Source organism: Chryseobacterium sp. 2P (genome assembly GCF_059579425.1).
On sequence record NZ_CM184194.1, the window covers coordinates 4,094,214 to 4,206,193 of the forward strand.

Consider the following 111,980-nt stretch of genomic DNA (forward strand, 5'->3'; position numbering starts at 1 on the left):
GTTTCCGATCAATTTTCTGATTGTTGAAAGTTTACAGAGATTCCATTTCTACTACGGAAACAGCATGAAAGTAGAATTGCCTACGGGAAGCGGTGATAAGAAAAATCTTGATGAGGTCGCTCACGATATCAGTAACAGACTTTGTTCTATCTTTCTAAAAGACGAGAATGGAGAACGTGCTTTCAACGGAGGAAATGCGAAGTTTAATTATGATGAAAATTTTAAAGATTACATTACCTTTTTCGAATATTTTCACGGAGACAACGGACGCGGCGTAGGAGCGTCTCACCAGACAGGATGGACTGCTACGGTTGCAAAGCTTTTGAAGCCAAGACTATTGATGTAATGGAGGTTTGATAATAAATTTAAAAGAGGCTGCCCAAACTTTTAGGACAGCCTCTCTTTTTTTATTGAACTTAGCTCAATCTAATCTTTTACACTTTCGCCATTTACAAAAACCTCATACCCTATTTCCACATTCGGTTCCAGTGTTTTGGAAACCGAGCAGTATTTCTCGAAAGACAACTGGGCTGCTTTCTGCGCTTTTTTAGGATCAATATGTCCTTCCAGAAGAAATTTAACTTTTATCGATTTGAAAGGTTTTGCATCATCTACTGGAATTCTTTCGCCTTCTACTTCTGCTTTAAAATCAGTGATTTCCTGTCTCTGTTTTTTCAGAATAGAAACAACGTCTATTCCGCTGCATCCCGCAACTGCCATCAGAACACTTTCCATCGGAGAAACGCCTTTTGCGCCGGGTTGTGTTGTATTATCCAAAAGAATTGAATTTCCCTGAGAATTGGTACATTCAAATAAAAAATCGTCGTTGATTCGGTTAAGTGATATTTTCATTTTTAAATTTATTTTTTAGATGTGGTAACCCCGATCATGACTCCGAAGTTTCCGTCTTCCTGCGTCCATTGCTGTTCGGGGCAATAGGTTCTGGAAACGAAGCCATCAAGATACAAAGCTTTTGTACAGCCTGATTCTTTAAATACGGAAGCAAAATTATAAAAATTAACCTCTTTTTTAGACATTATTAAAACTATATTTCCATCATTTAGAATTCCGACTCCATTTCTGATGTTGATATTTTTTGAATCTTTTTTAAATATTGGATTTATCTCTCCGTCAATCAGCAATATCGGTCCGGATTGTGTTGCGTATTTTATTTCAGGATTGTTCCTAAAAGCTTTTGTTTCAACAATTTCAGCTTCATTATTTTTTGTGAGATAAAATATTCCGTTAGGAGGGAGATAAAAATTTCCTTTGCCAGATAAAGTATCTGTTTTATTCAGGATTTTAAAATTTTCAATATACAATCCTTTGGGAAAGTTATTGGGTTCAAACATTCCGCCGTTCATGGCAAATATTAATTCTTTATTTTCCTGCTCTGTTTTATTCTTTAAATGAGCAATGCTTTTAAGAATTGTTCCGTTATCATCTTTCCAGTAAAAAGCGACATTTTGTATTTTAGAATTTACTTTAAAAATGACAAAATCATCCTCTTGTTTTATTTTCTTGTCGCAGGATAAAAAACAACAGATACATACTATGAACAATGCAATTTTTCTCATTTATAAATTTGCTTAAATCATTTGTAAATTTTGCGGTTCATTTTAAAATGAGATCCTTATTTAAAAATTACAAAATCCCTCTCGCTTTAATTTCCAGATATTTATTGATGACATCAATATTCAGATTTTCCGGTAAAGTGTACACTGTGTAAATTCCGTATTTGCGGAGTTCCTGAATGATCAGTTTCTTTTCAAACTCAAATTTTTCGGCGATGATTTCGTCGTATACTTCCTGCATACTTTCAGGATTTTTATGAATCAACGTCTGCAATTCTGAATTTTTGAAAAAAACCACGACGAGTAAATGGTTTTTAGCAATTCCGCGAAGATATTTTAACTGACGGTTTAAGCCATCCAACGTTTCAAAATTTGTAAATAAAAGAATCAAACTTCTCTGATTCAGCGAATATTTTACATCCTGATACAACCTGTTAAAATCACTCTCAAAGAAATCGGTTTTGATGTTATAAAGCGCTTCCGAAATTTTTCTAAGCTGTCCCGATTTATTTTCTGCCGCAATTTTATTTTCAGTTTTTTTCGAAAAAGTCATCATTCCGGCGCGGTCGCCTTTTTTCAGAATGATGTGGGATAAAGCCATTGTTGCATTAATTGAATAATCCAAAAGACTCAGTCCTTTGAAAGGCATCTTCATCGTACGTCCTTTATCAATCAGCATAAAAATACGTTGTGATTTTTCGTCCTGAAACTGATTAACCATCAATCGGTTTGTTTTGGAAGTGGCTTTCCAGTTGATCGTTCTGATGTCATCTCCCGGAACATATTCTTTAATCTGTTCAAACTCCATCGTATGTCCCAGTTTTCGGATTTTCTTGATTCCGCCCAACAGAAATTCACTCTGCAAAGCCATCAGTTCATATTTTCTTAGATGAATAAATGACGGATAAGCCGGTAAATTGGCATCTTTCTGAAAATTAAACCGTTTTGCGACAAAACCTAAAGGAGAAGAAACGTACACATTTAAACTGCCGAAATTGTACTCTCCTCTTTCCTTTGGCTCCAGAATATATTGAAAAAATATATTTCTTCCCGGTTCTATCTGTTTTTCGATTAAAAAATCTCTCTTCTGAAACTGAAACGGAATTTCGTCAATTACTTTGACATTGATTTTGAAAGCATAGTTGTTTTTAATATCAACTTTTACGGGATTTTCATCACCATTGGATAATTTTTCTGGCAAAATTCTTTGCGCGGAAATTCCTTCTTTCCTGTTGAAAACAAAAAGATAATCCACCATTGCCGCCAAAAAAACCAGAAGCAAAACGATGTGCGCTACCCACATGAGTAACGGAAAGAAAAAAGCGAGAACATACAGAATCCCCACTCCGATGAGCGTGAAGAAAAAGCGTGTATTGAGGTATAAGTTTTTCATGAACAATATTCAGCAGGATATTAGCTGAAAGCCATCAACTTTCAACTAACAACCAATTTCTATCTCGGAATCTCTATTCCCTCTAAAATCTGTCTGATAATTTCGTCTGCGGTAAGGCCTTCCATTTCTCTTTCCGGCGATACGATGACTCTGTGTCTCAGAACGGCATAACTGGCTTCTTTAATGTCTTCCGGCGTTACGAAATCTCGTCCTCTTAAAGCTGCAAATGCTTTTGATGCGGTTAACAAAGCCAGACTCGCTCTCGGAGAAGCTCCTAAATATAGAAACTGGTTTTCTCTGGTGTTGATGATAATTTTAGCGATGTACTCCATCAACTGAGATTCAACAATGATCTCTTTTACCAGATGCTGATAATTTTTCAGTTGCTGTGCAGTAATCAATTCGTTAACAACCTCTGTTTTATCCTCCTGCTTGCTTTCGTGCTGATTTCTGATAATGGCAATTTCCTGCTCCAAATTCGGATAACCCACATTTATTTTAAACAGAAAACGGTCAAGCTGGGCTTCCGGAAGTCTGTATGTTCCTTCATGCTCAATCGGGTTCTGGGTTGCCACCACAAGGAAAGGTTCTTCCATCGGATAGCGGGTTCCGTCCATCGTGATCTGCCTTTCTTCCATCACTTCAAACAAAGCTGCCTGAGTTTTTGCCGGAGATCGGTTGATCTCGTCAATCAGGATGAAATTAGAAAAAATAGGTCCTTTTTTAAATTCAAATTCAGAATTTTTTACGCTGAAAACAGAGGTTCCCAAAATATCGGAAGGCATGAGATCGGGTGTAAACTGAATTCTGCTGAATCCTACATCAATGGTTTTTGCCAGTAATTTTGCCGTGATGGTTTTTGCAACGCCGGGAACACCTTCAATAAGAACGTGACCGTTCGAAAGAAGTGCCGCCAAAAGATGTTCCACCATGTTTTCCTGACCAACGATTACTTTTGCAATTTCGGCTTTTACTTTTTCAAGACTTGTACGAAGCTCGATCATATCGATTCTCGACTGAAACTGATCTTCTTTTTTATCTAAGCTGATAGAAAATTCGTTTTCTATATTTGGGTTTTCAAAGTTTTCCATATCCTATAATTTATCAATAGAACAGTGTATCCAATTACCAAGTACCTTGAGAATTACAACACTGTTGTATTTTCAGATTGTTACATTTTTTTAAATAATTTCATCCAAAATTTTATTCATTCTCACAAGATCTTCCTTCATTACGTGCGCATAAGGATCCTGTCCTTTTTTAATCAGCCCAATGGCTTCATCAATCATTTCCGTTGGTTTTCCGGTTTTCAGATGGAGTTTTTTTGCAAATTCTTCATCTAATTTCTGGGTATCGATAAGGAGATCCATTCTTACTTTGTTCAGGAAATACTGTGCTTTTTTCGACATCATGTCATGAAAATCGCCTTCCTGAAGATAAAGATTTCCGATACTTTTCACAAAATCCATCGAGTTATTTTTCAGCGGTTCCACAATAGGGACAATGCGCTGCTTTCTTTTGGCATTAAAGAAAATAAACAAAGCCAGACCGCCCAGAAGAACCCACCACGCGTACTTTAAAGCTGGGTTTGAAAGGATAAACCTCAGCAGAAACTGCGAAGATTTCGAATTGCTTTCCAGAAACAACAATGTTTCTTTATCATCCAGATAAGAAAAAACGTCCTGTGCATATTTTACATTTCCGGGTTTCAGAAGATAGTAATTGGTAATAAAAAGCGGTTCGCAATGAACGTAAAAATAACCTTCCCCGAATTTTACTTTAATAAAATTTGCCTGATCGTCATTATTTTTTTCTACCGTTTTTCCCAAGACTTCAGATCCCGGTTTAATGAAAGTAAAACCTCTTCCGGATGGAAATTTATCCAGTTTAATGAAATCGTTCTGGTATTTCGTGTCGGTAAGTTTTAAAACATTTTCGTCCCGAAAAGAAATCATAGAATCATAATAACCGATGCTGTCGGAAATTTCTTTCGGCATTTCGCTGATAATCAACATCGCGTTGGAACCTTTGGAAACTTCTTCCAGAATCTTATTCCACGATTCTGTATCTACTTCATGCTCAATGACAAGGATATTATGACTGCCTTTTTCTTTATTCTGTGTATAATAATCGTAAGGAGTCTGATCTATTTTTTTAACTTTATTCTTAAAAAGATCTTTGATCTCGTTATTAAAAACATACAATCCGAACGGTGATTTCTGGTAAGTCTTGAAATTCTTCCTCCAATCCGTACTTTCTGTTTTGTTGACTTCAAACAACGCCAGAATAATCATCACCACGACGAAGATTACAGCATATATTTTGAAAGTTTTGTTCATGATAACAATTAATTACGGTTTAAAGGATTGATATTGGTTTTTAAATTTCAGGTAGTTTTCTTCATCAATAGAGAATTCTCCGTACCAGACATAATCGAAAATATAGGCAAGATCGTAAAAACTTTCTTTTAAGTGCGGTGCTTTCAGCTCTGCCGCATAATCTTTATTGGTTTTTTCCGGATTCCAGACGATGAGTTTCTTATCGCTTAATTTTTTTAAGACAAATAAAAACTGATAACGCACTGCTGAACGGAAATCCCCCGATTTTTCAAATTTTAGAATACTTTCCGGGAAATTAATTTCGTGAATATTTTCATGAAGTTCTTCTTCGCGGATATCCACTTTCCGGTTTTTCTTTCCGAAGAATGAAATTCCGCCGTTCCCGATGAGATATTTAATAATAAAATACAGCAGGAAGCCAACAAGAACAATCACAAAAAGACGCATTAAAATCCCTGCGAAATTTCCGGATTTTGTAAATACGGTTTCCCCGAAAATACTGTCTAATAATTCTGCGAGCTTCTTCATCAGCTTCTGCCCGAAAGACATTCTGGGTTTTACCGTAGTATAATCGAAATCTTTGTCTTTGTATCTTGAAGGGATGTTGTCTTTAAATTTTTTAGGATAAACGGTGTTTTCCGTTACTGGATTTTTATACAATACAGAATCTGCACGGTACATATTCCTATAATGTCCCGTTTCTATCGAGTCCAGAAAAACAGCTCCTTCAGGAGGCAGATCGTCCTGCTGAGAAAAAACAGTTCCGAAGCTGAAAAAAAGCAGTAAAAGAAGAAGCCTATTCATTATTTCCTATTGTTTCTATTTCTGCCAGTTCCATTTTCTGATGAAGATCGGTGCGGCTGTCGTAATACATCAATCCTGAATTTACATACAGAACATTCATTAATATGGTTGAAACCAATGTTGAAAGTCCGTAGATAAAGAATATAACAATTCCGAAATTTCCGGAGAAAGGATTCTGTTCAAAATTCGCATCCGGAGCGGTTGTTGAAAGTTTAAGAATGTATAAAACCATCGGAACTCCGGATAAAAATCCGCTTACAATATAAAAAAGCAGTCCCAAAATAATGGTTGCTCCCCAATATTTCCAATAGGGAGATTTTTCTCTGCCATTAGGATAAGAAAACTGAGATCTTATAGCATAACTGAGGCTTTCGAAAAAACCTTTATTTCCGTTAAAATAATCGTAGCAGAGAAAAGTGATAATACTGAATAAATTCGGCAGGATAAAAAGCAGCAGAAAAATTCCAATGAAAAAAAATACCAACAGATAAGAAAATCCAAAAATAGCCGTTGCAACAGGCATTACCAAAAAGGTAAGTCCGAAATAGGCAATGAAAACTTTTTTAGAATTCACTTTAAAATCACTGATGATATCGTCTGTTTTTATTTCTTTATGTCCTTCCGCAACTCTTTTCATATAAAATACAGGAAAAAGCAGATTAACCGTCATTAGAGCTGTGGAAAGTACAAAAAGTACAATTCCAGCAATCATAATCAGTCCTAAATTATCCTGAAAATACTGTTCAAAATAATAGCTTTGTCCGCTCATATTCGATCCGAAAATGGCTCCAAAGAATTCTCTGAATCCTACCACCATCACAACGACGGTTAAAATAAGCAGCAAGCCGTTCAGCAGAATAAAATTTTTAAAATAATTCTTACCGTATAATTTGAAAAAAGCAAAAGTATCGCTGATGAAACTTCCGAAATCTCTTTTTTTATAAAACTGCATCCTGAATCTGGTTATTAATTTTTTTGCTGACAACAGACGGATAAATACAGTAGTAAAACCCGATGATTGCCAAAGACCCGAAAATAATAATTAAATTTAAAATTAAAGGCATTTTCAGGGCGTGTCTTGTTACATATCCCTCAATAATTCCTGCACAGATGGTGAAAGGAACCGTACTCAGGAATATTTTGAATGAATCTTTAAATCCGATTTTGAAAGAATTAAATCTCGACAGTGTTTTAGGGAATAAAATAGAGGCTCCCAGAATAAGACCGCACATCGCTTCCACTACCATCGCAAAGATTTCAAAAACTCCATGAAGCCAGATTCCTCTTGCGCTGTCCTTCAGTGCGCCGTAATCGTAAAAGAAATACTGGAAAGAACCGAGCATCACGCTGTTGTTCAGCAATGCCCAAAGCGTTCCCACTCCGCCTGCAATTCCGTAGATATACAGTCTTGCACCAACTTTTATATTGTTGAAAATAATCCCGATTGTACTTCCCCATGTAGAACCGCTCTGGTAAACTCCTACCGCATTTCCTGCCTTAATGTTTTCAATCGTCTGGTTCACATATTCTTCACCCAGAATAACTTTGGCAAAATCTTTATCGTAAATTCCGGAAAGCAGACCGATTAACGTAAATAAAGTAAAAAACAAAAAAGCATATCCCAAATATCTTCTGTACTGGTACACCAGCAAAGGAACTTCGGTTTTGAAGAAATGCAGAAATCTGTTTTCTTCTACCCTTTTGGTTTTATAAATTTTCTGGAAGATCTGTGCAGACAAATGGTTAAGATAAACCGTGGTATTACTTTTCGGGTAATACGTCTGTGCAAAAGAAAGGTCGTTAACGAGGTTGATGTACAGCGAAGAGAGATCATCAGGATTTTTTTTAATTTTCCCCTGAATAACCTGTTCGATTCCCAACCATTTTTCTTTATTTTGTTTAATGAAATAAACTTCTCTCATAATTGTAAGGCTAAAATAATAAAAATAATGTCTCAAATCGCGATAAATACTTCACAAAATGTAAATATTAATTTCAACATTGCGGGTGTTGGAGAAAGACTTCTTGCTTATATTATCGATCTTCTTATTCAAATTGCTTACACCATCGCTATTCTGTATCTTTTTTTCAATATTCTGAATCTGGGATATGTGATGGACGGGCTTGATCAGTGGTCGATTATTGCTATTTACAGCATTCTTCTTTTCCCGACTGCTATTTATCCGCTTGTTCTGGAAAGCCTGATGGAAGGGCAGACTCCGGGAAAAAAAGTCATGAAAATCCGTGTGGTGAAAATCGACGGTTATCAGGCGGGATTCGGAGATTATATGATTCGCTGGGTTTTCAGGATCATCGATATTTCTATTATCGGTCTTATCTCTGCCATTGTTTCCAAAAACAACCAGCGTTTGGGAGATATTGCATCGGGAACCGCCGTTATTTCTTTAAAAAACAACATCAATATTTCGCATACGATTCTGGAAAACATTAAAGAAGATTATGTTCCTACTTTTCCGCAGGTCATTGCTTTAAGCGATAATGACATGAGAATCATCAAAGATAATTATCTGAAAGCTTTACGAGTGGACGACCGACAAATCATCAGCAAACTTTCTGATAAAATTAAAGGAATTCTGAAGCTGGAAGTAGATCCTACCAAAATGACAGAAAGACAGTTCATCGGGGTTGTTATTAAGGATTACAATTATTATACGGGGAAAGACAGTTAGAAAGGCGAATTTGAAATATTTTAAAACCACTCTGCTTATAAAAACTCCCGCAGATTTTGCGGATGATTCTGAAAAATTCGTCAAATATTTTTTATTAATTTGATTTAGAAACTGCAATCTAAACGCAAAGAAAAAAGTTTTCACCTCATTAAAGAGAAGCAAAGGTACTCCGTCGCAGACGGATGATGAAGCCCGCTTCTTAGCAGATGAAATCTGCCTTCACTTTGCTGCCTAAATATATTCATTCTCAAAACAAAAACTTTGCGTTTAGATAATTCGGAACAAAGTTTGTCATGCTGAAAAGCATCTCTAAGATTATATTTGATAGATTTCTCCTTCGTCGAAATGACAGAGCTGTTTATGAAAGCTCCCGCAGATTTGGCGGATTTTGCAGATGATTCTGAAAAAAATATCAAATGCTTATACAAACATTTTTTTATTGATTTGAAGACTGCAATCTAAACGCAAAGGAAAAAGTTTTCACCTCATTAAAGAGAAGCAAAGATACTCCCTCGCAGACGGATGATGAAGCGCGCTTCTTAACAGATGAGATCTGCCTTCACATTGCTCCCTTAATATATTCATTCTCAAAACAAAAACTTCGCGTTTAGATAATCCGGAGCAAAGTTTGTCATGCTGAAAGGCGTCTTTAGGATTGTATTTGGTAGATTTCCCCTTCATCGAAATGACATAATATTCAAACTAAATCATTCTAAAACTACGTGTATAAAAGAACTGAGCAACCATTGCCAAAATCAACAGTACAAAATGCAATACTCTAATTTTTAGTTTATATCTACGGATGATGCAAAGAAAAATGATGTTGATAACGGATGTAAAAAGTATCGCCACATCATGCATATTTTTCACTTCTGAAATATCAATATCTAAAACGCAGCGCCTTACTGTTCCAAAATTGAACCTGCAAAAGTGAATGAATAAAGACAACATACACGAGAGGTATAAAATGATGACGTATTCTGAAAAATCTTTTACAAACTGGTTTCTTTCTTTACCAATCAGGGAAAAACCTAAATTTATAAACGACAGAAGCAAACAGGACGTTATGGTAAAAAGAATATCATAATTCCCAAAATTCAGAAGATGGTACACCACAAAATACTGAATGGAAATATACAGCCCTCCCACCGTTACAGGAAGCCAAAAGAAATGATAAGCGAAATAATTTAAATTTGATCTTTCTGGCATTTTAGTTTTTTATAATGTTAATATTATTCAGAATTTCAATAAGATATTCTGTTCCATATTCATTAGATTTTGCTTTGTAAACTGTAGAAATCTTACAATGTGAATCTTTGTGAAATGATAAGAGGGCATCTAAATTTTAGAAAGCCCTCTTTTGTTTAATTAAATTTAGTCTAAAAAATTATTGATATTTCTAATATTCCTGATTATGGCTTCTTCGCTTCCTTTTGGCGGAAGTTTTCCGAAAGTTCCAAAAAATGAACTTAAAGGATCATCCATTCTTTCTTTTCTTTTTTTGTAGAACTTCTCGTAAGTTGTATCAATACCATTAGGTAAAGATCCGATAGGTTTTTTAGTGTTTTTCAAGCCAACTAAAGAAAAATTAAAATAATTTTTATCATCATATATTTCTAAAATTAAACCTGGTAATCCTTTAAAGGAGTAAGGTCCTTCCTGAATTGGAATTTCGTCTGTATACCATGCTATCATAATTTTTTTTCTGTATTTACATACAGCTTTTTTACATTGATAGCCCTGTATTATCTTCGATCCAGATTCCAGCTTCCACTCTATTTTATTATTGAGATCATAGCGATATCCATCTCTTGATATATTATCATAAATGGTTACTTTTCCATCACTATAAAAAACTTCCGGTTTAAATTTAGCCGAAGGAAGAGCAGAAGCATTGATTACAACCTGTCCATCAACAGGATTATTCATACTTTTTTCAATCATTTTAATTCCTAAAGAATCTGCAAATGCTTTTTGATTGCTTTTGAAAATAGACGATTTCCTGCCGATTAATAAAGATGCAATTTCTTTTTTCTGAGTTTTAATATTGGCTGTATCAATTAAAAAGGTAACTAAATATTTACATTCAATATAAGAGCTGTCCGCTTTTTGGGAAAACAAAAAATTATTGCAAAATAATATGAAAAATAGATATAACTTTTTAGACATCATTTAAAAATTTTAACCACCATAATCAGGCGAACCACAAACATATTCATTGTACAAAGCTCCGTTTTCTCTCATACAGGCATAGGCATGTGCTTTGGAATCTGCATCGCCCAGTTCATAACAAACCGTATCTACGGCATTTGCGCTAGAATTACACCAAACTACCATCAGATAAGATTGGCAATACTGCTGCGGAGTAGATTCCTTTTCACATTTTTCAGTTTTGGTCTCTTCTGTTTGCTTGGATGGTTTCTTTTCCTCCGTGTCTTTTGCACTTAAAAATCCTACAAAAGAGACGGTTGCAATTAAAAATAATTTTTTCATCTGCTTTTTTTTCATTTGTTAAACAGATCAAAAATAAAAATTTAGTACAATTAAATATAATTTTCTTTTTGCGATTTTATTGCGATTTTTCGCAAAAAATTTATCTTTACACTAAACTTTACAGTAATGGAAAAAACAAAACTCATCGAAGCCCGCAAAAGAAGAAACATCAGCCAGGAAAGAATGGCAGACATCCTTTCTATGGATGTTTCCAACTACAACCGAAGAGAGAAAGGAACGGCAAAAATTTCTTTATCGGAATGGCAGAAAATTGCCGAAGTATTGGAAGTTCCTTTCGAAGAGGTTTATGAAAATGAAGAGAGTTTAGTTTTTATTTTTAACGACAATTCTACAGGTAATGGAATTGTTAATACCAATAATTACAACATTCCGCTTTCTTTGTGGGAATCTCAGAAGAAATACATCGATAAACTGGAAGCAGAAATTGAAGCACTAAAAGCAGAAATCGCAAAATACAAATAACCTTTCGCGGTGCAGTTTTTGTATTTTACGCTTCATAAAAGTTTAAGTTATGAGATTTGAAAATAATAAATCGGGAAATGGCGGTGTAATTACTTTAAATAATGAAGTAAAAGAAATCGGAAGATTAACGTACACTATTTTCCCCGAAGACAGCAAATTCATTATTTCCTTCGTTCTGGTTCATCCCGAATTTGAAGGTCGCGGAATGGGAAAATATCTGGTAGAAGAAGCCATAAAGTTTGCCCGCGAAAACAATTGGAAAGTTTACCCGCATTGTTCTTACGCGCGATCTGTGATGATGAGAATGAAGGACGTAGAAGATATTTTTTTACAGCGCTAAAACTTCGTTCACCAAGATTTCTTCAATATCATCGGGATAATCTACTTTCAGATGCTGATCGGAGTTTACCCAATTCTGTATTTCTTCCAGTTTCAAAACTTTAGAATTCGGAATTCCCATCTTGTCTAAAGCACATGCGTTGCATTCCTGTTCATACTGATTATGAATAGGGATTACGAACAGTTTTTTATCCATAAAAAGTGCTTCTGCGGGACTTTCGAAACCTGCATTGCAGAGAATACCATCGCAGTTTTCAAACGCTTTTAAGTATTGAATTTCATCAATCGGAAAAATTTCAACATTATTTTCCTTAAACTGCAATTTGGAATATTTGGAAAAAACTTTCCATTCTACAGGAATCTGCTTTAAAACTTTAATGATATTTTCATCCGAAAAACTCGGAAGATACACCAGATAAAAACCTTTTTTGTCGGGATTCAGGTTTCGGATTTTCCTTCTGATGACCGGCTTTTTTATCTGAGGATGATAATTTTCGAAGTGGAAACCAATTCTTCTTTCGCCCGGGACATAATATTTCAGCACCATTTCCCCGAAAAAATCTTTTTTATCCGGTTTCGGCGTTTCTTTAAACAACATGGAAGCCTGATGACTGAGTTCTATCATCGGATGTTTTTTGAATTTACAAGCCCATCCCGTTAAAGGTTCATAATCGTTGATGACTAAATCGTACTGAGAAAGCTCTATTTCGCGGATCGCTTTGAAGGCTTCTAAAAAACTATTGTCTGTAAACGTTTTCCGGTAGGATAAACCGCCTGTTTTATCGTAAAGAAGGGAAACGCCTTTGTGTTTAAAATTAATATCAAAATCAGCCTTTAACTGGGACTGATGTCCGCTGATAAGTGTATCGACAGAAGCATATTTTTTCAGGATCGGAACGATTTCCTGCGCACGTGCGACGTGTCCGTTTCCTGTTCCCTGAAAGGCGTATAAAATTTTCATTGGCTGAAGTTGGTTACTATTTTTAAAAGTTCATCACTATCGATTTCCTGAATTTCCTCTGCGGTATCATCTTTTAAAGAATCTTTATGTTCGTCATAATAAAAAATCTTCCACTCGTTATTATTGTATTCCAGTGCGGAAAGATTTTCGATCCAGTCGCCGGAATTAAGATACGTGCAGGAACCTTTTTTATTAATCACCTCCCGAATCTGCGGCTGATGAATATGTCCGCAAACTACATAATCGTAATGATTGTCGATGGCAAGTTCGGAAGCAGTCAGCTCAAAATCCCCGATGTATTTTACCGCTTTCTTCACATTGTTTTTAATTTTTTTTGAAAATGAATATTTTTCTTTACCCATTTTCTCCAAAAACCAATTCACAACATTATTAATCACAATTAATAAATCGTAGCCTTTTCCTCCCAGTTTTGCAATCCATTTCGAATGCTGAACAGAGGCGTCAAACACATCTCCGTGAAAGATCCATGTTTTTTTATTGTCGATGTCTAAACAGATTTTATTACAGACTTTAAGTTTACCCAATTGGAAGTCGGTAAACTTCCGGAACATCTCGTCATGATTTCCGGTAATGTAGAAAACATCTGTGTTTTTTGTGGCAAAGGACAATATCTTTTTGATGACCTTTAAATGGGGTTTAGGGAAGTAAGACTTTTTGAATTGCCAGATATCAATAATATCTCCGTTCAAAACTAAAGTTTTAGGCTGAATAGAATTAAGATATCGCAGTAATTCTTTAGCCTTACATCCGTAAGTTCCCAGATGAACATCCGATATAACAACTAATTCGACGTTTCTTTTCATAGTTTTATGCAAAGAAACTACTTGAAAGTTAACTGTATATGAATGTTATATTATTTTTTTAGAGAGTTTCCATCAACTCTTCTGTAATTTCCATGTTGTGATATACGTTTTGCACGTCATCATCATCCTCGAAACGCTCAAGCATTTTCATATTTGCCTTGAACTGCTCTTCGTTTACTTCTTTTGTATTGTTCGGAATTCTCTGAAGTTCTGCGCTTTTTGCTTCAATTCCCAGTTCATCAAGCTTGTGAGATAAAGAACCGAAATCTTCGAAAGCTGTTGTAATCATAACTTCTTCTTCGTCTTTTTCTACGTCTTCTGCTCCGCCGTCAATCATTTCCATTTCAAAATCGTCCCAATCCATTTTAATTTGAGATAATTCTATGGTGAAAATTCCTTTTCTGTCGAAGATGAAAGCTAACTCACCATTTTTACCAAGATTACCGTCAAACTTATTGAAAATAGCTCTTACATTGGCAACCGTTCTTGTAGGGTTATTAGTAGTACATTCTACGAAAAATGCAACTCCGCCTTGTCCGTAACCTTCGTAAGTAATTTCTTCGTAGCTTTCTGCATCTGCACCACTTGCCTTTTTAATCGCTCTTTCTACGTTATCTTTCGGCATGTTTGCTCCTTTTGCATTCTGGATGCATCTTCTTAATGCAGGATTAGATTCAGGATCTGCACCTCCGGCTTTCACCGCTAATGCAATATCTTTACCTATTTTAGAAAATGTTTTAGCCATTTTGTCCCATCTGGCCATTTTAGAAGCTTTTCTATATTCAAACGCTCTTCCCATTTTATATTTTTAATTTTCAACAAAATTACTTAAAAGTGAACGAAAAAAAAATACCCCCAGAGAACTGGAGGTATTTATATTTAGAAAAATTTAATTATTTTTTCTTTTTAGCCGGAGCTTTTTTCTTAGCTGGAGCTTTTTTCTTAACTACTTTTACCGGAGTTGGATCTTCGTAGTCTCTCTTTTTAAGAGATTCCCACTGAGCCGCATCTTCGATAGCAGTTACAACTACTTTTCTGTCTACTTGTCTTTCAGCATCAGAAGCAGTAGCAGGAATTTTAGCTTTAGCTTTACCTACACCGATTGATTTAAGAGCGTTAGCGTCTACACCTCTTGCATCCAAAGCAGCAACTACAGCAGCAGCTCTTTCTCTAGATAATTTCAAGTTGTAAGCTTCAGATCCTTTAGCATCAGTTCTACCTTCTAATAGATAGTTACCACCATCTTTTTTGATTAGATCAGCAGCAGAATCAAGAGCGCCTTTAGACTCAGCCTTGATAGTAGCTTTATTGAAATCAAAGAATACGCTACCAAAGCTCTTCTCTAATTCTTCAGCTGTTTTTGTTTTTGGCTTAGGACATCCGTTGTATTCTGGAAGACCTGGAACAGTAGGACAAGCATCATCTTTATCTAAGATTCCGTCTCCGTCTGTATCTGGCCAAGGACAACCGTTGTTTTCAGCAGGACCTGCAACTGTAGGACAAGCATCATCTTTGTCGATTACACCGTCACCATCAGTATCTGGCCAAGGGCAACCATTGTTTTCAACCGGACCAGCCACATCTGGACATTGATCGTCTTTATCTGGAACTCCGTCACCGTCAGTATCAGGACATCCTTGGAATTCTGGTAAACCTGGTGTATCTGGACATAAATCGTCTTTATCTAAGATACCATCTTTATCTCTATCTCTGTTACCAAATCTAAAGTTCAAAGATGCTGAAGCTTGCCAGAAGTTAGCAACGTTAGATTTGTCTCCCGGAGTTGATACATAATCTCCCTGAATACCTAAACCGAAGTTTTTAGTTAACCAGAAGTTAGCACCTGCACCAGTAGCAACTGTAAAGAAGTTAGCTTTACCGTTTTCGTTTCCGCTATCTCCATTCGCCACAACTTCACCATTAGCATCCGTTCTAGGGAAAGTAAGAGAAGTATAATCGTGTCTTAAATAGTTAGCACCAACTCTTAAATATGGATCAAACCAAGATTCTTCGTTCCAAAGAAGACCTGCAGCCTTCGCTTGGAAACCTAAACCTGTCATCAACATAAACTCTTTACCCATGTTGAATCTTTTGTTCTCAACATTTCCAACAGTAGTCTGCCAGTCGATCACCAAACCTTTACCGATGTTCCTAGCTACAGTAAGTTTTGATAATGGCGGAGTAATAGAGAAGTTGTTCATATTGAACATTGTCTTCGTCAAATTATTAGCAGAGAACGTATTACTGAAATTGGTTCTCTGTGCCAAATGGTTTTCCGCGTGAGCACCAACTCCGATCAACCACGGATTGTTGGTAGTCTGAGCGAACACAGTAGAAGCAACAGTAAGTGCCAATGCTGAAATTCCTAATTTTAGATTTTTCATAGAATTAAATGATTAAATAATTGATAATGCAAAATAAATATAATTTTTCTTTATATACAAAGTTTTTCAGATGATTTTTAACTTTTCTTTAATATTCTGTCGAGGTTTCGTTTATTTTCTCTATCTTTTATGCTCTCCCTTTTATCGAAGAGTTTTTTCCCTCTACCCAGCGCTATGAGAACCTTTGCTTTTCCCCTGTCATTGATATATAACTTAAGAGGTATAACAGTGTTCCCTGCATCCTTTAACTTTTTTTCTAATTTCTGTAACTCTTTTTTGTGCAAGAGCAATTTCCGTTCCCTTTTTGTTTTATGATTGTAAAAAGTTCCTAATTTGTACTCATCAATCATCATATTAATGATGTACAATTCCCCATCAATAAACTGACAGAACGATTCTGCGATAGATGCTTTTGAAGAACGCAAAGATTTTATTTCCGTACCTGTTAAAACCATTCCCGCATCGTATTCTTCCAGAATTTCATATTCAAATCTGGCTCTTCGGTTTAATATATTGACTGTTTTTTCAATCTTCATTTTAAAATCCTTTTGTATTTATAAGATGTAAAAATTTAATAAAGTTGCAGGTGAAATTTATCTTTTCTGAAATTTTTTTTCTGCGTTTTATTAATTTAATGAATGAAATATATAAAAAATACCCCACATTTAAAAACCTGACTATTACAATATTGCGAAATACCCAAATTCTTTTCGTATTTTTGCGCCAAATTTACAAAACTATATGTTAACAGTATCTAACTTATCTTTACAATTCGGGAAAAGAGTTCTTTTTGACGAGGTAAACATTATGTTTACGAAAGGAAACTGCTACGGAATTATCGGAGCAAATGGTGCAGGAAAGTCTACATTCCTTAAAATATTAACAGGAAAGCAGGACCCGACAACAGGACACGTATCTTTGGAACCTGGAAAAAGAATGTCTGTTCTGGAGCAGGATCACTTTGCTTATGATCAATTTACTGTGCTTGAAGCGGTTTTGAGAGGTAACAAGAAATTATTCGAGATAAAAGAAGAGATGGACGCGCTTTATGCGAAAGAAGACTTCTCTGATGAAGACGGAATTAAAGCCGGAGAATTAGGTGTAATCTACGATGAAATGGGAGGATGGACTGCAGAATCTGATGCACAGACCATGCTTTCTAACGTAGGTATTAAAGATGATATGCACTGGCAAATGATGAGCGAACTTGAGAACAAAGACAAAGTAAAGGTTCTTTTGGCTCAGGCGCTTTTCGGAAATCCGGATGTACTTATTCTGGATGAGCCTACGAACGACCTTGACATCGATACGATCTCTTGGCTGGAGGATTTCTTGGCAGATTACGAAAACACAGTAATTGTTGTATCTCACGACCGTCACTTCTTAGACACGGTTTGTACGCACATCGGTGACTTAGATTATGCTAAATTAAATCTTTACACAGGTAACTACTCTTTCTGGTATCAGGCTTCTCAGTTAGCAACTAGACAGAGAGCTCAGGCGAACAAAAAAGCGGAGGAAAAGAAGAAAGAACTTCAGGACTTCATCGCGAGATTTAGTTCAAACGTTGCAAAAGCTAAACAGGCAACTGCAAGAAAGAAAATGATCGATAAATTAAACATTGATGATATTAAACCGTCTTCAAGAAGATATCCTGCCATTATTTTCGAAATGGAAAGAGAAGCGGGAGATCAGATTTTAGATGTAAAAGGTCTTGAAAAAACAAAAGACGGAGAATTACTATTCTCAAATATCGATTTAAATCTTAAAAAAGGAGATAAAGTTGCTGTTTTGTCTAAAAATTCATTGGCAATCACAGAATTTTTCGAAATTTTAGCAGGAAATGTAGAAGCAGACAAAGGAACTGTTGCTTGGGGAGTTACTACAAACCAGTCGCATATGCCTTTAGATAATACAAACTTCTTTCAGGAAGATTTAAGTTTGGTTGATTGGCTAAGACAATTCACGAAAAATGATGAAGAGCGTCATGAAGAATTCGTAAGAGGATTTTTAGGAAGAATGCTTTTCTCAGGAGATGAAGCTTTAAAATCATGTAAAGTACTTTCAGGAGGTGAAAAAATGAGATGTATGTTCAGCAGAATGATGCTTCAGAAAGCTAACGTTCTTTTACTGGATGAACCTACAAACCACTTAGACCTTGAAAGTATCACGACATTGAACAACTCACTGTCTAACTTTAAAGGAAATATTCTACTGGCTTCTCATGACCACGAAATGCTTTCCACAGTCTGTAACAGAATCATCGAACTTACTCCAAACGGAATTATCGACAGAGAAATGACTTACGATGAATATCTTGCTGATAAGAAAGTAAAAGAATTAAGAGAGAAAATGTATTCTTAAAAATATTTAAAAACCGTTCAACTGCTGAACGGTTTTTTTTAACACTTCCCCTTCAACAATAAACTTTTCTTTTAAATTATAATTCCCTATTTTTGTGAAATGAGTCAAAAATGGATTTACAAGCCCGAACCCGATGAGGAAATTGTGGATGGATTAAGTTCGTCTCTTGGTTTTGGAACTTTTGAATCTAAACTCCTCGTTCTCAGAGGAATTGACAATTATCAAAAGGCAAGAGAATTTTTTAAACCCAACCTTAACGACATTCACAGTCCGTTTTTAATGGCAGATATGCAAAAAGCTGTAGAGCGGATCGCCACTGCAATTGAGAATGGAGAAAAAATATTGGTATACGGAGATTATGACGTGGACGGAACAACTGCCGTTGCACTGATGTATCTGTACCTCAGCAAAATTGTTCAGAAAAAATATTTAGATTATTATATTCCCGACAGAAATTCTGAAGGGTACGGAATTTCCACCGAAGGAATCGACTTTGCGAAAGAAAACGGCTTTTCGCTAATTATCGCTTTAGACTGCGGAATCAAAGCATTAGACATGATCAGCTATGCCAAAAGTCTTGATATTGATTTTATCATCTGCGATCACCATTTACCCGGCGAAGAAATTCCTGACGCTGTTGCTGTTCTGGATCCGAAAAGAAGCGACTGCCGCTATCCTTTCAAAGAACTTTCCGGTTGCGGAGTTGGTTTTAAACTTTGTCAGGGACTGAATACGATTTATAAACTTCCTGAAGCAGAACTGTTTGAATTAACAGATCTTCTTGCGATTTCCATTGCCGCAGATATCGTTTCAATGACCGGAGAAAACAGGGTTTTGGCTAAAATGGGACTGAAAACTCTTCGAAAAACGAGAAATTTAGGCTTAAGATTATTAATTCCTGAAGACAAGCTTTCTCATTTTGAAATTTCAAATATTGTGTTTGAAATTGCGCCGAAAATTAATGCTGCCGGAAGAATTTCGCACGGAAAAGCAGCCGTTGAGCTTATGGTTTCGGATAACCTGAAACACGCCCATCAGATCGTGAGCGACATCATGAATCTTAACGATGAAAGGCGTGAACTGGATATGAATTCTACCCTTTCTGCTTTGAATCAGGTTATTGAATCTCAGCAGGAAACAAAATATACAACCATCGTTTATCATCCGGAATGGAATAAAGGAGTGATCGGAATTGTAGCTTCGAGACTGATTGAAACCTACTACAAACCTACTCTCGTTTTTACCGATGGAAATAATGGGGAAATGGTGGCTTCGGCGAGATCAGTTTCAGATTTTGATGTTCACGAAGCACTGGATATGTGTTCGGAATATTTTTTAAAATTCGGAGGACATCATGCTGCAGCAGGACTTTCTATGGAGAAAGAAAAATTTGCGGCTTTCAAAGAAAAATTTGAACGGGTGGTTTCCGAAAAAATCAAAGAACATCAGAAAGAGCCTTCGATCACGATAGATTCGGAAATACAGATTGATGAAATCAACAGGGAATTTATCAATTTCCACAGAAAACTGGCACCTTTCGGACCTCATAATATGAAACCGATTCTTACATTAACGAATCAGAAAATTTCGGGGTATATCAAAACGATGGGGAAAGATAATAATCATCTTAAATTCTATATCAAGCAGGAATCCACCGGAAGAAATATTGAATGTGTAGGCTTTAAATTAGGACAGTTTGCCGATGATTTCAGAAATAAATATTTTGATCTTGCCTTTACGCTGGAAGAAAACCACTGGAAAGGGAATGTAACGCATTATCTGAATATTAAAGATGTAAAATTCAGGGATTAGAAGTTGGTTATGAAAAAAATTGGTTTATTTTTCGGTTCGTTTAACCCGATTCATATTGGTCATTTAATTTTAGCCAATTACATTCTGGAAAATTCCGATATGGATGAATTGTGGTTTGTGGTAAGTCCGCAAAATCCTTTTAAAGAAAAAAAATCTTTGTTAAAAGATCATAACCGACTGGATATGGTGCAGCTTGCGGTAAAAAATTATCCGAGAATGCGCGCTTCAAATGTGGAGTTTTCATTGCCACAGCCAAGTTATACAATTGATACACTTACTTATCTTCATGAGAAATATCCCGACTATTCTTTTAGTTTAATCATGGGAGAAGACAATCTGGAAAGCCTTCATAAATGGAAGAATGCTGAAACTTTAATTAAGAATCATCACATCATTGTTTATCCGAGAGTTTTTGAAGGTGAAAAGAAAGATTCTGAATACCTTCAGCACGAAAATATTTCTCTAATCAACGCGCCGGTTATTGAACTTTCCGCAACAGAAATCCGAAACATGATTAAAAGCGGAAAAAATGTAAGACCGATGCTTCCTCCCGAAGTTTTTGATTATCTGGATGGGAGCAGTTTTTATAAGTAATTTTATATTTAGAAAATTAAAAATTAGAATTTAGAATTAATAATTGCAATTTTTTTCAACTCATAAACCGAATTTTCAATTCAATACTATGAACTTCATCGAAAAATTTTTCTTAAAATATCCTCAGGAAAAGATCATTAAGTGGTTTAAAAATATCTGCCTTGCAGAAGCCGTTTCGTGGTTTTTTCTTTTCACGGCAATGATCTGGATCCGCACCAATCCCGATGAAATTCTTCCTATTGTTTACATCAGCACCATCGGAAGCATTCACGGATTCTTTTTTTCTCTTTATCTAATCTTTTTACCTGCGGTAAGAAAAATTTACGTTTGGGACGATGAAGACAGTGTTTTTGCCTTAATTGCCGCCTTCTTCCCATTTGCCACGATCTGGATTGATAAAAAACTTGCCCGTTTCGACAGAGAGTAATACCTAAACATACAAAAAGGACCTTTTCGGTCCTTTTTAAATTTTAGAATGTAATGATTTTTACATATCGCGTTTCACATGACCAGTTGCTGTGAACGTATGGCTTCCTGTTGTATTGGTATAAGTTCCGTTAACTGTGAAATCAATATAATCTCCAACCACACCGAAAGTAGAGATATTGACGGTTAAATTTCCGTTGCTCGGTGTAATCACTGCCCCCGAAAGCTCAAACATATAATCCGTAGTAAAACTTGCAGCAACGCCCATCATATTGTTCTGAGTCATGGAAAAGTATGGTCCTGCAGGATTTACAGAGTTTATTCTCAGCTGTTTTGATGGTAAATTCGGTGTAGGCGAAGTAAGTCCGGACCATTGTGCGTTAAATGATCCCAGAACATAAGTCACTGCCTGATTATCGATTTTATAACTGACAAACTCGCTTACAGAATTGCAAACCGTAATATTTCCCAAATTAACTGTATTGGTAGTTGCTGTAAAAGTAACTTCTCCGGTAGTCTGAAGATTGGCAACATCAAATCCTTCATAAATAAACTGTGGATTTGAAGTACACGAATAAGTACTCATGGTAAAGCTTCCATTGGCATTTACAGGAACCGAAAGATAATTGAAATAGTTTGTTCCTGTAGCATTTCGCAATATCACATAACCGTCTGTAACATCTGTATTGGCACAGGTTTTCAAATTTCCCTGGATGGTATAGCTTGTTGAAGCAGAAGGATTAATTGTAATATCTGCTATCGTTGTTATAACTCCTGCCGGAAATGGTCCTACATTAGAAGTATAAATGACGTTATTACAAATATCATAAACTTTTAAATTAAGGACTTCATTTGCAGGAACAATTCCCGAAACCATTCCCATATTGTCCGTTATACCATAAGTCTCATACGTTTGAGAGGCTCTCTTTAAAGTTACTTTAATATTCGGAAGAACCTGTCCTGCAGTATTTTTCACTGTTACTTTCATGGTTGCCTGCTCAAACTGAGCATCATAATTCCACCAGGAAAAATGGCTTACTGTTCCCACATAAGTATTTCCGACTTTTGTGGCAGAACCTTCCTCATTCCACATTCCTGTTTGTTCATTGTAAGACCAAAGCGGAATCGTTGCCGGAGAAGAGGAAGTCTGTGAAGCGTCAATAGGTACTGTAATTTCTGCGGTATGTCCGTTAGCAATCTGAAGATTCTGTCCGGAACTTCCTGTCAGCTGAACATGTACCATCCCGAAAGTCTCCATGACTCTCGCGTTCCCGCCTGAATTTGTCGCAAGCAGTGATCCCGGCATCAATTCATTAAGATAGGGATTGGAGGAGGCCAGATTAAACAAAGCAACCTGTACACTTCCTGTATAGGCATTTCCGTTCGCATCTTTAAAGCTTCCGTCGAACTTTACTTTTGTTCCGTTCGGAAGAGAAACCGTAGAACTTGAACCCGAAGAAATTGTGGAAGTTGTGGCTGCAGGAATCATCATGATGTTTACTCTGTTCATTCCATTGGTAGGAACCAGAACACGCGAAGCATTTACAAATCCTGCTTTTGTAACTTTTACATGGGCAAAATTTTCTTTTACAGAGGCATTTTTAAATGTAAAGAAACCTTTGAGGTTCGTGGTGACTGTAGCTGTACCTATGGTAACCGCAGCACCGGAAACAGGTGCACCATTGATGTCTAAAACCACGCCCTGAAAGTTTTTTTGTACATCATTTCCAAAATTATAATTGGATTGGGGATTCGACGTGTTGTTATCGATCTCTATGAAAGATTCATCTTTACAGGAAAAAATTAATGATAACAACAAAAAAAGGAGATAAAATTTTCTCATATGCTAATATTTTTAAGTTTTAACTAAATTAATCATAAAATACATTCACTTTTCTTTTTATTGAGATTTTAATTAATTATTATTTAAAAACTGAAAATTATTTGGAGCCGTGTAATAGAATTCAGACTTGAATTGTCTAAATAAATAGCAAACCTACTACGATTAAAAATTTTATACAAAATTTTACTAACTGAAAATCAAATAGTTAAATTTTAATTAAAAACATTTTAAGTACTTTGTATTGCAAGATACTTAATTTATTATATATCTTTGCAATGTTAAATAATAACAAATACAAGCTATTAAACTCTCTAAAATATTATATCATGAAAACGACCATTCTTATCGCAGCTATATTCTTCAGTGGATTATCTTTCGCACAGCAAACCAAAAAAGATACTGTAAAAACAAAAAGCATAGAAGGGGTTACTTTAACCAAGCAGGTTTTCAAAAAACAAAGCGACCGTTTTGTCTATGATGTTGCTGCGTCTCCGATTGCAAAAGGAAATACAACGTTCGATATTCTGAAGCAGACTCCTCTTTTGTCTACAACGGACGATAAAACGTTAAAAATTGCAGGGAAAAATAATGCGCTGATCTACATTAACGGCAGAAAAAGCAATATGGATGCGGAATCTTTGGTTCAGTTTCTGAAAAATACACCCGCAGAAAATATTCAAAAAATTGAAGTGATTACGGTTCCGGGAAGTGAATATCAGGTGGAATCTTCCGATGGGATCATCAATATCGTGCTGAAGAAAAAAATGAGCGACGGAACCAGCGGAAACATGAGAATGTCTAATACCCAGAGTAAATACAATGCAAGCAACGCCAGTTTCTCCGTAAATTACAGAAAAGACAAACTGGGAATTAATGCGAATCTTAGCGGTGGCGAAAATATCAATCCGCAGTCTTATATTCTCAGAAACCGATCTGAAAATGTACAGAATGAATCTGTAGGGAATATTGATGATCCAAACAAAAATTTAGGCGGATATCTGAATATTGATTATCTGTTGAATGACAAAAGTAATCTGGCTTTATCATGGAATACATGGGCAAACAAAAGCTACAATTCTACGATTGATCTGATGAACACGATTACAAAATATGATACTAACGGAAATATACTTTCAACCGCCTACACTAAAACCAAAAATAAAGAGGACGCAAGAAGTTACAACAATTCTGTAAATTTAAACTATGAAGTAAAGCTTGATTCTTTAGGAAGCAAACTGAACGTGAATGCAGCTTATCTTAATTATAAAAGATTTCAGTACACGAATAACAACACGCTGATTCAGGATGCGGCAGGAAATTTCACACAAAACAGCAGCAAAATAATTCAGGATCTTCCGCAGGTTATCAATAATTTTTCCGGGACGGTGGATTATATTCAGAAATTTAAAAACGATTTTACGTTCTCTGCCGGAGGAAATTACAATAAAACAAAAACAGACAACGATACCAAAAACTACGCTTATCCATACGATCTTTCCGGTAACCAGTTAGCTTCTCAAAATGATTTTAACCATTTTATTTACAATGAAAATATTTATGGCCTGTATGTAACTTTTGAAAAGAAGTTTTCGGATAAGTTCTCGGGAAAAATCGGGGCAAGATATGAAATCACGAACAGCTTAGGAACCGCAGACAGTTGGAAAAACAATGTAGAAACCAATCAGCAGATCGAAAGAAATTATAATAATCTTTTACCTTATTTGAGTTTTAATTATGCTATTAATGATAAGAACAATATTTCCTATTCCTTTTCAAGCCGAATGAGAAGACCAAGCTTCTGGGAATTGAACCCTGTAAAGAATCTGATCACAGAAGATAATTATACCCAGAATAATCCTTTCGTAAAGGCATCTTCCACTTACAATCAGGAGTTAACATATATGTACAAAAATTCTTACTTCCTGATTTTGAATCATACCTATGAAAAAGACCAGATTACGCAGGTTCCGTTGCAGAGAAGCTATATTGATCCGAAAACCAATCAGAAAAGAGTTCAGTTAGCCTACATCAGAACCAATTTCGGAGACAAGCAGGAAATGTCTGCCATGCTGGGAATTCAGAAATCTTTATTCAAGCAATATCTTACATTAAACTTCAATGCGGGTGTTCAGTATAACATCAACAACGGAACATTAGATACAGATCCTACAACAGGACAGGTTTTTGACACTTATGTAAACAACAGAAAATCTGCAAGTATGGTGATTACCAGTAACAATACCATCCGTTTAGACAAAAAGAAAACATGGTTCTTAGGCGTAAATTTCTTCTATGTGGATAAACAGCAGATAGAACTTGGTATGCTGAAAAACTTAGCGAGTTTAGATCTGAGCATTAAGAAAAACTGGAACGACTGGACTTTTGCGGTAAATCTGAATGATGTTTTAAGAACCAACGTAGTGGAAATTGAAGATTTACAGGCTTCCGGAAATTACAACTACATTAAAAACGACATGTACAAAAGAAGCATTAATGTAAGCATTACTTACAATTTCGGAAACCAGAAAGTGAAAAAGGTAAGAAACATCGAAAGTGCTTCAGACGAAATTAAAAACAGAACCAGATAACAATCATTTCTTCATATAAATCATTTTTGTGGTAAACTCGCTGAGAAATCGGCGAGTTTTTTTATTTTTAATTAAAATTCAATGATGAAGAGTCGTTTAATTGTTTTAACAGGTTTATTTCTTCTTACACTTTTAAATTGTAAACAAAACACCATTGATTTAGGCAACGGTCAGTCTTTCACCATAGAGAAAAATATTTCCTATGGAAAAGATAAGGAACAGAAAATGGACGTTTATATTCCTAAGGCTTCTTTAAAAGATAAAGATGTTTTCGTAGTTATTCACGGTGGCGGTTGGCGCGGCGGAAGGAAATCTCAGCTTACAGATTTCACCTATGATCTGATGAAAAAATTTCCTGAAAATATTTTTATCAATCTGGATTATCGCCTTGCATCATCCAAACGCTTTGCTCTTCCCAATCAAACGGATGATATTACCAATGCCATAAACTATTTAGAAAAAACCTTAAAAATCTACCCCAAATATATTCTTCTCGGGAATAGCGCAGGAGCGCATTTAGCAATGTTGTATGCTTATAAATTTGATCCGGACAGAAAGGTAAAAGCGGTTATCAATATCGTCGGACCTACAGATTTGAATGATCCCGGATTTAAAAATTATGAAGATTATGCTTTTGTAGAAAAATATTTGATCGATCCTAAAATCGTTGACAGCAAAACAACGCTTATGGATTTCGGGAGTCCAGTTCACTGGATTAATCCAACTTCTGCTCCTACCCTTTCTTATTACGGAATTAATGACCATGTGGTTCCACCATCTCAGCAAAAAACTTTAGATTCCTCTCTCACAAAAAACAAAGTCTATCATGAATCGTATCAATTTACCGGAGATCACCTCGGTTGGGATCAGTCTTCCAATGCAGATTTTCTGGTCAATAAAATTGAGGGGTTTATGAAGAATATAAATCCTTAAAATTCTTTAGATGTACAGAATAGTATTTTTTCTTTTAATAACAGCTCAGTTATATAAATCTCAAAATAAACGTTTTGTTTACGAATACAGTTTCGCAGAAGATTCCACGCATCTTGATATTAAGAAAAAAGAATTTCTGAATCTTGATATTCATAAAAACAGTTCCCGATTTTATTCTTCCGATATTCCCGAACAGGACTCTTTAGTAAGAATTAAAGAGAAACCGAAAGATAAATTTCCTTATCAGGGAATTCAGTATTTAGACGTTATTGTAAAAAATTATCCAGATTTTAATATGACATTGTATACAAGCTGTCAGAATTATTATCAGGTAAACATGCAGAAAAAACCTAAATGGAAAATCTTTCCTGAAAAAGAAAAGATTTTAAATTTTTTAGCTCAAAAAGCAACAACTACATTCTATAACAGAAAATGGACAGTCTGGTTTACAACTGATATTCCCATTCAGGACGGTCCTTATTTGCTCCATGGCTTACCTGGGTTAATTGTAAAAGCAGAAGACGAGAAGAAAGGAATTTCATTTCAGCTCGTAGAGATAAAATCACTTCGAAATTCAGATCCGAAAGAACTTCCATATTATTTCAGACATAAGCTTATTTTAGTAACAGAAAATTATTTCAAAACTATTTTAAAAAATTATTTCGATAATCCTTCTCCGCAGCGGAACAATGATAACAATGATCTGAAACAAATCTTTTTTGACGGTAACGGAAAAGAAATATCAGATTCCGAATTTTATAGAATGGTGGAAAGAAACAATAAAAAAGCTTTAGAGAAAAGGAATAATCTTTTAAGATGGGATATTATAAAAAATTAATATTCTCTTTATTACTAAAAAAATAAACGCTCTGAAAAACTCAAAGCGTTTATTATATTTTTATTCCGATTTAAAAATCTCCGATCTTTCCGAAACACCATTAGCATTGAAAGCTTCGATCTGCAAATAATACGCATCCGCTCTGTCGGCTCCGGTGAAGAAATATTCGTTTTTTCCGTACACCATAATGCTTCCGTACAATTTTTCAGGAGATTTCCCCCAATAAATGACGTATCCGTCTGCATCGGAATTCTGCTGCCATTTCATCCAGATGCTTCTTCTTTCGCCGTATTTCTTAGGATCCGATCTCAACGGAACAAAATTCTGAACTTTTGGAGGAACAGTTCCCGCTCCTTTTCCAAAAACTCTGAAACCGCTTAATGCAAATTTTCCGGTGGGCATTTTCAGATTTTCCATTTTCAGAAATCTCGCTTTTGCAGGTTTTTCCAGTTCTACATAATCATGAGGAACATCTTTGGTGTTTTTGCTTTTATCCACAATAACATTCCATTTTTTACCGTCATCGGAACCATAGATTTTATACTGATGCATTTTACCCAGCGTTTTACCCATAAACTCAACATCCTGATCGGCATAATTGATCTGAATCGCATTAATGGTAGAAACCTCTCCTAAATCCGTCTGAAACCACTCTCCTGAATTCCCTGTTTTGGCACTCCAATACGTTTTAATATCTTCATCCACCGCATAATTGGAATGATAACCGCCTAAAGTGGATGAAACCTGAACCGGCTTATTGTAATTCAGCAGCATCCAACCTGCAAAAAGTCCTTTCGAAAAATCTTTTCCCTGAGCGTACTGCGGAAGATACGTCGGATAATCTCCGTAAGCCGTGTTGCAATACATTACATCATCTTTATCAAATCCGGCAGGCCAGATTCCCAAACGTCTTTCAAAATTATTTTTGGTTGAAATAAAAATGGTAGAAATGTGCCACCAGTTTTTGTAATTGTCTTCAAACGTTGCACCGTGTCCTGCTCCTCTTGCAAAACCTCCCGGTTTGTAAGAAAACGGATTATGCTGTTGATATTCAAAACCTTCTAAAGGCTTGTTACTCACATACACTCCGTCCGAATATCCGCTGAATTCCGTTGCAGGAGCTCCGTACTGAAGATAATATTTTCCGTTATGCTTCGTCATCCACGCTCCTTCTACGAAAGGCTGCAGGAAAACATTATCATTGTATTCCCCGAATCTTTCCCAGCCGTGATCTTCCGGTTTTAACCTGATCGTAGGCTTTACAAAACCTTCCGACTGAAGCGTATTAACTTTTACTTCAGTTCCCAACAAAGGCCATTCGTTGCTTGATCCCCAATACAAGTACAGCTTGTTTTTGTCTTCATCGTAATGAAATGCAGGATCCCATGCTCCGACTTTTAAAGTATCGACAGCAATTTTCCAGTCGTCTTTGGTGGGATTGGTACTTTTCCAGATCGGGAAATCCTGTTCCCATGTAGATCCGAAAACGTATAACGTATCTTTCATTGCCCAAACTGCAGGAGCGTTCAGATCGTGAGTATATTTATTGTCTCTTAAAAATTTTCGGTGGACAAACTTCCAGTCGAGCATATCGTCGCTATACCAGTATCCTTCCTGATTGGTGGAAAAAAGAAAGAGCTTGTTTTTAAAATTAACAATTACCGGATCAGCCGTAGCACGGTGTTTTCCCTGTTTTGAAAAAACTTCGAACGGAGTATACCCGTAATCAATATTAATCGGGTTACAAAATGTCTTCTGCTGAGCATTTAAACTAAAAAATCCCAACAAAAGCATGAATGAAAGGAGGCACTTCTGCATTTTCATATGTTTTAACTTTGAGGACAAAATTAATTAACTTTTTTCGGTTTTCTCCAAATAAAGCCATCCAATAAGTAATGCGTAAGCTGAGGAACGACTAATAAAGGAACTAAAAACTGAAACCAATTTAACGAAACATTCAGATTTAATGAAAAATGTTCGTTCCAAACCAATATTTCCCATAAAAATTCCTCAAAAAATGCAAATCCCAGAATGACGATAATAAATAAAAATATCCCGAAAGCAGATTTGAATAAAGAAAGACGGTTTAGATTTTGATCGTCTTTTTGTTGAATTTCTCTGATGTAAATTAAGGCGATATAAGGAATTCCGTGTGAAATGACATTCAGGAAAGTGAAAACCAAATCGTTATTAAAGTATACAATTCCGAAATACCACGAAAGATAAGTCCCTGAAATTAAAGCGATTTTTGGAATGTTAAATTGTCTTGATTTGAAAATTTCATAAACCGTTTTTACGATCCAAATCATTAAAATTCCGAAATATAAAATCTTAATGACTGGAATATAATCCGGAAGATTCTGAAGCCAGTTGAATTCATTTTGGACAAACCAAGTAAAAGCTCTCGGTGTTTTAAACCAATACAACATCGGAAAAATTGTGGCAGAATACACCGCAATTTCATCCAATTTATTACTCCAGTTATTGGGTTCAAATCTGGCATAAATTCTCATGAAACCATATTGCTGCCTGATAAAATGAAAAACAGCAATTAAAGCCAACACCGACCAAAAGGTAAGACTTCCGAACTGGTATAAAATCAACCCTAAAATCCAGCTCAATGCAGGAATTCCATAGTACAACAGTTTTCTTTTCCTGACTTCTTCTTTAACGAAATACGTTTTAAATAACGTTGAATACACATGCGCTACATCCACGAAAACAATCAGGAAAAGCCATGTGTAAAAGGAATAATGATTTTCCAGTCCCTGAATCTGTTTCTGAAATAAGAAAACAATCAGCAAAATAATGAAAGGTGGCGACAGAATAAACCAGCCGTCTGTTTTTGCTTTATGTATCCAGGGTTGTTTCATTTTTATTTTGGGGAAACCTTATAGGTTTTAAAAACCTATAAGGTTTGAATTCTTATTTTAATTTTAATCAAATTGTTGCATCTCTTTCGCGGTTCTCCATCCCTGATAAAAAGCTTCCTCGAAAATTGAAATTCCCGAAAGATCAGAATGGGCAAAGAAAATTTTTCCGTCAATCGGCTGTTTTGCTTTTTCTGAATTTCCAAAAATCTGGTTCGGAACCGGCGCAATCATCGCATGACCGATTTTGTGAAACTGCATTTCAAGGATAAAATCTTCAATCATAGGATGGGCTTTTTTCAGATCTTCCAAAACAAGGTATTTCAACTGATCTTCTTTCAGACCATATAATTTTTTTCTTGCTTTTTTACAATCATTGGTAGAAAAACTTCTGTAGTACGTAATCACTTTTTCACCCATAATCTGGTTTACATTCTGATGCTGATCGTAAATATAGCCTAAACCATCGGAACCGTAAATTACGTTATCCCAAGCCAATTCTTCGTCTCCTCCGAAATCGTTTTGTAAAGTAATCGTTGTTAAAAGCCACGGAACATAGTTAAAATGTTCAGCCCTTTTATTGTTGAAAATTCTTTCGTTGACGAATTGCGGAGTCGCAAACAGAACTTTTTCAGCAACGATCTTTTTTGTCTTTTTCTGAATATTGTCGAAACTTAAAACCTCAACATTTTTATCATTAATTTTTACCTCAAAAACTAAATTATTCGATGAAGATTTTCCTTCTGTATATTTTGAAAAATGTTTTGCCAGTCTTGCATTTCCTTCCGGCCATGTAAAAACCTGATCTTTGTATTTTTTGCTCCAGTTGTTTTTTCTTCCGGCGAAATAATGAATTCCAGCCCAAGCTGAAACATAATCGATTCCCAAACCGTAATCGTCGCGACAGGAATAATCCAACAGCCAGAGTAATTCTTCAGATGTAAAATTTTCCTGTTTCAGCCAGTTTTTGAAAATAATTTTCTCCAGTTTTAAAACCTCATCTTCACGACTGGAATCGTGAACAGGAATGGCAAACCAATATTTTCCTTCGGCATCTTTTTGATGCTGAAAATGATCCATCATTTTAAAAAACCGGTCAAATTCCGCTTTTGTTTCTTTGGAAATGCCATTTTGCGGAACAAGATCATTTTGCCATGAATTTTTAAAAAACAACCGTTCCTGTTGCGGAAAAGTCATCTGATATTCATCTAAAATCGGATCGCCGTTTTCATAGTCTCCCTGATAAATTTTGCATTCTTTCAGAAATTCGATGATTTCAGTATTTTCTTTATTCGGTAATGGCAAATAATGCGCTCCCAAAGGAAATTTTGAAAATTTGTTCTGTCCGTTAGAAGAGTTTCCGCCTAAATGATTTTCCATTTCGAGCAACAGATAATTGTTTTCCTGATTCTGACTGAAAAATCTACACGCCGAAAGTCCTGAAATTCCTCCACCAACAATAAGATACTTTGTGCGAATTTCTTCCGTAGGTTGAGGGAAATCTTTTGCCCAGAGTTTGTGCCCTAAAATATGATTGGTTCCGGTGATTTTTAGCAATAATGACTTGCCTTTTTTACTGCAATAATGTAAAAAAGGAATCATGAGACCGCCCAAGAACAGGGTTTTAAGGAAATCTTTTCTGGAAAATTGAGTAGGTTGAGTTGGCAAGATTTAATGGTTATTTTGAGATGCTTTCATAGTTGTCTTCGGGGTTCTGAAAATTGTTGATAACTCTGTGGATTCTCAACATATCATCCTGATAATCATAAATAATGTAATTGTGTTTCGTTACCAAATATTTCATAAAACCTGTATCTCTATATTTTTCGAAATATACATTCTGGTGTTCTAAAATACTTATAGCATCGTCTAACTGATCGAAAAACTTAAATGCGACTTTTTGATTCCATTTTCTTAAAAGATAAGATTCAATATCATCAATATCTTGCTGAGCCGCAATTGAAATATCAACTTTCACCGTCTGTTAGTTTTTTTAATTTCTCTCTTTTAGCTTTCATAAAGTCGTGATAAGAGACCGTTCTTCCCATTCTGAAATCTTCTTCGGATCTTTTCAACGATTCTAAAATCTCTTCATGGGTTTCGTTTCTATAAACAGGTTCCATTACTTTGGCAATAGAAAGCAGTTCTTCGGAAGTAAATCTCTTTTCTTTCATTTTTTTAAAAAAGGTCGGCTTTTTGATCCCTGTTTTTTCGATAATGTAAGAAATTTTAAATGGTGAATCTTTCAGAATCTGATCGATGTTGTTCTGGATTTCTATATATTTTTCAATTTCAGCTATCATATTTTTACAATTTAAGTATCAATTTATGATACAAATATAATAAATAATTGACACTTTTCTATTGAACTTTACCCCATTCTTCATCAAAATATCTTACTAAAATCTGGTTATCCAATCGATTGACTTCAATATCTTTGGTTTTCATATCTTTCGTAAAGTAAGAGAGTTGTGAAAAATTATAATCATAAAATTTCAGATTCGGAATTTTACGATATATTTTATTGTTGATCGGCTCAAAAGAAGCCATTGAAAATCCCCATTCTCCGAATGACGGAACATACGTGTGATATGCAGAAGTAAAAGGAAAGACCTCGTTAATTGTTTTCTCAATACACCAGAAAGATTTTGGAGCAAAATAGGGAGAAGTAGTCTGTACCACAATTTTTGTATCTAAAGTAGTGAGTCTTTCGAGTTCTCTGTAAAACTGTAAAGAATACAATTTTCCTAAACTGTAATTGGAAGGATCCGGAAAATCGATAATGATGACATCGTACTTTTTAGAGTTTTCTTTTACCCAAATGTAAGCGTCTTTATTTATCACTTTTAACTTTGGACTGGATAAAGAGCTTTGATTCAATTGGCGCATGGTTTCATTATTCCTGAAAAAATCTGTCATTTCTCCATCCAAATCCACCAAAGTGATGTCTTTTACTCCTTTGTATTTTAAAACTTCACGAACTGCGAAACCGTCTCCACCGCCGAGAATTAAAATATGATCGATCTTTTTAGCCATCGACATCGCAGGATGAACCAACGCTTCGTGATAACGGTATTCATCTACTGAAGAAAACTGCAGATTGTTATTTAAATATAATCTGAATTCGCGGCTGTTTCTGGTTAAAACGATTCTCTGGTATGGTGAGCTTTTAGTGTAAACGACATTTTCACCGTACAGTTTTTCTTCTGAAAATGATAAAATTCTGTCTGAAAAGATAAAGAGAGTGACAAGCAGAAGAAAGGCTCCGATTGATTTAACTCTTAATGAAACTGGTTTTGAAAGTTCATTTTTCAGATAAAAACATAAAAATATGGCAATGGAAATATTAACCAAGCCAAAAAACAGAGGGGTTTTTACGATTCCCAACTGCGGAATCAATACCAAAGGAAACAGAATAGAAGCCAGTAAAGCTCCGATATAATCAAAGGCGAAAACATTTGAAACGAGATCCTTGAACTGAACCCTGTCTTTCAGAATATTCATCAACAACGGAATTTCTACTCCAACCAGACAGCCCGTAAAAAACACAAAAAGGTATAAAACAGCTTCAAAATGAGCCAAAGTGTTAAACAGAATAAATAAAACCACAGAGCTTATTCCGCCGATAATCCCAACCAGAATTTCAATTTCTATGAATTTATCAATTAAATTTCCCTTGATGAATTTGGCAAAATACGATCCTACTCCCATCGAAAAAAGATAGACTCCGATGATGAAGGAAAACTGCTTCACGGAATCGCCCAAAAGATAACTCGCCAAAGCTCCCGCTACCAATTCGTAGATCAGTCCGCAGGTTGCGATGACAAACACCGAAAACATCAAAAGCAGTTCAAGAGGAATCCTCTTTTTATCCATGAATTGCTGCGCTTATGATCATTGATATCCCGATGATGAATGCTCCGAAAATAATCGCCAAAGCAGTATTTTTATTGTGAGCGATTTCGTGCCATGTTTTTTCCGGCGTTATTTTCTCAATAATTAAATAGCAAACCAGCAATATGGCTATTCCCAGAAAGGAATAAATCACTGAATTGATGACCGGTAAAAAGTTGATCTGATTCATAGTTTATATTTTTATTTGTGATAGTATCTGTAATAGCCTACTCCGGAAGAGTGATGTGTTCTTGTGGTTCCGTCTCTGTAGGTTTCTGTTTTTTCGCAGTCGCAGAATTGGTTGCCGTCAAAAGTGAGGTAAGTAAACCAGCCGACAAAAAAAACTCCGATGAGACAGAGAATCCAGTGTTCTTTTATGTAATTAATAATATTTTCCATCGTTTATGAGTAGGTGTAAGGTGAATTTGAACTGTTGTACCATTTTGATCTTTCGAAAGATTTTCTTCCGAACCAGACTGCTGCGACAAACGCGATCATAAACAAAAGAACAAACACAAAATTCCTGAAGGAAACAGGAAGCCATTCTGCCTTAATTTTAACAGATTTATTTTCGCTGACTGTAGATGTAATGGTTCCGGCTGCAAGGTTGGTATTCAAAAGGGAGTCGATATCCGCTTTTCCTAACGTCTGATGAACAAATTGTCCAAGACTGCTCACAGTGTCTTCCTTAATCATTTTTGAGCTTCCGAAAGCCGTTGTTTCCATCGTGCTGTTGTTGGTAACGTTAATGGTTCCGTTGCTATCTCTGGATAAGGTTAAACTTCCGTCTTGGGTCGCGTAATATGATGGAGGCATAACCTTTGGAGTTTCCTGTTTTTCTGCCGAAATAATAAAGTGGTATTTTCCGGGAGCAACTCCGCAGAAATTAAAACTTTCATTCTTTCTTCCTTCGCTCCAGTTTTCACCGTCTTCATAACCGTGGTATTCCTCGATGTCTTTTGAAGCAAACACAATTTCGTTGGTTTTCTCGTTCACCAATCCTAAACCGACATTTGCCCATGAATTATCCACATTGGAATATACCTCAACTTTTAACGGGGCAGAACCGCCTGATAAATCAAAGCTTTTACTGACCATTTCTTTATTGCGGACATCTGCAAAATTAATTTCCTGCTCGAAAACCGATTTATTGGTTCTCGTCCCGACTACATACAATTGGATCAGACTAATTAGTAATGCCGAAACCGCCATAATATTAATGGTGTGTTTTACATTTACATAAAACGGCTGAACAATTCCTATTCCTGAATAATTGGGAAGGTTAGAAATTCCGAACGCTTTTTTTACTTTGTATTTTGAGATGTGTTTGCCGAAGAAGAATTCAATTTTTCCCTTCGACTGCTCTTGGGAAATCATCTGAGTTGCATTCACATATTCCTTGTATGTTGCCAGTCCGAAATTCAGTTTATCTTCAAAAAAACCTGCAGCAGAATGAATGGTGCATTCTGTAGTTTCGTACCAGCGGTAATTTCTTCCATGCAGTTCCACTGCTTTTCCGTTCATCTTTTTCTTTACATCCATTGCATTAATGATATGAAGAAAAGTCCAGTGTCCATCACTCTCACTTAAGAAAGCATCTTCTCCTTTTGTATCTTTTAAATAATATTCTCTCCAAAAGATACTGGTTCCGTATTTTCGGATGATAATTCCGGTAACGGTATATTCTGTATTGTCGATGATTCCTTTCTGCCCGATATCCAATACAACATTTTCTGTAGGAACTTTGATGTGTTTCTGATGTTTATTATTTTCGACATCAATAAGATAAGAACAGGTCTTACAGACATATTCTTTTATATCGAAAGTAAGATCCAGTTTATTTCCGGATTCGCAGGCGGGACAAACGTAAAACATTTTTTATCTGTAAATTTTGTGTTTCTGAATGGTTTTAGCTTTAAAATAGTCTATTACTTCATCTGCAATTTTTTCAACTTTTTCTGTGTTATCCTGCAGATAATTGCAGAGAAAAACATCAAAAGTAAGTTGTTTAAATTCCGGCCACGTATGAATACAGAGGTGGGATTCTTTAAGACAAACCGCGGAAGTAAAGCTGTTATTTTCAAAAATATGACTGGTAATTCCTACAATTTCCACGTCTTTTGTTGCGAGCATATCTTTGGTAAATGCCAAGAAACCGTCACCGTCTATTAACAAAGCTTCTGACTCCGTTTCCAAAGTCAGAAGAATATGTAAACCTTTGCTGGTTAATGATTCCAATTCAATGTATTTTCAGCAAATATATTATTTTTTTGGTAAGAAAACTTCTGCAAGCATACAACGTGCGCTTCCGCCTCCGTTTACTTCAATGGTATTTAAATCTGAGTAGATGACTTCACAGTGTTTTTCAATTGCTGCAACCTGATCCTGATGTAAGGATTTATAAGCGGTTTCGCTCATCACCAAAAATTTCTGTCCGTCTTTATTATTTACCTGAAGCATATTTCCTGCAAACTGCTGCATCTGCTCTTCAGAAATTTCAATAATTTCTTTTCCTGAGTTTTTAATGGTTTCAATGACTTTGCTTCTTTCGAGTTCATCATCGATACAATCCAGACAGATTACCACAAATTTATCTGCTACACACATCATCACGTTGGTGTGGTAAATCGGAAGTCTTTCTTCTCCAACGGTTTGGAATGAATGGAAAACAACCGGTGTAAAACCGTACTTTTCGCAAAATTCTCTGAACAGGTTTTCATCCAGTCTTAAAGAAACCGAACCGTAAGCAATTTTGTTATCGTGATCGAAGATCATGCTTCCTGTTCCTTCCAAAAAATGTCCCTGTGTTTCAGGAAAAGACCAGTCGTCGATTTCCGCTACTTCAAATCCCTGTTCTTTAATGGTTTCAATGATATCGTCTCTTCTTTCTACTCTTCTGTTGGAAGCAAACATCGGATATAAAACCACTTTTCCGTCTTTGTGAAAACTTACCCAGTTGTTCGGGAAAATAGAATCCGGAGTGTGCGGATCTAATGTATCTTTTACTGTGATGACGTTAATTCCTTTGCTTCTTAATTTTTCAACAAAAGCTTTAAATTCAGACAAAGCTTTGAACTGGGTATCGAAACCTTTCTGCTCTACCTGAAAATAATTGTTTTTTGCCGTTTCTGCATTAAATCCGAATGCAATCGGCTCTATCATTAATACTGTATCTGTTGTCTGCATACTTTGGGTTTTATTCATTTTTAATTAAAAATGTGTGTATTGAAAAAGATAAAATTTCCGGATTCTTAGCCAAATTAATAAAATATTTTTTGCCACTAATTGTTTCTGCCTCAACTTCTGTTCCATCGAAATATCTTAAAATATATCTTTCTTTTCTTCTGATACTTCTTGATGTGCTCCGAAACTCTTGATAAATGTCTTTTGATGTTGAATTGCTTGTTATAACTTTTGTATCATCTGTGAAATCTAAATAACTATAAATTATTTCTTCGTCTTCATCAATAGCATATATATCAAAATTATCTATAAAATTCTTTGCCAGTTTCGGAGTAAATAATATTGAGGAAGAATATAATTGTGGATAATAGTATGCTGAGAGATTTTTTTTCTTATCTGAATAACCAACACCACAACTCATTCTAATTCTCTCTACATTTTTTCTGAAAACTAAAATCCCATTTTTAAGTTTATATTCTTTTTTATTTGGAAATTTCCTACTTATTAATGTTCCTTTTCCGTCGTATTTTCTTTCTTCCCAAACGATCCATTCATTAAAAGAATTTTTATAATTCTGATAAATAATTTTCTCTCTTACAATTTCATTCTCATCATAAAAAATTTGTCTGAAAGATAATCCCGCATATTCTAATTTTTCACTTACTTTTCTTCCATTTTTCTTCTCAATCGTTAAAACAGAATCTCTTTCAATCCTAATAATCTGATGGTTCTTATAATTTTCAAAATGATATTTTGTTAATTTAGAATCTTTAGTTAAGGTAGAATCTACTTTATTGTAATTCTCAAATTTTTCCTTCCTAACTTCTGTATTATTAAAATATTTCTTAGTCCATATTCTACCGTTATCATACGTCTCTTCATAACTTAATTCCGGATTTTGTTCATTAAAGAAATATTTTATTCTGAAAACATTTAAAGAATCATTCTTGTTTGTATCAAACCTGTATGTTTCCTTTTCTTCATAAGATCTATTATTAAAATTTACTTTAGAAAATTGATTATAAACTCTTATTCGATTATCATTAACTAATCTCGAAATCTTGTTGATAAAATTACCTTTAAAATTCAATCTGAATTTTTCATTCTGCTTAGCTTTAATAGATGTTACGGAAATAAGTCGGTTCTCATCATCAAATTCAAAAAGGTCTTCTGTTAAAGAATCTTTCACCAAAATTGAATTTTTTGAAATGACCTGAACCAAGCGAATTACTCTGCCTCCCTTTTTAAGCTTTAAAGATTTAATTTTATTAATTTCTAAATCTTTAGCATTTCCATATAAGATTTCAGCCCAATTAATTTTTTGCTGAGCATGAACTTTAGATATGAATATCAGAAAAAAAAATAAAACTAATCTTTTCAATAAACTTTAATTTACTCTCTTACTAATGGCATTGTCGAGCAACGTAAAAGTCCTCCCATTTTAGAAATCTCGCGGTACGGAATTTCTTCAACGGTCATTCCCCATTCGTTTCTGAGGTGATTGTTCATTCTGGTGAATGCTTTGTCGGAAACTACGATTTCCGGAGAGATTGAAAAAATATTCGGGAACATTTCAAACATTTCCTCCGCTGTAACGTGGAAGCAGTTTTCTTCACCGAAAATATCAATAATCAGACGATAATCGCTTTCGTCTACAAATCCGTCTTTGTAAATAATACATTTATCCTTTCCAATGGGGTTGAATGTACAATCCAGATGTAAAATTCCTTCGTACGGTATTCTGTCGTTCTTTTTCAGTTCCAGATCGATGATTCTTTTTTTAGGAAAGTATTCTTTGAGAATTTCGATGGCATATTCGTTAGTTCTTGCCGTTTTATAACTTCTGTAATCTTCACTGAAACATGTTCCGATGAACAGAAAATCGTCCCAGACAATTACATCTCCACCTTCAATGTGTGCAGTTTCCGGAAGATTAATTATTTTTCTCCACGCCACTTTTTCAAAAACCGTTTTATACGCTTCCTGTTCGTCTGCTCGGTCTGCAATCACATTGGAAATGATCATTTTATCATCAATTACGAAAGCTACATCTCTTGCAAAGACCTGATTGTAGTCTGCAATAATGTCCGGACGAAGAACTTCTACATCATATTTCTTTAAAACCGCTTCGAAAGCGTTCATTTCATGAATGATATCCGACTCTTTCGGATATATGTTATTTTCGATAGAATGATACGATTTTGCATCATAACTTTCCTCTAATGTAGGAACTGCTCCCATTGAATTGGGCTGCCCTAAAACCACTGATTTCAGCCTTCCCGTTTCGTTTTTTATATTTAGCTTCATAAAGATTTATGCAATGCTACAAATATAAGTAAAGGACTGAATCTGGGAAACTTTTGTCCTGTTTTTAGGTGATCTGCGCAATATAAATCTATGAAATAATCTTCTTACAGTTTTTTACTTCAGCAGATTGATAGACTAAAGCATTTATTCACTTAAATAAGCGATTTTATCAGATAATTTTATTCACAATAATTGGTTATGAATTATTTTTTGATAAAATGTAAAAAGTTTTAATTAAAATTCCTACCTTAGTGATATAATTTCTGTAGAAATTAAAACATAAAACATTAACAATCAAACACCAAAAAAATCATGAACGCAAAAAAAACCGTGCTTCTTAAAGCACAAAAATTAGGCAGAGAGCAACAAAAAAACATCATTGGAGGAGCAACCACCGCAAGACGTTGCTGCGAATATGATTTTGAAACAGGAAAATGTACACTCTGGACTTGCGACAGATGTCAATGTCCATAACAGAAAATTAGACTTAAAGCCTGCTTTTGAAGCAGGTTTTATTTTTTAGTTTATTTTTGTACTTTATCATGAAAAAATCCGATAAATTTTTACACACTATCTGTATAGCAAAAATTAAACGAAGTACAATACAGCCTTATGATTTTAAGTGGACTCAATTCTATGAAGATGATTCAAAAGAATTGTTTATAGATTATCCAATTGAATTACTTGACGAAGAACGAATCATCTGCTCCACAATTATAAATGAAGATAATTTCAGTATTTTAACTACCAAGAAACTCATAACTTTAAAAAACGGTAGACTTCTTTGGGAAGTTGTATTAATGCAACAGATAAATTGTATGGAAAATTCAAAAGTAAAACAAAGGACTTCTCCTTAGGCTCTGTAGAACTGGAAAATGGCGAAATTTTAGAATATTTTATTGAAACAGGAAGAGCTTCGATGATAATGATCCAAGGTGTAAAGACGATGATACAAATTACAACCGTAAAAAAATAAAAAAGTCTCCAAAGCTGAGAAATAAAAAATCCCAAAGCAAGCTTCGGGATTTTTGTTTATAGTAAGATACTGATTATCTGTTAACCATATCAATATAATCTCTTTTTGGAGCTCCTTGATACACCTGTCTTGGTCTTCCGATCGGGTCTCCTTTCAGTCTCATTTCTTTCCACTGAGAAATCCATCCCGGTAATCTTCCTAATGCGAACATTACGGTGAACATTTCTGTAGGGATTCCTAATGCTCTGTAGATAATTCCTGAATAGAAATCCACGTTTGGATATAGTTTTCTTTCTACGAAGTATTCGTCTTCAAGAGCTACTCTTTCCAACTGCATTGCAATATCAAGCGCTTTATCCTGAATTCCTAATGCATTAAGAATATCGTCAGCAGCTTTCTTGATGATTTTTGCTCTAGGATCGAAGTTTTTGTATACTCTGTGTCCGAATCCCATTAAACGGAAGTTATCGTTTTTATCTTTAGCTTTCGCAATGTATTTAGATACATCTCCTCCATCTTTCTCAATCAGTTCAAGCATTTCGATAACCGCCTGGTTTGCTCCACCGTGAAGTGGTCCCCAAAGTGCAGAAACCCCTGCAGAAACTGAAGCAAAAAGACCTGTATGAGCAGAACCTACCATTCTCACTGTAGAAGTAGAACAGTTTTGCTCGTGATCTGCGTGAAGAATTAATAATTTATCTAAAGCACCAACAACAACAGGATCGATTTCAAATTCCTGATTTGGCATTCTGAAAGCCATTTTGTAGAAGTTTTCTACATAGTTCAGGCTGTTGTCTCCGTGATTAAGCGGCAATCCCTGAGTTTTTCTGTACGTCCATGCGCAAAGGTGAGAGAATTTTGCAATTAACAATTCTGCTGCATGATCCATTTCTTCTTTAGAATTTACATTAACTGCTTTTGGATTAAACGCCGTTAACGCTGAAGTTAAAGAAGATAAAACTCCCATTGGGTGAGCAGAACGAGGGAAAGCATCCATGATCTTTTTCATCTCCTCTGCTACGAAATTATATTTTTTAATGTTTGATTCGAAAGAATTGTACTGATCCTGAGAAGGCAATTCACCGTGTAATAAAAGATACATCACTTCTGTGAAGTTAGATTTCTCGGCAATCTGCTCGATCGGATATCCTCTGTAGAATAATTCTCCTTTGTCTCCGTCTAAGTAAGTGATGTCACTAAGTGTAGCTCCGGTGTTCTTATACCCTAAATCAAGAGTGATTAGACCTGTCTGGTCTCTTAATTTTGAAATATCGATTCCTCTGTCTCCGATAGTACTATCCACAATTGGATATTCATATGAATTACCGTCGTAATTCAATATTACCTTGTTGTCTGACATTATTTAATTTATTTTTTTCTAAATATACTACTTATTACAAAATACGGCAAACTAAAAATTTCGCTTGCCGTTATTTATAAATTCGATTAATTATCTTTTGATTTTAAAAGCATCTAAGCCCGGAAAAACTGCGGTTTCACCAAGAGCTTCTTCAATTCTCAACAGCTGGTTGTATTTCGCCATTCTGTCTGATCTTGAAGCGGATCCTGTTTTAATCTGTCCGCAATTCATTGCTACTGCCAAATCTGCGATTGTAGAGTCTTCAGTTTCTCCTGATCTGTGAGACATTACAGAAGTGAATCTGTTGTTCTGCGCCATTTGTACCGCTGCCATTGTTTCAGAAAGAGATCCGATCTGGTTTACTTTTACCAAGATTGAGTTTGCAATTCCTTCTTTTACTCCTCTTGATAGTCTTTCAACATTGGTTACGAATAAATCGTCTCCTACCAACTGTACTCTGTCTCCGATTTTATCGGTTAACATTTTCCAGCCTTCCCAGTCGTTTTCCTGCATTCCGTCTTCGATTGAAATGATCGGATATTTCGCTGCCAGTTCAGCAAGGTAAGAAACCTGCTCGCTGCTTGAGAACTGAGCGGCATCCGGAGTCTGGAATTTTCTGTAATCGTAGATTCCGTCTTTATAAAATTCAGAAGCGGCACAGTCAAGCGCCAACATAATATCGTCACCCGGCTTATAACCTGCTTTTTCAATAGCCTGAAGTAAAGTATCCAAAGCATCTTCAGTTCCTTTGAAAGTTGGTGCGAAACCACCTTCATCACCTACTGCAGTAGACAGACCTCTTGAGTGAAGAATCGATTTAAGGTTGTGGAAAATTTCAGTTCCTTTTCTCAATGCGTGAGAGAAAGAATCTGCTTTTACCGGCATGATCATAAATTCCTGAAACGCAATCGGGGCATCGGAGTGAGAGCCTCCGTTGATCACGTTCATCATCGGAACAGGAAGGGTATTTGCATTGACACCGCCAACATATTTGTACAAAGGCATTTTCAATTCTGCTGCTGCTGCTTTAGCTGCTGCCAAAGAAACACCAAGAATTGCATTTGCTCCAAGATTTCCTTTATTATTGGTTCCGTCAAGATCAATCATAATCTGGTCGATAAGATTCTGATCGTATACAGGAAGACCTACCAATTCAGGGGCAATCACTTCTCTTACATTTTCAACCGCTTTAAGAACTCCTTTCCCCATATATTCTGAACCACCGTCGCGCAATTCCACCGCTTCATGTTCTCCTGTAGAAGCTCCGGAAGGTACCGCAGCGCGTCCCATCGCACCACTTTCCGTAAATACATCTACTTCAACTGTAGGATTTCCTCTTGAATCCAAAATTTGTCTCGCTTCTATGTAAGAAATGTAACTCATTGTTCGTTTTTTTATAGTTCAGACAAATTTAATCAATTTTTAACTTTTTAAAGCAAATGAATGGGAATTTATGGGGTTATTGTGAGTTAAATTTTAGTTAATTTTAATTATTTATAAAATATTGATCATCAAATAAAATCATCTCTACTTTATTCTATAATTTAATTTTACCCAAGCCAACTATTAGATTCAAAGCAACAATTAAATTTCCTTTCTTTTCATATTCACCATCAAAATTTTTACCGAATGAAAATGTAAGTCGTTGGTTTTTTGCCAATTCGTATTCAAAATTAAGAAGATATTTCCATGAAGATTCAAAGTCAGATTTATTTAGAATACTCCTATACATACACTCTCCACTCATTAGGAATTTCTCATCAAGTAGTTTTAACACTAATCTTGATCCCATATCTAAAGTATGAAGATTTTCTTTTTTCAGTGCTAGATTTGCTAATGGAGAATCCGGATTGTATAAATATCTTCCCATAAAAATCAATGTTGAAGAATGTTTCTCCCAATTATATCCACCTGTAACCCAACCTCCTACTTTTGTAACTTTTGAATTATTAAATTTATTATTATTAAAATCTAAAACTGTTCCCATTGATATATCCAGAAAAAAACCATAGCGTTCTAATTTAAGATTTTCAATATCTTTTCTGATTTTATTATCTAACTGTATATTCTCTATATTATGTTTTTCTTCTAAATATGAAATGCGTTTACCTTCATTAATAGTTATTTCGGTAATCTTAGCATCTGTCTCTAGATATTCTAGACCTTTTGTATCTCTAATATTTTTCAATTTTTGTAATAGAATCATTTTTTCATTATAATACCTCAATAAATCTGCATCATTTTCTATAAACTCAATTCTTTTTTGTTTAATTAAATGATATTTATATATTTCAGATAAGATATCTTCAGTTTCTTTATTAAAATCCCCCCTTACTATGGAGAATTTTGTTCCAATACCCATTTTTGACTTCTCCTCAATATTTGCATCTTCATCTTCTTTCAAATTTTTAAAACCAAATGAAATTATAAAGCTTTGTTTAAAAGTTTCATTAAATTTTGAATTATCAATTAAATTTTGATACTTGCCATTCAACTTAAACGGTGCTACATCTACAGCAAATGCCGCTGGTAAATTAGAAAAATTGTCTGATCCTTGTCTTAGAGAAATCATCAAACTTTTTAAATCTGTAGGTTTTTCAATGTCTGAATTTGCTATGCCTAATAAGTTTGCGCCTGGAGATGCCTGCGCACGTAAAACATCTAAATTTATCTCATCATCATCTTGACTAAAACACAAATGAGAAAACAAGAGTAAAATTAGAAGAACACTGAGTTTTATTGTTTTCATAATTTTTGATTTTAATAAAATGTCAAATAATATGTAAAGCTTGCTGTAGCCCCCTCATTTCCAACATCTACAGTATGCTTATCATCATAAAGAACTCTATTTTGTTGCATTATTTTAACCGTTAAAACAGTGTTATTATTTTCAGGAACTTGATTAGAATCTGTTATATCTGCCGCAATACAAAGTACATTTCCAATTAAATCACTACAAATCCCTAATATAATATTGTCGGTAGATGATTTTATAAATTTAACAGGCTCATTAGTTCTTAAAATTTTAATCTTTGCAGAACCAAATTGATTTTCACCACCAAAATAGATTGAAACAGTAACCTGAGAATTATCATTTGGTAAAAGAAGATTTTTAGTCACTACATAGTTACTGTCTTTTTCTGTGGAGCTTAATAAAGAATTATTTGTCATATTCATTTCCATAATCTTATAATTAAGGAGCTGTGTTTGAGCATTTAAAATTCTTACTGATTGATTTTTTTTTGTTTTCATGATTATTAGTTTTAAGGTTATTCTAATTTTTTAATTAGCCATTATTTTGATATTTTTTTATAACCGTATTAATTATTGCTTCAATAATTTTTTTGGCAAATAATGCAGATAATAAGCAATAGCATGTGAAAACAAAATAATCCATATAAGTTTCAAATTTTAAGATATTACTGTCTCCTGCTTTTAATATTAAAATGGAAAAAAATGATGCTATAATTCCAAAAAGAATACTTGCTATAATCGTTTTATTTTCATTGTTTATGTCTTTCTTCAAATCTTCTAACTGAGCATTCACTTTCTTCAGCTCTTCTCCAATCTGGTTACTGTCATTCGTTGCTTCGGTAATAGTTTCTGCTTTATCTACCAATTTTTTTGTTGTTTCTAAAATATCTTTCAGATAGGTATAAAAATTACTTGCATAACCACCCAATATGCCACAAACAATAATAATTACACATACTAATAAAGGGGTATTATTTCCGAAAACAACCTTCATATATTTTAAAATGTCCTCATTTTTTTTATTTTGAAGAGCTTTGTATTCATCATAATTGACTTTGAAATTTTCTTCCAGTAAAGTTTTAAGATTTGCGTTTGTGGAATCTTTCTTCAGCTCTAAAATTTTTGTGTTTTGAGTTTTAAGCAAATTTGAAATTTTGGCTAAATCCAAAGAATCTTGTTTTTCAATTAGCCCTTTCTTTGCAATAAAAACTTTTGATTCACAACTTCGTCCTCCATAATAATATATGTACAGACTCCCCATAACAAATACACAAAGTATCAGAATAGTAATCCACATTTGTTTTTTTTCATTTAAAGTTTTCATAGCTATTAATTTTTAAGTTGTTCATCAAAGTTCCTTTAAAAACAAATCTCTGTCAATTACACAAAAGGGTGATTTAAAATAAAAACAGCACCATAAAATGATGCTGCCTGTGTTTAATATTTAAAATTTCTTATAAATCGATTCTGAAAAACAGATGTGTTCCGTTTTCTGTAGTGACTTCGCAGTGTCCGTTTTGTTCCTGCATTCTCCGTTTCATATTTCGAAGTCCGTTTCCTTCTGATTTTTCGTGATTAATTCCTATTCCGTTGTCGGAGATTTTCATCATGAATTCTTTGTCTTTCTGGATGAACGACAATTTAATCTGATTGGACTGGCTGTGTTTGTAAGCATTGTTTAGGGCTTCTTTTAAGCATAGAAATAAATTTCGTCTCTGTTCTGTAGTGATTACTGTTTCCAAAACAACGTTTTCACTTTCTGTAAGCAGGAGAATTTTTGTTTTCTTCAAAAAATTTTGTGCATACATCTTTGAATAATCGATGAAGCTTCCCAAAGTATCGTTTCCTGAATTGAGGCTCCAAAGCATTTCCCTCATGGAAAGATTCATTTCTTCGGAGGTTTTCAGGAGTTCGTCGATGTCATTTTTCAGATCATCATTTTCTGCCCGTTGTTTTAAAAATTCTGCCTGCAATTTTAACGCTGAAATTCCTGCACCGAGATCATCGTGCATATCGTGGGAAATTCTTTCCCGCTCTGCTTCAATTGATTTTTGTTTTTCGAGTTCTTTTTGGAGGAGCTGGTTGTGGTGTTCGGATTGTTGGAGTTGGTTTTCTTTAATTATCATTTGCTGCTTTCTCTTGTAATTTATTACAACAAAAAGCATAAAAACGAGCAACAACAAAACGAGCAATGTAGCTGAAATATATAATGTAATTACAGATTTATCTAAATAAAGTATTGCACTCATTTGTTTTTGTACATTAATACTAGTTTTAAAAAAATTGCATACGTAACAATATTTACACTAGCAAAGAAGATTCGAAGATTTTGCATGAATTCTTTATCCTCATCTTGAAAATAAAATCTGGGAATTGTTCTAAAGAGATACATTAAACACCAAAGCAACATTGCTGTTCCATACCAGAAAAAAGGAATACTTTGTATTTTTTGCTGTCCAAATTTTTCCCTTTCCATGATTAAATAAAAACCATACAAACAGGCTATGATAACATAAAAACAACTTATAATACCACAGAAATCACTGTATTGCGAGAGACAATACTTGTTAAATGTCAAGATCAAGAAAAGGGAAATAATTCCGTAAGATAAAAGAAACTTACTTTGCTTAAAGTGGATTTGAAAAAAGTAATAAACGTAAGTTATATTAAGAATATCCAATAAAAAATAAAGACCTGTGAGATTACTTTGATTTAAAAACTTAGCAAAATATACAATACATTCAATACCAAAAATTATTGTAAAATTCAGATATAAATAATTATTTCCTATTCCATCAGCTTTTTTTGCACATGACAAAATAGTTATAACTAATAAAATTGAGTAGTACAAATATATCAGTAAATCTAAGGCCATTGTTGACCACGATTAAAATATTCGTCATTTCCATTAATTTCTGCTATTCCAGCAAAACTAAGTTTATTACCATAAACAGTTGAAAACATAGATATTTTTGTAGGATTTCTTTGAGCTATGTCTTTTGCATACTTAAGCTCATCAACGATGTGTCGTGTTGCACCTAAACCCTTAGAAGCTATTTTACTATCAAATCTAGAATGAAAAGTTGTCACAGCAGTTTCAAAATCAGTGGGTTCTACTTTTATAAAAAATTCATTTTCTAAAATATAAAAAGAGTCGTCTTGATAATAGTTATCTTCAACGGCATCTGATTTACTAAATCTAATTCCCAAACCATATTGAGATGATGAAGTAAGAACAAAATAATTATAAATAAAATCATAACTACTATTATCATTGATAACTCTCAAAAAACTGTTAGGTCGGATTACAATAGGATTCTTTGGCAACGGATCAATTGCAAAAGTACGATCAAATTTGTTTTTCATACCGTTAAAGTCCACAGAACTTATTGGTTGATAAGCAAATTTAGCCTTAAAATTTTTTAGTGCTTTCAACAAATCTTCATTAATCTTACCTAAAGCTAATTCATTCGAATTACTAATATAAATTTCTTCTAGTTCATTGATATTATTTTTAATCAATTGTGAAACCTCTACCTGTGTATAAATTCTCTTTCCCATAATTCTCAGTTTTTAAAATGGTTAAACTTATTAATAGCCTCCACTTTGTTGTTAACGTGGAGTTTTCTGTAAATGTTTCCGACGTGCTTTTTCACGGTATCGATACTTATGAATTTTTTATCGGCGATTTCTTTGTAGAGCAATCCTTGAGATAAAAGTTCCAGTACTTCTTTTTCTCTTTCCGTAAGTTCATCATACCCTTGTATTTCTGGGAGTTTTCTTTCGAAGTGGCTGAGAACTTTTCGGGCAATCGAGAAACTCATGGGAGCCCCGCCGTTGTATACATCTCTTATTGAGGAAAGGATCTTATCCATGCTTTCGCCTTTTACAAGGTAGCCCATTGCGCCGGCTTTTAAAGAATTGAAGACTTTTTCGTCATCTTCAAAACTAGTACACATGATAAACTGCGTTTGAGGCAATCCCTTCCTAAGCTTTTCGATAATTTCAATACCGAGCATATCCTGTAGCTGAATATCCATCATTACCACATCCGGAGAAAGGTCAGAAAGATTTTTTAATGCTTCATTTCCATCAAAAAACTGCGCAACGACTTTCATGTCATCCTGATAATTGATGACTTTCTTCAACGCATTGTTGTAGTTTTTTTCGTCTTCTACTATGGCTATGGAAATGCTCATGTCGGTTATTTTGTTTAAGACAAATTTCAACAGAAAACAAAACAAAGTCAATTACCCTTTTGTGTAATATTCAGAGTTTGAGTTCATGGCTTTTGGTTTAGTTTTTGTTTTTACTAAATTTAGTGAAAATTATTTTACAAACGAAAATATTTAACAATCAATACCTTAAAAAAATTAACATCATGAAAAATGTACTTTTGATCGCTATTTCAGCGATTTCTTTGTCGTTGATAAGCTGCAAAAAAAGTGAAGAAGGGAATAAAAGTGTGCTGAAAACTAATAATTCAGGTCCCATTTTGGCAGATAATGGCAAAATAGACTCAACGGTAAGCTATGATACAGATATTAACGGAAAGAAAAGTATAAAGACAGATTATGTGTATAAAGCTACCGACGGAAGTCTCGCAAAAGTTGTTTTTAATTACCCGGAAAAAACAATGAGTATAAGAAGCAATAATAAGACTTTCATCCTGAATAAAGTAGAATCCAACGGCAGTGAAACCGTCTACGAAAAAATGGATATGAAAGCTACTGTGAAAAAAGACAGCCTGATCCTGAATCAGGGGAACAATATCATCCAGCTTGTAAAAACCAAAATATAATGCATAAAAAACCGCTCAGTAATCTGAACGGTTTTTATTTTTATATCTGATGAATATTATTCTTCAGTTTTTTCTTCTGTAGAATCTGCAGCTTCAGCCGTTGGCTCAGCAGCTTTTTCTTCTACTACAGGAGCTTCAGCTACTACAGCTTCTTTCTTAGCTGTTGCAGATCTTCTGCTTCTTCTTGTCGCTTTTTTCTCTTCCGCATTCGGATTGTAAAGCTCGTTGAAGTCTACCAATTCGATAAGAGCAGTATCAGCAGCATCACCTGGTCTGAATCCTGTCTTGATGATTCTTGTATAACCACCGTTTCTCTCAGCGATTTTTGGAGCTACCGTTCTGAACAATTCAGCAACTGCTTCTTTATTTTGAAGATATGAAAAAACAATTCTTCTGTTGTGTGTAGTATCTTCTTTTGCTTTTGTTAATAGAGGCTCAACATATACTCTTAAAGCTTTAGCTTTAGCAACAGTAGTGTTGATTCTTTTATGCTCAATTAGAGAACAAGCCATATTAGAAAGCATAGCACTTCTGTGAGAAGCTGTTCTTCCTAAGTGATTGAATTTTTTACCGTGTCTCATTATTAATTATTTATCAGCGTCTAACTTATATTTTGCAACGTCGAAACCGAAGTTAAGACCTTTTGAATGCACTAATTCTTCTAGTTCTGTCAAAGATTTTTTACCAAAATTTCTGAATTTCATCAAATCAGACTTACTGTAAGAAACCAATTCTCCAAGAGTTTCCACTTCAGCCGCTTTCAGACAGTTTAGGGCTCTTACGGAAAGATCCATATCTGCTAATTTAGACTTAAGTAATTGTCTTGTATGAAGAGTTTCCTCATCATATTGGATAGATGCTTTTACAGCTTCCGTTTCAAGCGTGATTCTCTCATCAGAGAACAGCATGAAGTGATAAATTAATATCTTAGAAGCTTCTGTTAAAGCATTCTGAGGACTGATAGATCCGTCAGTTTCTATATCTAATACAAGTTTTTCGTAGTCTGTTTTTTGCTCTACACGATAATTTTCAATGCTATACTGTACTTTCTTGATTGGCGTGAAAATAGAGTCAATCGCAATTGTACCTACAGGTGCATTGTTTGACTTATTTTGTTCAGAAGGAACATACCCTCTTCCTTTTTCTATATTGAAAGTAATTTCGAAAGTTACATCACTGTTCAGGTTGCAGATCACCAAATCCGGGTTAAGAACCTCAAATCCGTTGACAGACTTACCTAAATCACCAGCAGTAATAACCGTTTGACCTGAAACTTTAGCAACAACCTGCTCATTCGATTGGTTTTCTGCCGTAGCTTTTAATCTTACCTGCTTAAGGTTAAGAATAATTTCGGTAACATCTTCGATTACTCCTGGAATAGTTGAAAATTCGTGCTCTACACCTTCTATTTTGATAGATGAAATAGCATAACCTTCCAGAGAAGAAAGCAACACTCTTCTCAAAGCATTACCGATTGTAAGCCCGAAACCTGGTTCTAGTGGTCTGAATTCGAATTGACCTCTAAATTCATCAGAGTTAAGTAAAATTACTTTATCGGGTTTTATGAATTGTAAAATTGCCATATTATTGGGTTGAGCAAAAATTTGATTAAAAAATTATTTAGAGTAAAGTTCGACGATAAGCTGTTCCTTGATGTCTTCCGGAATTTGGATTCTCTCAGGAGCAGAAACGAAAGTACCTTCTTTCTTCTCATCGTTGAATTGTAACCACTCATAATTTGCTTTAGAAGCTAATGCATTTGTAACCACTTCAAGAGATTTAGACTTTTCTCTTACTGCAATTACATCACCTGCTTTAAGCAAATAAGATGGAATATTTACCAGCTCACCGTTCACAGTAATGTGTCTGTGAGAAACAAGCTGTCTAGCAGCAGATCTTGTTTTAGCAAAACCTAATCTGTATACTACGTTATCCAATCTGGATTCGCAAAGTTGTAATAGAACTTCACCTGTTACCCCTTTACTTCTGTGTGCTTTGTCGAATAAGTTAGCAAACTGTCTTTCTAAAATACCGTAAGTATATTTAGCTTTTTGCTTTTCAGCCAACTGAACTGCGTATTCAGATTTTTTAGCACCTCTTCTTTTGTTAGGACCGTGTTGTCCTGGCGGTTGGTTTTTTCTTTTCTCGAAGTTTTTGTCATCTCCGTAGATTGCAGCACCAAACTTTCTAGCAATCTTAGTTTTAGGTCCAATATATCTTGCCATAATGGGTAAATTCTAAAAATTAAACTCTTCTTCTTTTTGGTGGTCTACATCCATTGTGCGGCATAGGAGTCACATCAATGATTTCGCTAACTTCAATTCCTGAATTGTGGATGGATCTGATTGCAGATTCTCTACCTGCACCCGGACCTTTCACAAACACCTTTACTCTTCTTAATCCAGCTTCGTGAGCTACAGCAGAGCAATTTTCAGCTGCCATCTGAGCAGCAAATGGAGTATTCTTTTTAGAACCTCTGAAACCCATTTTACCGGCAGAAGCCCAAGAGATAACCTCTCCGTTTTTATTTGTTAAAGAAATGATGATGTTATTGAAAGAAGCCTGAATATGAGCTTCACCAATAGCTTCAACTTTTACTTTTCTTTTCTTAACTACTTTAGTTTGTTTTGCCATAATTCCTAACGATTATTTACTAGCTTTTTTCTTGTTAGCAACAGTTTTTCTCTTTCCTTTACGGGTTCTAGAGTTGTTTTTCGTTCTCTGGCCTCTTAAAGGTAATCCAAGTCTGTGACGTATTCCTCGTTGGCATCCTATGTCCATTAATCTCTTAATGTTCAATTGCACTTCAGATCTTAATTCTCCTTCTACTTTTACGTTTTCAGAGATGTATGTTCTGATTGCAGCCAATTCATCGTCATTCCATTCGTTGACTTTCTTGTCTTCGCTGATACCGGCAGCTTTAAGGATTTCTGAAGCAGTGCTTCTTCCCACCCCGTAGATGTAAGTTAAACCGATAACGCCTCTTTTGTTTTTTGGTAAATCAATACCTGAAATTCTCGCCATAATTTAATTTTAGCCTTGTCTTTGTTTAAATTTTGGGTTCTTTTTGTTGATTACGAATAGTACACCTTTTCTGCGTACGATTTTGCAATCAGCGCTTCTTTTTTTAATTGATGCTCTTACTTTCATTTTGATAGTATTTATTTTTTAACAATAGCCAAATGGAACGGATGCTCCATTTGGCAGATTGTTTTAATATCTAAATGTAATTCTCCCTTTCGTTAAGTCATAGGGAGACATTTCTAATTTTACCTTATCACCGGGTAAAAGTTTAATATAATGCATTCGCATTTTACCCGAAATATGAGCGATGAGTACATGCCCATTTTCAAGCTCTACACGGAACTGAGCGTTCGAAAGTGCTTCCGTAATAACGCCGTCTTGTTCAATATGTTTTTGTTTCGCCATAAATTAATATCCAGTCGTTCTTGACAATTTAGACTGCATTAAGCCATCATAATGATGGTTCAGCAGATAAGTATTAATCTGTTGAACGGTATCTAAAATTACTCCCACCATAATCAATAGTGATGTTCCCCCGAAAAATAGGGCAAACGCATCTGTCTGAACAAAGGTTCCATGCACAATTGCCGGAAGGATTGCAAAGATAGACAAAAATATTGCACCCGGCAAGGTAATTTTTGATAAAATATCATCTAAATAATCAGCCGTCTCTTTTCCCGGTCTTACTTTCGGTACTAAACCTCCGTTTCTCTTCAAATCATCAGCTATCTGGTTCACCGGAATTGTAATTGCAGTATAGAAAAACGAGAAGATAATAATTAATAGCGCGAACAATACATTGTACTGCCAGCTAAAAACATTCTTGAAACCTGCAAGAAAAGTATTGGACTCATCTACTTTCGTTAATAAACCAGGTACGAACATCAATGCCTGAGCAAAGATAATCGGCATTACACCGGCTGCATTCACTTTCAATGGAATCCACTGTCTCGCTCCCTGCATAAGATTTCTGTTTACACCTCCTCTTGCCTGAGCTCTGCTTACATACTGGATTGGAATTTTTCTTACTGCAACAGATAATACTACTGCAAGAAGAACCACCAACATCCAGAAAATTACTTCAATAAGGATCATGATAGATCCCATACCTCCTTTTCCGTTCTGCACTGCCATTTCCTGAACGAATGCTTCCGGTAATCTTGAAAGAATCCCCACCATAATAAGGATAGAGATACCGTTTCCGATACCTTTGTCGGTGATTTTTTCACCTAACCACATTGCGAATACTGAACCGGCAACCAAAATAACAACACTTGGTAACCAGAACATAATAGAATTTGGCTCTACATAATATGCAGATGAGAACTGAGCATACGGTAAAAACAACTGAGTGATCGATGTTAAATAAGAAGGTGCCTGTACAAGACAAACTCCGATTGTTAACCATCTTGTGATCTGGTTCAATGTATTTCTACCAGACTCTCCATCTTTCTGAAGCTTCTGAAGATAAGGAATAGCCATTCCCATCAACTGAACAATAATAGAAGCAGAAATATAAGGCATGATACCTAACGCCATTACGGAAGCGTGGCTGAAAGCTCCCCCCGTAAACGACGAAAGCAAGCCAAGGAGACCTGCTCCTTGCTTGTTACCGCCTTGATTTTTATAATGCTCTAAGAGATCTCCTACTTCCGCAAGGTTAATTGCAGGTAATGAGATATAAGATGCGAATCTATACACAAGGATAATTCCTAAAGTAAAGAGAATTTTATCTCTTAGTTCTTTAAGACTCCAAATATTTTTGAGGGTTTGTATAAATTCTTTCATTAGTGATTATTATAAGGTAATTGCTTTTCCACCTGCTTTAGCGATAAGCTCTTCAGCAGATTTAGTGAATTTGTCAGCAGAGATTGAAACCGCAGATTTCAATTCTCCTCTACCCATAATTTTCACTAATTCGTTTTTAGTAATTAAACCATTCTCAATCATAACTTCTCTTGTAATATCTCCTGTGATAGATTTATTTTCAATTAAAGTCTGGATTGTATCCAGGTTTACTCCTCTAAACTCTTTTCTGTTTACGTTTTTGAATCCGAATTTCGGTAATCTTCTTTGTAAAGGCATCTGACCTCCTTCAAAACCGATTTTCTGAGAATAACCAGCTCTTGCTTTCTGTCCTTTGTGACCTTTTGTAGAAGTACCACCTTTTCCGCTACCTTGTCCTCTACCAATTCTTTTTGAATTGAAAGTAGATCCTGCAGCTGGCTTTATGTTGTTTAAATTCATTTTAAAATTATTTTAAAAATTATTTTTGAACTTCAAGTAAGTGACTAACTGCAGCTATCATTCCTAAGATAGAAGGAGTAGCTTCGTGTTCTACAACTTGGTGAAGTTTCTTAAATCCTAATGCTTCAAGCGTTCTCTTTTGGGTTTTTGTTCTTCCAATAGCGCTTCTTACTTGCTTTACTTTGATTGTTGCCATTGTTTTATATATTAACCGTTAAACACTTTACTTAGAGAAACTCCTCTCATTCTAGCGATTTCTTCAGGTCTTCTGATGTCCAATAACGCTTTGAAAGTAGCTTTCACCACGTTGTGAGGGTTAGAAGATCCTTTAGATTTTGAAAGGATATCGTGAATACCAGCAGACTCCAATACCGCTCTTACCGCACCTCCGGCGATAAGACCTGTACCGTGAGAAGCAGGTCTTAAGAAGATATCTGCACCTCCGTATCTGGCTGTAGTCTGGTGAGGAATTGTGTGGTTCATTACAGGAACTTTCACAAGGTTTTTCTTAGCGTCTTCCACTGCTTTAGCAATTGCAGAAGCAACCTCTTTAGATTTTCCTAATCCGTAACCGATAACTCCATCTTCGTTACCTACAACTACGATAGCAGAGAATCCGAAAGCTCTACCTCCTTTAGTTACTTTTGTTACTCTGTTAACAGCTACGAGACGATCTTTAAGTTCTAATCCTCCCGGTTTTACTCTTTCTATATTATCTAGTCCTAACATATTTTCCGAAATTTAATGATTAGAATTTAAGTCCACCTTCTCTCGCACCATCAGCAAGAGCTTTTACTCTTCCGTGATATACGAATCCGTTTCTATCAAATACAATATTTTCGATTCCTGCAGCGATAGCTTTAGCAGCAATAGCTTTACCTACAGCAGCAGAAACTTCAGTCTTAGTTCCGTTAGCGTCAACTCCTTTCTCTCTTGAAGAAGCAGAAGCCAAAGTTTTTCCACTGTTATCGTCGATTAACTGAGCGTAAATTTCCTTATTACTTTTGTATACAGATAATCTTGGCAATTCAGAAGATCCGGAGATTTTTCCTCTTACTCTTCTTTTGATTCTTATTCTTTTTTCTAATTTACTTAATGCCATAATACTTATAATTTATTAAGCAGATTTACCAGCTTTACGTCTAACAATTTCTCCTACGAATCTTACCCCTTTACCTTTGTATGGTTCAGGCTTTCTGAAAGAACGGATCTTTGCAGCTACCATCCCTAGAAGTTGGTTGTCGTGAGACGTTAAAGTAATAATTGGGTTTTTACCTTTTTCAGTCAATGTATCTACTTTTACTTCGTTTGGAAGCTCAAGCACGATACCGTGAGAGAATCCTAAAGCCAACTCAAGTTTTTGACCTGCGTGAGAAGCTCTGTATCCTACCCCTACTAATTCCAGTTTCTTTTCGAAACCTGTGTTTACACCAACAATCATGTTGTTGATTAACGCTCTGTATAAACCGTGAAGCGCTTTGTGTTGTTTAGCATCAGATGGTCTGTTTACATTCAGTTCTCCATCTTTCTGTTCTATAGTAATTCCTGCTGTAAGCTCCTGAGAAAGTTCTCCTTTAGGACCTTTTACAGTTACCACACCATCTTTTTCAGTGATAGTAACTCCTGCTGGAACTGTTATAATTGCTTTACCAATTCTTGACATTTTCCTGTGATTAAAAATTAATAAACATAGCAGATTACTTCACCGCCTACTTTTTCTTCTCTAGCTTTCTTGTCAGTCATTACTCCTTTAGAAGTAGAGATGATAGAAATACCCAAACCGTTTAGTACTCTTGGAAGTTCTCCTGAACCTTTGTACTGTCTCAAACCTGGTCTAGAAGCTCTTTGAATAGACTTGATAGCTGGTTTGTTGGTTTGCTTATCGTACTTTAAAGCGATTTTAATCGTACCCTGAACAGCGCTATCTTCAAACTTGTAGTTTAAGATATACCCCTGATCGAATAAGATCTTAGTAATCTCCTTTTTGATTTTCGATGCAGGAATTTCCACCACTTTGTGGCCTGCGCTTTGTGCGTTCCTTACTCTTGTTAGGAAATCTGAAATTGGATCTGTTACCATTTTTCTTTTATAAATTATTGGTTAAAGAACAATCAGTATTGTAAGGACTTGAAGAGTAAAATATCAGACCTCAGAAATCTCGGTCTGATATTTTTATCTTTAGTATCCAGACAACTTAATTGTCCCGATTTTTAATTAGTAATTATTACCAACTAGCTTTTTTAACTCCCGGGATAAGACCGTTGTTTGCCATTTCTCTGAAAGTTACTCTGGAAATACCGAACGTTCTCATGTATCCTCTTGGTCTACCTGTTAGTTTACATCTGTTGTGTAATCTTACAGGAGAAGCATTTTTAGGCAATTTTTGAAGTCCTTCGTAATCACCAGCTTCTTTAAGAGCCTGTCTTTTAGCAGCGTATTTAGCAACTAGTGCTTCTCTTTTGCGCTCACGCGCTTTCATTGATTCTTTAGCCATTTCTTAGTTCTTTTTAAATGGTAAACCGAAGTGAGTTAATAATGCTTTTGCTTCTTTATCTGTTTTCGCAGTAGTCACAAAAGTGATGTCCATCCCCTGGATTTTTTTCACTTTGTCGATTACGATCTCAGGGAAGATGATCTGCTCAGTGATCCCTAAGTTGTAGTTTCCTCTACCGTCGAAACCATCAGCCTTGATTCCAGAGAAATCTCTGATTCTTGGCAAAGCAGAAGAAGTTAATCTGTCTAAGAACTCATACATTTTATTCGCTCTAAGAGTAACTTTAGCACCTACAGGCATTCCTTTTCTCAATTTGAAAGCAGCTTCGTCTTTCTTAGAGATCGTACCTACAGCCTTCTGACCAGTGATATTCGTTAATTCTTCAACAGCATAATCGATGATTTTTTTGTCTGCTGTAGCATCTCCTAAACCTTGAGATAAAACAATTTTCTCTAATCTAGGTACCTGCATTACAGATTTGTATCCGAATTCTTTCATCATTGCAGGAACAATCGTTTCTTTATATGCTTTTTTGGGTCTTGCTATATATTCCATGTGTTATTTAAAATTATAAAGTTTCACCCGTTTTTTTGTTGATTCTTACTTTCTTATCTCCTTCGATTTTGTAACCTACTTTGATAGCTTTTCCGTCTTTTCCTACTAAAGCTACGTTTGAGATATGAATAGAAGCTTCTCTTTCAACGATTCCTCCTTGAGGATTTGAAGCTGAAGGCTTAACGTGTTTTTTAACGATATTAAGTCCTGCAACTACTACTCTTGGGTCTCTTCCTTCTTTTTTGATCACTTCAATAACTTCACCTGTACCACCTTTAAGACCTTTCTTACCAGTAGTTACGATTACGTTATCTCCTCTTTTTATTTTTAACTTTGACATTTTTTTACAATTTTAAATATTAAAGTACTTCAGGAGCTAATGAAATGATTTTCATATATTCTTTGTCTCTCAACTCACGAGCAACTGGTCCGAAAACACGAGTTCCTCTCATTTCTCCCGCTGCGTTTAGCAATACACAAGCATTGTCTTCGAATTTGATGTATGAACCATCTTTTCTTCTAACTGCTTTTTTAGTTCTTACTACTACAGCTTTAGATACCTGACCTTTTTTAGCGTTTCCTGATGGTGTAGAATCTTTGATAGTAACAACGATTTTATCACCAACTGAAGCATATCTTCTTCTGGTTCCTCCCAGAACTCTGATAACCAATACTTCTTTAGCACCTGTGTTATCAGCAACTTTTAATCTTGATTCTGTTTGTAACATTATTACTTAGCTTTTTCAATGATTCTTACTAATCTCCATCTCTTGTTCTTGCTCAAAGGTCTAGTTTCCTGGATTAAAACTGTATCTCCTTCTGCGCATTCGTTGTTCTCGTCGTGTGCAGTATATTTTTTCGTTTTTAATACGAATTTACCGTACATCGGGTGCTTTACTCTCGTAGTTTCACTAACAACAATAGTTTTTTCCATTTTATTGCTGGAAACCACTCCGATTCTTTCTTTTCTTAAATTTCTATCCATTTTAAAATGAAATTATTGTTTGTTAGTTAACTCAGTGTTTAGTCTAGCGATTGTTTTTCTCAAATCTCTGATTTGGATCGGGTTTTCAATTGGGCTGATTGCATGAGCCAATTTCAATTTAGAATATTGAGCTTTTGCTTCAGTTAATTGAGCTTGAATATCACCCGCGCTTAAATTTTTAATATCAGCTTTTTTCATTGTATTCAAAGATTAAAGAGGTTTAACAAAATCGTTAGCAACTACAAATTTAGTAACAACTGGTAATTTTTGTGCAGCAAGTCTTAAAGCTTCCTTAGCGATATCGTAAGGTACACCTCCGATTTCGAACATAATTTTACCTGGTTTTACTACAGCTACCCAATATTCCACAGCACCTTTACCTTTACCCATACGTACTTCCGCAGGTTTTTTAGTAATTGGCTTATCCGGGAAGATTTTGATCCATAGTTGACCTTCTCTCTTCATATATCTTGTCGCAGCGATACGAGCAGCTTCAATTTGTCTTGCAGTGATCCAAGCACCTTCTGTCGCCTTGATTCCGAAAGTTCCATAAGCAAGTTGACTACCTCTCTGGGCATTCCCCTTCATTTTCATCTTATGAACTCTACGGAACTTGGTTCTTTTTGGTTGTAACATAATTTCTAAATTTTAGATTTTAGATTTTAGATTTTAGATTTTTTTTATTTTAAAAAAGTAACGGTAATTTAAAATTCAAAATTTCTAATCTAAAATTTTAATTATTATTGTTATTGTTGTTGTTTTTTCTAGGTCTTCTGTTGTCTCTGTCTCCTCCTCTGTTATCTCTTCTGTCTGACTGACCTCCTTTTTTCTGTTGTCCCACTAATGGAGAAAGTTCTCTTTTACCGTAAACTTCCCCTTTCATGATCCAAACTTTTACCCCTAGTTTTCCGTACTGAGTAAGTGCTTCACCGATGTGGTAATCGATATCTGCTCTGAAAGTAGACAATGGAATTCTTCCTTCTTTGAAAGATTCTGATCTTGCCATTTCAGCTCCGTTCAATCTACCAGAGATCTGAACTTTGATACCTTCTGCTCCCATTCTCATTGTACCTGCCATCGCCATTTTAACAGCTCTTCTGTAAGAGATTCTGTTTTCAATCTGCTTAGCAATGCTGTCTGCAACTAATACTGCATCAAGCTCAGGTCTTTTGATTTCGAAGATGTTGATCTGAATATCCTTTTTAGTCAATTTTTTCAACTCTTCTTTCAGTTTATCAACTTCCTGACCTCCTTTACCGATGATAAGTCCCGGTCTAGCAGTAGTAATTGTAACTGTTACTAATTTTAATGTTCTTTCAATATAAATTCTTGAAATCCCACCTTTAGATAATCTAGCTTCAAGGTATCTTCTGATTTTGTAGTCTTCCGCGATTCTGTCTCCATAATCGTTTCCGCCAAACCAGTTAGAATCCCATCCTCTGATGATACCTAATCTGTTACCAATTGGATTTGTCTTCTGTCCCATACCTTGATTTAGTTTTCTTTATTACCTAAGATTAATGTAACGTGGTTAGATCTTTTTCTGATTCTGTACCCTCTACCTTGCGGAGCTGGTCTTAGTCTCTTCAATTGTCTTGCACTATCCACGAATATTTCTTTAACGATAAGGTTTGCTTCCTCGATGTCAGCCCCTTCGTTTTTCACTTGCCAGTTAGCAATTGCAGAAAGAAGTAATTTTTCTAATTTGTTAGAAGCTTCTTTCTTAGAATATTTAAGGATATAAAGAGCTTTATCTACTTGCTCTCCTCTAATGATATCAGCAACTAATCTCATTTTTCTCGGAGAAGATGGGCAGTTATTTAATGAAGCTTTAACAACGTCTTTGTTAGCTTCTTTTCTTGCGATTGCGCTATCTTGTTTTCTTGATCCCATGATTATCTGCTTCCTTTGTTTTTGTTACCACCATGACCTCTGAAAGATCTTGTTGGAGAAAATTCGCCTAACTTGTGACCAACCATGTTTTCTGTAACGTATACAGGGATAAAAGATTTCCCGTTGTGTACAGCAATAGTTTGTCCTACGAAGTCCGGAGAGATCATAGATGCTCTAGACCAAGTTTTGATAACTGTCTTCTTACCAGACTCTATATTTGCCTGAACCTTCTTATCTAAAGTATGATGAATGAACGGTCCTTTCTTAAGTGATCTTGCCATAATTATTTTCTTTTAGATACGATGTAACGGTTAGACACTTTGTTTTTCTTTCTAGTTTTGTAACCTTTAGCCGGTTTACCGTTTCTAGATCTTGGGTGACCTCCAGAAGAACGTCCTTCACCACCTCCCATTGGGTGATCTACAGGGTTCATTACTACCGCTCTTGTTCTTGGTCTTCTACCTAACCATCTGCTTCTACCAGCTTTACCTGATACAGTTAATTGGTGATCAGAGTTGGAAACAGATCCAATCATTGCCATACATTCAGTAAGGATCATTCTGGATTCTCCTGAAGGCAATTTGATGATTGCATATTTTCCGTCTCTTGATGTTAATTGCGCTGAAGAACCAGCACTTCTTGCTAAAATAGCACCTTGACCAGGCTTCATTTCAACACAAGAAATTACAGTACCCAATGGAATATTTTTCAATTTCATTGCGTTACCTACGTTTGGCTCTACGCTTTCACCTGAAACTACTTTTTGGTCTACTTTGATACCGTTTGGAGCGATGATGTATCTTTTCTCTCCGTCTGCGTACTCTAATAAAGCGATAAATGCAGTTCTGTTTGGATCGTATTCTACAGATTTTACAGTTGCTTCAACGTTTGCTTTGTTTCTTTTGAAGTCAATAATTCTGTATTTCTTTTTGTGTCCACCTCCGGTGTAACGCATGGTCATTTTACCTGTTTGGTTACGTCCACCTGACTTTTTAATACCAACTGTTAGAGATTTCTCTGGTTTGTTAGTAGTAATTTCCTCAAAATTGTTTACAATTCTGAATCTCTGTCCCGGGGTGATAGGTTTTAATTTTCTAACAGACATTACTATTATTTATAATTATAATTAATTTACAGCAAAAATATCGATAACCTCACCTTCAGCAAGTTTGATTACCGCTTTTTTCAATTTGTTTGTCTTTCCTACTTGAAGACCTTTTTTAGTGTATTTCGAAGAAACCTTCGGAGCATAAATCATTGTATTAACGTCTGCTACTTTTACACCATAAGCCGCTTCTACAGCTTTCTTAATCTGGATTTTATTCGCCTTAGTATCTACCAAGAAAGAATAAGAACCTCTTAAATCTGTAAGGTAATTAGCCTTTTCTGAGATAACTGGTTTAATGATAATAGACATGATTTATTTCTTTAAATTTTCCTGGAATTTTTCTACTGCACCTTCAAAGAATACGATCTCACCTGCGTTTACTAAATCGTAAGAACTGATCTCGTTGTAGTTCATTACTTTAGCTTTAGGTAAGTTTCTTGAAGATAAATACACATTCTTGTTAGCTTCAGGAAGAACGAATAAAGATTTTTTACCGTTAAGTTCCAATGCGTTTAATACATTGATGAAATCTTTAGTCTTAGGAGCTTCAAAGCTCATATCTTCTAAAACTTTAATGCTGTTGTCTCTCATTTTCTGAGATAAAACAGATTTCTTTGCTAATCTCTTAAGAGCTTTGTTCAATTTGAATCTGTAGTCTCTTGGTTTTGGACCGAATACTCTACCTCCACCTCTGAATGTTGGAGATTTAATATCACCATATCTAGCAGAACCAGATCCTTTTTGCTTCTTAAGTTTTTTAGTAGAAGCAGTAATTTCGCTTCTTTCTTTTGCTTTATGAGTTCCTTGTCTCTGTGCAGCAAGGTACTGTTTAACTTCTAAGTAAACCGCGTGCTGATTTGGCTCAATTCCGAATACTGTTTCGTCTAGAGTTACTTTTCTTCCGGTCTCTTTTCCTGATGTATTTAATACTACTAGTTCCATTTTCTGATAATTACATAAGAATTTTTAGCTCCCGGAACAGCACCTTTTACTACTAAAAGATTTTGTTCTTGATCCACTTTTAATACCTGAAGGTTTTGTACAGTTACCTGCTTACCTCCCATTCTTCCAGCCATTCTCATCCCTTTGAATACTCTTGATGGGTCAGATCCGGCACCGATAGAACCTGGAGCTCTAAGTCTGTTGTGCTGACCATGAGTTGCCTGCATTACACCTCCAAATCCGTGTCTTTTAACAACACCCTGGAAGCCTTTACCTTTTGAAGTACCTGTTACGTCTACGAATTCTCCTTCGTTGAACAAGTCTACCTTTACTTCTTCTCCTACTTTTACTTCATCAACGAATTCTCTGTAGAATTCTACCAATTTAGCTTTAGGAGCAGAACCAGCCTTTTTGAAATGACCAGCTAACGCTTTACCAACGTTCTTCTCACTCTTGTCATCGAAACCTAATTGAACTGACTTATAACCGTCTTTTTCAATGGTTCTGACCTGTAAAACCGAGCATGGACCAGCCTGAATAACTGTACAAGGAATATTTTTCCCTGCTTCGTCAAACAAAGAAGTCATACCGATTTTTTTACCAATAATACCTGACATTGTTTATGTTATAATAAAATTTATCCTTTATTTATCACCATTTTTGGAGGTCTGAAGTAATTTCTACTTTTGAATATAGGCATACTACGCCCCTAAAATGAGTGTGCAAATTTATGAATATTTTTATAACTGACAAATATTTTCAGTAAAATATTTTGATTTTTAGTGATTTACAGAAAAAAACTAGAATCGTGAGTTTTTAAATGATATAAAAATATTCGTCTCACAGACTTTTTTGCAAAAACGAAAGAAATAGCCGGAAGAAGGAAATGATATGACTTAATCACTGAATAATTAAGGAGCCAGTTCAATCGGATTATTTTTCCTTTTAATCCTGTCCTTTATCTGTCTTTCCGTTCCTGAATCGAAACTGAAGCCTCCTTTAGCAATTTCAGAGACAATATTTTCATGAAAATTTTTAAATGCTTTGTAAAATTCAGATTTCTTTACCGTTTTTCCTTTAACTCTCTTTCTGGAAATCCACATCTTAGGCTTTTCTGAAAAGGTTTTATAGCTTATAAGTTCAAAAGTATATTGTTTTTTAGAATCCTCAATCTCCACAATCAGTCCCGGAAGACCATAAAATTTATAAGGACCATCAGAAACCGGAATTTCGTTAGTGAACCACGCTTTATAATCACGTCCCGCATACGTAACCAACGCAGCCTGACATTTTAAATTTCCTATTTCTTTTGTTTCATCGGTAATCTTCCAGTTAAAATCAGGCTTTTCTTCGTAAATAAAATTGTCCTTAATAATATAATCATAATAAGAAATATTGTTTTTTTCAAAGTTTTTAATGACGCGAAAAGTAAAATTGGTTTTAGGTAAACTTGTAGGATCAAGACCAAAAGCAAAACGATTTGCTCCACCTGCCAAAGAATCCCTGTTATATGAAGTTACCCCCATAAACTGAGATTTCTCTTTTCCCCTCTCCAAAATAAAATACTCTTCGTTAGAACTGGATTTATCCAGAGAATCAATCTGATATTTCAAAAGATATACATATCTGGATTCAACATCATCGATATTTACCTTTTCCTGAGCGGAAAAATTAAAAATCGCAAAAAAGAATAAAAAAGTAAAAATTGTGATTTTATAAGACATCCTATTTATATTTTATGATTGGAGACTGCATATGCGTTCCTAAAAATATAAATAAACATTCTATAATCAAAATTAATTGCGAATAATATAGAAAAACAAGACAATAATATTTTGAATTAAAAAATTACGCCGTATTTATTTAACAATAACACTGATGCCAATCTCTTCAAGTTTATTTTTATCCTCGTCTAAAATATCGCCATCTGTAATCAGAAAGTCAATTTTATCCAGATCTGCAATTTTTCCGAAACCTTTTTTATTCAGTTTGGAAGAATCTGCAAGAATCACTACTTTGTCCGAACATTCAATCATTAATTGATTAAGATGAGCTTCCGCAGCATTCGAAGTACTGATCCCGAAATCCATATCAATTCCGTCTACTCCCAGAAATAATTTATTGCAAGAAAAATGTTTCAGAATCGTCTCAGAGATGGAACCCACAATAGAAGTCGAACTTTTTCTCACCTCACCTCCCAATTGTATAATATTAATGTTCGGATTATTGCAAAGCTCGATCGCAACACGTAAAGAAGAAGTAAGAACTGTTAATGGGCCAAAATTTACCAGCATACGTGCAAGATAATGCATCGTGGTTCCTGAAGCCAGAATAATACAGTCGTTTTCCTGAATCAGAGAAAGCGCACCTTTCGCAATATTCTTTTTAGCCTCTACATTGATATTTTCCTTTTCATCTACATTTTTTTCGTACGCATACCTCACCTGCTTACTCGCTCCACCGTGATTCCTAAACAGCAATCCAAGACTTTCAAGGTAATTCAGATCCTTTCGGATCGTAACCGACGAAACATTGAATTTCTCACAAAGATCCTGAACCAGAATATGATCTTTTTCGTCTAATTCCTTTAAAATATCATTATGCCTCGGAAGCAATTTCTCCATTACGTTTCGTTTTCTCAAAAATACCATTTTTATTTTGATTCGAAAAATTTCATTTATTTTCTTTTTGGTTTCGTTTTTAATTTATAACTTTGAAAACGAAACATAACGAAATATTATGAAACGAAACGAAGAACTCAGCAATTTATCCACCGTTAAAGAATGGGACTTTATCATTATTGGCGGAGGAGCGAGTGGATTAGGTTCGGCACTGGACGCAACGAGCAGAGGATTTAAAACGTTACTGTTAGAATCTCACGATTTTGCAAAAGCAACTTCCAGCAGAAGTACAAAACTGGTACACGGCGGCGTAAGATATTTAGCACAGGGAGATATCGGCTTGGTAAAAGAAGCTTTAAAAGAAAGAGGTTTACTGGCAAAAAACGCAGCACACGTTGTAAAAAACCAGTCTTTTATTATTCCAAATTACACTTGGTGGGAAGGAATTTATTATAAAATAGGACTTTCTGTTTACGATTTTCTTGCCGGGAAACTGAGTTTAGGAAGAACGAAATACATCGGCAAATCAAAGACCGTAGAGAAACTTCCGACCATCGAACAAAAAGGTCTGGCAAGCGGAGTGGTTTATCAGGACGGACAGTTCGATGATGCAAGACTGGCGATCAACTTAACACAGACGATTATCGAAAAAGGCGGAACAGCGGTTAATTACGTTAAAGTGATTAATTTAATTAAAAATGATTCCAATAAAATCATAGGCGTTATTGCTGAAGATCAGTTCACAAAACAACAATTCGAAATCAAAGCGAAAGTTGTTATTAATGCAACCGGAGTTTTCACGAATGATATCTTAAATATGAACAACCCGAAACACGGAAAATTCGTTGTTCCAAGTCAGGGAATTCATTTGGTTCTGGATAAATCGTTCCTGAAAAGCGACGATGCCATCATGATTCCTAAAACTTCAGACGGAAGGGTTTTATTTGTCGTTCCGTGGCACGACAGAGCTTTGGTAGGAACAACCGATACTTTACTGGAAAACGAAAGTTTTGAGCCAAGAGCTTTGGAAGATGAAATTAAATTTGTCCTGAATACCGCAAGACAATATTTAGCAAAGAAACCAACCCGCGAAGACGTAAAATCTGTTTTCGCAGGACTCAGACCTCTCGCAGCTCCGAAAGACGGCAGCAAAAGCACAAAAGAAGTTTCCAGAAGTCATAAAGTTGTTACCTCAGACACAGGACTTATATCCATTATCGGAGGAAAATGGACGACATACCGCAAAATGGCGGAAGACACGATTGATGAAGCCATGAAAATTCATAACCTCGGAATAACCACTTCTAAAACAGAACACCTTTCGATACATGGAAATGTGAAACCCGAAACGGTGGACAGAACAAATCATTTATATGTTTACGGAGCCGATATTCCGGAAATAAAAAAACTACAGCAGAACAATCCTGAATTGTCAGAAAAAATACATCCTGATCATCCCTTCACTATGGCAGAAGCAGTCTGGGCAATACGAAGCGAAATGGCACAAACCATTGAGGATATTTTAGCACGAAGAGTACGGCTTTTATTTTTAGATGCAAGAGCAGCAATCGACAGCACGCACAAGATTGCACAGATCATCGCAAAAGAAAACGGGCATTCTGCGGAATGGGCAGATGAGCAGGAAAGAGAATTTATCGAATTGGCGAAAGGATATTTACTGACTCCTTATTCTCCAAGATCCATTTAACCTTAATTTACGATCACAGCATGAGTGAAAAGTTGATTCTCGCTCTGGACCAAGGTACGACTTCGTCGAGAGCCATTTTATTCAATCACAGCGGAGAAATTGAATTTGTTTCTCAGAAAAGTTTTGAACAGATCTTTCCTACACCGGGTTGGGTAGAGCACGATCCCAATGAAATCTGGTCTTCTCAGGTTTCCGTAGCAGCAGAAGTTATTGCCAAAGCCGGAATTTCCGGAAGAGAAGTTGCCGCCATCGGAATTACCAACCAGCGTGAAACCACCGTTGTATGGGATAAAGAAGCCGGAGAACCTGTGTATAATGCCATTGTATGGCAGGACAGAAGAACGTCCAAATATTGTGACGAATTAAAAGAGCAGGGTCATGCTGAGAAAATTAAAGAAAAAACAGGTCTTGTACTGGATGCTTATTTTTCAGCAACAAAACTGAAGTGGATTTTAGACAATGTAGAAGGCGCAAGAGAAAAAGCAGAAGCCGGAAAATTATGTTTCGGAACAGTAGACACTTTCCTTGTCTGGAAACTGACGCGCGGAAAGATGTTCATCACCGATGTTTCGAATGCAAGCAGAACCATGCTTTTGAATATTCATACTTTAGAATGGGATGATGATTTACTGGAACTCTTCAACATTCCAAGAGCGATTTTACCGGAAGTAAAACAAAGCAGTGAAATCTACGGAGAAACAGCTACTACATTATTCTCCACAAAAATTCCGATTGCAGGAATTGCGGGAGATCAGCAGGCTGCATTATTCGGACAGATGTGTACGACTCCGGGAATGGTAAAAAATACGTATGGAACAGGCTGTTTCCTTTTAATGAATACAGGAACAGAAGCCGTTTTATCTAAAAATAATTTACTGACAACCGTTGCATGGAAAATTAATGGAGAAGTGAATTACGCTTTGGAAGGAAGTGTTTTTGTAGGAGGTGCAGCGATTCAGTGGCTGAGAGACGGTCTAAAGTTAATTCGTTCCGCAGAGGAAGTAAATACTTTGGCACAATCGGTTGAAGATAATGGCGGGGTGTATTTTGTTCCTGCATTAACAGGTTTAGGCGCTCCTCACTGGGATCAGTATGCCCGCGGAAATATCGTTGGCGTAACCCGCGGAACCACAAACGGGCATATCGCAAGAGCTACTTTGGAAGGTATTGCTTTTCAGGTGTATGATATTGTAAAAGCAATGGAAGCTGATTCCGGAACGGAAAGTCTGGAATTAAGAGTAGACGGCGGAGCTTCCGCAAGTGATTTGCTGATGCAGATTCAGTCGGATTTATTCGGATTTAAAATTACAAGACCAAAAACTCTGGAAACAACCGCTTTGGGAGCGGCTTATCTTGCCGGACTTGCTGTCGGATACTGGGAAAACATTGATGAAATACAGTCTCAATGGATCATTGATAAAGATTTCCACCCGCAACTGGAAAAAGAAAAAGTGGAAAAAATGGTAAAAACATGGACAAAAGCGGTACAGCGTTCTCAAAACTGGATCGAAGATTAACCTTTTAAAATAAAACTATGACTCCATTTACAGCAGAAATAATCGGCACAATGCTGATGATCCTTTTAGGAAACGGCGTAGTAGCCAATGTTGTTTTGAAAGGAACAAAAGGAAACAATTCCGGCTGGATTGTAATTACCACCGCCTGGGCACTTGCAGTTTTTGTGGGAGTAACCGTTGCAGGTCCCATAAGCGGCGCACATCTGAATCCCGCAGTGACCTTAGGATTGGCTTTCGCAGGAAAATTTTCATGGGATCTTGTTCCGACATATATTGCCGGAGAAATGATCGGGGCAATGTTAGGTGCATCTCTGGTCTGGATTTTCAACAAAGATCATTTTGCTATTACGGAAGACGAAGGGGCAAAACTTGCGTGTTTCAGTACAGGGCCCGCGATCAGAAAACCTGTTTCCAATTTAATCAGCGAAATTATCGGAACTTTCGTTCTGGTATTCGTGATTTTTCATTTCGCAGATCCAAGTATGACTTTAAATAATGATCCGACCGCAAAAATAGGATTAGGAAGTGTGGGAGCTTTACCGGTAACTTTATTGGTCTGGGCAATCGGTCTTTCTTTAGGAGGAACCACAGGCTACGCTATTAATCCGGCAAGAGACCTCGGACCAAGAATTATGCATGCACTTCTTCCGGTAAAAGGAAGCAGCGATTGGGGTTACGCATGGATTCCCATTGCAGGACCAATCATCGGAGCAGGACTTGCTGCGTTACTTCACGGAATACTGAGCTAACAACACTACTTTACTTTATGAAAAAACTAATCTATTTATGCCTGATTTTATCAGGCACAGGGACTCTTTTTGCCCAGGAAAACACAGAAACGGCAGAAGAAAGCAGACTGGATTTTACCACAAACATTCAGAATAACCATCTTTGGAGAGGTTTAATAATTACCGATAAGCCAGTTGTGATGGGAAATATTTCTTATGCTCTGGATAAAGATAAAAAATGGAAGGTCGGAATTTGGGGCGCATCTGCTTTAGCGGACGATAAAGATAATACACATTATAAAGAAATCAATTATTATGTACAGTTTTCCAACGGAAGATTTTATATTGGATTGTGGGATCTATTTAATTCAAGAAATATAAACACCACGGTGGCTTCAGATGATATTTTTAATTATTCCAACAGGAGAACAGCACATATTATCGATTTAAGAACCAATTATACATTTGGAGCTTCTTTTCCTTTAAATATTGAAACAGATATTATGCTGTATGGAGGAGCCAATGCAGGAGAAGTGGTTCTGGAATATGACGGAACATATAAAAAGAATAAATATTCAACATATATTCAGGCGAGTTATCCTGTTATTAAAGATAAAAAAGTAAATCTGGACGCATTTGTAGGAGCCGGATTTGCCATAAATGACAAAAGATTTCTTTACGGAAATGGAAAAAACAGTTTTGATATTGTAAATGTAGGCGTGAAGGCTAGTAAGACCGTAAAAATTACCGATCATTATACCCTGCCTGTTTCCATGATGGCAATGTGGAATCCTTCGAATAAGTTCGCAAGAATTCAGCTTGCTGCAACAGTATTTTAAAAAATTAATTGTTAGTAATGTACACACCATCTTTTTTTGAGGTGGTTTTTTGTTTTTATTAAAAAACTTTGTTTTTCGAAAATAAGTGAAACATCTTTGTTTATCTAAATCTACGGTGTTAATAATTTGAATTTTCTTTGTCTTTCTTTGCGTTTAGTTTCATCGCTAAGTTAAACAAAGATTATTTTTAAAGATATAGTATTTTAAAGATAGACAATGGCATTTCCGCTTATAAAACGTAAAACAAAGAATAAAATTAAACTTTACAAAATCTTGTCATAAAAGTAATCACCGTGATTTTACGGTGTAATTTTTGATAGGATATTTTTAATTTTGAGAAAAATTTACTCGTGAAAAAACTTTTATTTCTATTCCTCTTTCTCTCCTCCTTACTTTCATTGGCGCAGTCGAAAGTTCCGTTTTTCGGGAAAAGAGATTTCAATATAGAAGATGGAGCCAACGATTCCGGAACACCTAGTTATTATATTAATATCAAAGATAACGGGGATGTCTATTTCGGTTTTGTGCAGATCAATCAAGCAGACGGAACAGAAACTCAGGAAGAAATCAATGCCGGAAAATATGATCCGAAAGTGATGAAAGTTTATTTCAAAACCTATAATGAAACATTTTACGTAAAATTTGATAAAGAAAAAATTTATCTGACCGATGAAAACGGAAAAGTAAAAAAGTCTGACGACTGCTGTCCCGTTTCTGAAATGGAAAAAACAAATTGCGAATGCTCAGGAATATTATACCAATGATGAAAGTTACACCACTTCTGTTAATTTTATTCCTTGCTGTTTCCTGTGGTAAAAAACAGTCTCATCCGTACACTTTTTATTACTGGAAAACCCGTTTGGCTTTAGACAAAACAGAGAAAGATGTTTTACATAAAGCAACTGATCCTTATTTATACACCCGATTTTTTGATGTTGATAAATTGGAGGGTAAGTTTCAGCCTGTCGGAGTTATTACTAAGGATCAGAGTTTCAGCAATGATAAAAATATTGTTCCGACGGTTTTTATTACAAACCGTGCGTTTCTCAACATTACCAATGAGGAAATACAGTTTCTTGCAGCAAGCATTAATGATTTAATTACAAAAAAGAGTTCAGAATATCAGTTGAAGACCGGCAATCAAATACAAATTGACTGCGACTGGACTGCAGGAACCCGTGATGACTATTTTAAATTTCTGAAAAAATTAAAGGATGTTTCAAAAAAAACGGTAACCTGCACACTTCGTCTTCATCAGGTAAAAGATAAAAATATCATGGGAGTGCCACCGGTTGAGCAGGTATTTCTGATGTGCTACTCCACTTCTTCACCGCTGGAAAATTCTGATAAAAATTCTATTCTTGATGTTAATACTCTGAAAAATTATCTTTCCAAACTGGAAAATTATCCTGTTAAAAAGATCGAGGTTGCCCTGCCGATTTACTCATGGGGAATTGTAACCAACCATTTGGGAAAACATAAACTGATTAATGCTTTGTCTGAAAAGGATCTTGAAAACCCCGATTTCAAGCGAATATCCGACACAGAAATTGAAATACAGAGAGATGGATTTTACTTCGGAAGTTATCTGAACAAAGGTTTCAGAATAAAAATTGAAGAGATTTCAGATGAGCAGCTTCAGGAAGTCATCCGTTTTCTGGAGAAAAAAATAAGCAACTTTACTATTATTTATTATCAGCTAGACAATAAATTTGTTACAGATCAGAACTTTAACTTGTAAATCCAATTAAAATTCTGCGTAAATTGTCTTATGCTTCAAAGAATAGTTCTCACAGATTTCTTAAATGACTGAGTGTAAGAATAATTTGAAAATATACATTACCATTATAACTTAAAAAAACACCATTAACAAAATGAAAAAGTACTTTCTTTCGCTCGCGGTTCTATCGCTTTTTTACAGTAAAACTGAAGCGTGCGCATGGTCTGATCCGGATTATGAATATTTCAATCTGTTTACGCAGAGTATCATCAAGGATAAATCGTACCTGCCTTTCCTTCACAGCTATTCTACCAGATTTTATACTGATTTTAAACAATCCCAGATTCCTAATGAAAATGTGGATGCCTGGAAAAAATTCTTTAATAATCAACTGACTTTCGCGGAGACAGATTATCTGGTGAATAAAATGAACATCAATGATCTGAATGCTCTGAAAAATGGCAGCACGAACAATCAGCTTCTTACAAAACTCGGATCTGGTTTCTATTCTAAATATAAGGAAGCGATTGATTATCTGATTGAGGCAAAATATCTTGAACCGTACATGAAAATCAACTATGTTGAAAGTCCGGATTCATTTTATTACCGTGAAAGCGAAGGTTCACAAAATGCAACAAATCTTGATTACAATAAAACCATCACGGCATTAACCTCTCTTTACAATGCGGCAAAAAATCCTGAAATTAAGCAGCGTTACGGATATCAATTGGTGCGTTTCAACCATTATACAAGAAATTACGAAGCAGCGATTGAAGCTTTCAAGAATTATGTTGAACCCATAAAATTAAGAGGAGCAACCTATTTTATGGCTCTCGATCAATTGGCGGGTGCACAACGCGGACTGGATCTGAAAAGTGATGCCAACTGGAATTTCTTTCAGGTCTTTATGAACAGTAAAAGCCGTAAAGAGTCTGCCTTCGTGTCTATGAAACTTTCGGACACTGCTTCTTTTAATAATATTATGAAAAGAGCGGGAACGAATGAAGAAAAAAACATGGCTTATTTTCTTTTAGGCTATGAAGATTTCAACAATCCGATTCCGATTATGGAGAAAATGTTTGAAATAGATCCTGATTCTGAAATTCTGAAAGTGATGGCGGTGAGGAGCATCAATGAACTGGAAAGAAACTATCTTCCGATTTATTATTACACCAACAATAATGAAAAAACTGCGGTAAAAGTCTCTGCAAACACTACAACGGATCAGCCTAAAACTGAGGCTGCGGAAGCTCCTAAAGAGGAAAAAATATCGTTCTGGCAGAAAATTGTGCGCTTTTTTAAGAAGCTATTCGGAGTTAAAGATAAAACGAGTACTGAAATGAAAGCAGATCAAAGCGATGATGAATTGCTGGACAACCCGAACAGAATTCCGGTTTTCAACAAGAATAATTATTACTATGACGATCAGACGAAAGATTTCTTAGATGATCTGGAAAAATTCACAAGCAAAACGAAAGAAAAATCTAAGGATGAATACTGGCAGATCGCAGATGCTTATCTGAAGTTCCTTAAAAAAGATTATAAAGCCAGTACAGAGATTTTATCAGACATTCAAACCAGCAATCCCGAATATCTGGAACAGATTAAAAGAATGAAGGTTCTGAATGATATCGTTTCGCAGCCTAAAATTGATGCGGACTTCGAAGATCATTTAATGAAAGATTATGCTGAATATTTTGTGGATAAACCGGAAGAGCCTAAAAAAGACAGTACGGAAACAGAATATAATTATTATGGTGAGGTTCCTTCTACAAAAGATTTCCTGAAAGATGTTCTTGCCAACCGTTATTTCCTGCAGGATGAAGACGGAAAATCTTTCCTGATGAGCAATACGCTTTCTGATCTTCAGTACAACCCCAACTCCAGTCTGGTAAAAAGTGTGGAAGATTTTTACAGAAAGCCGAACAAAACGAAATTCGAGGAACAGATTATTGCTAAAAATATTGATGATGTAGGAAATATCGATGCCTTTTTTGCAGTGATTTATGGTGACAGAGCCATGAGACAGGCAGATTTTGAGAAAGCTAAATCATACTATGCAAAAGCTCAGAATTTCACAGGAATTCCGAGAATCAATTATGACTGGGACGGGAATTCTCAGAAAAAAACGCCTCATCAATACGGAGCTTCAGAATACAATGGTTTCAGAAGTATTTCGGATCTTGTTTTCGGACATAATGTTTGGGAAAGTTATCAGAGTGCGCCTGAAGAAAGTATGGTGAAGGAAGATTTTTCTCAGTTTTCTTTCATTAAACCTATGATGAATAAACTTGAACTGGCAGATGCTTTAATTCAGCTTAAAAAAATAGGAAGCGGCAAAGACGAAAAATCAACAAAAGCTAATCAGCTCATTGGAAATCTTCTTTACAACACTTCTTCTTTGGGATATTACAGACAGTTATTTGTGATGGATGTTGACAATACGAATGGCGGAAAATATAATTTCTGGAGCACCGACAATGAAACGCCTTATCAGTACTATTATAAAAACTTTACGAGCACTACTTTTATTGAACCTGATAATTTTGATCTGGCAATTAATTATTATAAAAAGGCATTGAATACATCAACGGATAAAGAGCAAAAAGCAAGAATTCTGTTTCAGATGGCAAGTGCGGAACAAGGGAAATATTATCAGTATGAAACTAAAAATCCTTCGAACGTAGATTACTCGGATCCAAAATGGAGCGAGAAAACAGATGCTTTCCAAAAGCAGTTAGATCAGATTAAAAATCAGAAATACAGAACCTATTTTGCAATGCTGAAAACACAGTATGCCGATACGGAGACTGCCAGAAATTTAATGGGAAGCTGTTCTTATTTCGGGTATTTTATGAAATAGAATTTGAAACTCCCTCCATTTAATAAATAAACCTCTGATCGCTCAGAGGTTTATTATTGTATGACTTTTAATTTTTTACTTACTTTTTAACAAATTTGGTTTTAAGAGCAGTTCCGTTTTCATCTATGCTGATAAAATAAACTCCTTTTACCAAATCTCTCACAACAATTTTACCATCACCTACAATTCCTTTACCGATTAACTGACCAGGAGCGCTGTAAATTTCGTAAGTTGATTTGGATGAAATATTTTTAACGTTCAATATATCATCTACGGGATTTGGATAAATCTGTACTGTTTTTACATTCCCAACTTCAGCTGTTGATAATGTTCCAACATTGTTTTGTTTTACAGCATAAAATACATTTCCGATCGCAGAAACTCTTATATGTCCGCTTTTTCCGGCCAATGAAGCAGGAACAAATACACTTGCCGAACCTGAATTTGGAACAGATGCTGCCAAAACAGTCCATGTTGTTCCATTATCGTATGTGTAATCTATTTTAACATTTGCCACATTATAAGGCGAAGCAGTAGTTCCGGAAACTACCCAGGTAATTGTTGAATTTGCATTTGGTGTTAAAGTAGCTGAGTTTACAGTAAATGCAGCAGCAGAACCAACAACAATTGTTTGTGTAGCATATGCTGTCTGCGCCTGTCCGCCAACTTTATTATCCCTTACAGTTACTCTGAAATTTGTGGTTCTTGCAACAGTTGATGCCGCTTCAAAGTCGGTAGTATTTTTTACAGCTCCTCCCAAAACAGTTGATAATCTCGGGAAATATCTTGTGGGACTCGAGCTAGCCGGCCAAGATCTAAAGCTTGCCCCCGAAGAGGTATTCCCAATAGCAGAGGCTCCATCACCAGTTCCGGATGCTTTACCAATGCCATTAGCTAATGAACTGGAATTTACCTGCTCCCAGTTATATGTTAATGCATCTCCATCCGGATCGGTTGCAGATGCTGTTAAAACAAATGCTGTAGATTTAGGAATTGTATAGGTAGTCGTCATTGCCGTAACTACTGGTGGATTATTTGTTATTGGAGTTTCCACATCTACGGTTACTGTTGAGAGATTGGTCTGTACCTGATCAATACTTACGCTGTGGAAATAAGGATCAGAGTGTTGCTGAACATCTGTGTTTGTACCGGTAATTCCTGCATATCCCATGATTGTTGATCCTGATCCTGGCTCCACACAAACTCCTGTTCCTTCGTTATAACTGTATGTATGATTATCGCCTAACTGATGGCCTATCTCATGAGCAACATAGTCAATATCAAAACTATCACCCATAGGAACTGCATTTGCAGGAGATGTTATACCACTTCCTTTGTAGTTACTTGGAGAATTATATCCATATGCTACTCCAGCTGAAGTTGTGCAAGCATCAGTGCTTGAAGCCGATATTGTCGTAAAAGTTACATCGTTACTTCCAATACAGCCAATACATCCAGCATTTCCTCCACCTCCTGTGGCACCAAATAGATGCCCGATATCAAACGTCGAGTCTGTTACACCGTAAGTCCCTCCGTGAAGAACATTCATTAATTCATAATTCCATTTACACATGTAATCAGCATCACTGTACGGATCTGTTGCTGCATTAGTGAAAATAAGATTGGGAGCATTTACCATATTCAAATGCAGGTTAAATTCCTGCTCAAAAACGCCGTTTACTCTTGTTAAGGTGGCATTTATCTGTGTGAGCGCATTGGCTGCTCCGCCAAAATAGGCTGTATACTCTCCGGTAACAGACATTGCCAATCTTAAAGTATGATATTTCTGATTATTTGATTTCGCTGTTTCTCCTTTTGCCATTAAATCCTGCATTCTGGCAACGGACTGTTTGTCTTCTTTGGTATTACAGACAAATGCGTGACCATTTTTAGCAGTTTTTCCATGGATAGAATAAATGGTTTTGTCCGCAGATGCAGGTTCTATAAATTCATATTTGCCTCCACTAATAATCATGGATTGAAAATCGTTTGGAGCAACACTGAATCTAACATATTTGCTGGGATCATCAACTCCGGTTCCAACATACGATCCCAGATTATACTGATTGGCAATTTCATGATCAATTACCGGAAAACTGTTAACTGCAAATTTTTCAATCTTTCCTTCCAGTGTAGGAAGGCTAATGATAATTTTTGAACCGCCAACTTCCTGGGCTCTCAAAAGCTGGGTTCTAATCATATTAATATCTAAACTGTAATAAGCCGAATGATCGTCTTTCTTTGTAACAGCTTTTGTAGGAGCCGTTCTATTCCACTGCGCATTCGCCATTGTACCTGCAGCAACTAACAGCAGAAAAGGTAATTTTGTTTTCATTAAAATAATTTTAGAAAGGCAAATTTAGGATTTATTACCATATTTACATCTATAGCTGTAAATTATTTTAAATTTTAACTATAAAATATCCTTGAACTATTAAAAATATAAAGTATTATTCATTTTATTAATTTAACATAAAAATAAACTCATTCTATTTTTGTCATGGTTTCTGTTTCTGCAACCATTCTTCATGTTTTTTTCTGAAAGCATTATGCTTACGATCCTGATTTATTTTAGCAGCATCAATCGAATGTGAAGAATGGATATCATCATCCTCTTCTGCAAAATCCGCTAACTTTTCATAATAATAATGAAGCTGATCGAGCTCTTTTTCCGTTAAATCTTCAATATCTACAATTCTGTTGCTGGCTTTTTCGTTAGCCGCGATCAATTCATTTAATTTGATCTGAATGGCTTTGGAATCTTTATTCTGTGCTTTCTGAATTAAAAATACCATGAGAAAAGTGATAATGGTTGTCCCTGTATTTATAACGAGCTGCCATGTTTCGGAATAGTTAAAAACAGGTCCCAAAACGGCCCATATAATCACGATTAAGGTCGCCCCGATGAAAGCGTAAGAACTCCCTGTAAATTTTGTTGCCCAATCTGAGAATTTTTCGAAAAAACTTTTGCCTGATCTTGCCATTTTTCTTTGTATTAGTAAGTTAATAAGCATCAAAAACTCCGCCGAAAAGCCAATGTAAAATTGTAATTTTTATATCCGCTAGATTAATTATCCAAATGATATTCCTGATGATATTCCTGATGTTATTTATATTTCAATATTATTTTTTTACTTCAGGGTACTTCACTGCTTTATCCACTTCAATTGGATTATTATATTTTTTAATTCTATTCTGTTCATCAAAAGTATATTGCCGAAGTTCTTCCGGTTTGTAAATGATTCTGCCATCATCCAGTCCTAATTTGTTATTTTCGTCAATTTTCACGTCACCGTTATTGATAAATTTTATTGGATCAAGATAATAACTTAGCAACATGGATTTGTATTTAGAATATGGAATTTCTATTCCTCTTGATTTTGCATTTTTATAGAAGCTTATCAACTGTGTTTCGGTTAAGTTTTCTGATCTGTTCAGAGAGAAATGATAATTTTCTTTATCATCATAAATTTCAATAATCATTCCCGGTAAACCGTGAAATTTATATGGTCCTTCCTGAAAAGGAAAGTCTTTTGCAAACCATGCGATCCAGTTTCTGCCACCAAATCTTGCCGTAGCTTTCTGAGCTTGAATGGAAGATGAAACTTTAGTTTCCTTTTCAATTTTCCAATTTATTTTAGGTTCATCTATTAATTTGTAAACATCGTAGCTTTGAATACTGTAAAGAACATATTGTTTTGTTTTAATCTTTTTACTGAGCAAATCTGTAACCTTCCCGTTAAACGTCCTTAAGCCGGAAACTTTTTCTATAGAATCACTGACAAAAAAAGATCTTTCATAATAGAATGTTTCATCCGGATTAATATCAAGATAATAGTTGGCTTTCCTTACTTCAGCAGAAGTTGAATCAGGACGATAAACTACATCATAAATAAACCGATGAGTCTGCGCTGATAACGATATATAAAGCAAGACTGTTAAAAGTAAGAGTTTTTTCATAAGAATATTTTCGTAAATATACATAACAGCAATGACCTTTCTCCTCATAAAATTGGATAAAACTAAAAAAATCCGCTCCTCGAAAGGAACGGATTTTATATAATCATTGCAAAGTATGCAATTATCACACTTTAATTTCAACATCAACACCTGAAGGAAGTTCTAATTTCATTAGAGCATCAACAGTTTTAGAAGAAGAAGAATAGATATCCATCAATCTCTTGTGAGCTGATAATTGGAACTGCTCTCTTGCTTTCTTGTTTACGTGCGGAGATCTCAACACTGTGAAGATTCTCTTGTTGGTTGGCAATGGAATTGGTCCGTTTACAACAGCACCAGTAGCCTTTACCGTTTTTACGATTTTCTCTGCAGATTTATCTACCAAGTTGTAATCGTAAGATTTAAGTTTTATTCTGATTCTTTGTGACATTTTAATCTAATTTAATATTAACCTTTAGCCTTAGCGATTACTTCTTCAGCAACGTTTGTAGGAGCAGCTTCGTATTTCTCGAATTCCATAGAAGATGTTGCTCTACCTGAAGATAACGTTCTAAGAGAAGTTACATAACCAAACATTTCAGAAAGCGGAACGAAAGCTTTAATAACTTTAGCGTTGTTTCTGTCGTCCATACCGTTTACAGTACCTCTTCTTCTGTTAAGGTCACCTACGATATCACCCATGTACTCTTCAGGAGTTACTACTTCAAGCTTCATAATTGGTTCCATGATAACCGCTTTAGCAGCTCTACCAGATTCTTTGAAACCTAACTTCGCAGCCAATTCGAAAGATAACTGATCCGAGTCAACCTGGTGGTAAGATCCATCTTTCAATGTAATCTTCATAGATTCAACCTCAAATCCAGCTAAAGGACCGTTCTTCATCGCTTCTCTGAATCCTTTTTCTACTGAAGGAATAAATTCTTTAGGAATGTTACCTCCTTTAATTTCGTTGATGAATTCAAGACCTGTTTTACCTTCGTCTGCAGGACCGATTTCGAATACGATATCTGCGAACTTACCTCTACCTCCAGACTGCTTTTTGTAAACTTCTCTGTGGTTAGCTTTTTGTGTAAGAGCTTCTTTGTATTCTACTTGCGGCTGACCTTGGTTAACCTCTACTTTGAACTCTCTTCTCATACGGTCTACGATGATATCCAAGTGAAGTTCACCCATACCAGAGATGATCGTTTGTCCTGAAGCCTCGTCTGTCTTAACCTGGAACGTTGGATCTTCTTCAGCTAATTTAGCTAAAGCGTTACCCATTTTATCCTGGTCAGCTTTCGTTTTAGGCTCAACAGCGATACCGATTACCGGATCTGGGAAGATCATTGATTCTAGAACAATTGGGTTCTTTTCATCAGATAACGTATCTCCTGTTTTAATATCTTTAAATCCTACAGCTGCACCAATATCTCCAGCCTCGATATACTCAACCGGATTTTGCTTGTTTGCGTGCATCTGATAGATTCTTGAGATTCTTTCTTTGTTACCAGATCTTGTGTTTAATACATAAGAACCAGCATCCAATCTTCCTGAATAAGCTCTGAAGAATGCTAATCTACCTACGAATGGGTCAGTAGCAATTTTGAAAGCTAATGCAGCGAAAGGCTCCTCAACAGATGGTTTTCTTTCGATATCAGCATCAGTTCTTGGATCTGTTCCTTTGATATTATCCTTATCTAGTGGAGAAGGAAGATATTTACAAACAGCATCAAGCATGAACTGTACTCCTTTGTTTTTGAAAGAAGATCCACAAGTCATTGGGATAATAGAAAGATCGATAGTAGCTTTTCTTAATGCTTCGTTGATTTCCTCTTCAGAAATTGAATCCGGATCTTCGAAGAATTTCTCCATCAAAGTCTCATCATAATCAGCTACCGCTTCTACTAATTTCTCTCTATATTCAAGAACTTCATCCTTCATGTCTTCAGGAATCGGAACTACTTCATAAGTTGCTCCCTGTCCTGCTTCGTCCCAAATGATCGCTCTGTTTTTAATTAAGTCTACAACTCCTTTGAAATCTTCTTCAGCACCGATTGGTAAAACGATTGGAACTGCATTAGATCCTAACATTTCTTTTACTTGTTTTACAACGTTCAAGAAGTCAGCACCCTGTCTGTCCATTTTGTTTACGAATCCCATTCTCGCAACTTTGTAGTTGTCAGCAAGTCTCCAGTTGGTTTCAGACTGAGGCTCTACTCCATCTACTGCAGAGAATAAGAATACCAAACCGTCCAATACTCTCAAAGATCTGTTTACTTCTACTGTGAAGTCAACGTGTCCCGGTGTATCGATAATGTTGAAGTGGTAAGGTTTTGTTTCAGGTAATTTCTTACCCTGATCTGTTGGGAAATTCCAGTTACAAGTAGTTGCAGCAGAAGTAATAGTGATACCTCTTTCTGCTTCCTGTTCCATCCAGTCCATTGTAGAAGCACCATCGTGAACCTCTCCAATTTTGTGGTTTACACCTGTATAGAATAAAATCCTTTCTGTAGTGGTAGTCTTACCTGCATCAATGTGAGCAGCAATACCAATATTTCTTGTAAATTTAAGATCTCTTCCCATTTCAGATTAGAATTTGAAGTGTGAGAAAGCTTTGTTTGCTTCCGCCATTTTGTGAGTATCTGTTTTCTTTTTGAAAGCAGCACCTTCTTCTCTTGAAGCAGCTACTACCTCATTAGCTAATTTCAAAGCCATAGACTTATCATTTCTCTTTTTAGAGTAGCTAATTAACCATTTCATTGCCATAGAAATTTTTCTATCTGCTCTGATTGGCATTGGGATCTGGAAGTTAGCTCCACCTACTCTTCTGGAACGTACTTCTACGTGAGGCATAACGTTTGTTAATGCATCTTTCCAGATTTCAAGGGCTGTTTTTTCAGAATCTCCTTTTTTAGTTTCTACGATATCCAACGCATCATAGAAAATTTTGAATGCGATTGACTTCTTACCGTCAAGCATTAAATTGTTTACGAATCTCGTTACCAACTGATCATTAAATTTTGGATCTGGTAACAACGGTCTTTTTTTCGCTTTCGTCTTTCTCATTGTTTCTGTACCTTATTTAATGATTATTTTTTCTTTCCTTTTGCTGGTGCAGCTGGTGCCTGACCTGGTTTAGGTCTCTTAGCTCCGTACTTCGATCTTCTCTGCGTTCTTCCATTTACACCTGCTGTGTCTAATGCACCTCTTACGATGTGGTAACGTACTCCCGGTAGGTCTTTCACCCTTCCGCCTCTAACCAATACTATCGAGTGCTCCTGAAGATTGTGTCCTTCGCCCGGGATATAGGCATTCACTTCTTTACCGTTAGAAAGTCTTACCCTTGCAACTTTTCTTAGTGCAGAGTTAGGTTTCTTAGGTGTAGTAGTATATACTCTCGTACATACACCACGTCTTTGTGGACAAGAATCTAGGGCAGCCGATTTGCTCTTCTTGGCAAGCGTGGCTCTTCCTTTTCTTACTAATTGTTGAATAGTAGGCATTTAATTGCTTTTTATTTTAGGGTGCAAAAATAGTAATATTTTTTTAATTAACAAGCAGTTATATAGAAATAATATTTTTATTTAAAATTTAATTAACAGATACTTATGGTTTATCGACAATTGTAGCACCAACATTTTTATTCCATCCAAAATGCCTGAGTTATTTGAAGTTTATACAGATTCTTTATTAATACAAATGGGTATTGTTAAAATAAGCAGTGGCTCCAGCATCATTATCTACAATTTTTGACTTTACTATATAATAATATGTATATAGAACAAGGTTATTAAACTGGTGCCACAAATTGGAATGCAAAAACTACCACATTTAAATTCATTCTAAAAATATCAAAGATAAGTATCATCAATCACGAAACCGCATTTTCGGCACAATATTTACTTAATTTTGTTTCAGAAAAATAAACTACAATATAGATATGAAAAACGCCAACATTATCGGTCTTAAAGAAACCGACTGCAAAAAGATCTCAGAAAAATTAAATATTCTTTTAGCTAACTATTCCGTATTTTATCAGAATACAAGAGGTTCTCATTGGAACATTAAAGGAGATCAGTTTTTTACACTTCACCCTAAATTTGAGGAACTATACAACAGTCTTGTTTTAAAGATTGATGAAATTGCAGAAAGAATTTTAACATTGGGTGCTACACCGGCTCACAATTATTCAGACTACCTGAAAGTATCAACCATAAAAGAAAGCGTGGAAGTAAGCGACGCTACGAAAAGTGTTGAAAACATCTTAAATTCATTCAAAGTAGTTATTGATCTTCAGAGAGAACTTTTAGATATTACTGATGCAGCGGGAGACGAAGGAACAAACTCTCAGATGAGCGATTACATTACAGAACAGGAAAAAGAAGTATGGATGTACAACTCTTATCTTGGGAAGTAAAGAAAAAAATTTTCCTTAAAAAGTAAAAAAATCACCTTACATTTAGGTGATTTTATTTTTAATAACTATATTTGCGTATAAATTACACAATTATGCACAACGTACGATTAAACTCTATTTTAGATAACGACTTTTACAAAATAACCATGCAGAATGCGGTAGTAAAATTATTCCCAGGTTCTGTAGTAAAATATGAATTCATCAACCGCGGAAAACATCAGTTTCCTGAAGGTTTCGATGTTGCTTTACGAGAAGCGGTTAATAAAATGGCAGAACTAAAGCTGACGAAGGACGAAAAAAAATTCATGGCAAAAACCTGCCCTTACATTGATCTTCCCTACTTAGATTTTCTGGAAGGCTATCATTACGATCCTTCCGAAGTTAAAATTCATCAGGAAGGAAGCGATCTTTCTGTAACGGTTGAAGGACTCTGGTACAGAACAATTCTTTGGGAAGTTCCTTTACTCGCACTCATCAGCGAGCTTCACTACGAAATGAACCACATGGAAAGAGATTCCAATGAAGTAGTGATGAATAAAACCTTGGAAAAAGCTGAAACACTGGCGAAACTGGGCGTTAATTTCGCAGAATTCGGAACCCGCAGAAGACATTCCCATAAAGTTCAGAATCTGGTTATGGAGGCTTTAACACAGAAGAAAAATTCTACATTTATTGGTTCATCCAATGTACATTTCGCCATGAAATACAATGTAAAACCTATTGGAACCCATGCTCATGAATGGTTTATGTTCCACGCAGCGGAATATGGTTTCAAGATGGCAAACGAACTGGCTCTGGAACACTGGGTAGATGTTTACCGCGGAGATTTGGGAGTTGCCCTTTCAGATACCTACACAACGGATGTTTTCTTTCAGCAGTTTGATAAAAAGTTTGCGAAACTTTTCGACGGTGTTCGTCACGATAGCGGCGATCCTCTGGAATTCGCAGATAAAACCATTGCTCATTATGAAAGACACGGCATTAATCCGCTATTCAAATATATTATTTTTTCAGATGGTTTAAATCTTGAAAAAGTAGAAGAAATCACCAATTACTGCAAAGGAAAAATCGGAGTTTCTTTCGGAATTGGAACTAATCTTACCAACGATGTCGGCTTAAAACCGATGAATATCGTCATGAAGCTTATCGGCGTTCAGGCTCCGAATAAAGAATGGATTCCAACCGTAAAATTATCCGATGAACACGGAAAATATACCGGAGATCCTAAAATGATTGAATTGGCGAAAGAATTTTTAAGAATAAAAGATTAAAACAGAAATGATGAAAAAAATTATCTTATCAGCTTCAATTTTTGCAACAGCATTTTCGTTTGCTCAGAAAACTACAGAAAAACCGAAGTTCAACGAAAAATTAGCTACAGAACTGGGAGCCGATAAATACGGAATGAAGCCGTACGTAATCGTAATGCTGACAACAGGAACTACAAAAATTGAAGACAAGACAAAAATGGCTGAGTTAATGAAAGAACATTTAGCCAATATCGGAAAACTTGCTAAAGAAGGAAAAGTTGTAGTGGCAGGACCGTTTACCTCAGATAACAAACAAAATTTTGAAGGGATGTTCATCTTCAATACAAAATCCCAAGAAGAAGCAGAATCATGGGTAAAAACAGATCCCGCTGTAAAAGCAGGAGTCTTCGGATATGAAATCTTGCCATGGTACGGATCGGCAGCTTTGCCATTGTACCTGAAGCACCATGAGGAAATTGCGAAAGAAAATCCTTAATTACTCAGGTCAATGAGAAAACTATCTTATGTTTTATTGTTACTATCATTAATCAACTGCAAGAATAAATCTTCCATATTTGAAGTAAAAATAAATCATGTTTCAAAAAATATTATTGATGAACTTAAGCATTTAAAAGAAGAGGAAACCAACTTTTCCGGATTACTTTATAAAGATGAAAAATACGAAGTGCGGAAAAGCTGCTCTGGTGAATGGGGAGGAACTGTTTATTTTAAAAACAGACAAAACAATGTCATTCATCATGCCGCAGCAACCTGCCCTGTTTCTGTAAATAAAATAGATGGAAAATATTACATTTCGAATTCTTTGGCGCATATGATGGGATTTTCAGAAATTCTGGAAATTTCAGATCCTGAAAAAATGGCAACTACAAAGAAAATTCCGGTTTATCATCCTGATATTATAACTCGGGAATATGAATCAGAATCAACGTTAGGAACAAAAAAAATTCTTGACACAACCAGAGTTCTCATCATATCAAGTTTTGTTTATAATAAAAAGCTGTATTCAATAATTTCAGGTATTGACGGAACAAAAACAACCATTTCAGAATTAAAAAATAACCGGTTTGAAACAGTAACTGAACTTCCTGAAAAGATTTTTTATTCAGAACCCATTATTGTTAAAAAAGCAGAGAATGATCTTGAATTATATTTCCAACATCCCCAAAAAGGAATTATGAAAGTTCATGATAATAAAGTTCAAGTAACGTATTACGAAAAATAAAAAAACTGGCTGTCAAAATTATGACAGCCAGTTTTTCTAATAATCAATGCAAATATAAGGTTTACGCGCAAGTACACAACAATAAGGATTACTGCAGAAGGTATATCCCGGATTACAGACTCCGTATTCTAAAGGAACTTGGCAGTTTTCATAAAGCCCTCCTGAAATTGTTTTCAGCTCTTTTCGGTTTAAAGATTTTAAATTTTTCATAGTATTTTGTTTAATTTGTTCCTACTCTTAAGATTTTAGGATACCTCTATAATAATTCCTTTTATAGAGATTTAAATATTCAAAATATTTTTACACAAGGTTTTCTTATCTTTATAAAAAACAAAACATCATGAAAACCATTGAAGAAGTTCTGAAAAAATTAGACGAAATCATTATCTGGGCGAAAGAAAATCAAAGTCCTGTCGGATATTTTGCCTGTACCTACAGAATTATGACGGCGCAGGTTCTGAAAGGAATTCAGCAGAAAAAATTTGAAGACAATCCGAGAATGACTGTACTGGATATCGCTTTTGCCACACGTTATCTTGAAGCATGGGAAGCCTATTCGAAAGGACAAAAATGCACCAACTCCTGGTTTATCGCTTTTGAAGCCGCAAAAAACAAAAACCTTCTCATTTTACAGCACATTTTCTTAGGCATGAATGCGCACATCAATCTCGATCTGGGAATTTCCGCTGCTTCCATTATGCCTTACCGAAAAATCAACCCGCTGAAAAAAGACTTCGAAAACATCAACAATGTGATTGCTTCCATTAATCAAAAAGTTCAGGATTCTTTAAACAAGATTTGTTATCCGGTAGAATTAATTGATAAACTTTCCAACGGAAAAGACAACGCTGTTCTGGACTTTGCCATTTCAAAAGCAAGAGATACTTCATGGGCAACCGCCGTTATTGCATCAAATACGCCTAATTTTTTACTTGAGAACGTGATCGGAATTGTTGATTATGCCGCAGCAAAAGTTGCCACCCAAATTTTGAATCCTAAAATCCTCACTCCTTCTTTATCAAAGGAATTGAAAAAATGTGAAAGCAATGACGTGGTGAAAAACATTGAAATTCTGGCTTCTACCAAAAATGTTTAACTTTCTTATGTAACCTTACAATTAATTCAATTAGAGTAAGACTGTTAGTTTTTACCAAGTCTTTTCATCAAAATAGCTTCCATCTTTTCGTAGCCTTTTGCTGTAGGATGAATTTCGTCTTCGGTGTAGATCTTATCCAGTCCGTTTCGGGAATCTTTCATTTCCGAATGATAATCCACGTACGGAATATTGTTCTTTTTTGCATACGCTTCGATCATTTTATTCAGGGCAATTACTTTTTCCGCCGGATGCATATCTTTTCTCCAGCCGAAATCATAAGCAGGAAGTACCGAACAAAGTACCACTTTTATATTATTCGCTTTTGCAAGTTCCACCATCGAAACAATATTTCCAAAAACTTTATCCAGAGAAATCGGTCCCTGATTTTCCGCAATATCATTCGTTCCGGCAAGAATAATAACGCGTTTCGGTTTTAGATTGATAACATCTTCACGGAATCTCAAAAGCATCTGCGAAGTCACCTGTCCGCTAATCCCCCTTCCGACAAAATTATTCTTTGTAAAAAATGAAGGATCTGTAGAAAACCAGCCTTCCGTAATAGAATCCCCCATAAAAACAGTATTGGGAATTGTCTTCTTGGCTAAAACTTCCTGATTTTGCTTTTCATATTTAGCATAATTGGCAAAATCCTGCGCTGAAAAAATGGATGAAAACATAATGGCTGCAATGCTTAAGAATTTCATGAAACTTATTTTTGATTTGAAAAGATGAATTAACGGAAAACAAATTAATCCTGCAAATATCTTTCCCGAAAAACCAAAACTTTTAGTTGATTAATTTTTAACCACAATGTCACAAAAGATTTTTATTTTTTTATTATACAGAAAGTTTTCAATATCGTAATCAACGTATTATAATGATCTTTTGCAGCTTTTGCGGCTAAAAAAAAATTCTAATATAAAACTTACGGTTTTCCATAAAAGAAATCAATTTTCCTTTTTGTAATTTTGAAAAATGGAGATGACATATTTAATTATAGGATTTATAGCCGGAGGAATTCTTGGTGCGGTTATTTTATATTTCGCACAGAAATCTTCTACCGTTTCGAGGAATTCTTATGATGAACTCAATAATTTACATATTAAAAACAGTTCCGATTTAGAAAATTCCAATCACAAAATTCAGGAATTAACACAGAATATCAGCAAAGAAAAAGAAATCAATGCACAGCAGAGCGACCTTCTGAATGACCTGAAAAATGAATTTGCCAAAATTTCTGCGGAACACGCTTCTTTAAACACTCAATTTTCCGAACAGAAAGAATTTAGCGCTAAACAGAATCTTCAGATCGAAAATCTTTTAACAGAAAAACAGACTTTGTTTGCAAAAAACTCAGAGCTTTCAGCAATTAACGAAAGCTTACAGAAATCTTTGCAGACACAGAAAGAAGAAATCGCAAAAATTCAGGAAGAAGCGAAACTGCAGTTTAAAAACTTAGCCAATGAAATTTTAGAGGAAAAATCCGAAAGATTCACGGAGCAAAATCAATTAAATATTAAAAACTTATTAAATCCTTTACAAGAAAAAATTAATAATTTCGAGAAAAAAGTTGAAACGACTCATAAAGAGAGCATTGATTATCATGCAGCTTTGAGAGAACAGATTATTGGATTAAAAGATTTAAATGCCCAAATGAGCAAAGAGACTCTCAATCTGACAAAAGCATTAAAAGGAGATAGCAAAATCCAGGGAAATTGGGGAGAATTAGTTCTAGAAAGAGTTTTAGAAAAATCAGGACTTGAAAAAGGTAGAGAATATGAAATACAAAAGAGTCATTTAACTGGTGATGGAAATCGCGTCCAGCCAGATGTTATTGTGAATCTTCCAGATGGAAAAAAAATGATTATTGATTCAAAAGTATCTTTGGTTGCTTATGAAAAATATATAAATGAGGAAAGCGATGAAATAAGAACACAATTTTTAAAAGAACACATTATTTCATTAAAAAGACATATTGAACAATTAGGCACCAAAAATTATCATAATTTATATGAAATGGAAAGTCCTGACTTTGTTCTTCTTTTTATTCCTATAGAACCCGCTTTCGCAATTGCATTAGCCGAAGATAGCCAATTATATAATAAAGCATTCGAAAGAAACATTGTAATTGTTACCCCATCAACATTATTAGCTACTTTAAGAACGATAGACAGTATGTGGACAAATCAGAAGCAACAAAACAATGCTATTGAAATTGCTCGTCAAGCAGGCGCATTATATGATAAGTTCGAAGGTTTTGTTACAAACTTATTAAAAGTTGGAAAAAAAATGGAAGAAGCGAAAACTGAATACGAAGGAGCAATGAACAAACTTGTTGAAGGAAGAGGAAATTTAGTTACAGCAGTACAAAAACTAAAAGTAATGGGTGCTAAAGCTACAAAAGCTATACCGGAGAATTTAGTAACTCGCGCAAAAGCTAATGAAGAAATTTCACAACTACATTCTTTACAAAATCAAATTGAAAGTTCTCAAACCACTTTGGAAAATTTAGAAGAATAAAATGTACAACCTCAGATCAGCTCTGAGGTTTTTTATTTAACTGCAAATTTTAACTAATTTTGCAGGATGTTAATAGAAAGCTTTCAGAACGAAAAAGTAAAATACATTACCAAACTTCTTACCGATAACAGATTCCGTAAAAAATCGGATGTTTTTGTGGTGGAAGGGCAGCAGGAAAACGACCGCGCTCAGAAATATCATTTTGAACCGGTGGAATTTTTTATCTGTGAAAGTATTTTTCAGAAAGAACTTCCCAAAGGGAAAATTCATCTCGTCAGCGAAAAAGTATACGAAAAAATCGCCTATCGTGGAACTTCGGAAGGAATTATCGGGGTTTACAAAACAAAAGAAGCGGATTTATCTTCATTTAAACCAAAAGAAGATTCTACGATCATTATTGTAGAAGGTGTTGAAAAACCGGGAAATCTGGGGGCCATTTTACGGAGCTGTGAAGCTTTCGGAATTGATGCTTTGATTGTTTCAGACGGGAAAACCGATTTTTATAATCCGAATGTGATCCGCTCAAGTGTCGGTTGTTTATTCGGAATGGAAGTTTTTCAGGCAGAAAACCATGAAACATTAGATTTTCTTCAGAAAAACAATTTCAATATTTACACAACGATTATGGATGAAACTGCCGAAGATATTTACAAAAGAGATTTCAAGCAGAAATCCGCCGTTTTATTCGGGACAGAACATTCAGGATTAAGTGATTTCTGGATCGGAAAAGGAAAAAACACCTTGATTCCGATGGCAGGAAGCATTGATTCTTTAAACCTGAGCAATGCGGTAGCGATTACGTGCTACGAAACACTGAAGCAGAAGAAGGGATAATTTGGCTGTTGGAGATTAGTTGATTGTTTATCGTTGATCATCGTGATCAGATTTATTGACAATCATTACAATATAAGCATAAAAAAACCGTTCCACTGAGTGAAACGGTTCTTTTATTTTTGAGCTAGAATTATTTCTTAACTTCAGTTTTAGCGTCTTTAGCAACTTCTTTAACTTCAGCTTTAGCATCTTTAGCAGCTTCTTTGATTTCAGTTTTAGCAGAATCAGTAGCAACTTTTACTGAATCAGCAGTAGCAGTTACTGTAGAATCAGCAGCTTTAGCTGTAGAATCGATAGCTGTAGTAGCAGAATCAGCAGTAGCTTCAGTAGTGTTAGCTTCAGTTTTTTTACAAGCAACTAAAGAGATTGCAGCGATAGCAGCTACGAATAATGACTTTTTCATAATAAATTAAATTTAATTTTGTTAATATTGTTTTATAAAATCTTTTCTCTGTTCTGTTATTTGAACAAGACAAAGGTAGAGCAGATAGAAAATTTGTTTAGGAAAAATAATTGTAATACCTTTGTAAAATAGTTTTACAAAAAAACATTACTGATAATCAATAATTTAATCATTTTAGAATAAATTGACGGACTTAGATCTATTACATTTTGAGCAGCTGAAAAAGGATGTCCAGGCTCAATATCTGAAAGAATACACTCCTTCCTATGACGATATTTCGAAATGGAAGGGTATCGACATCATTTATTTTCAGGAAGATCTCAGAAAAAAGGCAAAAGGGAACATCAGCGAAAAATCTTTTTATACTTATTTCAAGAATTCTCCGGTTACTAAACTGCCACGAATCGATATGCTGAATTTACTCAGTATTTATGCGGGATACGACTCATGGTACGAATTCAAAAAACAGCATCTTTTTGCAGGTGAATTACTGCAGGATGATGAAGATTTGAAAGACGATGAGCTGAAAGAACTGGAAAAAACAGTTTCTGCATCTCTGGATTTGCCTAAAGATGAAGATTTGCCTAAAAAACAGGAATTTAAAACCCCTGAAAACTCCGATTTACAAAAATCAATACCTGAAAATCAATTAATTAATAAAAATTCAGAGACTGAAAAAATTTCTTTAGCAGACGCTGAAAAACCGAAGAAAAATTTCTTCAAAAAGAACGTTTGGGCAATTGTAACGACTATTTTAGTAATTCTTACCGGACTTTTAGGATTTAAAGATGCGATCTTCCAAAAAACTTATGTCTACTGTTTTACGGATGCCGACAGAAATTTAAGCATTCAGCGTGAAATAGAAATCAAGGTAATCAAGGAAAACGAATCTCCCATTCTTTACAGAATAAAACCCGGAGAATGTTTCAGATATGCTACAAAGGATAAAAATCTAAAAATGCAGATCAGTTCTCCGTTTTATGAATATCTCGAAGTGAACCGAAATTTGGAAAATGCCCCTGAAGAAGAAACCATCGAGCTTAAACCTGATGATTATAAGATGGCGCTTTATTATTTTTCCACAAAGGATGTAAAAGGCGGAAATTCTGAGGAGCAGAATGATCTTATCACCCAGAAAAGAAGACAGCTGGAAAACCGTATCAGCAATAACGCCGTAATTACACAGGTTTACGACAGTGATATTTACGGACTTGAAACCTTGGATAAGGAAGATTACATTACCTTAGTTACCACACCTACAACATCACTTAAAAACCTTAATGTTATCGAGATGAAAACGGATAACAAAGGGAAAATCGTATCTATTAAATTTAAAATCTCAGCCAATGAAAACAATAAATAACTTTTTGTTTTTTATCATAATTATAGGATTCACCATGACTTCGTGCGTTAAAAAGGAAGAAAACGGAGGACAGAGCGATCTGGAAAAACTAAGAAATACCAACAACAAGACAGTAAAAATGGATAGCACACAGGCTATTAATTCCATTACCTCCCAAAAAGTACAGGATGTTCTGGATTTGTCTACCTTATATCTTTCGGGACAGAGAAATACGGAAATTGATACGGCAATTTATTCCAAAATAGAAAAGTATTTCCAGAAGTCTGATTCTACTACCTTTAAGGATCTTTTTAAAGAACTCGAAAGCCTGAATGTAAAAAAAGTACGTGTCAGCAATCTGAATGTTTTCCAGAAAATAAAGGAAAAAGACACGCTGAATTTCGCCAAATTCAATGTGGAATATTTTGGGGATAAAAATAAATCGTTGGGAAATTTTGAACGAAATGCCCAATACACTTTGGTATCAAAACCTGCCCAGAAAAGCAAGGAATTTAAATTTTACTTTGTGAAATTTTACTCGGATGCTCCTGAAAAAGACAGTACATCATCCGGCGTTACCAAATAGTCGAGTGGAATATCATTTTCCCAGACATCATCGATATTTTCTTCGGGGTTAAAGTAATTAACTCCGATTTTTTTTGTCTTTTCCAAAAGTGTTTCAAAAAAGCCATCGTAAAAACCTTTTCCGTATCCTACCCTGTTTCCTTTAGAATCGCAGTACAATAAAGGTGTTATAACAAAATCAAAGTCCGGAACTCCCGAATCTTCATCAGAAACCGGCTCGGCAATTCCCCATGAATTCAATTCGTATTCTGTATTGGTGAAAATTTCAACAGAGATCAGTTTTGTTTCAATAATTTTAGGGACAAAAACTCTGATCTTTTGGCTTAAAAAGTAATCGATAAAAATCTGTGTATTAATTTCCTTAAATTTCTCAATCGGGATGAAAATATGGATTTTCTGATTTTGAGAAGGTTTGAAATATTCAACGAAATTTTTAAAAACCTTTTCAGATAACAAGAAAGCCTCATCAATCGACAAGGCTTTTCTTTTTTGCATATATTTTTTTCTTAATTCTGCTTTTAACATAGTTTTTATGCGTTATAAGAATCGAGGATTTTATACAATTTATCAGACAGACGAACTCTGAAAGGCAGTTCAAAAGTAATCTGATCTCCTGCTTTTGCTGTGTCGCTGAAAGCTCCGTTCACAAAAATCTGAGAGATGGTTATTTCCTGATCTCCTGTTGTGGGTCCGGAAATTAATACTTTATCACCTACTGCAAGTTCATTGTTTTCAATTAAAAACTGAGCAATTTTAGATTTTGAATAATAATGTTCCGCCTTTCCGATCAAAGTCTTTTTAACTTTTATTTTCTGACGGATATCTTTTGTTTCAGCTTTTGCCAATGGTGCATCCGGCAAATTTCCTGATTTTTTAAATTTCAAAGCTTCAGATTTTCCTTTTCTGAATACTTTATTTCCTACCTGAAGACCCTTTCTTTTAGCAACCTGCTCTTCCCATGGCAAATGGATGGTTTCCTGACATTCTGTTGAACAGCAGTTTTCCATCGCTGCTTTACATTCATCACACTGGATAAACAATAAATGACACGCATCGTTCGCACAGTTCGTATGATTGTCACACGGTTTTCCGCACTGGTGACACTGCGCAATGATGTCGTCGGTAATTCTTTCGCCTAATCTATGATCGAATACAAAGTTTTTACCAATAAACTTACTTTCTATGCCTTCTTCTTTTATCTGACGGGTGTACTCAATAATTCCGCCTTCCAGCTGAAATACATTTTTGAAACCCTGATGTTTGAAATAAGCACTCGCCTTTTCGCAACGGATTCCTCCGGTACAGTACATCAAAAGGTTTTTATCTTCTTTGAAATCCTGTAACTGCTCGTTAATAATCGGCAGACTTTCTCTGAAGTTTTCTACATCGGGAGTAATTGCTCCTTCAAAATGGCCGACTTCACTTTCGTAGTGATTTCTGAAATCTACGACAATGGTGTTCGGATCTTCAAGCAAACTGTTAAATTCTTTTGCTCTTAAATGAACGCCTTTATTGGTAACATCAAAAGTCTCATCGTTCAGACCATCGGCTACAATTTTGTTTCTGACTTTGATTGTTAATTTTAAAAATGAATGATTGTCCTGCTCCACTGCTACATTCAAACGGATCCCTTTCATGAAATCATATACTTCGAGAGTGTCGCGAAATGCCTCAAAATTATCCGCAGGAACACTCATCTGTGCATTAATTCCTTCGTGTGCTACGTAAATACGACCAAGCGCATCAAGTGCATTCCAGGCTATAAATAAATCGTCGCGAAACTTCTTGGGATCTTCAATTTTGGCATACGCATAGAAAGATAGGGTAAGGCGCTCTTTTCCGGCCTCATCAATTAATCGAGCTCTTTCTTCTGCGCTTAAGGTGTTGTACAGTTGCATGCTATAAACGTTTTAAGTGAGAAAATTTTTGCAAAGATAATTATTTTAAGATAAATCCGAAATATAAAATTTATCAGGTATACATTAAGATTGGTATTCTTTTGGCTTCATCATTATCAGTCTGATTTAACTTTATGACAATACAAACATCAATATGCCATAATGTCATTAAGATTTTTTTAAGGATCGTTAATTGAGATTTTAAAATTTATGGGATAATGTATAAATTATTGCAATTGCTGTTAAATTTTAGTTAAAAATGAAACATTACATACCAATTGCATACGTATTTAGCATTAAATTTGTTTACAGTAAAATGAAAAAGTTAACATCAATAAATAACAAAGAAAGATATACAATGAAGAGTACTTTAAAAAAACTATTACCATTTGCAGTAGTGGGAGTTATTTCCGGTGCTACTACCGTTGGAGGATTACAATATTTTAATCACGATTCCAACAGTGCAGATCAATCATATTTTACAAAATCTTCCAATGTTTCCTTTGCGGGAATGAATTCTGCTGCAGTAGGAGATGATTTTGTAAAGGCTGCCAAAACGACAGTTCCGGCAGTGGTAACCATTAAAAACTATCAGTCCAGAAGTACAAGCAGAGCTTCTGAACAGGATATGTTCGATTTCTTCTTCGGAGATCCTTTCGGAGGAAGAGGGCAGCAGAGACAAAAGCAGCAGGTTCCCGATAATATGCCTTCAGGAATGGGATCGGGAGTAATTATTTCGCCTGACGGATATATCATTTCGAACAACCACGTTGTAGCAGGAGCCAATAAACTGGAAGTTGTTTTAAGCAATAAAAAATCTTATATCGCCACTTTAGTAGGAACAGATCCGAACACAGATATTTCCCTTCTTAAAATTGAAGAAAAAGGATTGCCTTATTTAAATTTTGCAAACTCTGATAATATTGAAGTAGGACAATGGGTACTTGCCGTAGGAAATCCTTTAGGATTGAATTCTACCGTTACAGCAGGAATTGTATCTGCCAAAGGAAGAGGAATCGGAATTTTAAGTTCACAGGGAAAAGCAGCCAATCCGATTGAAAGTTTTATCCAGACCGATGCGGCTATTAATCCGGGGAACTCGGGAGGAGCTTTGGTCAATACAAACGGAGATTTAATTGGTATCAACTCTGCGATTCAGTCTACCACAGGTTATTACCAGGGGTACGGATTTGCAGTTCCTGCAAACTTAGCGAGAAAAATTGTTGAAGACATCAAGAAATTCGGTATCGTACAGAGAGGATTCTTAGGGGTAACTTCTTTAGATCTTTCAGACGATCAGCTTGTTGCAGCATACAATAAAGATAAAAAGACCAATTATAAATCCGGTTCAGGGGTTCTGGTAACAGGATTCGGAGAAAGCAGCGGCGCAGAAGATGCAGGATTAAAAGTAGGTGATATCATTACTCAAATTGATACAACGCCAATTACAGATTTTGCTGATCTTTCCATTGCGATCGGAAGCAAACGTCCGGGAGATAAAGTGACGGTAACTTACCAGAGAAACGGAAAACCTTCCACAACAACGGTTACATTAAGAGATCAGAAAGGAGGCACTTCTACAAGAACAAAAGCAGATCTTAGTGTAACGGAAAAAATCGGAGCCGATTTCCAGAGTATTGATGATAAAACAAAAGCATATTATGGGCTGAACAGCGGAGTAATCGCCAAAAATGTAATTGAAGGCGGTGAAATGGCTAAAGCAGGAATCGTAGACGGATACATCATCACAGAGATCAACGGAAAACCTGTAAACTCACAGAAAGACGTAGAAAACATTCTAAATAAGTTCACGGGAACTGCCCAGATCAAATACATGGATGACTACGGAAGAGGGTATCAGAGAGGCTTTAAAATGCCTTAATAAAAGAGCTAAACTTCACTTCATATCAAAAACTCGGCTGCCTCATTTGAGGCAGCCGAGTTTTTTTAATCTTCAGAAACATATTGTTTAATTGAAATAGACATACGGACAATAAATCGGCAAATCAGCCTTCCTGAAAGCTTCCTGCACCCCTGCAACAGCTTTTCCGGGAACTGGGAAAGGATGTTTCACCCCCGCAGCAAACTTTCCGGAAAGCGGGAAACCTTCCTGCACCCTAGTAAGAAACTTTCGGGAAATTGATATAAAAACAAAAAAACGCTGCAACCTGCAGCGTTTTTATAATTATGATTTATTCATTTTTTCAGCGATTCTTCTTTTCTTCTTTCGTTCATAAATGACTTCTACTATTTTACCTCCGATCCACGAAAACGGAAAGAATGTAAGAAAAATAGAGATTTTATAGAAGGTAGGATGATAAGGGAAAACAATAACATCCAGCATGGCTATAAAAAGCATAATAAAGCCGATAAGAATAGCATAAGCCACCTTAGCATATTTTACGATAATGGCAGTTGCCACGCCTCCCACTGTAGTTCCCAATCCGGAAATAAACAGCAGAAAGCCGAAAAACGCACCGTCGTTCTGCTTGCTCTGAAGAAATCTCTGCCAATGCTCAAACGGAGCAAAAGCGTCGAAATTTACCCATTGCGGAAATGCTCTTATCCCAAGAGTAATAATGAGTCCTGCAATTCCAAGACCTACGATAACCGCAATTGTATTTCTTATAAAGTTCATTAATCCTGATGTGCAATCATAGAAATTTCAATATCCACATTTTTCGGCAGGCAGGAAACCTGTACCGTTTCGCGCGCAGGAAAGCTTTCAGCATCCAGATAGGAAGCATAAATATCATTCATTACAGCAAAATCATCCATACTTTTAAGGAAAATGGTAGCTTTTACCACATTTTTAAAAGTCATTCCTGCTTCTTTAAGAATAGCATCCAGATTCTTCATCACCTGGTGCGTTTCCTTTTCAATCCCTTCTACCAGCTTTCCGGTTGCAGGATCTACAGGGATCTGTCCGGAAATATACAATATTCCGTTTGCCATATTGGCTTGTGAATAGGGTCCAATAGCAGCAGGAGCATTAACAGTGTTGATTACTTTTTTCATGAAAATTTATTTTGGATGCAAATATAAAATTTATATTCTATTTCTAGAATCAAATATTAGAAAGGTGCATTAGGCTGTGTAAAACTTCTGTCTTTATATTTCAGCGCATCGCTTAAGATATTGGCTTTGATGCCGATGAAGAAGTCATATACTTTATACTGCCCGAAAGGAACCCAGTTGAAATTAATGGTAAAACTTCGCTGATCTCTTGCAAAACCAATTCGGGTATATGCCAGTTTCTGCGTTACCATATCATAGTGCGTACTCCCATTAATATTCCAGTACGGGGTAAGTTTAATACTCCCGTCGAGCCCTACAGAAGCAAGCTTGGTCGGGGTTCTGGATGCCGAACTTTTCGTGTAGGCATAATTTGCATTTACGTTTAATGTCCATGCCTGATTGAAATGCGCATAATTATCATCATCAAAATAATAATTTTCATTTCTAACCTCCCCCTTCGTTTTATACTTTTTGGCATAATCTGTTTTCTCACCAAAAATTTCGCTGCTCAGAGGATAAGACATCTGAACATTGAATCCCTGAACACTAAAGTACCCGAACTGCTCTGTTCGGATTCCCGCATCCTGCCCCGGAAGGAAGATAATTTTATACGGATCTAAAGATAAACTCGTATTAAGGCTTAGCTTATTATTAAAGAAAGAAGACTGCCCCGTAATTGTAATAATAGAAAAAGGGTGATCTTTTGCTGCAAAATTATAATTTCCGGAAAGGTTAAGAGATTCAAAAATCTTTATTTTCTTCACGCCTGTAGAATCACTTTTCGATCTTACTTTCATTTCCAGATTGTTTCCGATGTTAAAGCCTAAAGCTCCTACCAATCCTGTGGTCGGGCTTCCGATAATTCCGCCTTCGAAAATAGAATACGGCGTTAAAGCTCCGTTCGCATCGTAATAATTTTTAAAATATCCATAGCCGGAACCTCCGAAATCCGGAGAATAGGTAAACCCGATACTTGGTGTCATCATGTGTCTGATGGCTTCAATCGCAGAACCTTTCTTAAAGTTTGCCTGTCCGTACAAAGTAGTCTGAATACTTGCTGTGGTAGAAAATGTAGAATATCCGGAAATTCCTTTATTGGTTTCCGTGATTACTTTATTCTGAAGCGGATCGTAGAATTTATTGATGGTTTTTGTAGTTAACGCATTATCAATATTCGCCCCTAAACTGAATGTGAAATATTTCGCAACAGTTGTATTGGTTCCTAAAGCAATGTTATTTTTAACTCCTGTCTGTAATTTATCCCACATTGCGGCTTTAAACAGTTCCCCTTCATTGGTCTGAACAAAATTAGATAAATTCACCCCAGTATTTACGGTTAAATTTTCAAGCAGACCGGCGCGTACTCCCGTTTTTGACTTAAATAAGTAAAACTGATTAATTGCCACGTTCATCTGTGGCAGACGCAGATCTGATAAACCGGTTGCAAAATTCTGAGAATACGAAGCTGTTCCCGTAATGGTAACCGGAAGCTTTAAAAATCTCTTTGTAATGGTAACCGTAGAGTTCTGCTGGGTGTTTAAAACATTCTGATTTAAGATATAATTGTTGTTCAGTGTATTGTTATAAAATTTTGTACTTACAATATCTACCGATGCCGAAAACGTGAGGAAAGGATTGGCTTTCGAATCCTGCGTATGTCTCCACGCAATTCTGTATGTTCCTGTTTTACTGTAATTATCCAGACCTTTGATTCCGCGAACCATGGTTCCGATATCCGCAGAAAAGTTTCCGGAATAGCGGTATTTCTTTATATAATTCATCTCCGGCCGCAAATTCCAGCTTCCTTTCGTATAAATATCCGAAAGAATTTTCAGATCGAAATGCTCTCCTATCGGCTGATAGTAGCCCAGACTATTCAGGAAAAATCCTACATCCTGTCTTTCCCCGAAACTCGGGATCAGAATACCTGCGGATCTTTTGCTTGAAAAAGGAAGAATCGCAAAAGGCATGATAAGCGGAGTGGGAACCTGCTCTATATACATCTGAATCGGTCCTGAAACAATGGAAGATTTGTTTTTTGTTTTTACAAGTTTCAGATATCTTGCTCTTAAAAAATAATCTGCCGCTGTATCTTTTTTCTTGATGTAATAATCGTCGGTTGTATAATCTGCGCGGCTCATCGCGAAGATACTGTCGTTGTACTTTTTGGTTTTGTTTGCCGTAATTACTCCTTCGCTTTCTTCGGTTCTTGCATTATAAGCAATTGCCTGTCTTGTTAAGGTGTTATACTGAAATTCTGTGGTTTCATATTTTTTTCCGGCCTGCGTTGTAATAACAGGCTCAATAATTCTTCCCAAAGAGTCCTGTTTTCCGCGTGCATACATGAGATGTTTCTGCTCATCGATGGAAATATAGTCTGCATCAATCTGCATATCTTGGTATTTCACTTGGGCATTTTTGTTCAGATACACCATTTTTTTCTGGAAATCTCTTCTCTGATAATCCGCTTTTGTCTGCAGCACAGATTCCAGAGGCTCCTTTTTCAGAACAATGGTATCTTTTTTGGAAATAGTATCATTAACCGCATTTTCAGGCAATTTTTCAGGCTTTTGCTGTGCTAAAAAATTGTTAAAAATTAGGATAATTAAAATTTGTAATATATTTTTGGAGACGGTTTTGACCAATTTTTTGTTATATTTATATGTAAACAATTAAGGCTCAAAATTAATATAAATTTTAAAACTGTAAGATGCACAAAGTAAATTTTAAAATAATTTTATCATTTCTCTTCATCCTGTTTACCAACTTTATTTTTTCGCAAAAGAAATTTACCATTGTTTTGGACGCCGGACACGGAGGAAGTGATTACGGAGCTAACAGGACCTACACCGATATCGGAAGGATCTCCGAAAAGGATGTAACGCTTGCCATTACCCTTAAAGTTGGGGCAATGCTGGAAAAAAATAAAGATTTTAAAGTAATCTATACAAGAAAGATCGACGAATATCCTTCGTTATCCGACAGAACCAATCTTGCGAACAGAAGCAAAGCAGATCTTTTTGTTTCTATACACTGTAATTCTTCGAAAAAACCAACCGCTTACGGAACAGAAACTTATGTACAGGGACCAGATCAGAACGACACCAATCTTGAAGTGGCAAAAAGAGAAAATGATGTGATTTTCCTTGATGAAAAAGATAAGCAGACCTTTGGTTCTTATGATGCAAGCTCACCGGAATCTTTAATCGCTCTGAAACTTCAGCAAAGCAAATATCTGGAATCCAGCCTTCTTCTGGGCGGACTGGTAGAAAATAATTTTGTGAATAAAGACAAAAGAAGTTCCCGCGGTGTGTTCCAGAAAAACCTGCACGTTCTGCGTATGAATGCGATGCCTTCTGTATTAATTGAAACCGGATTCATCAATCACCCTGAAGAAAGCCATTATCTGGCATCAGAAAAAGGACAGGAGGAAATTTCGGAAAGTATTTATCAGGCTATTATTGATTATAAAAAAGCGATCGACAGGAAATCCGGTGTTTCGGCAGTGGTGAAAAAACCTGAACCGGATAAACTGGCGGAAGTAGCACTGAAAAACGATTTCAGAATCCTATTGCTTAGCTCTCCTGAAAAATACAACGACGGAGATCCTGCTTTAAAAGGTTTAAATTATATCCTGCCTATCAAAGAGAACGGACAGTACAAATATTATTACGGGGTTACCAACCTTGCTTCTGTAAGAGATATCAACATTAAAACGGCAAAAGACGCCGGATTTAAAAATGCATACGCAGTTGGATTTATGCCGAACCAAAAACTGAGCACAGGGTATTATACGATTGAAGTATACGTTGGTGAAAAACTCAATGGAAATTCTTTCATACTTCAGACGCTGAAAGATGTGGAAAGAAACAAAGAAAGCGGAGTTTTCTATTATACATACGGAAAAGTGTATTCTCTGGAGGATGCAGTGAAATTACAGAAAGATCTTGAGGCTAAAGGAATTAAGAATACCGTAATTCAAAAAGTTTTCAAATAATAAAAAATAATTTTGAAGTTAAAAAGTTAATTATTACTTTTGCAACCTCAAAATTTGGCCTATTCGTCTAGTGGTTAGGACTCAAGGTTTTCATCCTTGCAACAGGAGTTCGATTCTCCTATAGGCTACCAAATTTATATCATGCCGGATTTAAAAATACAAGAAGCAAAATTGCTTTTTAAGAAAATCCACTCTAACCCAAAAAGTTACGATTTAAAAATCAATGAAGGCGGGATAACAGGCAGTGATGATAAAATAAGTTTCAGACTTGACAGGACTGGAGAAAGGGTCACTTTTGAAGTAACGATTGACGGACTTACCTTCACCAATACCACTGGAGAATGGAACAATGCGATAGTAATGCTCAGCAACACTATCAAAAAAATAGAAAGAGAAGAAGAGAATATTAAAATAGAACAGGCAATAGATAAACTCAGAAAATATTTATCCGAAGAAAATTAAAAATTTTTTAAAATAAATTTGGAGGATAAAAAAAAAGTTTTTACTTTTGCACTCACATTTGAACGATATGGCAAATCATAAATCAGCATTAAAAAGAATCAGACAAAACGAAGTAAGAAAACTTCGTAACAGATACTACCACAAGACTGCTAGAACAGCAATGAAAGTGTTAAGAAATGAAGAAGATAAGGCTGCTGCAGCAGAGCAATTGCCAAAGGTTATCTCTTTGTTGGATAAGTTAGCTAAGAAAAACATTATCCACAAAAACAAAGCAGCTAACTTAAAAAGCAAATTAACTAAGCACGTTAATAAACTAGCTTAATAAGTATAGTTGGCCCGTTCGTCTATCGGTTAGGACCTCAGATTTTCATTCTGGTAAGAGGGGTTCGATTCCCCTACGGGCTACAAAACTTAATTACTACTCTAACCTAGTAATTGATAAGAGCTGAAACTTATAAAAACAAAAAACTAACCCTGCGATTATTCGCAGAAATTAGATGGCCCGTTCGTCTATCGGTTAGGACCTCAGATTTTCATTCTGGTAAGAGGGGTTCGATTCCCCTACGGGCTACAAAAGAGATTCATTATTGAATCTCTTTTTTTGTTTATTAATCTTAGAGAACCATCTATTTCATCTCATCCTTAATATTGCTACAGTTTAGAAAAAGAAAAACCTCCACTGTACAATGAAGGTTTTGGGTAGAATTATATATTAAAGTTATATTCCGAAATTCACGAAAACGCTGAATCGGGATTTGGCTTCTATGTCTCCTCCTGCAAGATTTGTGTAAGCAGGAAGCATTACTTCACTTCCCAAACTGAATTTTTTGTAGGAGGCTTCAAAACCCAGCTTGCCGTATAAAGCGCTTCCGGCAGTTTTAGGCATTACTTCTCCAAACTGTCTGTTCCAGTCGTAGACTTCCCCCTGCATTCCGAATTTTCCGGATATAATACTGTTTTCATTTTTCCAGAGTCTGTAAAATCCCGTTGCCGCATAATTCAACTGGTTACCGAAACGGTAATGTTTTTTATTTTCTGTTTTTAAAGTATAATCTGTGTTCAGCAACACCGCCAGTTTATCTTTCTGAAATTTGTAATTCAGAACCATCTGATAATCCCAGCTTCCTGTTCCGAGCTGAAAACTGGGATTTACTCCGGTGATTCCTTTTTCATCAAACTTTCCGATCGGAATTTTAACACCGAAACCTCCGTTCAGTTGATGTGAAGAATCTTTGGAATCGATGATCTGGTAAATCCCCATCACATTCGCATCCCCGATTCCTTCAATTTTTATATCTCCCTGTAATGTTTTCTTGGTGTGAAACTGAAACGGAATACTTGCATACACACTTACATTTTTAGCAACCGGAATTTTTCCCCAAAGCTGAAGCGTATTGAAATACTGATCCTGCGTAAGATCATTGACGAATAAATTTTCTTTAGCTCTGTAATGCTGTGCAAAATATTTAACCCCGATAAACTGAGGATTCAGCAAAGATTCAAAGCCGGAAGATCCGTTTCCTGCGGCGCAGCCACACGCATCACAATCATCAAATACCATAGGACTAAATTCTTTTGGAATAAATAAACTGTCATGGATTTCTTTTGCCTGACTGAAAAAGCATCCGGCTAAACCTAATGTTAAAAATATCTTCTTCATGATTTATTATTCTGCAAATTTTGGATTCGTTATAAAAGTTTTATCGCTTAACGTTTTCAGAAATGTGATGATGTTCTGTTTTTCAGAAGCGGTCATAGGAATTCCGATGTGTCCGTTTTGTTTCAGCAACGGATCGAGATTAGGCTGATTTTCTACATTTTCAGAATAGAAATTCATGACTGCTTCTAAACTGTAAAATCTTCCGTCGTGCATGTACGGAGCTGTATATTCTACATTTCTGAGGCTTGGAACACGAAATTTCATATTATCATTCCAGTCCAGCGTTACACGATATCTTCCTCTGTCGTCAAACTGCGAATTATAATACATTCCCGTATTCCGATAACTTTCATCGGTAAATAAATCTCCTGAATGACAAGCCGCGCATTTATTCTGAAACAGAGCCATCCCCTGATTTTCTTCAGCCGTGAAAACGGCGTTTCCTTTTTTCATTTGGTCGTACTTTGAATCGGCGGAAATCATGGTTGCCATAAACTGGGAAATGGCTTTGAGAATTCTTTCCCCGGTAATATTTTCATCCCCGAATGCTGCTTTAAACATTTTCTTATAATTTGTATCAGCATTTAATTTTGCTACCGCTTCAGGAAGAGAGCTGTCCATCTCAAAATCTGTGGTGATCGGAACCAAAGATCTTTCGTCCAGATTGTGACTGACTCCGTCCCATGTGTAATTTTTCAGAAATGCCATATTCTGTATCGGCGGTGCATTTCGGATGCCTAATCGGTCATCAATTCCATGACTTACGGCATGACCGTGATGGGTGAAAGCATATTCCTGAATATGGCAGAATCCGCATGAGATGGTATTATTTCTGGATAATTTTCCTTCATAAAAGAGTTTTTTTCCCAGTGCTACTCCATTCACCGTGACCGGATTTCCTGTAACATCGAAAGTGATTTCCGGAAAACCCGCAGGTTTGTCGAGACGATAGGCTTCATCTTTTGGCAAAGGTTCAATAACCTCATCGCTTGTGCAGGAAGTTAATGCAAAAGCAAGAAAAAACAGGAAAATCCAAAGAGTGCCGGATTGCCCTCTTTTGGATTGCTGAAAACAATTAATCATTGTGAACGTGGTCTACTTTAAACATTTTTGAAATATTGTTCGTCACATTCACCAGATGCTGATTCGATCCCATTGCCATCTCATTGGAACTGTCCAATGTTAAAGCAGTTTGTCCACTTAAATATTGATTAAGATCTGCCAGAATATGAACGGAAGGGGTAATTTCTTTTGATACTCTCGCCGTTGTAGGAAAATCAAGGGTAATTTCACGGTAAAGATCGGGTGTATTGTTTGCTGAAGTATTGCCCATATTTCCACAGTGGTTCATGAATTCTGTAGTAGCGGAAGAGTTTCCGTATTTACCTTCCAGTTTTGTGAAGATGTATCCTGCAGCCCAAGACCAAGCCATCCCCGCAGTTTTTGCTTTCTGCCAGAAAACGCCCTGTCCATTTTGTCCCAAAAGATAAGCTGACTGACTGATTCCTAAACCGATTTTTACTTTTTTGTAATTGTTTTTAGGAATTTCTTTCAGGTTGATGTAGTTAATTCCTGCAACGGCTTCTGCCTGATCTATGATAAAGGCTCCGTTGTCGGGATCGTTGTAATGGTATTTGAATTCTCCTCCGTTTTCATCGATTAAAGTGATGTTGCTGATGACATATTTCAGGGTTGAAAACTGGTGTTTTTGTCCGGTAACGGAAGTTTGTGTGGTCTGATTCAGCACAATGTCTCCCAAATTATTGAATCCATTTTCGAATTTTAGCTGAAGGTTTCCGGGAGTGGAATCTGCTGCCTCATCGTCGTCGCTGGTTCTGCATGATGAAAGGGTGAATAAAGTAAGGGCAATAAAGAATAATGATAAAAATTTATAGATTTTCATTGTTGATTTTTTAGTGATAAAATATATTGATATGCCCCATCGCGATAGGGATGGAAGCGGTTATCCTTTTTTTGGATTCTGACGAATGGAAGAATCTAAAAAAAGATAGTAGCGGACAGCCCGACCCGTGCAGCGGGAAAAGCCAGGGAAAGGGGATCGCCCAAAATGATAAAATGATGCACTAAAAAACCGGTGGTCTGAAAATAGGTTTTAAAAACAGAAAGGAATACGCGGTTTCGTACAGAAAGTGAGCGTTTGAAAAGAATGCGCTTTCTGCTGTATGGATTTTGGTGATTTCAGGAAGAAGATATATATCAAGGAGTTTCTGTCCTGAATTTTTTGTTTTGTTTAAAGGGGAAGAATCGGTGTCATTGGTTTTCGCAATCTCCTTGCTCAGATAACATTTTCCGTTACAGTGAATTTCGGGATTGCTTTTGTTGACACATAATACTTCGGAGATGTAATGATAATTTACAGCATATTCCACCAATGGCACCAGAGGTCTGAATACCACAAATAAGGTAAGAAATATGCTGCAAATTAAGTTCATTGGATTATTTTTTGCTGATGGCTTCTTCGTATCTTCTGCTGATTTCTTTCCAGTTGGTTACGTTCCAGATCGCCGTTAAATAATCTGCTCTTTTGTTCTGATATTTCAGGTAATACGCGTGTTCCCAAACATCGATCCCGAAAATAGGGGTTCCTTTTTCTTCTACAACATCCATTAAAGGGTTATCCTGATTGGGTGTTGAGGAAACAAATAATTTTCCGCTCTTATCCACAGAAAGCCATGCCCATCCTGACCCGAAACGGTCGGCTCCGGCTTTTGCCATCTTTGCTTTAAAAGCATCCATGCTTCCGAATGTTTCGTTGATTGCTTTTGCCAGTTTTACAGAAGGCTGTGTATTTTTTTCCGGGGTTAAAACGGTCCAGAACAATTCGTGATTGTAATGTCCTCCTGCGTTATTTCTTACGGCAGCCGGTAATTTTGAGGCATTCGACATGATTTCGAATAAGGTCTGTTTTTCCTGCGGCGTTCCTGCGATTGCCTTATTCAGGTTCGCAACATAGGCTGCTGCGTGTTTGGAATAATGAATTTCCATTGTCTGTGCGTCAATATTTCCTTCCAACGCATTGTAAGCATACGGCAACGGTGTCTGCTTAAACTGTGCAAACGCAAACTGCGCTGCAAAAACTGCACTCAGGGCAGCTACTTTCAAAATCTTCATAACGTTTTGTTTTTTGTGGTTTATTTTGGCTGGGAGATGGGTGATGGAAGCCTGAAGTTCTTTACATACTCCATAAAACTTCCAGCCTCTAACTTCCATCTTCCAAATCTCTATTTTAACAATTTCTTAATATCCTCTATCAATATTTCTCTGTCGGGATGGTATTTTCCGGTAAGCTTCGGCGTTTTTCCTTCCGGATCTCCATAGTTTAATCCCGAATAATATAAAATCGGCATATTGTCTTTATTATAACGGCAACGGATATTTCCTTCTTTATCCACAAGGGCAATCATTCCGCTGTGATTCAGGTTTTCACTTTCATCTTCCTTATCTCCGACATAGATATTGAACTGATATGCCAGTTTCCCGATATAGTCTCTGTCTCCGGTAAGAAAATGCCAGTTCGGTGATTTTACCCCGATTCTGTCGGCGTGTTCTTTTAACGTTTGCGGGGTATCATTTTCCGGATCGATGCTTATGGAGATGATTCCGAAACCGGGATTGTTGATTTCATCTTCAATGGCTCTCATGTTGGTATTCATCACCGGACAGATCGTAGGGCATCTGCTGAAGAAAAATTCTACCAGATAGACTTTTCCGAGCATATCTTTATTGGTGATGGTTTTGTTGTTCTGATCGGTCAATTTGAAATCCGGAACTTTCATTACGGTGTACAGATTCTTTTTGAAATATCCCATTCCGACACCGATTCCCACAAAAAGCAGAGCAATAATTACAATCGGAACGATTACTTTGCTTTTGGAATTGCTGGTCTTTTTATTTTTTGGCATATTTCTCAGGATTCTTTTTGAATTCGTCTTTACAGTAAGCACTGCAAAAACCGTACGTTTTATTTTTATAGACTGCCGTATCTTTCATATCGGCTTCAGTGGGCATATTGCAGATGGGATCTACTGCATTGGCAAATTTCACTGTTTTTGTTCCGGAATTTGCGGTTGTTTTTGCTTTTTTATGCTTTACTTTAGGGGTTTCCTGTGCACATGCCATTAATGAAACAGACAATAATGCTGTTAAAATAAGTTTTGATTTCATTTTTGTTTACATTGAAATTAATAATGTTTGAATGGATTGATTTCTTAACTAAACTTACTGATGAATTTCTTGCTTTATCCTTAATTAATCATAATGCTTAATTTAAACGCAAAGGTCCGCAAAGTTTATTTTAACTACTAACTGTTTTTAAGTTCGCAAAGGCGTTCTACTTAGCAAAGAACCCAAAGATTTTAATGATGACAAATTACGGACAGTCATATATTGCTTAATTTTAACGCAGAGTTTATAAGAGCTTTTGAATAGTAACTTCTTTTTAAGTTCGTGAAGGTACTTCGACAAGCTCAGCATAAACTAAACACTTAGCGAATGATAGCTAGAAACTTTATTCACTATTAATTCAGTTAAAGAATTACCTGAAAATAATATTAAACTAAAGGAGGATGGAATATTCTGGAGAAATATTCTGAAGTATGGAAATTGATATATCTCGAATCTGATTTTTTGTTTGAAACATCAAACTGATTGCTCACCGAAAAGAAAAGAATTTCATGGGAGATAAAAACATCAATTCCTGAAATTTTCACTGTCTGATTGTTATTGGACTGTTTTTCTGTTTTTGCCAGTTCTTTGGCAACGTAGCATTTTCCTTTGCAGGTAGATTGTGGAATGTTTCTGTTTTCGCAAAGGTTTTTTACGATGTAGTCATAATTAACGGCGTAATTAATCAAAGGCAAAACGGGACGTAATGCAATCGTAAAAATGATAAATATGGAAACGAAAAACTTCAATGCGATATTCTACTCTACAAATATACTACTGAAATTTTGTTTAAAGGCAAATTATGATGAAAGTCAGTTTTGGTAATGGTTTTTAATTGTACGCTTTATTTTCGCAAAGATTTCTTAGATTCCAAAGCTTTGGATAAATAATTTAAAGCATTAGAAATCTTAATAATCTGCGAGAGCTTTATATTTTCTCCCGCAGATTTTGCTGATAAAACTGATTGTTTTACCACGAAAACCACGCTTTTCACAGATGAGTAAGATACTTTATGATGACTAAAAAGAATCTGCGTAACCTGTAGGAGAAAAATAAATTTTGGCTAAAGCCGGATTGAAAAATTCATCCTTGTAAACGGGCTAAAGCCCGTTCCTATTGATGATTAAACAGCTTTTTGACAATATATTCGCAATACAATAAGTTTCTATCATCCTACTTCCCTCTTCCGGCTTATTAAAACCTCATCCGTTGAATTCTCACGGCATTCAGGATAGCGAGTAAAGCGACTCCGACATCAGCGAAAACGGCTTCCCACATGGTTGCCAAACCTCCGGCTCCAAGAATAAGAACAACGGCTTTGATGGAAAATGCCAGAATGATATTTTGCCACACAATTTTCTTTGTCTGCTTTCCAATGTTGATTGCCATCGGGATTTTACTCGGCATATCATCCTGAATGACAACGTCGGCAGTTTCAATCGTCGCATCACTTCCCAATCCGCCCATTGCAATTCCGACATCACTTAGCGCGACAACGGGAGCATCATTCACTCCGTCTCCTACAAAAACAACGGTTTGATTTTTTGCTTTTATTTCCTTTACTTTATTCACTTTGTCTTCGGGAAGCAGATCTCCGTAAGCATTCTGAATGCCTAAAATATCGGCAACGTGTTTCACGACTGAGGATTTATCTCCGCTGAGCATTGTGGTTTTTACTCCTAAAGATTTTAATTTATTAATGGTTAATTGTGCATCTGCTTTAACAGAATCTGCAATTGTTAAATACCCGACAAACTTGTTGTCATACGCAACCGCTATTAAAGTATACACAATATTTTCAGTCTGAATATCATATCTGATGTTGAATTTATCCATCAGTTTAAAGTTCCCGACCAGCAGCTCTTTTCCATTGATAACTGCCTTTAAGCCATAACCCGCAATTTCTTCTGCATTTTCCAACAGAATTGAGTGATCGACTTCTCCTACATATTCATGAATAGCCGTTGCTACAGGATGTGAGCTTTTACTTTCCAGAGCATTAACGAGTTTTAAGATTTCATCGGTATTACATTCATCATTAAAATTAACTTCCTGTACTTTGAACACTCCTTCCGTCATGGTTCCGGTTTTATCCATGACTACATTCTGAACATTTGCAAGAATATCTAAGAAATTGCTTCCTTTGAATAAAATTCCGTTTCGGCTTCCTGCTCCGATTCCTCCGAAATACCCCAAAGGAATAGAAATCACCAACGCACACGGACAGGAGATCACAAGGAAAACTAAGGCTCTGTACAGCCACGCTCTGAACTGATACTCTTCTACAAATAAATAAGGTATAAATGTAATTCCGATTGCAAGAAATACAACAATGGGAGTGTAGATTTTAGCAAATTTCCTGATGAATAATTCTGTGGGGGCTTTTTGAGCGGTTGCGTTCTGAACGAGCTCTAAAATTTTGCTCAGTTTGCTGTCTTTGTAAGCGGTTGTCACTTTTACTTCGCTTACTGTATTGAGATTGATCATTCCGGCCAAAACAGTTTCGCCTTTTGTTTTGGTATCAGGTTTACTTTCTCCGGTTAATGCAGAAGTATTGAATGATGCGGTTTCAGATAATAATTCTCCGTCTAATCCTAATTTTTCTCCGGATTTTAACTGAATAATGTCTCCGATATTTACTTTTTCGGCTTTTACAATTTGTGGTTTTCCGTCTTTTAAAACGGTTACTTCATCGGGACGCTGATCGAGTAAAGATTTGATGTTGGTTTTGGCTCTTGTTACCGCCATTGCCTGAAAAACTTCTCCAACAGAATAGAAAAGCATGACCGCAACGCCTTCCGGATATTCTCCTATAGCAAAAGCGCCTACGGTTGCGATTCCCATCAGGAAAAATTCAGAGAATACATCTCCGTTTTTTATGCTTTCAAACGCTTCTTTCAAAACAGGAAGACCAACAGGAATATAGGCGATTAAGTACCAAACCAGACGAATCCAGCCGGAAAACCATTCTGCTTTGATGAAATTATCCAAAGCGATTCCTATTAATAACAATCCAAAAGAAATGATTGCGGGAAGAAACATCCTGAAAACAGACTGATCTCCTGTATCATGAGAATGATCGTGATCATGATCGTGACCTTCGTGCTGATGTTGATGTTCTTTTTTCGGTTTTGTGTTGCAACATTCTTCCATAACTTAAATTTTTATTCAAAATTACAGTCAAAATGCGTGCAATACTATTGCAAACTTTCCAGACAGTTTTCGCAGATTCCTTTAGCAAAAAGCCTTATTTCATCAATCCTGAATTGAGTCTGTATATTTTCCGGGACCGAAATATCTTCTTTACAGGTAGTCTGTTTGCAGATTTTACAGTAGAAATGAAGATGCCAGTCTTTCTGGGTATGTTCATCGCATCCATCGTGGCAGAGCTTGTATTTTGTTGTTGCATTTTCCTGAATGCTGTGAACAATTCCTTTTTCTTCAAATGTTTTCAGAGTGCGGTAAATGGTTGTCCGGTCTGCATTTTCAAAATGATTTTCAATTTCCGACAGAGAAAGGGCGGCTTCCTGAGAACTCAAAAAATCATATACCAAAATCCTCATGCTTGTAGGTTTGGTATTCTTATTCATTAATTTATTCTCAATGTCCTTTTTCATACGATTTACATTTGATGGATCTGCCCTTTCAAAGTTAGCAGTTTTAAAATTTGCTTAATTGTTATAGAGCATAATTTATATAAACTTAGTGTAAGAATTCTTAATATTATCTCTGTTTACCTGAAAAATACAAATCTCAATCTTCCATACTGCGATAAAAATGTTCCACAGTGCAACAAAAATCTTTAACAGTACAATAAAAATGTTCCACAGTAGAATAAAAATACTTAATACTTCAGTAAAATTACTCAACACTGCTTTAAATATCGTGTAAAAAGTAAAATTTATCCTAAACAATACACCGTTTCATGTAAATACTAAATTAAAAATAATCAACAGTATTAATAATCTTCTAAACAGTGCATTAAAAGCATACAAACCTCTAAAGATGAGGGATTAAAGTGTATTTTATTTTCCGAATTTTTAAAATAATTATATAA

General features: G+C 35.7%; 128 protein-coding genes and 3 tRNA genes (2 of these 131 cut by a window edge). 37 read left to right on the forward strand and 94 right to left on the reverse strand.

Annotation, left to right across the window (positions count from 1 at the left end; all coding sequences use genetic code 11):
* Positions 1-346, forward strand: partial view of an MGH1-like glycoside hydrolase domain-containing protein gene (locus AC52CF_RS18615; RefSeq protein WP_214588383.1) — the final stretch only. It extends 2,270 nt beyond the left edge of the window; only the last 346 of its 2,616 coding nucleotides appear in the window; its start codon lies off the left edge, out of view; it ends in the stop codon at positions 344-346.
* An 80-nt stretch (positions 347-426) separates the two neighbouring features.
* Here AC52CF_RS18615 and AC52CF_RS18620 read toward each other — a convergent pair whose 3' ends face one another.
* From AC52CF_RS18620 to AC52CF_RS18655, 8 genes are all read right to left on the reverse strand, one after another.
* The gene (locus AC52CF_RS18620; protein ID WP_214588382.1) at positions 427-852 is read right to left on the reverse strand and encodes an OsmC family protein; all 426 of its coding nucleotides are present in this window, start codon (positions 850-852) and stop codon (positions 427-429) included.
* Positions 853-860: 8 nt separating this feature from the next.
* Positions 861-1,577, reverse strand: coding sequence for a phosphodiester glycosidase family protein (locus tag AC52CF_RS18625; protein ID WP_214588381.1), 717 nt, complete (start codon positions 1,575-1,577; stop codon positions 861-863).
* A gap of 67 nt (positions 1,578-1,644) precedes the next feature.
* A complete protein-coding gene (locus tag AC52CF_RS18630) occupies positions 1,645-2,967 on the reverse strand; it encodes a DUF58 domain-containing protein (protein ID WP_214588380.1) in 1,323 nt (440 codons plus the stop codon).
* 59 nt (positions 2,968-3,026) lie between these two features.
* On the reverse strand, positions 3,027-4,058 hold the full coding sequence (locus AC52CF_RS18635) for an AAA family ATPase (RefSeq protein WP_214588379.1): 1,032 nt from the start codon (positions 4,056-4,058) through the stop codon (positions 3,027-3,029).
* A gap of 90 nt (positions 4,059-4,148) precedes the next feature.
* On the reverse strand, positions 4,149-5,306 hold the full coding sequence (locus AC52CF_RS18640; protein WP_214588378.1) for a DUF4350 family protein: 1,158 nt from the start codon (positions 5,304-5,306) through the stop codon (positions 4,149-4,151).
* Between the two features lie 12 nt (positions 5,307-5,318).
* On the reverse strand, positions 5,319-6,110 hold the full coding sequence (locus AC52CF_RS18645; RefSeq protein ID WP_290266029.1) for a DUF4129 domain-containing protein: 792 nt from the start codon (positions 6,108-6,110) through the stop codon (positions 5,319-5,321).
* Positions 6,103-7,062 (reverse strand): DUF4013 domain-containing protein, encoded by a 960-nt coding sequence (locus tag AC52CF_RS18650; protein WP_214588376.1) that lies wholly within the window; start codon positions 7,060-7,062, stop codon positions 6,103-6,105. Before AC52CF_RS18650 ends, AC52CF_RS18645 begins: the two co-directional genes overlap by 8 nt.
* On the reverse strand, positions 7,049-8,032 hold the full coding sequence (locus AC52CF_RS18655) for a stage II sporulation protein M (protein WP_214588375.1): 984 nt from the start codon (positions 8,030-8,032) through the stop codon (positions 7,049-7,051). The genes AC52CF_RS18650 and AC52CF_RS18655 overlap by 14 nt, the downstream gene beginning before the upstream one ends.
* Positions 8,033-8,059: 27 nt before the next feature.
* On the opposite strand from AC52CF_RS18655, the gene AC52CF_RS18660 reads away from it, so the two are divergent.
* Positions 8,060-8,800, forward strand: coding sequence for an RDD family protein (locus tag AC52CF_RS18660; RefSeq protein WP_108410658.1), 741 nt, complete (start codon positions 8,060-8,062; stop codon positions 8,798-8,800).
* A 702-nt stretch (positions 8,801-9,502) separates the two neighbouring features.
* Here the strand turns inward: AC52CF_RS18660 and AC52CF_RS18665 are convergent.
* The 3 genes from AC52CF_RS18665 to AC52CF_RS18675 all read right to left on the reverse strand — a co-directional run bounded on the left by AC52CF_RS18665 (position 9,503) and on the right by AC52CF_RS18675 (position 11,293).
* Positions 9,503-10,009 (reverse strand): hypothetical protein, encoded by a 507-nt coding sequence (locus tag AC52CF_RS18665; RefSeq protein WP_375180818.1) that lies wholly within the window; start codon positions 10,007-10,009, stop codon positions 9,503-9,505.
* 165 nt (positions 10,010-10,174) lie between these two features.
* Positions 10,175-10,972, reverse strand: a complete 798-nt coding sequence (locus tag AC52CF_RS18670; RefSeq protein ID WP_076395001.1) for a GLPGLI family protein — start codon at positions 10,970-10,972, stop codon at positions 10,175-10,177.
* Between the two features lie 9 nt (positions 10,973-10,981).
* Positions 10,982-11,293, reverse strand: a complete 312-nt coding sequence (locus AC52CF_RS18675; protein ID WP_271160269.1) for a hypothetical protein — start codon at positions 11,291-11,293, stop codon at positions 10,982-10,984.
* A gap of 126 nt (positions 11,294-11,419) precedes the next feature.
* On the opposite strand from AC52CF_RS18675, the gene AC52CF_RS18680 reads away from it, so the two are divergent.
* Together AC52CF_RS18680 and AC52CF_RS18685 are read left to right on the forward strand one after the other, a co-directional pair.
* A complete protein-coding gene (locus tag AC52CF_RS18680; RefSeq protein WP_214588371.1) occupies positions 11,420-11,776 on the forward strand; it encodes a helix-turn-helix transcriptional regulator in 357 nt (118 codons plus the stop codon).
* Between the two features lie 49 nt (positions 11,777-11,825).
* Positions 11,826-12,116, forward strand: a complete 291-nt coding sequence (locus AC52CF_RS18685) for a GNAT family N-acetyltransferase (protein WP_076394996.1) — start codon at positions 11,826-11,828, stop codon at positions 12,114-12,116.
* On the opposite strand, the gene AC52CF_RS18690 is transcribed toward AC52CF_RS18685, so the two are convergent.
* The 5 genes from AC52CF_RS18690 to smpB form a co-directional block, all read right to left on the reverse strand.
* A complete protein-coding gene (locus AC52CF_RS18690) occupies positions 12,105-13,076 on the reverse strand; it encodes a glycosyltransferase family protein (RefSeq protein ID WP_375180816.1) in 972 nt (323 codons plus the stop codon). The two genes, AC52CF_RS18685 and AC52CF_RS18690, sit on opposite strands and share 12 nt — an antisense overlap.
* A complete protein-coding gene (locus tag AC52CF_RS18695; protein WP_108411045.1) occupies positions 13,073-13,900 on the reverse strand; it encodes a UDP-2,3-diacylglucosamine diphosphatase in 828 nt (275 codons plus the stop codon). The genes AC52CF_RS18690 and AC52CF_RS18695 overlap by 4 nt, the downstream gene beginning before the upstream one ends.
* A gap of 58 nt (positions 13,901-13,958) precedes the next feature.
* Positions 13,959-14,699 (reverse strand): YebC/PmpR family DNA-binding transcriptional regulator, encoded by a 741-nt coding sequence (locus AC52CF_RS18700; protein WP_214588368.1) that lies wholly within the window; start codon positions 14,697-14,699, stop codon positions 13,959-13,961.
* A gap of 94 nt (positions 14,700-14,793) precedes the next feature.
* Positions 14,794-16,284 carry an OmpA family protein gene (locus AC52CF_RS18705; RefSeq protein ID WP_214588367.1) on the reverse strand — a complete coding sequence of 497 codons (1,491 nt, stop codon included), beginning with the start codon at positions 16,282-16,284 and terminating at the stop codon, positions 14,794-14,796.
* Positions 16,285-16,361: 77 nt separating this feature from the next.
* Positions 16,362-16,820, reverse strand: coding sequence for an SsrA-binding protein SmpB (smpB, locus tag AC52CF_RS18710; protein WP_214588366.1), 459 nt, complete (start codon positions 16,818-16,820; stop codon positions 16,362-16,364).
* Between the two features lie 205 nt (positions 16,821-17,025).
* On the opposite strand from smpB, the gene AC52CF_RS18715 reads away from it, so the two are divergent.
* The 4 genes from AC52CF_RS18715 to AC52CF_RS18730 all read left to right on the forward strand — a co-directional run bounded on the left by AC52CF_RS18715 (position 17,026) and on the right by AC52CF_RS18730 (position 21,481).
* A complete protein-coding gene (locus AC52CF_RS18715; RefSeq protein ID WP_214588365.1) occupies positions 17,026-18,648 on the forward strand; it encodes an ABC-F family ATP-binding cassette domain-containing protein in 1,623 nt (540 codons plus the stop codon).
* 99 nt (positions 18,649-18,747) lie between these two features.
* The gene (gene recJ / locus AC52CF_RS18720; protein ID WP_214588364.1) at positions 18,748-20,460 is read left to right on the forward strand and encodes a single-stranded-DNA-specific exonuclease RecJ; all 1,713 of its coding nucleotides are present in this window, start codon (positions 18,748-18,750) and stop codon (positions 20,458-20,460) included.
* A 9-nt stretch (positions 20,461-20,469) separates the two neighbouring features.
* Positions 20,470-21,054 (forward strand): nicotinate (nicotinamide) nucleotide adenylyltransferase, encoded by a 585-nt coding sequence (gene nadD / locus AC52CF_RS18725; protein ID WP_087707954.1) that lies wholly within the window; start codon positions 20,470-20,472, stop codon positions 21,052-21,054.
* Positions 21,055-21,142: 88 nt separating this feature from the next.
* Positions 21,143-21,481 carry a DUF3817 domain-containing protein gene (locus AC52CF_RS18730; protein ID WP_214588363.1) on the forward strand — a complete coding sequence of 113 codons (339 nt, stop codon included), beginning with the start codon at positions 21,143-21,145 and terminating at the stop codon, positions 21,479-21,481.
* Between the two features lie 60 nt (positions 21,482-21,541).
* Here AC52CF_RS18730 and AC52CF_RS18735 read toward each other — a convergent pair whose 3' ends face one another.
* Positions 21,542-23,323, reverse strand: a complete 1,782-nt coding sequence (locus AC52CF_RS18735; RefSeq protein WP_496517549.1) for a carboxypeptidase-like regulatory domain-containing protein — start codon at positions 23,321-23,323, stop codon at positions 21,542-21,544.
* 326 nt (positions 23,324-23,649) lie between these two features.
* On the opposite strand from AC52CF_RS18735, the gene AC52CF_RS18740 reads away from it, so the two are divergent.
* From AC52CF_RS18740 to AC52CF_RS18750, 3 genes are all read left to right on the forward strand, one after another.
* Positions 23,650-25,911, forward strand: coding sequence for a TonB-dependent receptor domain-containing protein (locus tag AC52CF_RS18740; protein WP_496517550.1), 2,262 nt, complete (start codon positions 23,650-23,652; stop codon positions 25,909-25,911).
* An 81-nt stretch (positions 25,912-25,992) separates the two neighbouring features.
* Positions 25,993-26,844, forward strand: a complete 852-nt coding sequence (locus tag AC52CF_RS18745) for an alpha/beta hydrolase fold domain-containing protein (RefSeq protein WP_496517551.1) — start codon at positions 25,993-25,995, stop codon at positions 26,842-26,844.
* Between the two features lie 10 nt (positions 26,845-26,854).
* Entirely contained in the window at positions 26,855-27,682 is an 828-nt protein-coding gene (locus AC52CF_RS18750) for a GLPGLI family protein (RefSeq protein ID WP_496517552.1), read from the forward strand.
* A gap of 60 nt (positions 27,683-27,742) precedes the next feature.
* Here the strand turns inward: AC52CF_RS18750 and AC52CF_RS18755 are convergent, their stop codons facing one another.
* The 13 genes from AC52CF_RS18755 to AC52CF_RS18815 all read right to left on the reverse strand — a co-directional run bounded on the left by AC52CF_RS18755 (position 27,743) and on the right by AC52CF_RS18815 (position 39,936).
* Positions 27,743-29,500, reverse strand: a complete 1,758-nt coding sequence (locus AC52CF_RS18755; RefSeq protein ID WP_496517553.1) for a discoidin domain-containing protein — start codon at positions 29,498-29,500, stop codon at positions 27,743-27,745.
* A gap of 29 nt (positions 29,501-29,529) precedes the next feature.
* Positions 29,530-30,555 (reverse strand): hypothetical protein, encoded by a 1,026-nt coding sequence (locus AC52CF_RS18760; protein WP_496517554.1) that lies wholly within the window; start codon positions 30,553-30,555, stop codon positions 29,530-29,532.
* A 63-nt stretch (positions 30,556-30,618) separates the two neighbouring features.
* A complete protein-coding gene (locus AC52CF_RS18765; RefSeq protein ID WP_496517555.1) occupies positions 30,619-32,109 on the reverse strand; it encodes an NAD(P)/FAD-dependent oxidoreductase in 1,491 nt (496 codons plus the stop codon).
* Between the two features lie 121 nt (positions 32,110-32,230).
* Positions 32,231-32,530 carry a type II toxin-antitoxin system RelE/ParE family toxin gene (locus AC52CF_RS18770; RefSeq protein WP_496517556.1) on the reverse strand — a complete coding sequence of 100 codons (300 nt, stop codon included), beginning with the start codon at positions 32,528-32,530 and terminating at the stop codon, positions 32,231-32,233.
* Positions 32,520-32,855 (reverse strand): hypothetical protein, encoded by a 336-nt coding sequence (locus tag AC52CF_RS18775; protein WP_214588357.1) that lies wholly within the window; start codon positions 32,853-32,855, stop codon positions 32,520-32,522. The genes AC52CF_RS18770 and AC52CF_RS18775 overlap by 11 nt, the downstream gene beginning before the upstream one ends.
* Before the next feature lie 58 nt (positions 32,856-32,913).
* On the reverse strand, positions 32,914-34,428 hold the full coding sequence (locus AC52CF_RS18780) for a polyamine aminopropyltransferase (RefSeq protein ID WP_496517557.1): 1,515 nt from the start codon (positions 34,426-34,428) through the stop codon (positions 32,914-32,916).
* On the reverse strand, positions 34,421-34,636 hold the full coding sequence (locus tag AC52CF_RS18785; protein WP_214588355.1) for a DUF350 domain-containing protein: 216 nt from the start codon (positions 34,634-34,636) through the stop codon (positions 34,421-34,423). Before AC52CF_RS18785 ends, AC52CF_RS18780 begins: the two co-directional genes overlap by 8 nt.
* Positions 34,637-34,647: 11 nt before the next feature.
* Positions 34,648-34,845 carry a hypothetical protein gene (locus tag AC52CF_RS18790; RefSeq protein WP_214588354.1) on the reverse strand — a complete coding sequence of 66 codons (198 nt, stop codon included), beginning with the start codon at positions 34,843-34,845 and terminating at the stop codon, positions 34,648-34,650.
* A gap of 3 nt (positions 34,846-34,848) precedes the next feature.
* The gene (locus tag AC52CF_RS18795) at positions 34,849-36,321 is read right to left on the reverse strand and encodes a DUF4178 domain-containing protein (RefSeq protein ID WP_214588353.1); all 1,473 of its coding nucleotides are present in this window, start codon (positions 36,319-36,321) and stop codon (positions 34,849-34,851) included.
* A 3-nt stretch (positions 36,322-36,324) separates the two neighbouring features.
* Complete coding sequence (locus AC52CF_RS18800; protein WP_214588352.1) at positions 36,325-36,684, reverse strand: S-adenosylmethionine decarboxylase family protein; 360 nt, start codon at positions 36,682-36,684, stop codon at positions 36,325-36,327.
* Positions 36,685-36,708: 24 nt separating this feature from the next.
* A complete protein-coding gene (gene ctlX, locus AC52CF_RS18805; RefSeq protein WP_214591176.1) occupies positions 36,709-37,632 on the reverse strand; it encodes a citrulline utilization hydrolase CtlX in 924 nt (307 codons plus the stop codon).
* Positions 37,633-37,642: 10 nt separating this feature from the next.
* Positions 37,643-39,010 carry a hypothetical protein gene (locus tag AC52CF_RS18810; RefSeq protein ID WP_290265997.1) on the reverse strand — a complete coding sequence of 456 codons (1,368 nt, stop codon included), beginning with the start codon at positions 39,008-39,010 and terminating at the stop codon, positions 37,643-37,645.
* 11 nt (positions 39,011-39,021) lie between these two features.
* Positions 39,022-39,936 (reverse strand): dimethylarginine dimethylaminohydrolase family protein, encoded by a 915-nt coding sequence (locus tag AC52CF_RS18815; protein WP_076391890.1) that lies wholly within the window; start codon positions 39,934-39,936, stop codon positions 39,022-39,024.
* Positions 39,937-40,720: 784 nt separating this feature from the next.
* Between AC52CF_RS18815 and AC52CF_RS18820 the strand changes: the two genes are divergently transcribed.
* The gene (locus AC52CF_RS18820; RefSeq protein ID WP_496517558.1) at positions 40,721-40,912 is read left to right on the forward strand and encodes a hypothetical protein; all 192 of its coding nucleotides are present in this window, start codon (positions 40,721-40,723) and stop codon (positions 40,910-40,912) included.
* A 73-nt stretch (positions 40,913-40,985) separates the two neighbouring features.
* On the opposite strand, the gene AC52CF_RS18825 is transcribed toward AC52CF_RS18820, so the two are convergent.
* The 8 genes from AC52CF_RS18825 to AC52CF_RS18860 form a co-directional block, all read right to left on the reverse strand.
* Positions 40,986-42,272, reverse strand: a complete 1,287-nt coding sequence (locus AC52CF_RS18825) for a citrate synthase (protein ID WP_076391888.1) — start codon at positions 42,270-42,272, stop codon at positions 40,986-40,988.
* A gap of 90 nt (positions 42,273-42,362) precedes the next feature.
* Positions 42,363-43,655, reverse strand: coding sequence for a phosphopyruvate hydratase (gene eno, locus AC52CF_RS18830; RefSeq protein WP_076391886.1), 1,293 nt, complete (start codon positions 43,653-43,655; stop codon positions 42,363-42,365).
* A 154-nt stretch (positions 43,656-43,809) separates the two neighbouring features.
* On the reverse strand, positions 43,810-45,021 hold the full coding sequence (locus tag AC52CF_RS18835) for a hypothetical protein (protein ID WP_214588348.1): 1,212 nt from the start codon (positions 45,019-45,021) through the stop codon (positions 43,810-43,812).
* Between the two features lie 11 nt (positions 45,022-45,032).
* Positions 45,033-45,524 (reverse strand): hypothetical protein, encoded by a 492-nt coding sequence (locus tag AC52CF_RS18840; RefSeq protein ID WP_214588347.1) that lies wholly within the window; start codon positions 45,522-45,524, stop codon positions 45,033-45,035.
* A 34-nt stretch (positions 45,525-45,558) separates the two neighbouring features.
* Entirely contained in the window at positions 45,559-46,350 is a 792-nt protein-coding gene (locus tag AC52CF_RS18845; RefSeq protein WP_214588346.1) for a YEATS-associated helix-containing protein, read from the reverse strand.
* A 130-nt stretch (positions 46,351-46,480) separates the two neighbouring features.
* Complete coding sequence (locus tag AC52CF_RS18850) at positions 46,481-47,275, reverse strand: sensor histidine kinase (RefSeq protein ID WP_214588345.1); 795 nt, start codon at positions 47,273-47,275, stop codon at positions 46,481-46,483.
* A 616-nt stretch (positions 47,276-47,891) separates the two neighbouring features.
* Positions 47,892-48,587: a hypothetical protein gene (locus tag AC52CF_RS18855; protein WP_214588344.1), complete on the reverse strand. Its 696-nt coding sequence runs from the start codon at positions 48,585-48,587 to the stop codon at positions 47,892-47,894.
* 5 nt (positions 48,588-48,592) lie between these two features.
* Positions 48,593-49,225, reverse strand: a complete 633-nt coding sequence (locus AC52CF_RS18860) for a response regulator (RefSeq protein WP_214588343.1) — start codon at positions 49,223-49,225, stop codon at positions 48,593-48,595.
* Positions 49,226-49,407: 182 nt separating this feature from the next.
* Between AC52CF_RS18860 and AC52CF_RS18865 the strand changes: the two genes are divergently transcribed.
* Positions 49,408-49,827 carry a hypothetical protein gene (locus AC52CF_RS18865; RefSeq protein ID WP_214588342.1) on the forward strand — a complete coding sequence of 140 codons (420 nt, stop codon included), beginning with the start codon at positions 49,408-49,410 and terminating at the stop codon, positions 49,825-49,827.
* 56 nt (positions 49,828-49,883) lie between these two features.
* On the opposite strand, the gene rplQ is transcribed toward AC52CF_RS18865, so the two are convergent.
* The 30 genes from rplQ to AC52CF_RS19015 all read right to left on the reverse strand — a co-directional run bounded on the left by rplQ (position 49,884) and on the right by AC52CF_RS19015 (position 65,699).
* Positions 49,884-50,408, reverse strand: a complete 525-nt coding sequence (gene rplQ / locus AC52CF_RS18870) for a 50S ribosomal protein L17 (protein ID WP_076391872.1) — start codon at positions 50,406-50,408, stop codon at positions 49,884-49,886.
* Between the two features lie 6 nt (positions 50,409-50,414).
* A complete protein-coding gene (locus AC52CF_RS18875; RefSeq protein WP_062162712.1) occupies positions 50,415-51,410 on the reverse strand; it encodes a DNA-directed RNA polymerase subunit alpha in 996 nt (331 codons plus the stop codon).
* A 33-nt stretch (positions 51,411-51,443) separates the two neighbouring features.
* Positions 51,444-52,052, reverse strand: coding sequence for a 30S ribosomal protein S4 (rpsD, locus tag AC52CF_RS18880; protein WP_029297746.1), 609 nt, complete (start codon positions 52,050-52,052; stop codon positions 51,444-51,446).
* A 19-nt stretch (positions 52,053-52,071) separates the two neighbouring features.
* The gene (rpsK, locus tag AC52CF_RS18885; RefSeq protein ID WP_002983263.1) at positions 52,072-52,461 is read right to left on the reverse strand and encodes a 30S ribosomal protein S11; all 390 of its coding nucleotides are present in this window, start codon (positions 52,459-52,461) and stop codon (positions 52,072-52,074) included.
* A gap of 12 nt (positions 52,462-52,473) precedes the next feature.
* Entirely contained in the window at positions 52,474-52,851 is a 378-nt protein-coding gene (gene rpsM / locus AC52CF_RS18890) for a 30S ribosomal protein S13 (protein WP_076391870.1), read from the reverse strand.
* Positions 52,852-52,860: 9 nt separating this feature from the next.
* Complete coding sequence (gene rpmJ, locus AC52CF_RS18895; RefSeq protein ID WP_007839480.1) at positions 52,861-52,977, reverse strand: 50S ribosomal protein L36; 117 nt, start codon at positions 52,975-52,977, stop codon at positions 52,861-52,863.
* A gap of 63 nt (positions 52,978-53,040) precedes the next feature.
* A complete protein-coding gene (gene infA, locus AC52CF_RS18900; protein ID WP_055861802.1) occupies positions 53,041-53,256 on the reverse strand; it encodes a translation initiation factor IF-1 in 216 nt (71 codons plus the stop codon).
* A gap of 3 nt (positions 53,257-53,259) precedes the next feature.
* Positions 53,260-54,639, reverse strand: coding sequence for a preprotein translocase subunit SecY (gene secY / locus AC52CF_RS18905; RefSeq protein WP_496517559.1), 1,380 nt, complete (start codon positions 54,637-54,639; stop codon positions 53,260-53,262).
* A gap of 9 nt (positions 54,640-54,648) precedes the next feature.
* Positions 54,649-55,098: a 50S ribosomal protein L15 gene (rplO, locus tag AC52CF_RS18910; RefSeq protein ID WP_214588341.1), complete on the reverse strand. Its 450-nt coding sequence runs from the start codon at positions 55,096-55,098 to the stop codon at positions 54,649-54,651.
* A 19-nt stretch (positions 55,099-55,117) separates the two neighbouring features.
* The gene (gene rpmD / locus AC52CF_RS18915; RefSeq protein WP_007839493.1) at positions 55,118-55,294 is read right to left on the reverse strand and encodes a 50S ribosomal protein L30; all 177 of its coding nucleotides are present in this window, start codon (positions 55,292-55,294) and stop codon (positions 55,118-55,120) included.
* 11 nt (positions 55,295-55,305) lie between these two features.
* Entirely contained in the window at positions 55,306-55,827 is a 522-nt protein-coding gene (rpsE, locus tag AC52CF_RS18920; protein WP_047401284.1) for a 30S ribosomal protein S5, read from the reverse strand.
* A gap of 19 nt (positions 55,828-55,846) precedes the next feature.
* Positions 55,847-56,200, reverse strand: a complete 354-nt coding sequence (rplR, locus tag AC52CF_RS18925) for a 50S ribosomal protein L18 (RefSeq protein ID WP_100377194.1) — start codon at positions 56,198-56,200, stop codon at positions 55,847-55,849.
* Positions 56,201-56,215: 15 nt separating this feature from the next.
* Complete coding sequence (gene rplF / locus AC52CF_RS18930) at positions 56,216-56,761, reverse strand: 50S ribosomal protein L6 (RefSeq protein WP_087707999.1); 546 nt, start codon at positions 56,759-56,761, stop codon at positions 56,216-56,218.
* Between the two features lie 17 nt (positions 56,762-56,778).
* The gene (gene rpsH, locus AC52CF_RS18935) at positions 56,779-57,177 is read right to left on the reverse strand and encodes a 30S ribosomal protein S8 (protein ID WP_116095828.1); all 399 of its coding nucleotides are present in this window, start codon (positions 57,175-57,177) and stop codon (positions 56,779-56,781) included.
* A 145-nt stretch (positions 57,178-57,322) separates the two neighbouring features.
* Complete coding sequence (gene rpsN / locus AC52CF_RS18940; protein ID WP_029297771.1) at positions 57,323-57,592, reverse strand: 30S ribosomal protein S14; 270 nt, start codon at positions 57,590-57,592, stop codon at positions 57,323-57,325.
* Positions 57,593-57,595: 3 nt separating this feature from the next.
* Positions 57,596-58,147: a 50S ribosomal protein L5 gene (gene rplE / locus AC52CF_RS18945; RefSeq protein ID WP_214588340.1), complete on the reverse strand. Its 552-nt coding sequence runs from the start codon at positions 58,145-58,147 to the stop codon at positions 57,596-57,598.
* Positions 58,148-58,160: 13 nt separating this feature from the next.
* Positions 58,161-58,487 (reverse strand): 50S ribosomal protein L24, encoded by a 327-nt coding sequence (rplX, locus tag AC52CF_RS18950; RefSeq protein ID WP_076391862.1) that lies wholly within the window; start codon positions 58,485-58,487, stop codon positions 58,161-58,163.
* A gap of 19 nt (positions 58,488-58,506) precedes the next feature.
* Positions 58,507-58,875 carry a 50S ribosomal protein L14 gene (rplN, locus tag AC52CF_RS18955; RefSeq protein ID WP_007839504.1) on the reverse strand — a complete coding sequence of 123 codons (369 nt, stop codon included), beginning with the start codon at positions 58,873-58,875 and terminating at the stop codon, positions 58,507-58,509.
* 2 nt (positions 58,876-58,877) lie between these two features.
* Positions 58,878-59,132 carry a 30S ribosomal protein S17 gene (rpsQ, locus tag AC52CF_RS18960; protein WP_029297775.1) on the reverse strand — a complete coding sequence of 85 codons (255 nt, stop codon included), beginning with the start codon at positions 59,130-59,132 and terminating at the stop codon, positions 58,878-58,880.
* 12 nt (positions 59,133-59,144) lie between these two features.
* Positions 59,145-59,330 carry a 50S ribosomal protein L29 gene (rpmC, locus tag AC52CF_RS18965; RefSeq protein ID WP_027381309.1) on the reverse strand — a complete coding sequence of 62 codons (186 nt, stop codon included), beginning with the start codon at positions 59,328-59,330 and terminating at the stop codon, positions 59,145-59,147.
* A 12-nt stretch (positions 59,331-59,342) separates the two neighbouring features.
* Positions 59,343-59,768 carry a 50S ribosomal protein L16 gene (rplP, locus tag AC52CF_RS18970; RefSeq protein ID WP_214588338.1) on the reverse strand — a complete coding sequence of 142 codons (426 nt, stop codon included), beginning with the start codon at positions 59,766-59,768 and terminating at the stop codon, positions 59,343-59,345.
* Positions 59,769-59,865: 97 nt separating this feature from the next.
* A complete protein-coding gene (gene rpsC / locus AC52CF_RS18975) occupies positions 59,866-60,618 on the reverse strand; it encodes a 30S ribosomal protein S3 (protein ID WP_087708000.1) in 753 nt (250 codons plus the stop codon).
* Between the two features lie 8 nt (positions 60,619-60,626).
* A complete protein-coding gene (rplV, locus tag AC52CF_RS18980) occupies positions 60,627-61,025 on the reverse strand; it encodes a 50S ribosomal protein L22 (RefSeq protein WP_050020604.1) in 399 nt (132 codons plus the stop codon).
* Positions 61,026-61,027: 2 nt separating this feature from the next.
* A complete protein-coding gene (gene rpsS, locus AC52CF_RS18985) occupies positions 61,028-61,306 on the reverse strand; it encodes a 30S ribosomal protein S19 (RefSeq protein ID WP_002983209.1) in 279 nt (92 codons plus the stop codon).
* A 2-nt stretch (positions 61,307-61,308) separates the two neighbouring features.
* The gene (gene rplB / locus AC52CF_RS18990; RefSeq protein ID WP_027381305.1) at positions 61,309-62,130 is read right to left on the reverse strand and encodes a 50S ribosomal protein L2; all 822 of its coding nucleotides are present in this window, start codon (positions 62,128-62,130) and stop codon (positions 61,309-61,311) included.
* A 21-nt stretch (positions 62,131-62,151) separates the two neighbouring features.
* Positions 62,152-62,442, reverse strand: a complete 291-nt coding sequence (gene rplW / locus AC52CF_RS18995; RefSeq protein WP_042720941.1) for a 50S ribosomal protein L23 — start codon at positions 62,440-62,442, stop codon at positions 62,152-62,154.
* A 3-nt stretch (positions 62,443-62,445) separates the two neighbouring features.
* Positions 62,446-63,075: a 50S ribosomal protein L4 gene (rplD, locus tag AC52CF_RS19000; protein ID WP_214588337.1), complete on the reverse strand. Its 630-nt coding sequence runs from the start codon at positions 63,073-63,075 to the stop codon at positions 62,446-62,448.
* Positions 63,066-63,692 carry a 50S ribosomal protein L3 gene (gene rplC / locus AC52CF_RS19005; RefSeq protein ID WP_076391854.1) on the reverse strand — a complete coding sequence of 209 codons (627 nt, stop codon included), beginning with the start codon at positions 63,690-63,692 and terminating at the stop codon, positions 63,066-63,068. The genes rplD and rplC overlap by 10 nt, the downstream gene beginning before the upstream one ends.
* A gap of 294 nt (positions 63,693-63,986) precedes the next feature.
* Complete coding sequence (locus AC52CF_RS19010) at positions 63,987-64,799, reverse strand: GLPGLI family protein (protein WP_375180844.1); 813 nt, start codon at positions 64,797-64,799, stop codon at positions 63,987-63,989.
* A gap of 135 nt (positions 64,800-64,934) precedes the next feature.
* Positions 64,935-65,699, reverse strand: a complete 765-nt coding sequence (locus AC52CF_RS19015) for a DeoR/GlpR family DNA-binding transcription regulator (RefSeq protein ID WP_185144384.1) — start codon at positions 65,697-65,699, stop codon at positions 64,935-64,937.
* 115 nt (positions 65,700-65,814) lie between these two features.
* Here AC52CF_RS19015 and AC52CF_RS19020 point away from each other — a divergent pair, with 115 nt between their 5' ends.
* From AC52CF_RS19020 to AC52CF_RS19050, 7 genes are all read left to right on the forward strand, one after another.
* Positions 65,815-67,404, forward strand: a complete 1,590-nt coding sequence (locus AC52CF_RS19020; RefSeq protein ID WP_375180845.1) for a glycerol-3-phosphate dehydrogenase/oxidase — start codon at positions 65,815-65,817, stop codon at positions 67,402-67,404.
* Positions 67,405-67,424: 20 nt separating this feature from the next.
* Positions 67,425-68,921 (forward strand): glycerol kinase GlpK, encoded by a 1,497-nt coding sequence (gene glpK / locus AC52CF_RS19025; protein ID WP_214588334.1) that lies wholly within the window; start codon positions 67,425-67,427, stop codon positions 68,919-68,921.
* A gap of 17 nt (positions 68,922-68,938) precedes the next feature.
* Entirely contained in the window at positions 68,939-69,670 is a 732-nt protein-coding gene (locus AC52CF_RS19030; protein ID WP_214588333.1) for an MIP/aquaporin family protein, read from the forward strand.
* A gap of 17 nt (positions 69,671-69,687) precedes the next feature.
* Positions 69,688-70,488 (forward strand): hypothetical protein, encoded by an 801-nt coding sequence (locus AC52CF_RS19035; protein ID WP_214588332.1) that lies wholly within the window; start codon positions 69,688-69,690, stop codon positions 70,486-70,488.
* Positions 70,489-70,838: 350 nt separating this feature from the next.
* The gene (locus tag AC52CF_RS19040; RefSeq protein WP_214588331.1) at positions 70,839-71,252 is read left to right on the forward strand and encodes a hypothetical protein; all 414 of its coding nucleotides are present in this window, start codon (positions 70,839-70,841) and stop codon (positions 71,250-71,252) included.
* A complete protein-coding gene (locus AC52CF_RS19045; protein ID WP_496517560.1) occupies positions 71,228-72,229 on the forward strand; it encodes a hypothetical protein in 1,002 nt (333 codons plus the stop codon). Before AC52CF_RS19040 ends, AC52CF_RS19045 begins: the two co-directional genes overlap by 25 nt.
* Positions 72,230-72,362: 133 nt before the next feature.
* Complete coding sequence (locus AC52CF_RS19050) at positions 72,363-75,071, forward strand: hypothetical protein (RefSeq protein WP_496517561.1); 2,709 nt, start codon at positions 72,363-72,365, stop codon at positions 75,069-75,071.
* A 79-nt stretch (positions 75,072-75,150) separates the two neighbouring features.
* On the opposite strand, the gene AC52CF_RS19055 is transcribed toward AC52CF_RS19050, so the two are convergent.
* The 7 genes from AC52CF_RS19055 to rpsL form a co-directional block, all read right to left on the reverse strand.
* Positions 75,151-77,406 (reverse strand): zinc-dependent metalloprotease, encoded by a 2,256-nt coding sequence (locus tag AC52CF_RS19055; protein ID WP_214588329.1) that lies wholly within the window; start codon positions 77,404-77,406, stop codon positions 75,151-75,153.
* A gap of 163 nt (positions 77,407-77,569) precedes the next feature.
* Complete coding sequence (locus AC52CF_RS19060; RefSeq protein ID WP_214588328.1) at positions 77,570-78,055, reverse strand: low affinity iron permease family protein; 486 nt, start codon at positions 78,053-78,055, stop codon at positions 77,570-77,572.
* A 139-nt stretch (positions 78,056-78,194) separates the two neighbouring features.
* A complete protein-coding gene (locus AC52CF_RS19065) occupies positions 78,195-79,031 on the reverse strand; it encodes a GLPGLI family protein (RefSeq protein ID WP_496517562.1) in 837 nt (278 codons plus the stop codon).
* Between the two features lie 124 nt (positions 79,032-79,155).
* Positions 79,156-79,461: a 30S ribosomal protein S10 gene (gene rpsJ / locus AC52CF_RS19070; protein ID WP_002661363.1), complete on the reverse strand. Its 306-nt coding sequence runs from the start codon at positions 79,459-79,461 to the stop codon at positions 79,156-79,158.
* A 17-nt stretch (positions 79,462-79,478) separates the two neighbouring features.
* Positions 79,479-81,596 (reverse strand): elongation factor G, encoded by a 2,118-nt coding sequence (gene fusA, locus AC52CF_RS19075; RefSeq protein ID WP_214588326.1) that lies wholly within the window; start codon positions 81,594-81,596, stop codon positions 79,479-79,481.
* A gap of 6 nt (positions 81,597-81,602) precedes the next feature.
* Complete coding sequence (gene rpsG / locus AC52CF_RS19080; protein ID WP_066695920.1) at positions 81,603-82,079, reverse strand: 30S ribosomal protein S7; 477 nt, start codon at positions 82,077-82,079, stop codon at positions 81,603-81,605.
* A 23-nt stretch (positions 82,080-82,102) separates the two neighbouring features.
* On the reverse strand, positions 82,103-82,516 hold the full coding sequence (rpsL, locus tag AC52CF_RS19085; RefSeq protein ID WP_027381287.1) for a 30S ribosomal protein S12: 414 nt from the start codon (positions 82,514-82,516) through the stop codon (positions 82,103-82,105).
* Between the two features lie 437 nt (positions 82,517-82,953).
* On the opposite strand from rpsL, the gene AC52CF_RS19090 reads away from it, so the two are divergent.
* The 4 genes from AC52CF_RS19090 to AC52CF_RS19105 all read left to right on the forward strand — a co-directional run bounded on the left by AC52CF_RS19090 (position 82,954) and on the right by AC52CF_RS19105 (position 85,923).
* Entirely contained in the window at positions 82,954-83,430 is a 477-nt protein-coding gene (locus AC52CF_RS19090; protein ID WP_076391832.1) for a Dps family protein, read from the forward strand.
* 92 nt (positions 83,431-83,522) lie between these two features.
* A complete protein-coding gene (pncB, locus tag AC52CF_RS19095) occupies positions 83,523-84,701 on the forward strand; it encodes a nicotinate phosphoribosyltransferase (RefSeq protein ID WP_496517563.1) in 1,179 nt (392 codons plus the stop codon).
* A gap of 7 nt (positions 84,702-84,708) precedes the next feature.
* Positions 84,709-85,176, forward strand: coding sequence for a YciI family protein (locus AC52CF_RS19100; protein ID WP_496517564.1), 468 nt, complete (start codon positions 84,709-84,711; stop codon positions 85,174-85,176).
* 12 nt (positions 85,177-85,188) lie between these two features.
* Entirely contained in the window at positions 85,189-85,923 is a 735-nt protein-coding gene (locus tag AC52CF_RS19105; protein ID WP_496517565.1) for a hypothetical protein, read from the forward strand.
* 36 nt (positions 85,924-85,959) lie between these two features.
* Here the strand turns inward: AC52CF_RS19105 and AC52CF_RS19110 are convergent, their stop codons facing one another.
* Positions 85,960-86,133, reverse strand: coding sequence for a bacteriocin-like protein (locus AC52CF_RS19110; protein ID WP_214588322.1), 174 nt, complete (start codon positions 86,131-86,133; stop codon positions 85,960-85,962).
* 130 nt (positions 86,134-86,263) lie between these two features.
* Between AC52CF_RS19110 and AC52CF_RS19115 the strand changes: the two genes are divergently transcribed.
* On the forward strand, positions 86,264-87,019 hold the full coding sequence (locus tag AC52CF_RS19115) for a DUF5995 family protein (RefSeq protein WP_496517566.1): 756 nt from the start codon (positions 86,264-86,266) through the stop codon (positions 87,017-87,019).
* Between the two features lie 44 nt (positions 87,020-87,063).
* On the opposite strand, the gene AC52CF_RS19120 is transcribed toward AC52CF_RS19115, so the two are convergent.
* Positions 87,064-87,723, reverse strand: a complete 660-nt coding sequence (locus AC52CF_RS19120; protein ID WP_496517567.1) for an SGNH/GDSL hydrolase family protein — start codon at positions 87,721-87,723, stop codon at positions 87,064-87,066.
* Positions 87,724-87,994: 271 nt separating this feature from the next.
* Between AC52CF_RS19120 and AC52CF_RS19125 the strand changes: the two genes are divergently transcribed.
* Both AC52CF_RS19125 and AC52CF_RS19130 read left to right on the forward strand, forming a co-directional pair.
* Positions 87,995-89,539 (forward strand): DNA recombination protein RmuC, encoded by a 1,545-nt coding sequence (locus AC52CF_RS19125; RefSeq protein ID WP_496517568.1) that lies wholly within the window; start codon positions 87,995-87,997, stop codon positions 89,537-89,539.
* Between the two features lie 66 nt (positions 89,540-89,605).
* The gene (locus tag AC52CF_RS19130; protein WP_496517569.1) at positions 89,606-90,373 is read left to right on the forward strand and encodes a TrmH family RNA methyltransferase; all 768 of its coding nucleotides are present in this window, start codon (positions 89,606-89,608) and stop codon (positions 90,371-90,373) included.
* A 130-nt stretch (positions 90,374-90,503) separates the two neighbouring features.
* Here AC52CF_RS19130 and AC52CF_RS19135 read toward each other — a convergent pair whose 3' ends face one another.
* The gene (locus AC52CF_RS19135) at positions 90,504-90,776 is read right to left on the reverse strand and encodes a hypothetical protein (RefSeq protein ID WP_375180858.1); all 273 of its coding nucleotides are present in this window, start codon (positions 90,774-90,776) and stop codon (positions 90,504-90,506) included.
* 184 nt (positions 90,777-90,960) lie between these two features.
* Here AC52CF_RS19135 and AC52CF_RS19140 point away from each other — a divergent pair, with 184 nt between their 5' ends.
* Together AC52CF_RS19140 and AC52CF_RS19145 are read left to right on the forward strand one after the other, a co-directional pair.
* Entirely contained in the window at positions 90,961-92,139 is a 1,179-nt protein-coding gene (locus AC52CF_RS19140) for a hypothetical protein (RefSeq protein ID WP_336731102.1), read from the forward strand.
* Positions 92,123-92,704 carry a hypothetical protein gene (locus AC52CF_RS19145; protein WP_336689121.1) on the forward strand — a complete coding sequence of 194 codons (582 nt, stop codon included), beginning with the start codon at positions 92,123-92,125 and terminating at the stop codon, positions 92,702-92,704. The genes AC52CF_RS19140 and AC52CF_RS19145 overlap by 17 nt, the downstream gene beginning before the upstream one ends.
* Here AC52CF_RS19145 and AC52CF_RS19150 read toward each other — a convergent pair.
* Positions 92,653-93,228, reverse strand: a complete 576-nt coding sequence (locus AC52CF_RS19150) for a 5-formyltetrahydrofolate cyclo-ligase (RefSeq protein ID WP_375180859.1) — start codon at positions 93,226-93,228, stop codon at positions 92,653-92,655. The genes AC52CF_RS19145 and AC52CF_RS19150 overlap by 52 nt on opposite strands.
* A 5-nt stretch (positions 93,229-93,233) precedes the next feature.
* Complete coding sequence (trhO, locus tag AC52CF_RS19155; protein ID WP_375180860.1) at positions 93,234-94,601, reverse strand: oxygen-dependent tRNA uridine(34) hydroxylase TrhO; 1,368 nt, start codon at positions 94,599-94,601, stop codon at positions 93,234-93,236.
* Between the two features lie 358 nt (positions 94,602-94,959).
* On the opposite strand from trhO, the gene AC52CF_RS19160 reads away from it, so the two are divergent.
* Positions 94,960-96,483 (forward strand): trypsin-like peptidase domain-containing protein, encoded by a 1,524-nt coding sequence (locus AC52CF_RS19160; protein ID WP_214591173.1) that lies wholly within the window; start codon positions 94,960-94,962, stop codon positions 96,481-96,483.
* A gap of 87 nt (positions 96,484-96,570) precedes the next feature.
* On the opposite strand, the gene AC52CF_RS19165 is transcribed toward AC52CF_RS19160, so the two are convergent.
* Genes AC52CF_RS19165 through AC52CF_RS19180 form a run of 4 tightly spaced genes read right to left on the reverse strand, consistent with a single transcriptional unit; the run spans position 96,571 to position 100,264 of the window.
* Entirely contained in the window at positions 96,571-96,768 is a 198-nt protein-coding gene (locus AC52CF_RS19165) for a hypothetical protein (RefSeq protein WP_375190981.1), read from the reverse strand.
* An 18-nt stretch (positions 96,769-96,786) separates the two neighbouring features.
* Entirely contained in the window at positions 96,787-97,239 is a 453-nt protein-coding gene (locus AC52CF_RS19170; protein WP_108409502.1) for a hypothetical protein, read from the reverse strand.
* A complete protein-coding gene (locus AC52CF_RS19175; protein ID WP_214588314.1) occupies positions 97,239-97,619 on the reverse strand; it encodes a RidA family protein in 381 nt (126 codons plus the stop codon). Before AC52CF_RS19175 ends, AC52CF_RS19170 begins: the two co-directional genes overlap by 1 nt.
* A 56-nt stretch (positions 97,620-97,675) precedes the next feature.
* On the reverse strand, positions 97,676-100,264 hold the full coding sequence (locus AC52CF_RS19180) for a putative LPS assembly protein LptD (RefSeq protein WP_290264712.1): 2,589 nt from the start codon (positions 100,262-100,264) through the stop codon (positions 97,676-97,678).
* A 65-nt stretch (positions 100,265-100,329) separates the two neighbouring features.
* On the opposite strand from AC52CF_RS19180, the gene AC52CF_RS19185 reads away from it, so the two are divergent.
* The 6 genes from AC52CF_RS19185 (at position 100,330) to AC52CF_RS19210 (ending at position 102,649) form a co-directional block, all read left to right on the forward strand.
* Complete coding sequence (locus AC52CF_RS19185) at positions 100,330-101,616, forward strand: N-acetylmuramoyl-L-alanine amidase family protein (RefSeq protein ID WP_290264710.1); 1,287 nt, start codon at positions 100,330-100,332, stop codon at positions 101,614-101,616.
* A 56-nt stretch (positions 101,617-101,672) separates the two neighbouring features.
* Positions 101,673-101,747, forward strand: a tRNA-Glu gene (locus AC52CF_RS19190).
* A gap of 10 nt (positions 101,748-101,757) precedes the next feature.
* Entirely contained in the window at positions 101,758-102,078 is a 321-nt protein-coding gene (locus AC52CF_RS19195; protein WP_214588311.1) for a hypothetical protein, read from the forward strand.
* Positions 102,079-102,145: 67 nt separating this feature from the next.
* Entirely contained in the window at positions 102,146-102,400 is a 255-nt protein-coding gene (rpsT, locus tag AC52CF_RS19200) for a 30S ribosomal protein S20 (protein ID WP_076391798.1), read from the forward strand.
* Between the two features lie 11 nt (positions 102,401-102,411).
* Positions 102,412-102,483 (forward strand) — tRNA-Glu (locus AC52CF_RS19205).
* A gap of 94 nt (positions 102,484-102,577) precedes the next feature.
* Positions 102,578-102,649, forward strand: a tRNA-Glu gene (locus AC52CF_RS19210).
* 147 nt (positions 102,650-102,796) lie between these two features.
* Here the strand turns inward: AC52CF_RS19210 and AC52CF_RS19215 are convergent.
* The 10 genes from AC52CF_RS19215 to AC52CF_RS19260 all read right to left on the reverse strand — a co-directional run bounded on the left by AC52CF_RS19215 (position 102,797) and on the right by AC52CF_RS19260 (position 111,540).
* A complete protein-coding gene (locus AC52CF_RS19215; RefSeq protein WP_290264701.1) occupies positions 102,797-103,738 on the reverse strand; it encodes a transporter in 942 nt (313 codons plus the stop codon).
* A 6-nt stretch (positions 103,739-103,744) separates the two neighbouring features.
* Positions 103,745-104,821, reverse strand: a complete 1,077-nt coding sequence (locus AC52CF_RS19220) for a cytochrome-c peroxidase (RefSeq protein ID WP_290264698.1) — start codon at positions 104,819-104,821, stop codon at positions 103,745-103,747.
* Positions 104,814-105,641: an MbnP family protein gene (locus AC52CF_RS19225; protein ID WP_375182185.1), complete on the reverse strand. Its 828-nt coding sequence runs from the start codon at positions 105,639-105,641 to the stop codon at positions 104,814-104,816. The genes AC52CF_RS19220 and AC52CF_RS19225 overlap by 8 nt, the downstream gene beginning before the upstream one ends.
* Positions 105,642-105,822: 181 nt before the next feature.
* Positions 105,823-106,191, reverse strand: a complete 369-nt coding sequence (locus AC52CF_RS19230; protein ID WP_214588307.1) for a hypothetical protein — start codon at positions 106,189-106,191, stop codon at positions 105,823-105,825.
* Between the two features lie 4 nt (positions 106,192-106,195).
* The gene (locus AC52CF_RS19235) at positions 106,196-106,870 is read right to left on the reverse strand and encodes a superoxide dismutase (RefSeq protein ID WP_214591172.1); all 675 of its coding nucleotides are present in this window, start codon (positions 106,868-106,870) and stop codon (positions 106,196-106,198) included.
* Positions 106,871-106,980: 110 nt separating this feature from the next.
* Positions 106,981-107,661 (reverse strand): SCO family protein, encoded by a 681-nt coding sequence (locus tag AC52CF_RS19240; protein ID WP_214588306.1) that lies wholly within the window; start codon positions 107,659-107,661, stop codon positions 106,981-106,983.
* Positions 107,648-107,923 (reverse strand): YHS domain-containing protein, encoded by a 276-nt coding sequence (locus AC52CF_RS19245; RefSeq protein ID WP_050378248.1) that lies wholly within the window; start codon positions 107,921-107,923, stop codon positions 107,648-107,650. Before AC52CF_RS19245 ends, AC52CF_RS19240 begins: the two co-directional genes overlap by 14 nt.
* A 386-nt stretch (positions 107,924-108,309) precedes the next feature.
* Positions 108,310-108,672 (reverse strand): hypothetical protein, encoded by a 363-nt coding sequence (locus AC52CF_RS19250; RefSeq protein ID WP_214588305.1) that lies wholly within the window; start codon positions 108,670-108,672, stop codon positions 108,310-108,312.
* A 445-nt stretch (positions 108,673-109,117) separates the two neighbouring features.
* Positions 109,118-111,076, reverse strand: coding sequence for a heavy metal translocating P-type ATPase (locus AC52CF_RS19255; RefSeq protein WP_214588304.1), 1,959 nt, complete (start codon positions 111,074-111,076; stop codon positions 109,118-109,120).
* 44 nt (positions 111,077-111,120) lie between these two features.
* Positions 111,121-111,540, reverse strand: a complete 420-nt coding sequence (locus AC52CF_RS19260) for a Fur family transcriptional regulator (protein WP_496517570.1) — start codon at positions 111,538-111,540, stop codon at positions 111,121-111,123.
* A gap of 439 nt (positions 111,541-111,979) precedes the next feature.
* Here AC52CF_RS19260 and AC52CF_RS19265 point away from each other — a divergent pair, with 439 nt between their 5' ends.
* Position 111,980 carries a 1-nt sliver of a hypothetical protein gene (locus AC52CF_RS19265; RefSeq protein ID WP_214588302.1) on the forward strand. Its footprint extends 680 nt past the window's final position, so only 1 of the gene's 681 nt is visible here; only part of the start codon is in view: it crosses the right edge, with 1 base visible at position 111,980; the stop codon falls past the right edge of the window.

What these genes read in the sequence shown, in the direction of transcription:
- rplQ (WP_076391872.1), bottom strand. Translation starts at nt 50,408, where the DNA reads ATGAGACACGGTAAAAAATTCAATCACTTAGGAAGAACAGCTTCTCAC.
- AC52CF_RS18865 (WP_214588342.1), top strand. Translation starts at nt 49,408, where the DNA reads ATGAAAAATGTACTTTTGATCGCTATTTCAGCGATTTCTTTGTCGTTG.
- AC52CF_RS19065 (WP_496517562.1), bottom strand. Translation starts at nt 79,031, where the DNA reads ATGAAAAAACTCTTACTTTTAACAGTCTTGCTTTATATATCGTTATCA.
- nadD (WP_087707954.1), top strand. Translation starts at nt 20,470, where the DNA reads ATGAAAAAAATTGGTTTATTTTTCGGTTCGTTTAACCCGATTCATATT.
- AC52CF_RS18840 (WP_214588347.1), bottom strand. Translation starts at nt 45,524, where the DNA reads ATGAAAACAAAAAAAAATCAATCAGTAAGAATTTTAAATGCTCAAACA.
- AC52CF_RS19185 (WP_290264710.1), top strand. Translation starts at nt 100,330, where the DNA reads ATGCACAAAGTAAATTTTAAAATAATTTTATCATTTCTCTTCATCCTG.
- ctlX (WP_214591176.1), bottom strand. Translation starts at nt 37,632, where the DNA reads ATGCAGACAACAGATACAGTATTAATGATAGAGCCGATTGCATTCGGA.
- rpsN (WP_029297771.1), bottom strand. Translation starts at nt 57,592, where the DNA reads ATGGCTAAAGAATCAATGAAAGCGCGTGAGCGCAAAAGAGAAGCACTA.
- rpsQ (WP_029297775.1), bottom strand. Translation starts at nt 59,132, where the DNA reads ATGGATAGAAATTTAAGAAAAGAAAGAATCGGAGTGGTTTCCAGCAAT.
- AC52CF_RS19175 (WP_214588314.1), bottom strand. Translation starts at nt 97,619, where the DNA reads ATGAAAAAAGTAATCAACACTGTTAATGCTCCTGCTGCTATTGGACCC.
- AC52CF_RS18675 (WP_271160269.1), bottom strand. Translation starts at nt 11,293, where the DNA reads ATGAAAAAATTATTTTTAATTGCAACCGTCTCTTTTGTAGGATTTTTA.
- AC52CF_RS19220 (WP_290264698.1), bottom strand. Translation starts at nt 104,821, where the DNA reads ATGATTAATTGTTTTCAGCAATCCAAAAGAGGGCAATCCGGCACTCTT.
- AC52CF_RS19215 (WP_290264701.1), bottom strand. Translation starts at nt 103,738, where the DNA reads ATGAAGAAGATATTTTTAACATTAGGTTTAGCCGGATGCTTTTTCAGT.
- AC52CF_RS18755 (WP_496517553.1), bottom strand. Translation starts at nt 29,500, where the DNA reads ATGCAGAAGTGCCTCCTTTCATTCATGCTTTTGTTGGGATTTTTTAGT.
- rplO (WP_214588341.1), bottom strand. Translation starts at nt 55,098, where the DNA reads ATGAATTTAAACAACATAAAGCCAGCTGCAGGATCTACTTTCAATTCA.
- secY (WP_496517559.1), bottom strand. Translation starts at nt 54,639, where the DNA reads ATGAAAGAATTTATACAAACCCTCAAAAATATTTGGAGTCTTAAAGAA.
- rplF (WP_087707999.1), bottom strand. Translation starts at nt 56,761, where the DNA reads ATGTCAAGAATTGGTAAAGCAATTATAACAGTTCCAGCAGGAGTTACT.
- AC52CF_RS18735 (WP_496517549.1), bottom strand. Translation starts at nt 23,323, where the DNA reads ATGAGAAAATTTTATCTCCTTTTTTTGTTGTTATCATTAATTTTTTCC.
- eno (WP_076391886.1), bottom strand. Translation starts at nt 43,655, where the DNA reads ATGAGTTACATTTCTTACATAGAAGCGAGACAAATTTTGGATTCAAGA.
- AC52CF_RS19120 (WP_496517567.1), bottom strand. Translation starts at nt 87,723, where the DNA reads ATGAAATTCTTAAGCATTGCAGCCATTATGTTTTCATCCATTTTTTCA.
- AC52CF_RS18775 (WP_214588357.1), bottom strand. Translation starts at nt 32,855, where the DNA reads ATGATAGCTGAAATTGAAAAATATATAGAAATCCAGAACAACATCGAT.
- AC52CF_RS19245 (WP_050378248.1), bottom strand. Translation starts at nt 107,923, where the DNA reads ATGAAATCAAAACTTATTTTAACAGCATTATTGTCTGTTTCATTAATG.
- AC52CF_RS18815 (WP_076391890.1), bottom strand. Translation starts at nt 39,936, where the DNA reads ATGAAGCTAAATATAAAAAACGAAACGGGAAGGCTGAAATCAGTGGTT.
- rpsS (WP_002983209.1), bottom strand. Translation starts at nt 61,306, where the DNA reads ATGGCAAGATCACTTAAGAAAGGACCGTTCATTCATCATACTTTAGAT.
- rplX (WP_076391862.1), bottom strand. Translation starts at nt 58,487, where the DNA reads ATGTCAAAGTTAAAAATAAAAAGAGGAGATAACGTAATCGTAACTACT.
- AC52CF_RS19030 (WP_214588333.1), top strand. Translation starts at nt 68,939, where the DNA reads ATGACTCCATTTACAGCAGAAATAATCGGCACAATGCTGATGATCCTT.
- rpmC (WP_027381309.1), bottom strand. Translation starts at nt 59,330, where the DNA reads ATGAAAAAAGCTGATATTAAAAATTTAAGCGCGGGTGATATTCAAGCT.
- rplD (WP_214588337.1), bottom strand. Translation starts at nt 63,075, where the DNA reads ATGGAACTAGTAGTATTAAATACATCAGGAAAAGAGACCGGAAGAAAA.
- rpmD (WP_007839493.1), bottom strand. Translation starts at nt 55,294, where the DNA reads ATGGCAACAATCAAAGTAAAGCAAGTAAGAAGCGCTATTGGAAGAACA.
- AC52CF_RS19135 (WP_375180858.1), bottom strand. Translation starts at nt 90,776, where the DNA reads ATGAAAAAGTCATTATTCGTAGCTGCTATCGCTGCAATCTCTTTAGTT.
- AC52CF_RS18635 (WP_214588379.1), bottom strand. Translation starts at nt 4,058, where the DNA reads ATGGAAAACTTTGAAAACCCAAATATAGAAAACGAATTTTCTATCAGC.
- AC52CF_RS18665 (WP_375180818.1), bottom strand. Translation starts at nt 10,009, where the DNA reads ATGCCAGAAAGATCAAATTTAAATTATTTCGCTTATCATTTCTTTTGG.
- AC52CF_RS19050 (WP_496517561.1), top strand. Translation starts at nt 72,363, where the DNA reads ATGAAAAAGTACTTTCTTTCGCTCGCGGTTCTATCGCTTTTTTACAGT.
- AC52CF_RS19130 (WP_496517569.1), top strand. Translation starts at nt 89,606, where the DNA reads ATGTTAATAGAAAGCTTTCAGAACGAAAAAGTAAAATACATTACCAAA.
- AC52CF_RS18715 (WP_214588365.1), top strand. Translation starts at nt 17,026, where the DNA reads ATGTTAACAGTATCTAACTTATCTTTACAATTCGGGAAAAGAGTTCTT.
- rplE (WP_214588340.1), bottom strand. Translation starts at nt 58,147, where the DNA reads ATGGAATATATAGCAAGACCCAAAAAAGCATATAAAGAAACGATTGTT.
- AC52CF_RS18660 (WP_108410658.1), top strand. Translation starts at nt 8,060, where the DNA reads ATGTCTCAAATCGCGATAAATACTTCACAAAATGTAAATATTAATTTC.
- AC52CF_RS18740 (WP_496517550.1), top strand. Translation starts at nt 23,650, where the DNA reads ATGAAAACGACCATTCTTATCGCAGCTATATTCTTCAGTGGATTATCT.
- AC52CF_RS19015 (WP_185144384.1), bottom strand. Translation starts at nt 65,699, where the DNA reads ATGGAGAAATTGCTTCCGAGGCATAATGATATTTTAAAGGAATTAGAC.
- AC52CF_RS19125 (WP_496517568.1), top strand. Translation starts at nt 87,995, where the DNA reads ATGGAGATGACATATTTAATTATAGGATTTATAGCCGGAGGAATTCTT.
- AC52CF_RS18845 (WP_214588346.1), bottom strand. Translation starts at nt 46,350, where the DNA reads ATGAAAACTTTAAATGAAAAAAAACAAATGTGGATTACTATTCTGATA.
- AC52CF_RS18670 (WP_076395001.1), bottom strand. Translation starts at nt 10,972, where the DNA reads ATGATGTCTAAAAAGTTATATCTATTTTTCATATTATTTTGCAATAAT.
- AC52CF_RS19055 (WP_214588329.1), bottom strand. Translation starts at nt 77,406, where the DNA reads ATGAAAACAAAATTACCTTTTCTGCTGTTAGTTGCTGCAGGTACAATG.
- AC52CF_RS18640 (WP_214588378.1), bottom strand. Translation starts at nt 5,306, where the DNA reads ATGAACAAAACTTTCAAAATATATGCTGTAATCTTCGTCGTGGTGATG.
- AC52CF_RS18855 (WP_214588344.1), bottom strand. Translation starts at nt 48,587, where the DNA reads ATGGGAAAGAGAATTTATACACAGGTAGAGGTTTCACAATTGATTAAA.
- AC52CF_RS18695 (WP_108411045.1), bottom strand. Translation starts at nt 13,900, where the DNA reads ATGAAAAGAAACGTCGAATTAGTTGTTATATCGGATGTTCATCTGGGA.
- rplR (WP_100377194.1), bottom strand. Translation starts at nt 56,200, where the DNA reads ATGGCATTAAGTAAATTAGAAAAAAGAATAAGAATCAAAAGAAGAGTA.
- AC52CF_RS18645 (WP_290266029.1), bottom strand. Translation starts at nt 6,110, where the DNA reads ATGAATAGGCTTCTTCTTTTACTGCTTTTTTTCAGCTTCGGAACTGTT.
- AC52CF_RS19150 (WP_375180859.1), bottom strand. Translation starts at nt 93,228, where the DNA reads ATGTTAAAAGCAGAATTAAGAAAAAAATATATGCAAAAAAGAAAAGCC.
- rpsJ (WP_002661363.1), bottom strand. Translation starts at nt 79,461, where the DNA reads ATGTCACAAAGAATCAGAATAAAACTTAAATCTTACGATTACAACTTG.
- AC52CF_RS19105 (WP_496517565.1), top strand. Translation starts at nt 85,189, where the DNA reads ATGAGAAAACTATCTTATGTTTTATTGTTACTATCATTAATCAACTGC.
- AC52CF_RS18835 (WP_214588348.1), bottom strand. Translation starts at nt 45,021, where the DNA reads ATGAAAACAATAAAACTCAGTGTTCTTCTAATTTTACTCTTGTTTTCT.
- AC52CF_RS18630 (WP_214588380.1), bottom strand. Translation starts at nt 2,967, where the DNA reads ATGAAAAACTTATACCTCAATACACGCTTTTTCTTCACGCTCATCGGA.
- rplN (WP_007839504.1), bottom strand. Translation starts at nt 58,875, where the DNA reads ATGTTACAAACAGAATCAAGATTAAAAGTTGCTGATAACACAGGTGCT.
- AC52CF_RS18790 (WP_214588354.1), bottom strand. Translation starts at nt 34,845, where the DNA reads ATGGAAAATATTATTAATTACATAAAAGAACACTGGATTCTCTGTCTC.
- AC52CF_RS19260 (WP_496517570.1), bottom strand. Translation starts at nt 111,540, where the DNA reads ATGAAAAAGGACATTGAGAATAAATTAATGAATAAGAATACCAAACCT.
- rpsM (WP_076391870.1), bottom strand. Translation starts at nt 52,851, where the DNA reads ATGGCGAGAATTTCAGGTATTGATTTACCAAAAAACAAAAGAGGCGTT.
- AC52CF_RS19145 (WP_336689121.1), top strand. Translation starts at nt 92,123, where the DNA reads ATGAAAACAATAAATAACTTTTTGTTTTTTATCATAATTATAGGATTC.
- AC52CF_RS19035 (WP_214588332.1), top strand. Translation starts at nt 69,688, where the DNA reads ATGAAAAAACTAATCTATTTATGCCTGATTTTATCAGGCACAGGGACT.
- AC52CF_RS19060 (WP_214588328.1), bottom strand. Translation starts at nt 78,055, where the DNA reads ATGGCAAGATCAGGCAAAAGTTTTTTCGAAAAATTCTCAGATTGGGCA.
- AC52CF_RS18850 (WP_214588345.1), bottom strand. Translation starts at nt 47,275, where the DNA reads ATGAGTGCAATACTTTATTTAGATAAATCTGTAATTACATTATATATT.
- AC52CF_RS19230 (WP_214588307.1), bottom strand. Translation starts at nt 106,191, where the DNA reads ATGAACTTAATTTGCAGCATATTTCTTACCTTATTTGTGGTATTCAGA.
- recJ (WP_214588364.1), top strand. Translation starts at nt 18,748, where the DNA reads ATGAGTCAAAAATGGATTTACAAGCCCGAACCCGATGAGGAAATTGTG.
- AC52CF_RS18860 (WP_214588343.1), bottom strand. Translation starts at nt 49,225, where the DNA reads ATGAGCATTTCCATAGCCATAGTAGAAGACGAAAAAAACTACAACAAT.
- AC52CF_RS19255 (WP_214588304.1), bottom strand. Translation starts at nt 111,076, where the DNA reads ATGGAAGAATGTTGCAACACAAAACCGAAAAAAGAACATCAACATCAG.
- rplC (WP_076391854.1), bottom strand. Translation starts at nt 63,692, where the DNA reads ATGTCAGGTATTATTGGTAAAAAAATCGGTATGACTTCTTTGTTTGAC.
- AC52CF_RS18620 (WP_214588382.1), bottom strand. Translation starts at nt 852, where the DNA reads ATGAAAATATCACTTAACCGAATCAACGACGATTTTTTATTTGAATGT.
- rpmJ (WP_007839480.1), bottom strand. Translation starts at nt 52,977, where the DNA reads ATGAAAGTAAGAGCATCAATTAAAAAAAGAAGCGCTGATTGCAAAATC.
- AC52CF_RS18700 (WP_214588368.1), bottom strand. Translation starts at nt 14,699, where the DNA reads ATGGGAAGAGCGTTTGAATATAGAAAAGCTTCTAAAATGGCCAGATGG.
- AC52CF_RS19045 (WP_496517560.1), top strand. Translation starts at nt 71,228, where the DNA reads ATGCTCAGGAATATTATACCAATGATGAAAGTTACACCACTTCTGTTA.
- AC52CF_RS19170 (WP_108409502.1), bottom strand. Translation starts at nt 97,239, where the DNA reads ATGAACTTTATAAGAAATACAATTGCGGTTATCGTAGGTCTTGGAATT.
- rpsE (WP_047401284.1), bottom strand. Translation starts at nt 55,827, where the DNA reads ATGTTAGGACTAGATAATATAGAAAGAGTAAAACCGGGAGGATTAGAA.
- AC52CF_RS18780 (WP_496517557.1), bottom strand. Translation starts at nt 34,428, where the DNA reads ATGGATAAAAAGAGGATTCCTCTTGAACTGCTTTTGATGTTTTCGGTG.
- AC52CF_RS18690 (WP_375180816.1), bottom strand. Translation starts at nt 13,076, where the DNA reads ATGAAAATTTTATACGCCTTTCAGGGAACAGGAAACGGACACGTCGCA.
- AC52CF_RS19235 (WP_214591172.1), bottom strand. Translation starts at nt 106,870, where the DNA reads ATGAAGATTTTGAAAGTAGCTGCCCTGAGTGCAGTTTTTGCAGCGCAG.
- trhO (WP_375180860.1), bottom strand. Translation starts at nt 94,601, where the DNA reads ATGCAACTGTACAACACCTTAAGCGCAGAAGAAAGAGCTCGATTAATT.
- AC52CF_RS19225 (WP_375182185.1), bottom strand. Translation starts at nt 105,641, where the DNA reads ATGAAAATCTATAAATTTTTATCATTATTCTTTATTGCCCTTACTTTA.
- AC52CF_RS18745 (WP_496517551.1), top strand. Translation starts at nt 25,993, where the DNA reads ATGATGAAGAGTCGTTTAATTGTTTTAACAGGTTTATTTCTTCTTACA.
- AC52CF_RS19090 (WP_076391832.1), top strand. Translation starts at nt 82,954, where the DNA reads ATGAAAAACGCCAACATTATCGGTCTTAAAGAAACCGACTGCAAAAAG.
- AC52CF_RS19240 (WP_214588306.1), bottom strand. Translation starts at nt 107,661, where the DNA reads ATGCCAAAAAATAAAAAGACCAGCAATTCCAAAAGCAAAGTAATCGTT.
- rplV (WP_050020604.1), bottom strand. Translation starts at nt 61,025, where the DNA reads ATGGGATCAAGAAAACAAGATAGCGCAATCGCAAGAAAAGAAGCTAAC.
- AC52CF_RS18795 (WP_214588353.1), bottom strand. Translation starts at nt 36,321, where the DNA reads ATGTTTTACGTTTGTCCCGCCTGCGAATCCGGAAATAAACTGGATCTT.
- AC52CF_RS19115 (WP_496517566.1), top strand. Translation starts at nt 86,264, where the DNA reads ATGAAAACCATTGAAGAAGTTCTGAAAAAATTAGACGAAATCATTATC.
- rpsK (WP_002983263.1), bottom strand. Translation starts at nt 52,461, where the DNA reads ATGGCAAAACAAACTAAAGTAGTTAAGAAAAGAAAAGTAAAAGTTGAA.
- smpB (WP_214588366.1), bottom strand. Translation starts at nt 16,820, where the DNA reads ATGAAGATTGAAAAAACAGTCAATATATTAAACCGAAGAGCCAGATTT.
- pncB (WP_496517563.1), top strand. Translation starts at nt 83,523, where the DNA reads ATGCACAACGTACGATTAAACTCTATTTTAGATAACGACTTTTACAAA.
- AC52CF_RS18825 (WP_076391888.1), bottom strand. Translation starts at nt 42,272, where the DNA reads ATGTCAGACAACAAGGTAATATTGAATTACGACGGTAATTCATATGAA.
- AC52CF_RS19010 (WP_375180844.1), bottom strand. Translation starts at nt 64,799, where the DNA reads ATGTCTTATAAAATCACAATTTTTACTTTTTTATTCTTTTTTGCGATT.
- rpsC (WP_087708000.1), bottom strand. Translation starts at nt 60,618, where the DNA reads ATGGGACAGAAGACAAATCCAATTGGTAACAGATTAGGTATCATCAGA.
- AC52CF_RS18705 (WP_214588367.1), bottom strand. Translation starts at nt 16,284, where the DNA reads ATGAAAAATCTAAAATTAGGAATTTCAGCATTGGCACTTACTGTTGCT.
- AC52CF_RS19020 (WP_375180845.1), top strand. Translation starts at nt 65,815, where the DNA reads ATGAAACGAAACGAAGAACTCAGCAATTTATCCACCGTTAAAGAATGG.
- rpsT (WP_076391798.1), top strand. Translation starts at nt 102,146, where the DNA reads ATGGCAAATCATAAATCAGCATTAAAAAGAATCAGACAAAACGAAGTA.
- glpK (WP_214588334.1), top strand. Translation starts at nt 67,425, where the DNA reads ATGAGTGAAAAGTTGATTCTCGCTCTGGACCAAGGTACGACTTCGTCG.
- AC52CF_RS18650 (WP_214588376.1), bottom strand. Translation starts at nt 7,062, where the DNA reads ATGCAGTTTTATAAAAAAAGAGATTTCGGAAGTTTCATCAGCGATACT.
- AC52CF_RS18785 (WP_214588355.1), bottom strand. Translation starts at nt 34,636, where the DNA reads ATGAATCAGATCAACTTTTTACCGGTCATCAATTCAGTGATTTATTCC.
- rplP (WP_214588338.1), bottom strand. Translation starts at nt 59,768, where the DNA reads ATGTTACAACCAAAAAGAACCAAGTTCCGTAGAGTTCATAAGATGAAA.
- AC52CF_RS18655 (WP_214588375.1), bottom strand. Translation starts at nt 8,032, where the DNA reads ATGAGAGAAGTTTATTTCATTAAACAAAATAAAGAAAAATGGTTGGGA.
- AC52CF_RS18625 (WP_214588381.1), bottom strand. Translation starts at nt 1,577, where the DNA reads ATGAGAAAAATTGCATTGTTCATAGTATGTATCTGTTGTTTTTTATCC.
- rpsG (WP_066695920.1), bottom strand. Translation starts at nt 82,079, where the DNA reads ATGAGAAAGACGAAAGCGAAAAAAAGACCGTTGTTACCAGATCCAAAA.
- AC52CF_RS19110 (WP_214588322.1), bottom strand. Translation starts at nt 86,133, where the DNA reads ATGAAAAATTTAAAATCTTTAAACCGAAAAGAGCTGAAAACAATTTCA.
- AC52CF_RS18875 (WP_062162712.1), bottom strand. Translation starts at nt 51,410, where the DNA reads ATGGCAATTTTACAATTCATAAAACCCGATAAAGTAATTTTACTTAAC.
- AC52CF_RS18760 (WP_496517554.1), bottom strand. Translation starts at nt 30,555, where the DNA reads ATGAAACAACCCTGGATACATAAAGCAAAAACAGACGGCTGGTTTATT.
- infA (WP_055861802.1), bottom strand. Translation starts at nt 53,256, where the DNA reads ATGGCGAAACAAAAACATATTGAACAAGACGGCGTTATTACGGAAGCA.
- rplB (WP_027381305.1), bottom strand. Translation starts at nt 62,130, where the DNA reads ATGTCTGTTAGAAAATTAAAACCTATCACCCCGGGACAGAGATTCAGA.
- rplW (WP_042720941.1), bottom strand. Translation starts at nt 62,442, where the DNA reads ATGTCTATTATCATTAAACCAGTTATCTCAGAAAAGGCTAATTACCTT.
- fusA (WP_214588326.1), bottom strand. Translation starts at nt 81,596, where the DNA reads ATGGGAAGAGATCTTAAATTTACAAGAAATATTGGTATTGCTGCTCAC.
- AC52CF_RS19100 (WP_496517564.1), top strand. Translation starts at nt 84,709, where the DNA reads ATGATGAAAAAAATTATCTTATCAGCTTCAATTTTTGCAACAGCATTT.
- rpsD (WP_029297746.1), bottom strand. Translation starts at nt 52,052, where the DNA reads ATGGCAAGATATATTGGACCTAAAACTAAGATTGCTAGAAAGTTTGGT.
- rpsL (WP_027381287.1), bottom strand. Translation starts at nt 82,516, where the DNA reads ATGCCTACTATTCAACAATTAGTAAGAAAAGGAAGAGCCACGCTTGCC.
- AC52CF_RS19195 (WP_214588311.1), top strand. Translation starts at nt 101,758, where the DNA reads ATGCCGGATTTAAAAATACAAGAAGCAAAATTGCTTTTTAAGAAAATC.
- AC52CF_RS18685 (WP_076394996.1), top strand. Translation starts at nt 11,826, where the DNA reads ATGAGATTTGAAAATAATAAATCGGGAAATGGCGGTGTAATTACTTTA.
- AC52CF_RS18730 (WP_214588363.1), top strand. Translation starts at nt 21,143, where the DNA reads ATGAACTTCATCGAAAAATTTTTCTTAAAATATCCTCAGGAAAAGATC.
- AC52CF_RS19160 (WP_214591173.1), top strand. Translation starts at nt 94,960, where the DNA reads ATGAAGAGTACTTTAAAAAAACTATTACCATTTGCAGTAGTGGGAGTT.
- rpsH (WP_116095828.1), bottom strand. Translation starts at nt 57,177, where the DNA reads ATGGTAACAGATCCAATTTCAGATTTCCTAACAAGAGTAAGGAACGCA.
- AC52CF_RS18680 (WP_214588371.1), top strand. Translation starts at nt 11,420, where the DNA reads ATGGAAAAAACAAAACTCATCGAAGCCCGCAAAAGAAGAAACATCAGC.
- AC52CF_RS18750 (WP_496517552.1), top strand. Translation starts at nt 26,855, where the DNA reads ATGTACAGAATAGTATTTTTTCTTTTAATAACAGCTCAGTTATATAAA.